We start from the raw sequence: 115,343 nt of genomic DNA on the forward strand, positions 1-115,343 counted from the left end.
GGCCAACGACAACTACACCAGCATGAACACCGAGATCATCCGCGCCATCGAAGCCCATCTGGAGGGCCAGGCCAGGCAAACCCTGCTGATCGATGCATTGGAAGCGAAGCTGAAGAGCGAATTGCAAACCGCGGCCAAGCCGGGCAAGAAAGCTCAGGAAGCCAATATCGACTACCTCGACGGCCTCAAGACCGGCACGCGCTAATTGCCTATAGCGGGCCTGCATGGTCAGATCAGAGCCCCGACTTCTCGGGGCTTTTTTATTTGCGGCGGTCGAGCTCGAACAAGGGCCACGCCCCCCTATCGGAAGAACCACGATTTAACGCCTGAAAACATCGAGGCCTGATCGTCGGATTGTCATCCCGGCCGCCCCCCGCGGCTTCCAAGATGGATCAGGGAGGACTACCCTAGTGCCCAGGAGCCACACGAAGCAAGGACACACCCTCCATGATGCACCACACCCTGAAATACGGCGCTTGCCTGCAAGAGTTTTCCCGCGTTCTCGACCTGGCGATGAAGAAGCATGACGACATCATGCTGGTGCCAGGGATCATCAGCAGCCTGAACGACCATATCGAAAAACTCCTGGGCCCGGTGTTCGCCCGCCGCCTCTTCAATGAGCGCCAGGCTACGCTGACCCTGCCGGGGGGCAGCAAGAAGACCCTGCACCTGGCATCGCTTTCCGGCTGTTACGGCTTCGAAGATGGCGCGATCGTGCTGCCCTGGGTGTCACTGCAGACCGTTTCCCTGGCAGAGGAAAAACACCCGCGCTCCGACAAGTTCTACATCCCCAATGACGGTCCCGGCGCGCCGCACCGTGCACCCGGTCGGGACGAGCTTTCCCGCTATCTCACCAGTTACCCCAGGTCAAAGGCGGTTTGAAGTGCGCTTACGCATCTGAACAATCAACAGCGCCGGACTCCCGGGCGCGTTGCGGATAGCGATGCGTCTATCAGCCAGTAGCCCGGCGTGAGCTGCCGACCAGATCCCTGCCCTCGCCTACGGTCACCGCTCTGTGCCTTGACGGAAATCGAGCGCGTTGCCCCCAGTCCAAACCAAGCCCTGGAACCTGCAAAGGCTTTGCACGAGCTCGAAACAGCACCTCGACTGCACGTCCCCAGCGCCCATAAAAAAGCCCCGTAGTCAGTAACTACGGGGCTTTGCGTTTGGAGGCTGAGGTCGGAATCGAACCGGCGTTCACGGATTTGCAATCCGGTGCATAACCACTCTGCTACTCAGCCTTAAACTGAACGGGCCGTACGTGACGGCCCGTTGAAACTGGAGCGGGAAACGAGACTCGAACTCGCGACCCCGACCTTGGCAAGGTCGTGCTCTACCAACTGAGCTATTCCCGCTTGTCTTGTCGACGGGCGCCATTCTATATCTTCACAACGCCCAGTCAAGCCCTTGATTCAAAAAAGTTATTTCTTTTCGGCGGTTACGCTCAGATGCGGCCACGCGGCGAGCAGGTACTGCACCATAGACCACAGCGTGAGCGCTGCCGCCACGATCAGCAGCACATAGCCCATCAGCACCCAGAAACCGAACAGCGGCGGATTGCCGAGCAGGATCACCAAGGCGACCATCTGCGCAGCAGTCTTCCATTTACCCAGGTTGGATACCGCCACGTGGGCCCTGGCGCCCAGTTCGGCCATCCACTCGCGCAGGGCCGATACGACGATCTCGCGGCCGATGATGATGGTCGCCGGCAGCGTCAGCCACAGGTTGGCGTGCTCGGCCACCAGCAGCACCAGTGCCGTGGCGACCATCAGCTTGTCGGCAACTGGATCCAGAAATGCACCGAATGGCGTGCTCTGCTCCCAGCGCCGAGCCAGATAACCATCCAGCCAATCGGTTACTGCCGCGAAGGCGAACACCGCACTGGCAGCCCAATAGCTCCAGGAAAATGGCATGTAGAACAACAGGATGAAGATCGGGATCAGCAGAACGCGGAGCACCGTGAGGAGGTTGGGGATATTCATCGGCTCGACTGGACGGTTAGGTGAGGCGGCATTCTACTCGCTGTGCAGTGCCGCATAAATCAAACCGGCGAGCTTTTTACTGATGCCGGGCGCTTTGGCGATTTCTTCCGTACTGGCACGGGACAACTCCTGCAGACCGCCGAAGTGGTTGAGCAGTTCACGACGCCGCTTCGGCCCGACGCCCGCCACCTCCTCAAGGCTCGAGGTGCGCCGTGCCTTGCCGCGGCGCGCACGGTGGCCGGTAATGGCGAAACGGTGGGATTCGTCGCGAATCTGCTGAATCAGGTGCAGGGCTGGCGAATTGCCCGGCAGGGTGAATTCATGGGCGGCATCATTCAGGTACAGGGTTTCCAGGCCGGGCTTGCGGGTGGTGCCCTTGGCCACGCCGAGCAGGATCAACGGCGGGACCTCGAGCTCGGTCAGCACCTCGCGCGCCATCGCCAGTTGCCCCTTGCCGCCGTCGACCAGCAGGATGTCCGGCAACTTGCCCTCGTTCTGCCTGACCTTGCTGAAACGCCGGGTCAGCGCCTGATGCATGGCCGCATAATCGTCGCCGCCGGTCACGCCTTCGATGTTGTAACGCCGATAGTCCGACTTGATCGGGCCTTCGGGGCCGAATACCACACAGGAGGCCACCGTCGCCTCACCACTGGAGTGGCTGATATCGAAGCACTCCAGGCGTTGCGGCACCTCGTCCATCTCCAGTGCCTCGGCCAGCGCATCGAAACGCCCGGCCATGTGCTCACGATTGGCCAGCCGGGCGCCCAGGGCCTGCTCGGCATTGGTGACCGCCAGCGCCTGCCAGCGCGCACGCGTACCGCGCACCCGGTAGCTGATGGCCAACTCGCGCCCACGCAGCTCCTGAATGGCCGCAATCAGCACCGGATAGTCCTCGTGCGGGGCATTGACGATCAACTCGCCGGGCAGATCCCGCTCGTGACTGCCCAGGTAATATTGGCCGAGGAAGGCCACGAGCACATCCTGGGTCTCTTCCTCGATCGCCACCTGGGGAAAGAAATTCTTGCTGCCCAGCACCCGCCCGCCACGCACGCTGATCAAATGCACGCAGGCGCCCCCGGGATTGACCATTGCCGCAATGATGTCGACGTCGCCGGTGCCCCCCTCCATGCTCTGCTGGTCCTGGACGCGGCGCAGCAAGGCCATCTGGTCACGCAGTTCGGCTGCCTTCTCGAAATCCAGCGCGGCGGAGGCCTGCTGCATGTTGGCGGACAGCTCGGCATTCAGGGCGTTGCTGCGCCCTTCCAGGAACATCACCGAATGACGCACGTCCTCGGCGTACTCGGCCGGCTCGACCAGGCCGACGCACGGCGCCTTGCAGCGCTTGATCTGGTACTGCAGGCACGGCCGTGTGCGATTGCGGTAGTAACTGTCCTCGCACTGGCGAACCAGAAAGGCCTTCTGCAACAGCGCCAGGCTTTCGCGAATCGCCCCCGCACTGGGATAGGGCCCGAAATAGCGCCCCTTGCGATTCTTAGCACCGCGGTGAATGTCCAAGCGCGGGTAATCGCCATCGGACAGGAACACGTAGGGGTAGGATTTATCGTCACGCAGCAGGATGTTGTACGGCGGGCGCCATTCCTTGATCAGGGTCTGCTCGAGCAATAGCGCTTCGGTTTCGTTGCCGGTGATGGTGGTTTCCACCTGGGCGATCTTGCCCACCAGCGCCATGGTCTTGGTCGCCAGCCCGGTCTTGCGAAAGTAGCTGGCAAGCCGCTTCTTGAGGTTCTTCGCCTTGCCGACGTACAGCAGGTTGCCGCTCGCGTCGAACATGCGGTAGACGCCCGGGCGTCCACTGCAGGTGGCGAGAAAGGCACTGGAGTCGAACACTGGGCTCACGTCAACTGGTGGCATCGACCATGCCGTGGCGCACGGCGAGCAGCGCCAGCTCCACATCGCTGGTGATCGAAAGCTTCTCGAATATCCGGTAGCGATAGGTATTCACGGTTTTCGGCGACAGGCACAGCTTGTCGGAAATGCTCTGCACCTTCTGGCAGCCGGCGATCATCAGGGCGATCTGGATTTCCCGCTCGGAAAGCAGGTCGAACGGCGAATTGCTGCTCTGTGGCTGGAATGATTTCAGGGCCAGTTGCTGGGCAATCTGTGGGCTGATGAAGCGCTGGCCGGCAAACACCATGCGAATGGCCTGCACCATTTCCTCCAGGCCGGCCCCCTTGGTCAGGTAGCCAGCGGCGCCAGCCTGCAACAGCCGGGTGGGAAACGGATCCTCCTCGCATACGGTAACCGCGACGACCTTCAGGTCGGGGTGGCTGCGCATCAGTTTGCGAGTGGCCTCTAGCCCACCGATGCCGGGCATTTTCACGTCCATCAGCACGACGTCGGGCTTGAGCTCGCGAACCTTCTTCAGCGCCTCTTCGCCGGAACATGCCTGGCCGATGACCTGCAAGCCGTCGATATCGGCCAGCATGCGCGAGATACCCGTACGAACGAGGTCGTGATCATCAACAACCAATACCTTAATCAAACGAACACCTCGTACCTGCGCGAGCGCCGCACGGCGACAACCTGGGAGAACCGCACCATAACAAAAAACCTGACGGATGAGTTAGTGATGCGCGTCAATTTACAAGCGCCAAACATGCCGAGAACGATGGACGGATTCACCTGGATGCATTCTTACAGACCTGCCATAGGCATGCCGGTGCCATTGCGCCACGCACGGGCCATGGGCCGCACTTTCATGACCAGGCAGTCGAAAGCTGCCGCGCCGCCAGGGGCTGCCTGGCAATTAATATATTCGGAACGCCCCACCCGAGGCATGGCTCTGAATTTACAGACCGCGAACCATACCGAGGGATTTTCCATGGACATGCTCATCAAGCAGCTCAAAACCGTGACAGCCGGGCGTTACCACATCATCACGGAGACCTCTGCCGAAGGCCTGCAGGTCGACTGCCTCGATCTGCAATGCAACCTGGTGGCCACCCGACGCCTGACCGCGGCCCAATTGCAGAACAAGATCCTGATGACCGCCGTATATGCCGACCTCAAGGGCACGCTGGGCTATTGATCGAGCCTGGATCGCCCGGCGTTGGTTCATTGCTCCCTCGCAGCGCGGCTTCGATACGCCAGAGCCGCGCTGAGAAGCCCAGGCGCTCATGGCATCTGCCAACCATCTAGCGACCTTGGGCGTCTTTTTCCTTCATACCCGCCCTAGCTGATAGTCACCACTAGCAGCAGCGCTTCTGGACCTCTGCCCGCAAGCCATCGGCGCTGCGCGAAAACGGGTTATCCGCTGACCACGCGAACATGACCGATCGGTCGCACAAATTTCCTGAACGAACCTGCACAGCGCACATTCTATTTCGATCATGCCAGCCAGCCCTGCGTGTAGAGCAGGCAGGCAGCCCATAAACATCGATTAGAAGAACCCGACCATGATCTGGATAGCACTCGGCGTCGCCCTGTCACTCGCCTCGCTTCTGGGCGCCGGCATTTATTCGCTCTTGCAAATCCTCGGTGAATTCAGTCAGGGCTGATGGATGACCCACTGACCGTCGACAGCGAACCCAGGCGGGGCACCCGCCCCCACCTGTAGCCCGGCGCACGGTCAGGCGGTTAGCGCCGTCATGGACAATCGACGGGCGAAAAAAAGCCCGGCGAATGCCAGGCTTCTTCAAAGGTGGTGGAGGGCCAGGGATTCGAACCCTGGGAACGCTATTAACGTTCGCCGGTTTTCAAGACCGGTGCATTCAACCGCTCTGCCAACCCTCCAGGTCGACGTGAAATGCTCGGTTCGCCGAAACATTCCTTTGCAACCTCGCAGGCTGCGGGCGGCATCTTACCGGAACGCAACACACTGTCAAACACTCTGACTTGGCAGTACCCAAGGCTCTGTTAAGATGCTTCTCGACCTTGGTCACGGACCAACAGCATTTACTAGGAGTGTCGCCATGCGCGAACAAGATTACGCACATAGCCCTACACGGGTTGAACAAACCGCAGTCAGCAGCGTTCTGCGCAACACCTACGGTTTGCTGGCTCTCACCCTGGCATTCAGCGGCATCGTGGCCTTCATGGCGCAGCGTGCCAACGTCCCCTACCCGAACATTTTCGTGGTGCTGATCGGCTTCTATGGCCTGTTCTTCCTGACCGCCAAGCTGCGTGATTCCGGCTGGGGCCTGCTGTCGACCTTCGCCCTCACCGGTTTCATGGGTTACACCCTGGGCCCGATTCTCAACCGTTACCTGGGCATGGCCAACGGCGCCGAAGTCGTCAGCTCCGCGTTCATGATGACGGCCGTGGTTTTCTGCGGCCTGTCGGCCTACGTGCTGACCACCCGCAAGGACATGAGCTTCCTGAGCGGTTTCATCACCGCCGGCTTCTTCGTCCTGCTGGGCGCGGTACTGGCCAGCTTCTTCTTCCAGATCAGCGGCCTGCAACTGGCGATCAGCGCTGGCTTCGTACTGTTCTCGTCGGCCTGTATCCTGTTCCAGACCAGCGCGATTATCCATGGTGGTGAGCGCAACTACATCATGGCGACCATCAGCCTGTATGTGTCGATCTACAACCTGTTCGTCAGCCTGCTGCAGATCTTCGGCATCATGGGCGGCGACGACTGATCGTCACCCGGAAACAAAAAACCCGCCTCAGTGGCGGGTTTTTTATGGCCTGGAAAAATTACTGCTGGGCTTTTTCGCGCATGCCCCTGAGCGTATTGAACGGCGCCTCGACCACGAACTTGTTGGATAGCCAGGACGGCACGCTGCCACCGGGATCGGTATGCGCTTCGTACACCACCTCGACCATGCCGTCGGGCTTGGGCGTCATCGTCCAGTGGCCCTCGACGCTGGCAACGCGCACGTAGCCCTTCTCCTCGGGGCGGTAGTCAGGCACGCCGTGCAGGGTGCGCGTCACGCTGCCATCGGCGCCCTGCTCGGTGGTGACCTCGATGATCGAGTCCCGGGGCGTCACCGGCCATGGCGTATTGAAGCGGGTATAAGTCCAGCTCTTGTCGCCTTGGTGCTTGAGCAGCCGCTGCTCCTGGCACTCGTGAATCCAGGCACAGGACGCCACCACATCCTCCTGCAGCGCCCGGAGCTTGGCCACATCGGTCTTGATCAGGGTAACGCCGCGATAAGCCTTGTAGGGGGAGCCGGCCACCTCGCTGAGGTAGACCTTGATACCCTCCTCGTCCTTGGCCAGACGCCAGTCCTCGGCATGGGCGGCGGAGGCGAGACACAGCGCCGTACTTGCTAGCAACAAACGGGTCAGCGACATCTTTATTCTCCGGGGGGTTGTCTGTAGAGCGTCAGACAGCGATTGCCGTGGCACTTTCCAGCCACGTCAGCAGGCGGATGGCTTCTTCACGGCTATTACCGCAGACAGCGGAATCGGCTGAAAATGCGGCGCACACGGCGGGTCGATCCTCGCGTCCGAAGATCGAACAGCGATTGTCCTCGGCCAGATTCACGCAGCGCTCGCCGGCAGCCTTGCCATTGGGCATACCGGGGATGAAGGAGCTGATCGACGGGGAAATACAGCAGGCGCCACAACCAGGACGGCATTGCATGAAACGGACCTCGAACAGGGGCATGCGGCAGACGGCGGCGATTCTAGCCTGCCGTTTCATCGGCCGGCAGCCCCCCTCGGTCAGGTCAAATCGAGGCGAATGCTGAAGCGCGATCCCGCCCCCGGTGTGCTGTCGACCTCCAGTTCGGCGCCGAGCACATCCACCGCCAGCTGGTGGGTGATATGCAAGCCCAGGCCGGTTCCGCCCTGGCCGCGCCGGGTGGTGAAGAAGGGATCGAATATCTTGCCCAGCAGTTCCTCGTCCATGCCGCGGCCATCGTCGATGACCTCGATCACGCACTGGCCTTGCGCCTCATCGACCTGGCCACGAACGGTGATCACCCCTTTCACACCGGGATCGAATGCATGAACCAGCGCATTGTCGACGAGATTCTGCACGATTTGCCCGAGCGGCCCCGGGTAGCTGTCCAGTATCAGGTTCGGCGCCACCTCAACCAGGATCCGATGATCGTTCTGGCGCAGTTTCGGCTGCAACAGCAGCACCACCTCCTCGACCAGTTCGCGCAGGTCGAAGCGCCGCCGTTCCGTGCTGGCACGGTCGGTAGCCAGTTGCTTGAAGGCGCGGGTCAACTGCGACATGCGCTCCAGGCTGATCAGGATGATGCTCAAGCCATCGTCGGTGCGCTGCACGAAACGCTCCAGGGTGGTGCGTTTCAGGCCTTCGCGCATCGCCGTCTGAAATTCCTGACTGGCCCGCTCCAAGGTCGACGCCGCCACGCTGGCGGCGCCAATTGGGGTATTCAACTCATGGGCGACGCCGGCCACCATGGTGCCGAGGGACGACAGCTTTTCAGCCTGCAACAAGGCGCGGCGCGTGCGCTGCAATTGCTCGACGGTACGCTGCAGCTGCTCGTTGCTGGTGGCCAGCGCGCGACTGCTCACGTGCAGGCCGTGCTCTGCCCGCAGCCGCTCGGCCTCGTCGATGGCGCGGCGCACGCTGATCAACAGCCCCACGCCCTGCAGGACGCTGAAGAACAGCAGCACGCGCCAGACTACGTCCCAACGCAATTCGCTCAGGTTCCGGGCAGGCAGGTGAGACAACAACAGCCAGTGATCGGCGGCATTGGACGTTGCCGAAGCGGCATCGCTCGGCCGGAAATGGCTGTAGGCCCAGAAGCCTGCCGAATCGATGAACGAGCCACGCTGCTCGTTCTGCAGGCGTCGCCAGCTCGACGGCTGGTGGTTGGCCAGAGTCAGCTCGGGCTTGCCCAGCAGGAAGCCCCAGGCATGTTCGGGGCGCTCGCCGAGCATCCAGTAACCTTCATGATCGAGCAGTTGCAGCGAGCCACCATAGGCCACGGAGGTTTCACGCAGCCGCTCCAGCAAGCGTTCGGCGCGGTAGTCGAGGATCAGGATGCCGCGCCGCTCGCCGCGCTCGCTGAAAACCGGCACCGCCGCGCGCAGGATCGGTACCAGGGACTCGACGGAGCCGTCGGGTCGGTACTTGCGCTCCAGATCGAAGCGCGACAGGTACGACTCGCCCTTGTAGAGGTGCATGGTCTCGACGAAGTAATAGGCGGCCGAGTCGTTCTGCAAATCCGCTCCGGCAACCCGCTGCGCCTTTCCCGCAATGCTGTCGATGCGTACCCGCTCCATGCCGCTTTCGTCGAGCCAGCGGATGTGCTGGTAGGTCGCCCGGCTATTGGAAAACTCGGCGAACAGCTCACTCAGGGCAGCGTCGCTGTCGCCCGCATCCTGCCTCACGGCGCGATTGAGCAAGGGCTGCTGGCTGAGAAACTGCAGGTCACCACGCAGGCTCGACAGGTGCCGCTCCAGCACCGCCACGCCCTCGTTGAGGCTGTCGGTCTGCGCCTCGAGCAGCGGCTCCAGGCGGTCATTGAGCATGCGATCGTAGAGCAGCAGGCTGAGCACCACGATCAGCAGCGACCAGGGCAGAAACAGCACTAGCAGGTTACGCGGCAGCGGCCTGGCAAGCGCCTTTCGCCAGCCGGCGATGCGGCGCCTCATCACCGCGGCGAACGCTCGCCCAGCCAGCTCAGCAGGCGCTCCAGGGGCATGGGCCTGGCATACAGATAGCCCTGGGCTTCCAGGCAATCATGCTGCTTCAACCACTCGACCTGTTGCTGGTTCTCCACGCCCTCGGCGATCACCGTCATGCCGACACGACGTGCGATCTGGATGATCGCTTCGGCGATTGCCTGGCCATCGTCCTGCGCACTCAGCTCCTCGACGAAGCTGCGGTCGATCTTCAAGCGGTCGGCCGGCAGCTGGCGCAGGTAGCTGAGCGACGAAAAACCGGTGCCGAAGTCGTCGATGGCCACCTTGACGCCCATCGCGCGCAGCGCCAGCAGTTGCTCGCAGACCTGCTCGAACGAACGCATGGCCACCGACTCGGTGATCTCCAGTTCGACCTGGTCAGCGCTTACCCCGGCCGCCTCCAGGTGCAGGGTGAAGCGCTCGATGAAGTCGCGCTGCAGCAGCTGGGTGGCCGACACGTTGATCGCCACGCGGATGTCGCGGTAACCCGCTTCGGCCAGGCGCCGCGCTGCCTGCAGCGCCAGGCGCATGAGCAGATCGCCGAGCGGCAGGATATAGCCGGTGGCCTCGGCCAGCGGAATGAACTCCAGCGGCGGCACGGCCTTGCCGTCAGCCTGGTACCAGCGTGCCAGGGCCTCGACCCCGGTGACCGTACCGCTGCGCAGATCGACCTGGGGTTGCAACTCGATGCTGATCAGGTCGCTGGCCACCGCATCACGCAGTGCCAGCAACAGGCGAAACGACTCGGCATGGGCGCTCTGCAGCCGGCGGTCGTGCACCACGTGCTGGTCGTGACCCAGCTGCTTGGCCTGCTTGAGGGTCAGCCTTGCATCCTGCAGCGCCACGCTGGCGCTGTCTTCGAAATCGCGCAGATACAGGGTGACGCTGCTCAGGCTGTGCACCTGGCCCAGCTCGTAGGGCCGATTGGGGCGGCGGAACAAGGCCACAATGTTCTCGGCGCGCACCTGATCCTGCGGGCCCAGCACGGCGAACAGATCGTCGCGGATCCGGGCGATCAGCACGTTGCCATCGAAGGCATCGCGCAGACGGTTGGCCACCAGCCCGAGGATGAAATCCCCGTAGCCGGTCCCGAAGGCGGTGTTGGCACCCGAGAAGTTGTCAATGTCGAGCAGCACCAGTACCCGGTCGTCCTTGTTGGGGCTGCTCAGGGTCATGTCCAGCATGCGGATCAGCGCATTGCGGTTGGGAATCTTCAGCAGGTCGTCCTGGTAGGCCATCTCCTCCAGGCGGCTGAACAGCGCCACGTTATAGAGGCCTCGGCTGATGCTGGCACTGAACACCTCGAGCAGCTCCAGCTCGGTATCGTCCAGCGTACGCTCGGTGGCCACGTAGCAGGCGTAGTCCGCACCGGCCTGAAAGCGCGGAAAGAACAGCACGGTACAATCGTCAAACCGCAGCGTCGCCTGTTTTTGCAGGCTACAGCGCAACGCGCTGGCTACTGCGTCATCGCCCAACCCATTGAGATTGCCGTCGATGGAGCTGTAGAAGCGGCCGCTGGCACTGATCACGTAGGCGTCGGGCAGCTCGCCGGGCCCGGCATCGTGGGCTTTCACGCAGACGATGCCCTCGGCCTGCAGGTCGAGCAGCGAGGCGATCTCGGAGAGAATCTTGGCCGACAGTTCCCGGGTGTTCTTCGAGCAGAACAGTGCGTTGCTTGACTCGACGATCATCTGCAGGCCGCGGCGTGCGCGGGCCGTGGCCTTAAGCTGCGAGTAACTGCGCAGCCCGGCGGTGAGCACCGTGCGCAGGCGCTCGGCGCTCAGCTCGCTCTTGGACCAATAGTCGTTGATGTCGTAGTCACGCATCACGCTCTGCACGGGCGCCATGCCGGGCTCGCCGGTCAGCAGCACGATGCGAATCTCGGCGTTGCCGATGACTTCGCGCAGGGTCTTGACCAGACGCAGACCGGCGTCTTCGGTCTCCATCACCACATCGAGCAGCACCAGGGCGAAGTCCTGCTGCTCGGCCAGCAGCATGGCGGCCTCGCGGTTGCTGAATGCCTGCTGGATCTCGACACGCCGGCCGAGAATGTCCATCTCGCTGATCGCAAAGGCGGTTGCGCGCTGAAAGTCAGGGTCGTCATCAACGGTCAGGATGCGCCAAGCCTGGTGGGTGCCGTCACCAATCGCCTCGTCATCTGCAAACACCACGGAGTCATCCATGAAACACACTCACCTTTCACGCGGGAATAGAGAACCACGGCCTTCCGTGCGCAAGTATAGCCAGCGCCGTAAAGACACAATGCCCATGATGGCATTTCATATATGGCACGAATCACACCACTCGTCGGTCTGAGCCTTGAGCGACCCTGGCACGACGGCGGCAGACAAGGAGAGGCAATGGGGTATTGGCTGGTCATCGACCTGGAAGCCACCACCGAAGAAGGTGGCTGGCCAGTGGAACACATGGAGATCATCGAGATCGGTGCCAGCCTGGTCGATGCCGGCGGCCATGAGGTCGACCATTTCCAGCGTTTCGTGCGCCCCCTGCGCCGCCCCATGCTGACCCGCTTCTGTCGGCAACTGACCCACATCAGCCAGGCGGAGGTGGATCAGGCCGCCACGCTGCCGGTGCTGTGGCCGCAATTCGAGCGTTGGCTGCAGCCCCATCACCCGCGCCTGCAGGGCTGGTGCAGCTGGGGCGATTACGACCGCCAGCAGCTGGAACAGGACTGGCAGCGCCATGCACTCACCAGCCATTTGCAGACGCTGCCGCACCTCAACCTCAAGCGCCGCTTCGCCAAGGACCGGCAACTGCCCCGCCCCGTCGGCCTGAACGCCGCGCTACAGCTGGCGGGTTTCAGCTTCAGCGGCCAGCAACATCGTGCACTGAACGACGCGCGCAACACCGCCCGACTGCTGCCGCTGATGGTGGTCGAGCGAAGCGGTACGCGCAGCACGTGACGCCATCAAACGCCTTGGGCATACTTGCCAGCCACTTATTCTGCCGCTCACGAGGATGCACATGTTCAAGGTCAACGAGTATTTCGACGGTACCGTCAAATCCATCGCGTTCGGCATGGCAGAAGGCCCGGCCACGATTGGCGTGATGGCGGCAGGCGAATACGAATTCGGCACCGGCCAGCTGGAGATCATGCACGTGATCGCCGGCGCCCTGACCGTCAAGCTGCCGGGCAGCGACAACTGGGAAACCTTCACCGCCGGCAGCCGCTTCACCGTGCCGGCCGACAGCAAGTTCCAGCTCAAGGTCGAGCAGGACACAGCTTACCTGTGCGAATACCGCTGACAGGTCTCGCAGCCAGAAAAAGCCCGGCCAGGTGCCGGGCTTTTTGCATTCAAGAACCGCGCGTGCGAATCAGACGCGCAGCTCCATGCCTTCCTTGAGAAAGCGCGGTGCGATATAGCGCTCGAAATGCGCCTCGGAGAGCAGAAAGAACTCGCGGTCGATGGCATCGCGCAGGTCGGGCAGCTCCCAATCGCGAAATTCGGGCAGCAACACGATACCGTAGGCCTCCAGCTGGGTGATCACCCGGGCACCGCGAGCCAGCAGCTGATAGGCCCAGCAATAGGCCGACTGCTGGGGAACGAAGCGAATCTGCCGCTGCTGCAGCTGTTTGAGCAGCAACGCCTCGTCGAAGACCTCCAGCTTGGCAGTCATCACCTGTACCAGCAACATCTCCAGGCGCAACCACACCGACTGCTTTTCCTCGTCGCTGTAGCCGTTCCAGTTGATCACCTCGTGGTGAAAACGCTTGCAGCCGCGGCATACGGAATCCCCGAATACCGTGGAGCACAAGCCTATGCAGGGTGTCTTGATACGTTGATTGGGCATGCCTTGAATCGATACATCGGACAATAAGGGGTGCATCTTAGCCCTTTGTCTAATGGGGATCACCCCAGAGGGCGATGGGTCTTTCACTTAACTTCGTGCAAAGATTCCGCTAGAATCAGCGCGCCTTGCCAAAGGCGCCAATGTCCGTTGGAAGCTGTTTTCAAAGCGTCACGAGCACAGTCGATCCTGCAGCGCGATGTTGGCGTGGCCACCCTCAGGCCATGCCAGCCCCTCATCAGCCCCGCTCTGCAGGCGTAAAACTTTGAAAGCAGCTTCCGGATGGAAGCATCGAAACCATCGTGCTCAGCCCATGAGGCTGCGCGACGGATGTGTTTGATGCTTTCCTGCATGCGTCCCGGACTTCCCATTTGGGACCACTGATGAGGGTAATAACTGTGCTTGAAGCCTACCGCAAACACGTAGCAGAGCGTGCCGCCCAGGGTATCGTGCCCCAGCCGCTAAACGCCGAACAAACCGCCGGTCTCGTCGACCTGCTGAAGAACCCGCCGGCCGGCGAAGAAGAATTCCTCCTCGATCTGATCACCAATCGCGTGCCGCCAGGCGTCGACGAAGCGGCCTACGTGAAGGCCGGCTTCCTGTCCGCCGTTGCCAAGGGTGAAGCCACCTCCCCGCTGCTCGACAAGAAACGCGCCACCGAACTGCTCGGCACCATGCAGGGCGGCTACAACATCGCCACCCTGGTCGAGCTGCTCGACAGTGCCGAACTGGGCACCGTTGCCGCCGAACAGCTCAAGCACACCCTGCTGATGTTCGACGCCTTCCACGACGTCGCCGAAAAAGCCAAGGCCGGCAATGCCAATGCCAAGGCCGTGCTGGAATCCTGGGCTGCCGGTGAGTGGTTCACCAAGCGCCCGGCGATCGCCGAGAAGTACAGCCTGAGCGTTTTCAAGGTGCCCGGCGAAACCAACACCGACGACCTGTCGCCGGCTCCGGACGCCTGGTCGCGCCCTGACATCCCGCTGCACGCCCTGGCCATGCTGAAAATGGCCCGCGACGGCATCGTTCCCGAGCAGCCAGGCTCCATCGGCCCGCTGAAGCAAATCGAGGAAGTACGCGCCAAGGGCTTCCCGGTCGCCTACGTCGGTGACGTGGTCGGTACCGGTTCCTCGCGTAAATCCGCCACCAACTCGGTGCTGTGGTTCTTCGGTGACGACATCCCGTACGTGCCGAACAAGCGCGCCGGCGGCTTCTGCTTCGGCTCCAAGATCGCCCCGATCTTCTACAACACCATGGAAGATGCCGGCGCCCTGCCGATCGAGTTCGACGTGTCGAACATCGAGATGGGCGACGTGATCGACGTCTATCCCCATGCTGGCAAGGTCTGCAAGCACGGCACCGACGAGGTCATCACCACCTTCGAACTGAAGACCCCGGTGCTGCTCGACGAAGTTCGCGCCGGCGGCCGTATCCCGCTGATCGTCGGCCGTGGTCTGACCGACAAGGCTCGCGCCGAGCTGGGCCTGGGCCCGACAGACCTGTTCAAGCTGCCGGAAGCCCCGGTCGACACCGGCAAGGGCTACACCCTGGCCCAGAAGATGGTCGGCAAGGCCTGCGGCCTGCCGGAAGGCAAAGGCGTTCGCCCAGGCACTTACTGCGAACCGAAGATGACCACCGTCGGTTCCCAGGACACCACCGGCCCGATGACCCGCGACGAGCTGAAGGACCTGGCCTGCCTGGGCTTCTCCGCTGACCTGGTCATGCAGTCGTTCTGCCACACCGCGGCCTATCCGAAGCCGATCGACGTCACCACCCACCACACCCTGCCGGATTTCATCCGCACCCGTGGCGGCGTGTCCCTGCGGCCTGGCGACGGCATCATCCACAGCTGGCTGAACCGCATGCTGCTGCCCGACACCGTCGGCACCGGCGGCGACTCGCACACCCGCTTCCCGATCGGCATCAGCTTCCCGGCCGGCTCCGGCCTGGTGGCCTTCGCCGCGGCCACCGGCGTGATGCCGCTGGACATGCCGGAATCCGTTCTGGTGCGTTTCAAGGGCAAGCTGCAACCGGGCATCACCCTGCGTGACCTGGTCCACGCCATCCCCTACTACGCCATCCAGAAGGGCCTGCTGACCGTCGAGAAGAAAGGCAAGAAGAACATCTTCTCCGGTCGCATCCTCGAGATCGAAGGCCTTGACGAGCTGACCGTCGAGCAGGCGTTCGAGCTGTCCGACGCCTCGGCCGAGCGCTCCGCTGCCGGCTGCACCATCAAGCTGCCGGAAAAGGCCATCGCCGAGTACCTGAAGTCGAACATCACCCTGCTGCGCTGGATGATCAGCGAAGGCTACGGCGATGCCCGCACCATGGAACGTCGCGCGCAGGCCATGGAAGCCTGGCTGGCCAAGCCGGAACTGCTGTCCGCCGACGCCGATGCCGAGTACGCCGAGATCATCGAAATCGACCTGGCCGACGTCAAGGAGCCTGTGCTCTGCGCGCCGAACGACCCGGACGACGCACGCCTGCTGTCGAGCGTTCAGGGCGAGAAGATCGATGAAGTGTTCATCGGTTCGTGCATGACCAACATCGGCCACTTCCGCGCTGCCGGCAAGCTGCTCGACAAGGTCAAGGGTTCCATCCCGACCCGTCTGTGGCTGTCGCCACCGACCAAGATGGACGCTCACCAGCTGACCGAAGAAGGCTACTACGGCATCTACGGCAAGGCCGGTGCACGCATGGAAATGCCGGGTTGCTCGCTGTGCATGGGTAACCAGGCACGCGTGGCGGCGAACTCCACCGTGGTGTCGACCTCGACGCGCAACTTCCCGAACCGTCTGGGCGATGGCGCCAACGTGTACCTGGCATCGGCCGAACTGGCCGCTGTCGCTTCGATCATCGGCAAGCTGCCGACCGTCGAGGAGTACATGGAATACGCGAAGAACATCGACAGCATGGCTGCCGACGTTTACCGCTACCTGAGCTTCGACCAGATCGCCGAGTTCCGCGAAGCCGCGGCCAACGCGAACATCCCGGTCGTTCAGGCCTAAGCGTCACCCGCGTCAGAAAAAGCCCCGCCTCGTGCGGGGCTTTTTTATGGCTCTTCATATGTTCGCCGGGCCGATACGCCTGGCACCGAATACGCAGGAGCGGCTTCAGCCGCGAGCCCTTCACTGGCTGTCGCCGCTAAAGCGGATCGCCGGGGCGACCGCCCCGCAGTGACACCACTCGCCTGAGACTGAGCGCTAACTGTACCGGATACAGCTGTGCTGGCCGCCCTGCTGTAGCGGGAAAGCGGTCGTAGGGTGTATCTGACAGGCCGCCATGGCCCTCGGTTAGGGTTGCGCATCGCCACCTACTGCCGAGAACCGCCCCATGCGCACTGCCGAACATGCCCTGCTGACCGACGCCGACCGTCGCGCCATCGCCTATAACGACTCGCTCGAGCAACGCCGGGTCTATCCAAGTGAAAGTGCCATCGCCGCCCTGGATGCCTTCGACCGGCCCCTGCCAAGCACCGGGCAAGAGGCCGGGCAGGTATTGCACACACTCGATGAGCTCGGCTCGCCCGCCACCGTCACCAGCAACGGCCCGCGCTATTTCGGTTTCGTGATCGGCGCCACGCTGCCTGCCGCTGCAGCCGCCGAGCGCATGGTGCTGGCCTGGGATCAGTGTGCGTCATCCTTCGACGGCTCGCCCATCGCCGACAAGCTGGAAAAGGTCGCCGCCCGCTGGGTCTGCGAAGCACTGGCCTTGCCAGGTGAAAGCGCCGTGGGCTTCGGCACCAGCGCCACGGCGTGCACCCTCGCCTGCCTGTCGGCAGCACGCCGCACACTGCTCGCCAGGCAAGGCTGGGATTTCGATCAGGACGGTCTGATCGGCGCACCGGAGATTCGCGTGGTGATCGCCGAAACCGCCCATATCACCGTGAAGAAGGCGCTGCGCGTGCTGGGTTTCGGCATGCGCCGGCTGCTTCTTGCTCCGGTGGATCAGCACGGCCGCATCGATCCGGCCCGGCTCCCCGAACTGGACGAACGGACTGTGCTGATCCTGCAGGCTGGCGAGGTCAACACCGGCGAATTCGACCGCTTCGCCGAACTGGTACCCAGGGCCAGGGCCGCTGGCGCCTGGGTGCATGTCGACGGGGCTTTCGGCCTGTGGGCACGGGCTTCGTCATCGGCCGGGCTGGCCGAGGGTGTGGAGCTGGCGGACAGCTGGACCACCGATGGCCACAAGTGGCTGAACACCCCCTACGACAGCGCCATGGCCATCTGCCGGGACGGCGATGCCCTGGCTGCGGCAATGAACAGTGATGCCGCCTACGCCATAGCCTCGAAGGACTCGCAGAAGAACCTGACCCTGGAGTTCTCGCGGCGCGCACGGGGCGTGGCGATCTGGGCGGCACTGGCGAATCTGGGGCGCGATGGCCTGCGCGCCATGATCGACCGGCATATCCGCCAGGCCGGGCAGCTGGCCGACGCACTGCGCAACGGCGGATATCAGGTGCTCAACCGCGTGCGCCTCAATCAGGTATTGGTACGCGCCGATTCGGACGAGCAGACCATGGCCATTCTCAAGGCCGCCCAGGACTCGGGCGACGTCTGGTTCGGCTCGACCGTCTGGCAGGGCCGACCGGCCTTCCGCCTGAGCGTCAGCTCCTGGCGCACCACGGATGCCGATATCGACGTCCTGATCGCCCAGCTCCTGCGCCTGAAAACCCCTGAGCTTAGCGCCCCGCTTCCAACACCTGCTGCAGCAGCTTGTAGGACGCTTCGACGCGAGCCTCGAGGGGCACGTTGCGGTTGGCCAGCATCACCACGCCGATGCGCTCATCGGGCACGAAGGCTGCGTAGCCGCCAAAGCCATTGGTCGAGCCGGTCTTGCTGAACAGCACGCCCTGCTCACCGGCTTCCCGCTTGCCCAAGCGAGAAGCCGGCTGCGCTTGCAGGGCCATGGACGGCGCGTTGCCGGCCAGCAGTTGCTCCCGGGAAACCGGCCAGGGGTAACGCTCCCAGATCATCGCCTGGGTGAACGGCGCGGTTTGCGTCACCCCTTGGTGGGTAGTCGCGATAGCGGCGGCGAGTGGTTCGGGCACCGCCGTTGAGCCCAGGTTGATATCGACGAAACGCAGCATGTCGTCGATGTTCGACTTCAAGCCGTAGGCCTCCGCATCCAGCATGCCGGGGCTCACCCGGATGGCCTTGTCGTCCTGTCGCCCATAGCCGTAGGCGTAGCGCTGCATCTGCGTGGCGGGCACCTGGACATAGGTACTGCCCAGCGCCAGCGGCGCCAATACCTGTTCCTGCAACGCCTGGGCATAGGGCTGCCCGAACGCGCTGGCGGCGATACGCCCCAAGATGCCAATGCTGACATTGGAGTAGGCGCGCTCATGGCCCACGCCGGCCGCCGGCTGCCATTGGCGCAGCCAGGTCATCAGGGCGCTGTCGCTCTTGATGTCATCCGGTACCTGCAACGGCAGGCCATTGCTTTGATGGGTAGCCAGGTCCATCAGGCTCAACGCGCCGACCGGCGTGGCCTTCAACACTGGAAGGCGTTCGCCGACCTGATCATCCAGCGACAGCAAGCCACGCTCCTGGGCCAATGCGGCCAGGGTGACGTTGAAGGTCTTGCTCAGCGAGCCCAGCTCGAACAGCGTCTGCCGGGATACCGCGATGTTGGCCTCGCGATTCGCCAGGCCCCTGGTGTACAGGTAATGCTTGCCCTGCCAGGTGACACCGACCGCCAGGCCCGGCACGTCGTATTCGCTCATCAGCGGCGCGAACAGCTTGTCGGCCTCGGCCTGGAATTGCTGCTCGGTCATGGCAGCGGCCGGCAGCGTCACGGCAAGGCTTGCCGTGAACAGGCCCATGGCGATAGTGCGGTGAGTCATCGAATAAGCTCTCTGTCTTGTTGTAATGCGACACCGGTCTGCCCGGTGCCTGCATGGTGCGTGGGTGTTCGAGTCACCGCCAAGGATATCGTTTCGTGGCACCCAGCAGGCAATCCACAAAAACGCTTGCCTTGCCTATAGAGCCTCTCGACAAAGCCCGTGGCGGGCCTTATTGTCCGCCCAGGCCACCGCAGTGGCCTACGTCGCTCGGACGGTTCCGGGCGCTTACGTTCTTCGAGGAAAGCATGTCTGAACAGGCTTCGCGCCGCTTTGCGCGCATCGATCGTCTCCCCCCTTACGTTTTCAACATCACCGCTGAACTGAAGATGGCCGCCCGCCGCCGTGGCGAGGACATCATCGACCTGAGCATGGGCAACCCCGATGGCGCCACCCCGCCGCATATCGTGGAAAAGCTGGTGCAGGTCGCCCAGCGTGAAGACACCCATGGCTACTCCACCTCCCGCGGCATTCCGCGCCTGCGCCGGGCCATCTCGCACTGGTACAGGGATCGCTACGAGGTCGACATCGACCCGGAAAGCGAAGCCATCGTCACCATCGGCTCCAAGGAAGGCCTGGCGCACCTGATGCTGGCCACCCTGGATCATGGCGATACCGTGCTGGTGCCCAACCCCAGCTACCCGATCCATATCTACGGTGCAGTGATCGCCGGCGCCCAGGTGCGCTCGGTGCCGCTGGTGCCAGGCGTGGATTTCTTCATCGAGCTGGAACGGGCGATCCGCGAGAGCATTCCCAAGCCGAAGATGATGATTCTCGGCTTTCCCTCCAACCCCACCGCGCAGTGCGTGGAGCTGGACTTCTTCGAGCGCGTGGTGGCCCTGGCCAAGCAGTACAACGTGCTGGTGATCCACGACCTGGCCTACGCCGATATCGTCTACGACGGCTGGAAGGCTCCGTCGATCATGCAGGTGCCGGGCGCCAAGGACATCGCCGTGGAGTTCTTCACCCTGTCCAAGAGCTACAACATGGCCGGCTGGCGGATCGGCTTCATGGTCGGCAACCCGGAGCTGGTCGGCGCCCTGGCGCGGATCAAGAGTTACCACGACTACGGCACCTTCACCCCGCTGCAGGTCGCGGCCATCGCTGCCCTGGAAGGCGACCAGCAATGCGTGCGCGACATCGCCGAGCAGTATCGCCAGCGCCGCAACGTGTTGGTCAAGGGCCTGCACGAGCTGGGCTGGATGGTCGAGAACCCCAAGGCCTCGATGTATGTGTGGGCGAAGATTCCCGAGGCCTACGCCCACCTCGGCTCCCTGGAGTTCGCCAAGAAGCTGCTGGCCGAAGCCAAGGTCTGCGTATCGCCGGGCATCGGCTTCGGTGACTATGGCGACGATCACGTGCGCTTCGCCCTGATCGAGAACCAGGACCGCATCCGCCAGGCGGTGCGCGGCATCAAGTCGATGTTCCGTGCCGACGGGCTGATCGAGACGCCTGCCGCGAAAACGCCGCGCAAGGCCAGCGAAGCAGGCTGACCGCCACGGCGCGGCACCGCAAGGGTGCCGCGCCGCGTTATGATCGCCGCTCCCCCCGCAGACGAGCGCGCCATGCAGGACCTCGGCAACTACCCCCACATTCGCCAGTCGGCCATCCGTTCGCTGTTCGAGATTTTCGAGCAATCCAGCGAAGGCACCATCATCGTCGACCGCGACGCCCATATCGTCTGGATGAACGAGCGCTACGCCCAGCGCTTCGGGCTGCACAGCGCCAGCGAAGCGATTGGCAGACCCTGCGAAAGCGTGATTCCCGGCAGCCTGTTGCGCGATGTGGTGAACAGCGGCCGGCCGATCCTCTTGGACATGATGGACACGCCCCGCGAGCCGCTGGTGGTGATGCGCCTGCCCATCCATGACGACGCCGGCCAGGTGATCGGCGCCATCGGCTTCGCCCTGTTCGACGAACTGCAATCGCTGTCACCGCTGCTGGCCCGCTACCAGCGCATGCAGCAGGAGCTGGCGTCGACCCGCTCGCAGCTCAAGTCGCGCCAGGCCAAATACAGCTTCGCTCAGTTCATCGGCACCAGCCCCCGCAGCCTGGAGGTCAAGCGCCTGGCGCGGCGCAGCGCGACCAGCGACTCGGCGGTATTGCTGCTGGGCGAGACCGGTACCGGCAAGGAGCTGTTGGCCCACGCCATTCACAATGCCTCGCCACGGGCCAGCAAGCCCTTCGTCAGCCTGAATACCGCGGCGATCCCCGAGACACTGCTGGAAGCCGAGTTCTTCGGCACCGCGCCTGGCGCCTTTACCGGCGCGGACCGCAAGGGCCGCGCCGGCAAGCTGCAGATCGCCCACGGCGGCACGCTGTTTCTCGACGAGATCGGCGACATGCCGTTACCGCTGCAGAGCAAGTTGCTGCGCGTGTTGCAGGAGAAGGAGTTCGAGCCGGTGGGCTCCAACGAAGTGCTGCGCAGCGATGTTCGGCTGATCGCCGCCACCTCCATCGACCTGGAAGCAGCAGTGCGCAAAGGTACCTTCCGCGCCGACCTGTACTACCGGCTCAATGTGCTGACCCTCGCCGTACCGCCGTTGCGCGAGCGCCTGGAAGACCTGCCAGCGCTCTCCGAGGCGATCTTCGATGCGCTGCAGGGTCGCCACGAATTGCACCCGGACGCCATGGCGCTGCTCGCCCGCCACGCCTGGCCGGGTAACGTACGCGAGCTGCACAACGTGCTGGAGCGGGCCTGCCTGCTCAGCGACGACAGCGTGCTCGACGCCGCGTCGGTGGCTACCGCGATCGGCACGCTGCACCCCTTGCCCGAAACCCCGGGCATGGCTGTGCAAACCGGTGAAGTCGAAGACTTCCATCAGGCCCGCGCCAACTTCGAACGCGAGCTGATCCGCAAAGCGCTGGCTGCCACCGCGGGCGATGTGCCACAAGCCGCGCAGCGCCTGGGCTTGGGGCGTTCCACCCTGTACCGAAAGATGCTCGAACTGGGTCTTTCGTCCTGACTTCGGGACTCGTCCCATTTCCGGGACTAGCCTAAATACCCGGCTGATCTGGTCAACCTAGCGTTTTCGTCCCGAAGTTGGGACAAGCGAAACAGTGCATTGCCACGAGATAAATAAAACCCTTTAAATTCATAAACTTAAAAACCTGGCATAGAACTCGCTATAACCAGGCTGCGGGCCCACCCGCCGCCGACAACAAAAACAAAAGCGCCCACAGCGCCTGTGCGAGTTACTCGAATGGCTACGGCAGCCTGTCGATTCGCCGCGTTGCAGGGTCAGGAGATCGTCGATGAGTGTCATCATCGCCCTCGCTGCACTCGCTCTGCTGATGCTGGCCGCCTACCGTGGCTACAGCGTCATCCTCTTCGCTCCCATCGCCGCCCTCGGCGCGGTACTGCTCACCGATCCCAGCGCCGTGGCGCCCGCGTTCACCGGCGTGTTCATGGAGAAGATGGTCGGCTTCATCAAGCTCTATTTTCCGGTATTTCTGCTCGGTGCCGTGTTCGGCAAGCTGATCGAGCTGTCCGGTTTCTCGCGCTCCATCGTCGCCGCGGCCATCCGCGTGTTCGGCACCGGCCAGGCGATGCTGGTAATCGTGCTGGTCTGCGCCCTGCTCACCTACGGCGGCGTATCGCTGTTCGTGGTGGTGTTCGCGGTCTACCCCTTCGCCGCCGAGATGTTCCGCCAGAGCAACATTCCCAAGCGGCTGATTCCGGCGACCATTGCCCTTGGCGCGTTCAGCTTCACCATGGACGCGCTGCCCGGCACGCCGCAGATCCAGAACATCATCCCCACCACCTTCTTCAACACCACCGCCTGGGCCGCGCCCTGGCTGGGGCTGATCGGCAGCCTGTTCGTGCTTGGCATGGGCATGCTCTACCTGCGCCGTCAGTTGAACAAGGCGCTGCGCGCCGGCGAAGGCTACGGCACCGAGCTGCGCAACGAACCGGAAACCCCGGACGACATCAAGCTGCCGAGCCCGTGGCTGGCCATCGCGCCGCTGATCCTGGTAGGCGTCGCCAACCTGCTGTTCACCCACTGGATTCCCGAGTTCTACGGCAAGACCCATAGCCTGCAGCTGGCCGGCATGGCCGCACCGCTGCAGACAGACGTCAGCAAGCTGACCGCCATCTGGGCGGTGCAGGCAGCGCTGCTGCTGGGCATCCTGCTGGTGCTGGTCAGTGCCTTCGGGGTGATTCGCGAAAAACTCGCCGAGGGCACCAAGAGCGCCGTCGGTGGCTCGCTGCTGGCCGCGATGAACACCGCCTCAGAGTACGGCTTTGGCGCGGTGATCGCCTCGCTGCCAGGCTTTTTGATTCTCGCCGATGCACTCAAGGGCATCCCCAACCCACTGGTCAACGAGGCGGTGACCGTGACCCTGCTGGCCGGCATCACCGGCTCGGCGTCGGGTGGCATGAGCATCGCCCTGGCGGCCATGTCCGATAGTTTCATCGCTGCCGCCAACGCCGCCAATATCCCGCTGGAAGTCATGCACCGCGTCGCCTCCATGGCCAGCGGCGGCATGGACACCCTGCCCCACAACGGCGCGGTGATCACCCTGCTGGCGGTCACCGGGCTGACCCACCGCGAAGCCTACAAGGATATTTTCGGCATCACGATCATCAAGACACTCGCGGTCTTCTTTGTAATCGGCGTTTTCTACAGCACCGGCATCGTCTAATTTTTGTGAGATGCACGGCCTGCTGTAACCACCGCGCACCTGAGGAGTTTCTATGAATCTGAAAGGCAAGACCGCACTGGTCACCGGCTCCACCAGCGGCATCGGCCTGGGTATCGCCCAGGTGCTGGCCGAAGCCGGCGCCGATCTGCTGCTCAACGGTTTCGGCGACGCCGGGGCGGCCATCGACGCCGTTGCAGCCTTTGGCGGCAAGGTGCTCCACCACCCCGCGGACATGAGTGACCCGCAGCAGATCGAGGCGATGGTCGCCTACGCCGAGCGCGAGTTCGGCGCCATCGACATCTTGGTCAACAACGCCGGCATCCAGCACGTCTCGCCCGTGGAAACCTTCGCCCCGGAGCGCTGGGACGCGATCATCGCCATCAACCTGTCCTCGGCCTTCCACACCACCCGGCTGACGCTGCCTGGCATGCGCCAGCGCAACTGGGGGCGCATCATCAATATCGCCTCGGCCCATGGCCTGGCGGCGTCGGCCGGCAAGAGCGCCTATGTGGCGGCCAAGCACGGGCTGATCGGCCTGAGCAAATCCGTGGCGCTGGAAACCGCCACCACCGGCATCACCTGCAACGCCATTTGCCCTGGCTGGGTGCTGACGCCCCTGGTGCAGGCGCAGATCGACGCGCGTGCCGCCGAAAGCGGTGACAGCGAAGGCGAACGGCGTAATCTGCTGGCAGAGAAACAGCCGTCGCTGGAGTTCGTCACGCCCAAACAGCTCGGTGAGCTGGCATTGTTCCTGTGCAGCGACGCCGCGGCTCAAGTGCGTGGCGCGGCCTGGAACATGGACGGCGGCTGGCTGGCCCAGTAATAGAAATCGGCAGGGTCGAACGACGCTGCCAGCGAATAAAAAAGTAGTGAGGTAACAGCATGCAGCAAGCGCTTTGGACGCCCACGGCAGAACGTATCGGCCGCACCCGGATGGACGCCTTCCGCCGCTTCGTAAACGAGCGTCACGGCCAGCAGCTGGCTGACTATCCGGCGCTGCACGCCTGGAGCGTGAGCGAGCGCGAGGCGTTCTGGCAGGCCATAGTCGAAGTATTCGACATTCGTTTCTCGCAGGCGCCGCGGGCGGTGCTCGAAGAAGGCCCGGCGATGCCCAGCGCCCACTGGTTTCCCGGCGCCACCCTGAACTTCGCCGAGCATCTGCTGCGTCGCCGCGACGAGCATCCAGCCATCGTTGCCGTGGGCGAGGACGGCAGCCGTGAGCAACTCACCTATGCGCAACTGGCGACCCATGTCGCCGGCCTGCAGCGCAGCCTGCAGGCAGCCGGCGTGGTTGTTGGCGACCGGGTCGCGGCCTTTATGCCCAACACCTGGCAAACCCTGGTCGGCATGCTCGCTACCGCGAGCCTGGGCGCCACCTGGTCGAGCTGCTCGCCGGACTTCGGCACCCAGGGCGTGATCGACCGTTTCGGGCAAATCGAGCCCAAGGTGCTGATCGCCTGCGCCGGCTACCGCTACGCCGGCAAGAACCTCGACCTGACCGGCAAGCTCAACGAGATCCTCACCCACCTGCCGACGCTGCAGCAGCTGGTGGTGGTGCCTTACGCCAATACCGGCTGCAAAGCCGACGATTTCAGGACCCAGGCGACGGTCGCCTGCTGGGACGACTTCTACCAGGCCGAGGGCGAGCCGCAGTTCACTGCCGTGCCCTTCGAGCAGCCGCTGTACATCCTCTACTCCAGCGGCACCACCGGCGTGCCCAAGTGCATCGTCCATGGTGCCGGCGGCACGCTGCTGCAGCACGTCAAGGAGCTGGGCCTGCACAGTGACGTGAGCGCCGACGACACCCTGTTCTACTACACCACCTGCGGCTGGATGATGTGGAACTGGCTGGTCTCCGGCCTGGCCCTGGGCGCGACGCTGGTGCTGTACGACGGCTCGCCGTTCCACCCCGAGCCGACGCGGCTGATCGACCTGATCGACGCCGAAGACATCAGTGTGTTCGGCACCAGCGCCAAGTTCATCGCCGCCCTGGAAAAGGCCGGCGCCAAGCCCCGCGAAACTCACAGGCTGAGCCGCCTCAAGGCGATTCTCTCCACCGGCTCACCGCTGGCCCACGAGAGCTTCGATTACGTGTACCGCGACATCAAGGCCGACGTCTGCCTGTCATCGATTTCCGGCGGCACCGATATCGTGTCGTGCTTCGCCCTCGGCAACCCGGTGGCGCCGGTATACCGCGGCGAGATCCAGTGCAAGGGCCTGGGCATGGACGTACAGGTCTGGGACGACGCCGGCAAGGCGGTGATCGGCGAAAAGGGCGAGCTGGTCTGCGCCCGCCACTTCACTTCGATGCCGGTGGGCTTCTGGAACGATGCCGACGGCGAGAAATTTCGCAGCGCCTACTTCGAGACCTTCCCGGGCATCTGGGCCCATGGCGACTACGCCGAAGAAACGCCCCATGGCGGGCTGATCATCCATGGCCGCTCGGACGCCGTGCTCAACCCCGGTGGCGTGCGCATCGGCACCGCCGAGATTTACCGCCAGGTGGAAAAGGTCGAGCAGGTGCTCGAGTCCATCGCCATCGGCCAGGAGTGGGACGGTGACGTGCGCGTGGTGCTGTTCGTGCGCCTGCGCGACGGCGTGACGCTCGACGAGGCGCTGCACAAACAGATCTGCCAGGTGATCCGCGCCAACACCACGCCGCGCCATGTGCCGGCGCGCATCATCGCCGTGGCCGATATTCCGCGCACCATCAGCGGCAAGATCGTCGAGCTGGCGGTGCGCAACGTGGTGCATGGCAAACCGGTGAAAAACACCGATGCCCTCGCCAACCCCCAGGCGCTGGACCTGTATCGCGACCTGCCCGCACTGCAAAGCTGACCAGGGTTGTGACCCGGCACACGGCCGGGTGCCTGCCCTGCGCATACCGGTATGTGAACCACCTTCTGTCCATCGCGTGGGTGGTTCACAGCTATCCGGCCCGGCAGCTCCTATACTCGCGACATACCGCCAAGGAATGTTCGCGTTGCGCCTTATCGCCTGCCTGCTGTCACTGCTGCTGCCCTGCTACCTGGCTGCCGAGCCACGCCCGATCCAGCTGTACATGCCGGATGCCGCGCCATTGGCGCTGCACGGCGACGACGGCCATGGCATTACCGGTGACATCGCCATCATGGCGCTGCAACGGGCGGGCTATCGCGCCCTGGTCAAAAACGCCCCTTGGGCGCGTGCCCAGAAGCGCACCCAGGAAGCGCGCGACGTGATGATCGTGCCCCTCTCACGTACCCCGGGGCGCGAAGCGCACTTCACCTGGGTCGCCAATATCCAGCCGCTGTACCGCGCCTTCTTCACCCTCGACGATCCGGTTTCCAGCCTGGAGCAAGCTCGTCAGCGCTATCACCTGGTGGCCGTCGGCCTGGGCACCGCACAGGAAGAGATCCTCCGGCGTGCCGGCTTCACCAATGACCAGCTCTACGCCCTGAAACTCGGCGACCAGCCGATCCAGCTGGTCAGGCGCGGCCGCGTCGATGCCTGGTTCACCACCGACCTGGAAGGCCGTCACCTCTGGGACAGCGGGCCGGATCTGGCCATGAGTGCTCTATTGGCACCGCTGGACATGTACATCGCCTGCTCACTGCAGTGCGACCCGCAGCTGGTCGAATCCGTCCACGACGCCCTCGAAGGCATGCGCCGCGATGGCAGCCTGCAGCGCATCACCGAGCGCTATTTACCAACCCGCTAGTTGCCGCACCCGACCTTTTCTGCTGGACTACGCCACCGCCCACAGGAGCACGCCAATGCCCAGTTACCAGGACTTGTTCGCCATCGGCGAGTCATTCGACGCCTTCGCCAGCCGTGGCCTGCCCGCCGAGATCAAGGCGGTCCGAACCGCCCAGGCGCAGCTTGGCCGCACCGACGCCCTGAGCGCCGAGACACATCAGCGCCTGGCAGCCGTTCAAGGTCGCTATCATCTGCTGGCCGCCGGTGAGATGTGGTGCCCGGATTGCCAGCTCAACCTCGCGGCGATGGCTCACCTGCAGCAGTTGCAACCACAGGTGGGCCTGGCGATCGTCTCCAAGGCCCGCGCGGAGCACGCCTTGAAAACGCCGCTGAATCTTGAGCGCATCTCGATTCCGCTGGTACTGGTACTGGACGATCGGTTCGAGCCGATCGGCCGTTTCGTCGAGCAACCGCGGGCGGTCGTCGACGGCGGCGAAGCAGCCCAGGCTGACTACCGCGCAGGTCGTTATCTGGAAAATACGATTGATGATCTACTGGCGATCATCGAAGCCCACGAGAAACGCGAGCGAATTTAACCAGTGCTCGCCGGCAGGTAGGGACGGATCACCTTCATTGCCCGCTCGACGAATGCCTCCTTCTCTCCAACTGGCGCCACGTAGTGCAGCACCTCTGCACTCACCTGCTCGCCCGCGAGCCGAGTGATGGCCCAGGCGGCAAGGTACGGCGCCGCCAGACAGCCACCCGCCGTGGCCAGGTTGCCACGGGCGAAGAAGGGTTGGTTGAGTACCTCGACCCCCGCTTCTATCACCCAGGGCTTGGTGGTCAGATCGGTGCAGGCCGGCAGCGCCTGCAACAAGCCCAGCTTGGCCATGAGCAGGGTTCCCGAGCACTGCGCGCCGATCAACTGCCTGCCCGGATCGAGCCGCAGACGCTCGAGGATGCTGGCGTCCTGGGCGACCTCGCGGGTCTTGATGCCGCTGCCGAAAAGCACCACATCCGCTTCCCGGGCGAACTCCAGCGGCTGCTGAGCCTGCACCAGCACGCCGTTCATGGAAGTCACCTGCTGGCTCGGGCAGGTGATCTGCGCCTGCCAGCCGTGCTCGCGCAGGCGGTTGAACAAGGCACTGGCGATAAACGAGTCGAGCTCGTTGAAACCATCGAATGTCAGTACGGCTACGCGCATGCCCTGCTCCAGAAGCCTGATCCGTCCTGCAATCTACGGTCATCGAGGCATGCGTACCACGCACAGCGCTGCACAATTTTGCCCATACAGTGCCGGCGTGTATCAGATACCGTGACGCCCCGGGTCCTCGGGTGGCGCCTCCTCCTCGATCTCTTCCAGCTTCAGTTCCAGCCCCCAGTCTGCAGGCTCGCCAGGCGCTACCGGGCGAACCTCGGCTGGCGCAGCCGCTGGCTGCATTGCGGGCGCCGGAACAGCGGGATTGTCCCGATAGAGTTTGAGCTTGAGGCGCACATTGTTGGCCGAGTCGGCGTTCTTCACCGCTTCTTCTTCGTCGATGGCGCCTTCGTTGACCAGATCGATCAGTGCCTGATCGAAAGTCTGCATGCCGAGGTTCCTGGACTTTTCCATGATCTCCTTGATCTCGGCAAACTCGTTGCGCTTGATCAGGTCGCGGATGGTCGGCGTGCCGAGCAGCACCTCGACCGCCGCGCGGCGCTTGCCGTCGACGGTCTTGACCAGGCGCTGGGACACGAACGCCTTGAGGTTGTTGCCCAGGTCGTTGAGCAGCTGCGGGCGGCGGTCTTCGGGGAAGAAGTTGATGATGCGGTCCAGCGCCTGGTTGGCGTTGTTGGCGTGCAGGGTGGAAATCGCCAGGTGCCCGGTATCGGCGAACGCCAGGGCATGCTCCATGGTTTCCCGGTCGCGGATCTCGCCGATCAGGATCACGTCCGGCGCCTGGCGCAGGGTGTTCTTCAGCGCGGCGTGGAAGCTGCGCGTATCCACGCCGACCTCGCGCTGGTTGATGATCGACTTCTTGTGCCGGTGCACGTACTCCACCGGGTCTTCGATGGTGATGATGTGACCGCCGCTGTTGCGATTGCGGTAGTCGATCAGCGCGGCCAGCGAGGTCGACTTGCCCGAGCCGGTACCGCCGACGAACAGCACCAGGCCGCGTTTCTCCATGACCGTCTTGAGCAGCACTTCGGGCAGTTTCAGGTCCTCGAAGCGCGGGATATCAAGCTTGATGTTGCGCGCGACGATGGACACCTCGTTGCGCTGCTTGAAGATGTTGATGCGAAAGCGCCCGACGCCATTGAGGGAAATCGCCAGGTTCATTTCCAGCTCGCGCTCGAATTCCTCGCGCTGGGCGACATCCATCACCCCGTCGGCGATTTCCGCCACCGCGCCGGCCTTGAGCGGCTCGCTGCTCAGGGCCTTGAGCACGCCGTTGAACTTGGCGCAGGGTGGCGCACCGGTCGACAGGTAGAGATCCGAGCCGTCCTGGCTGGAGAGGATTTTCAGCATTGCATGGAGATCCATGAGCAGCGTTCCTGTCGACTGAAGCTATTACGTTAGCCAAGATTCGATGAAGGCAGCGGCCCGTTAAGGCCGAATAAATGACGCCATTCAGTTGGCGACGCGAATACTGGCACAATAGGCGCCCGATAAATGAGGAATCTGTCATGGCAAAGGCAATGGCCCGCCACATCCTGGTCAAGACCGAAGCGGAAGCCGCTGCCCTGAAGAAGCGCATCGCCGGTGGCGAAGCTTTCGACGTGCTGGCGCGCAAGCACTCCACCTGCCCGTCGGGCAAGAAAGGTGGTGACCTGGGCGAGATACGCCCCGGCCAGATGGTGCGGGTGATCGATCAGGTGATCTTCAAGAAGCCGCTGCGTGAAGTGCACGGCCCGATCAAGAGCCAGTTCGGCTATCACCTGGTGCAGGTGTTCTTCCGCGACTGAGCGCGTTCTATGCATAGGTCAAATCGGTTTGTTACAGCCGGTCACCGAGGGCTGCGCCACGCTCCTCAAGCTGGCAGGATGGACGCCAACGCTGCGAAAGGAGATCAAGCATGAGTTTTGGACCTCTGGTAACAACCGACTGGCTGGCCGGCGAAGGCAATGCCACGGACGTGGTGCTGTTCGACGCCAGCACCTACCTGCCCAACGAAGCGAAAAATGGCCGTGAGGAATACCTCAGGGCACACATTCCCGGCGCACGCTTCTTCGATATCGACGCCTTCTCCGATCCCGACACCCCTTTGCCCCATACCCTGCCGTCCCAGGGCCGCTTCGCGCGGCTGGCCGGCGCCGAAGGCGTGGGCAACGACAGCCGTGTGGTGGTGTACGACCAGAAGGGGCTGTTCTCCGCGGCTCGCGCCTGGTGGCTGTTCCGTTATTTCGGCCACCAGAATGTCGCGGTACTCGATGGCGGCCTGCCCAAGTGGCTGGCCGAGCAACGCCCCACCGAAGCGGGCGAGCCGGCTACCGCCAGCGAACGCAGCTTTCAGGTCAATGTGCACAGCCGCAAGGTACGTGGCCTGGGCGACGTGCTGGAGGCCATCGAGCGCGACGACACGCTGATTCTCGACGCCCGCGCCGCCAACCGCTTCGACGGCAGCACCGCCGAGGCGCGTCCGGGGGTCGCCTCCGGGCATATCCCCGGCAGCCAGAACCTGCCCTACAGCCGGCTTTTGCGCAGCGATCACACCCTGCAACCTGCGGAGACCCTGCGTACCTTGTTCAGCGCAGCCGGTGTCGATGGCAAGAAGCCGGTCATCACCAGCTGCGGCAGCGGCGTTACCGCAGCAGTATTGCTGCTGGGCCTGGAAGTGGCCGGGCTGCCGGAAGGCGCCCTGTACGATGGCTCCTGGACCGAATGGGGCAGCCGCACCGATACGCCCAAGGCCACTGGCGTGGTGTGACGCCTGAGCGCCCGCCTGCAACGGCGGGCGCTTAGCGCCTCCTTGTGATTTTCATGCCGGGCCTTCTATTTGACTGCAACGTGCCGTTAGCGGCCATTTGCAGTGGTGGGCTAAAGCCCACCCTACAGATCGTGCCAGCCTCGTAGGTTGGGCCGGGCGGCGATCCGCTTCAGCCCACCAATATGAGCAGGTTTGAAATCGCAGCACGACCGGCCGCTTTTGCCTAGCAGTTGCACGTACGCATGCCCAGAAAGATCATGAACAGGCGCCTATAGCGCGTGGGACTGGTACAACTCCGTCAGCGCTTCGCTTCGCAGCTGCGCCAGCTGTGGCGAGCGACGATCCCGCGGGCGCGCCAGCGGCACCGCCAGTTCACGCTGCAAACGGCTGGGCGTACCGCCGAGAATCAGCACCCGATCACTCAGGTAGAACGCCTCGTCCAGATCATGGGTGACCAGCAGCACGGCGATCCCGTAGCGTGCCGCCAGATCGGCGACCAGATCCTGCAGCTTCATCCGTGTGAACGCATCCACCGCACTGAACGGCTCGTCGAGCAGCAGCACCCGAGGTTTGCCGTACAGCGCACGGGCAATGGCCGCGCGCTGCGCCTGGCCACCGGACAACTGCTTTGGCAGGGCATCGCCGCGCCCCGGCAGGCCGACGTCGCGCAGCAATTGCTGCACCCACTTGTCGTCGGCGATCCAACCGTCGGCGAAACCGACGTTCTGCGCCACACTCAGCCAGGGCATCAACCGTGGCTCCTGGAACACCACGCCAATGCCATTACCCCGCCCGCGCTGCAGCTGTGTACCCAGCTGCAAGCCGCCCTGGTAGTCGCGATCCAGCCCCGCGGCGATGCGCAACAAGGTGCTCTTGCCGCAACCGCTGGGGCCAAGCAGGCTGACGATCTCGCCAGCGACCAGCCCACAGCTGACCTCATCGAGCACCAGGGTGGCACCGAACGATTTGCTGACCCGTCGGAGTTCGATCAATGCACCCATCACTTGTCTCCACCGTAGTTGTCGCGCCAGATCAGCGCCCGGGTTTCCAGCGCCTTGAGCAGGCTGTCGCTCAGCTTGCCCATCACGGCCAGGCTGGCGATGGCCACCAGCACGAGATCGGGGCGCGAGACCTCACGGCCATCGGTCAGCAGGTAGCCGATGCCTTCGGTCGCGGCCAGCAACTCCGCAGCAACCACACACAGCCAGGCCATCGACAGGCCCGCACGCAAGCCGGTGAACAGGTACGGCTGCGCGGCAGGCACGAAAATCCGGCGGATGGTCGCCAGGCGCGAAAGATTGCATAGCGCGCCCACCTCGACCAGTTTGCGGTCGACGTTACGGATGCCGGCCACCAGGTTGAGATAGACCGGGAAGAACGAGCCAATGGCGATCAGGGTGACTTTCGACGACTCGTCGATGCCCAGCCAGATCAGCAGGAGCGGTACCCAGGCCAGGCCCGGAACGGCCCGCAGCGCCTGGAAGGTCGGATCGAGGTAGGCCTCCAGCCGGCGGCTCAACCCGACCAGCGAACCGAGTATCAGGGCCAGCGAAGCGCCAATGGCGAACCCCGCCAGCACGCGCAGGGTGCTGGCCAGGATATGCGTCCACAGCGGGCCGTCGGCCAGCTCCCAGAGGGTGATCGCCAGTTCGCTGGGCGCGGGCATCAGATAGGCAGGTATCCAACCGATACGCACCACCGATTCGAGCACGGCCAGTAACGTCAGTGGCAGCAACCAGCCGCGCAGGCTCGAAAAGCCAGGCAGCCGGCGGCGCCATAAGACGCCCGGCTGGGCCTGCGGCAGACGCTCAGCGCGGCTCATCGCTGGCCTCGACGACGGGCTTGGCGATCCGGGCATCGATCAGGCTGGCCAGTGCCGTCTCGGTGTCGGCATTGCGGCGCAGCACCCCATCGGCAACCAGCAGCGGGATGACTGGTTTGATCGCATCCAGATGAAGCTGGCCTGGCAGCGGCTTGCTGAAATCGTAACGGCCCAGCTGCAGGCGAATCACTTCGACCGGCAGCTGGGTTTCCCCTGCGATCAACTGAGCCGCTTCTTCTGGATTGGCGACGATCCAGCGACGTGCGCGCTCATAGGCCTTGACCACCGTAGTCACCGCTTCCGGCTGTTCGCTGAGAAAGCGCTCCTGGGTATTGAGAAAGGCGCCGAGCCCGAACGCGGGGTTTTCGTAGATGAAGCGCGCGCCCGCCAGTTGCGCGCCGGCCATGTGTGGGTCGAGCCCTGCCCAGCCATCCACCCTGCCTTGCTCAAGAGCGGTGCGCCCCTCGGGGTGCTGCAGGTGAACGATTTTCACGTCGCCAGGCTTGAGCTTTTCAGCCGCCAGGGCGCGCAACAGGAAGAAGTACGGGTCGGTGCCCTTGGTGGCGGCGATCTGCTTGCCACGCAGGTCATGCAATGTTCGGTAGGGTGAATCGGCCTGTACCAGGATGGCACTGGGCACGTACCAGAGGTAACTGTAGACGGCCTTGACCGGCTGGCCGTTGGCACGGCTGACAAAGGCCGAGATACTGGAGGTAAGCGCGAAATTCGACGCGCCGCTGTTGAGAAATTCCAGCGAGTTGTTGCTGCCCCGGGACAGCACCCAGCGCACCTCGGTACCAGAGGGCGCGAAGTCTTTTTCCAGCCAGCCGTTGTGTTTGATCACCAGGCTTTCCGGCGAATAGAAGGCGTAATCCAGGCGAATTTCCTTGAGCGGCGCGGCATGCGCGGCAACCGGCAGCCAGGCGGCAAACAGGGCGGCGAGCCCGACACGCAAAGCGGTTCTGTTCATGACTCTATTCCTTATGAACTACGCTGGCAGCCCGTTGCGGGCCGCCGGCTCATGGCGATAACGGGCCTTACAGCAGCGTCAGGGTGTAGCTCAGAATCAGGCGGTTCTCGTCGGCATCGGTGGCGACGTTGCCGCGCTGGGTGGCGTTGCGCCAGGACACGCCCAGGCCCTTGAGCGGGCCGTCGAGCAGGGTGTAATCCAGGCGCAGGTCACGCTCCCACTCCTTGAGGTCACCGCTGGCGGAATCGACGTTGTCCCCCTTGAGGTAGGCGACGCTGGCCTTCAGGCCCGGCACGCCGAGCTTGGCGAAGTCGTAGGCGTATTCGGCCACCCAGGTGCGCTCGCCGGCACTGGCGAACTTGCCGATCTGCCGGTCGGTGATTAGGTAGGACGACGAGCCGCCGCCCTGGTTGAGGAACGGGAAGGCGCTGTCGCCTTCGACCTGCTGGTAGCCAAGGCCGGCGGAATGGCCACCCAGGGTGTAGGTGAACAAGGCGCTCCAGGTCTGGTTGTCGACCTCGCCGGTGGTCACGCCATTACCGTAGTAGCCGGCGCTGGTGTAGCCCTGGGCACGGCCCGCCGCGCTGCCGTTCTTGCCATCGGAATTGCTGTCGAAGTAGCGCAGGTCGCTCTTCAGCGAACCCGGCCCGATCGCCCAGTTGTGTACCAGGCCAAGGAAGTGCTGTTTGTAGAAGTCTTCCAGGTTGCCGTAGTAGTACTGCAGCGTCAGGTCCGGGGTGGCCTTCCAGTCGCCGCCGGCAAAGTAGAACTTGTTGGTGTCGGCGTCGCCCGAGGCACCGGCGATACGCAGGCCGATGTCGTCGGTGGAGCTGCGGGTCTTGGTGCTTTCCAACTGGCCGGCGGTCAGGGTCAGGCCGTCGATCTCGCCGGAGGTGATCTGCCCACCTTCGAAGGTCTGCGGCAGCAGGCGGCCATCGTTGAAGACCACCACCGGCAGCTTGGGCTGCAGGGTGCCGATGCGCGCCTCGGTCTTGGACAGACGCAGCTTGGCGGTCACGCCGGCCTTGCTGTAGTCATCCACCGCGCTGCCATCGCTGTCGAGCGGGAACAGCTGGCCTGGGGTGCGATCACGGCCGGCCTTGCCAGCCCGGCCACCGGAGTCGAGCTTCACACCGAGCAGGCCGATGGCATCGACGCCAAAGCCGACGGTGCCATCGGTGAACCCGGAGGCGTAATTGAAAATGAAGCCCTGTCCCCACTCCTGCGCCTCGCCATTGTTGTTGGCGGTGTTCTTGGTATTGAGGTCGTAATAGAAATTGCGCAGGCCGATGCTGGCCTTGCTGTCTTCGATGAAACCGGCGGCGCTCGCTTCGCTGGCCAGAGCGGCCAGGGCGACGGCCAGTGCCAGGGTGGACTTGTTCATGCTAGATGCTCCAGTGCAGGGGGTGTGCTGTTATGAACGGGCACGGCACAGGGGCTCGACATCGCCGGCAGGAAGACGTTGGCAGAGAGCCCCTGATTCGGGCCCGATGCGGTGGTCCGCTGTCGGCTGGTGGCTAATCTACGAGAGCATTGGTAATCCCTAAAAAGAATTATTTTTCACTTTCTAGTAACTATTTTGCATATGAGGCCAATGGAGTTGTCGGCCTAAGCTAATGCCAAAAAATTATTTGTTAACCATTTTTTATATCGACTAGCTTCTCGACACCGGACCACCGGACTTCTTCGCTCATTCATGAAGTACGTGTGATCGTCCCCAGCATGGCCGCCACGCGTTTCCGTCGAGGCCCTGCCATGTCACTGCCGCATTCCCTGCATCGTCCCGTTATCGCCTTGCTACTGGCCCTCGGCCTGACCACGGCACCGCTTGCCCATGCCGCCGAACAGCTGCGCATCGGCTACCAGAAATCCTCGACCCTGATCAGCCTGCTGAAGCGCCAGGGCACCCTGGAACAGGCGCTGGCGGATCAGGGCGTCAGCATCAGCTGGCACGAATTCCCCAGCGGCCAGCCGCTGCTGGAATCGCTCAATGTCGGCAATATCGACCTGTCGGCGGATGTCGCCGACACCGTGCCGGTATTCGCCCAGGCAGCCGGCGCCGACCTCGCCTACTTCGCCCAGGAAGCGCCCTCGCCTCACGCCCAGGCCATCGTCGTGCGCGAGGACTCGCCGATCACCACCCTGGCCGACCTCAAGGGCAAGAAGGTCGCCGTCACCAAAGCGGCCGGCGTGCACTACCTGCTGATCGCCGCACTGGCCAAGGCGGGGCTGAAATTCAGCGACATCGAACCGGCCTATCTGACGCCCGCCGACGGCCGCGCCGCCTTCGAGAACCGCAAGGTCGACGCCTGGGTGACCTGGGAGCCGTTCCTCAGTGGCGCCCAGCAGCAACTGCCCACGCGCATCCTCGCCGACGGCGAAGGCCTGGCCGACTACCAGCGCTATTACCTGACCAGCGCCACCTTCGCCAGGAACCACCCGCAGGTGCTGCAGATCGTCTTCGCCGAGCTGGTGAAGACCGGTGACTGGCTGCGCGCCAACCCCCGCGAGGGCGCCGAGGTGCTCGGCCCGCTGTGGGGCAACCTGGACCCGGCCATCGTCGAGGAGGCCAACGCCAAGCGCAGCTATCAGGTACGCCTGGTCGAGCCTGACAGCCTCGCCGAGCAGCAGAAGATCGCCGACGCCTTCCTGGCCGCCGGCCTGCTGCCAGAGGCCGTGGACGCCCGCCAGGTGAACATCTGGAACCCCGCACCATGAGCAGCGAAACCCTGGCCCGTTCCAGCCTGCCGCAAGAACCGCCGTTCGCCGCCCACCTGTTCCCGGCCGATTTCGGCAGCCGCACCGCCACGGTCGAACACCTGGCCCGCCAGTTGGCCGCCAGCGCCGTCGAGCGTGACCGCGCCGGCGGCAGTGCACCGGCCGAACGCGAGCGCCTACGCGACAGCGGCCTGCTGACCCTCGCCGTGCCGCAGCAATACGGCGGCCAGGGCGTGGCCTGGCCGGAGATCTACCGCATCGTGCGCTACCTTGCCGCCGCCGACAGCTCGCTCGCCCACCTGTTCGCCTTCCAGCACCTGCAGGTGGCGACCATCCTGCTGTTCGCCAGCCCCGAGCAACAGCGCCACTGGCTGACCACCACGGTGCAGAAACGCTGGTTCTGGGGCAACGCCACCAACGGCCGTGACGTCGGGTTGCACCTCAGCCAGCGCGAGGAGCACTTCGAGCTCAACGGCAGCAAGTCGTTCTGCTCCGGTGCCCTGGGCGCCGATGCCCTGGTGATCGGCGTGCAGCGCAGCAAGAAGCCCGACGACCGGGTATTCATCGTACTGCCCAGCGGGCGCGAAGGCCTGGCGGTGAATCAGGACTGGGACGGCTTCGGCCAGCGCCAGACCGACAGCGGCACCGTGCAGTTCGAGCAGGTGTTCGTCGACAGCAGCGAGCTGCTCGGTCCGGTCGGCCCCAGCCCGCGTACCACCCTGCGCGCGTGCCTGTCGCAGTTGATCCTCACCCAGCTCTACCTGGGCAACGCCCAGGGCGCGCTGGACGCCGCACTGCGCTACACCCGTGAACAGAGCCGCCCCTGGCCGGCCTCCGGGGTGGCCCAGGCGGGTGACGACCCGTTCATCCAGCACCGCTACGGCGAGCTGTGGCTGCGTTATCGCGCCGCGCTGCCCCTGGCCGAGCACGCCGCGCAGCGCCTGCAGAGCGCCTGGGAAAAATCCGCACTCACCGCAGCCGAACGCGCCGAGGTCGCCCTGGCCATCAGCGAGGCCAAGGTGGTGGCGGTGCGTGCTGCCCTGGAGATCACCAGCCAGATCTTCGAGAACATGGGCGCCCGCGCCACCAGCTCACGCTACGGCTTCGATCGCTTCTGGCGCAACGTGCGGGTGCACAGCCTGCACGACCCCATCGACTACAAGGTGCGCGACCTCGGTCACTGGCTGCTCAGCGGCCAGGGCCCGCAAGCCTCGCTGTACAGCTGAGCCGACACCACCACCCGGCAGCAGCCCGCCGATCACCGACTCAACCCCGCTACCGGACCACCGGCGCCTCGATTCCCCGCTGCTGCGCGCACCTTACCCCCGGTGCCGCAGCGCGATCATCCACACGATGAGGTTCACATGACCCGTCCGATTACCCTTGCGGACAGCGTCTCCGACCAGGACGTCGCACCGCCCCTACACCCCGCTGCCATTCTCACCAGCGATGCCGACGCACTGGAGGCCGCGCACGCCTTGGCCCACGCCGCCGAAGCAGGCGCCATCCAGCGCGACCGCGAACGGCGCCTGCCGTGGGAGCTGGTGGAGCGTTTCACCGCCAGCGGCCTGGGCAGCATCGCCGTGCCGCGCGCCTTTGGCGGCCCGCAGCTGTCTTACCTGACCATCGCCGAGGTGTTTCGCATCATCAGTGCCGTTGACCCGGCGCTGGGCCAGATTCCGCAAAACCAGTTCGGCCTGATCGGCCTGCTGCACGCCGCCGCCAGCCCGGAGCAACAGCAGCGCCTGTTCGCCAGCGTGCTGGCCGGCTGGCGCATCGGCAACGGCGGCCCCGAGCGTGGCAGCAAGCACACCCTGGATCTGCGCGCACGCCTGATCCAGCGCGACGGCCGCAAGCTGCTCAGTGGCGAGAAGTTCTACTCCACCGGCGCCCTGTTCGCCCACTGGGTGACCGCCAAGGCGCTGGACGACCAGGGCCGCCCATGGCTGGCCTTTATCCAGCGCGGCCGCGCCGGATTGCGCATCGTCAATGACTGGTCCGGCTTCGGCCAGCGCACCACCGCCAGCGGCACCGTGCTGCTCAACGAGGTGGAGGTCGATGAGAACAACCTCGTGCCGCTGTGGCCATTGGCCGGCAAGCCAAGCATCCAGGGCGCGTTTTCCCAATTGATCCAGGCGGCCATCGACCTGGGCATCGCCGACGGCGCGGTGCGTGACGCCATCGCCTTCGTGCGCGAGAAATCCCGGCCATGGATCGACGCCAAGGTCGAGCGCGCCGGTGACGACCCGTACGTGATCGCCGATGTCGGCCGCCTGCAGATCGAACGGCACGCCGCCGAGGCCCTGTTGCACAGGGCCGCCCGCGTGCTCGACGAAGTGACCGCCACCCCCATCGATGCGGACGGCGCCGCGCGGGCCTCGATTGCCGTGGCCGAAGCCAAGGCGCTCACCACCGAAATCAGCCTGCAGGCCAGCGAAAAGCTACTGGAGCTGGCCGGCAGCCGCGCCACCCTGGCCGAATTCGGCCTCGACCGCCATTGGCGCAACGCCCGCACCCACACCCTGCACGACCCGGTGCGCTGGAAGTACCACGCCATCGGCGCCTGGCACCTCAACGGCACCCGCCCTAACCGCCATTCCTGGATCTGAGCCCATGAACGCCCATACCCAACCTGGCGTGCCGCTGCTGCGCGACGACGCCCATGCCCTTGCCGTCGCCGAGCGCCTGGCCGAACGCTTCGCCGCCGACGCGGCCGAGCGTGACCGCGAGCGGCGGCTACCCCATGCCGAACTGACGGCGTTTTCCCACTCCGGCCTGTGGGGCATCAGCGTGCCCACTGCCTTTGGCGGCCCGGGTCTGTCCAGCGTTACCGTCGCCAAGATCATCGCCCGTGTCGCCCAGGCCGATGGCTCGCTCGGACAGATTCCGCAAAACCATTTCTACGCCCTGGAAGTGCTGCGGGTGAATGGCAACGAGGCGCAGCAGCACCGCCTGTATGCCGAGGTGCTGGCCGGCCAGCGCTTCGGCAACGCCCTGGCCGAGCTGGGCACCAGGACCGCGCTGGATCGCAACACCCGCCTGACCCGCACGGCCGACGGCTATCGCATCGATGGGCGCAAGTTCTACTGCACCGGCGCCCTCTTCGCCCAGCGCATCCCGACCCTGGCGATCGATGAAGACGGCGTCGGCTTTCTGGCCTTCGTGCCGCGCCAGGCCATTGGCGTGCAGGTGATCGACGACTGGAGCGGCTTCGGCCAGCGCACCACCGGCAGTGGCAGCGTGGTATTCGACGGCGTGGCGATGGCGGCCGATGACGTGGTGCCGTTCCAGAGCGCCTTCGAACGCCCGACCACCGTCGGTCCCTTCGCCCAGTTGCTGCATGCGGCTATCGACACCGGCATCGCCCGGGGCGCCTATGAAGACCTGTTGCACTTCGTGCGCCACAAGTCGCGCCCATGGATCGACGCCGGCATCGACAAGGCCAGCGACGATCCGCTGACCCAGCAGGACATCGGCAAGCTGCGCGTGCGCCTGGCCGCCAGCGAGGCGCTGCTGGAGCGCGCCGGCCAATTCGTCGACCGCGCCCAGGCCGCCCCGAATGCCGACAGCGTGGCCGCCGCCTCGATTGCCGTAGCCGAAGCCCGGGCGATCAGCACGCAAACCTCGCTGCTGCTGGGCAGCAAATTGCTGGAGCTGGCCGGCAGCCGCGCCACCCTGGCCGAACACGGCCTCGACCGTCACTGGCGCAACGCCCGCACCCACACCCTGCACGACCCGGTGCGCTGGAAGTACCACGCCATTGGCGACTTCTACCTCAACGACCGCCTGCCACCGCGCCGGGGGACGATCTGATGAGCAAACAGATCCTCCTCAACGCCTTCAACATGAACTGCGTCGGGCATATCCATCACGGCTTGTGGACGCACCCCGATGACCAGTCGGTGAACTTCAACCAGCTGAGCTACTGGACCGACCTGGCCCAGCTACTGGAGCGCGGGCTGTTCGACGGGCTGTTTATCGCCGACATCCTCGGCGTCTATGACGTGTACGGCAGCGGCATCGACCTTTCCCTGCAGGAAGCCATCCAGCTGCCGGTCAACGACCCGCTGCTGCTGGTCTCGGCCATGGCCGGCGTCACCCGGCATCTGGGCTTCGGGGTGACCGCCAACCTCAGCTACGAGGCGCCCTACACCTTCGCCCGGCGCCTCTCCACCCTCGATCACCTGACTGGTGGCCGCATCGGCTGGAATATCGTCACCGGTTACCTGGAAAGCGCAGCCAAGGCCATGGGCCTGAGCCAGCAGGTCGAGCACGATCGCCGCTACGATCAGGCCGACGAATACCTGGAAGTGCTCTACAAGCTGCTCGAAGGCAGCTGGCAGGACGACGCCGTGCTCGCCGACCGTCAGCAGCGCGTCTACGCCCAGCCCGGCAAGGTGCACAAGGTGCGCCACCACGGCGAGTTCTATCAGCTCGAGGGTTACCACCTCAGCCAGCCCTCGCCACAGCGCACGCCGCTGCTGTTCCAGGCCGGCTCGTCGGCGCGCGGTTCTCGCTTCGCCGGGCAGCACGCCGAATGCGTGTTTATCGGCGGCAATGGCATCGAGGCGGTACGCGCCCAGGTCGAGCAGGTGCGCGCCAGCGCGGTGGCGGCTGGGCGTACGGCCGATGCGATCAAGGTGTTCATGGGTATCGCCGTGATCGTCGCGCCCAGCGAAGCCGAGGCCCGTAAAAAACACGCCGAGTACCTGCGCTACGCCAGCCCGGAAGCCGGCATCGCCCACTTTTCCAGCTCCACCGGTATCGACCTGGCGGCCTGCGGCCTCGACGAGCCGATTCTGGTGCGCAAGACCAACGCCATCGAATCGGTGGTCAAGACCTTCACCGGCTGGACCAAGCGCCGCCTGCTGGAACAGCACGCCCTGGGCGGCCGCTACCCGGTGCTGATCGGCTCGCCAGGCCAGGTGGCCGAACAGCTGATCGCCTGGATCGACGCCACCGGCCTGGATGGTTTCAACCTTACGCGCATCGTCACCCCGGAGAGCTACGCCGACTTCATCGACCTGGTGATCCCCGAGCTGCAACAGCGCGGCCGCTACAAGACCGCCTACGCAGGCGGTGCCCTGCGCCACAAGCTATTCGGCCAGGGCCCCAGGCTGCCGGCGGATCACCCGGCCGCCGCCTGGCGCGACCCTGCCCGCCTGCAACAGGCCAACGCCATCCCCCAAGAACTGCGAAACCTCAGCGCCCACGCGCTGAACCTGCTCTGACCCAACAAGGACGCCGCCATGCTCAAACCACTGAAAACCCTGACCCTCGCTGCCCTGTTCAGCGCCAGCACCCTGGCGCATGCCGAACCGGCCCTCAAACTGGGCACCACCGCGGCCTTCGCACCGCCGCTGGAAGTGGCCGTGGCCGAAGCCAAAAAGCAGGGGCTGGATGTGGAACTGGTCGAGTTCACCGACTGGATCGCCCCCAACGTCAGCCTGGCCAATGGCGACATCGACGTGAACTACTTCCAGCACATTCCCTTTCTGGAGAACGCCAAGGCCGAGGGCGGCTACGACCTGGTGCCGGTGGCACGCGGGGTGATCAACAACGTCGGCCTGTACTCCAGGCAGCACAAGGATCTCGCCAGCCTGCCGGACGGCGCCAAGGTGGCCATAGCCAACGACCCGGTCAACGGCGGGCGCGGCCTGCAGCTGCTGCAAAAGGCCGGGCTGATCGAACTCAAGCCGGGCGTCGGCTACAAGGCGACCCAGCAGGACATCACCGCCAACCCGAAGCACATCCGCATCATCGAGCTGGAAGCCGTGCAGCTGGTACGCGCCTATGACGAGGTCGACCTGGTGCAGGGCTACCCGGCCTACATCCGCCTGGCCAAGACCTTCGATCCGGCCTCGGCCCTGCTGTTCGACGGCGTCGACCACCCCGAGTACATCATCCAGTTCGTGGCCCAGCCGGCGAAGGCGCAGGACCCACGCCTGCTCAAGTTCATCGACATCTACCAGCACTCCCCGGCGGTGCGCGCCGCCCTCGACAAGGCCCACGGCAACCTCTACCAGGCCGGCTGGGAGAGCTGACATGAGCGGCTTCGATCCCCATCTGCAGCAAGCCGCCCAGGCCAGCCTGGCGGCCAGCGTTCACCTGCATTTCGACAAGCTCGGCAAAGCCTATGAGGGCGCCGAGGGCCCGGTGCAGGCGCTGGTCGATATCGACCTGTCGATCAGTCGCGGCGAAGTGTTCGGCATCATCGGCCGCAGCGGCGCGGGTAAATCCTCGCTGCTGCGCACCATCAACCGCCTGGAGCGGCCCAGCAGCGGCCGCGTGCTGATCGACGGCAGCGATATCGCCGGCTATGACGATGACGCCCTGGTAGCCCTGCGCCGGCGCATCGGCATGATCTTCCAGCACTTCAACCTGATGTCCGCCAAGACCGTGTGGCAGAACGTCGAGCTGCCCCTCAAGGTCGCCGGCGTACCGCGTGAAGCTCGCCAGCGCAAGGTGCACGAGCTGCTCGAACTGGTCGGCCTGCAGGACAAGCACGGCGCCTACCCGGCGCAGCTCTCCGGCGGCCAGAAACAGCGCGTGGGCATCGCCCGCGCCCTGGTGCACGACCCGCAGATTCTGCTCTGCGACGAAGCCACCAGCGCCCTGGATCCGGAAACCACCCAATCGATCCTCGGCCTGCTGCGCGAGATCAACCGACGCCTGGGCCTGACCGTGGTGCTGATCACCCACGAGATGGCGGTGATCCGCGAGATCTGCGACCGCGTGGTGGTGCTGGAACGCGGTGAGGTGGTCGAGCAAGGGCCGGTCTGGCAGGTATTCGGCGCGCCGCGCCATGAAGTCACCCGCACCCTGCTCGCGCCGCTGCAACACGCCCTGCCGCCAAGCCTGCAACAGCGGCTGCAAGTAGAACGCGGCAGCAGCTCGGATGACCTGGTGCTGCGCCTGCGCTTTTCCGGCAGCGGCCTGGAGCCGGATTTGCCGGCGCTCGGCGCCGCCCTGGGCGGCCGCGCCACGCTGCTCGACGCCAGCCTGGAACAGATCCAGGGCCACGCCGTGGGCCACCTGATCCTGTCCGTCGGCCCATCCGCCCTCGGTCATGACGCATTCATCGAGAACGCCCGCGCGCTGGCCGACCACGTGGAGGTACTGGGTTATGTCGCTGCTGTTTGAACGCCTGTGGCAAGGCCTGCTCGACACCCTGCTGATGGTCGGCGTGTCCTCCCTGCTCGCCCTGCTGGCCGGCATTCCGCTGGCGGTATTTCTGGTCACCAGCAGCAAGGGCGGCATCTTCGAGGCACCACGGCTGAACCGCGTGCTGGGCGCCATCGTCAACCTGTTCCGCTCCATCCCCTTCCTGATCCTGATGGTCGCGCTGATTCCCTTCACCCGCCTGGTGGTCGGCACCACCTACGGCGTCTGGGCCGCCGTGGTGCCCCTGACCATCGCCGCCACGCCATTCTTCGCGCGTATCGCCGAAGTCAGCCTGCGCGAGGTCGACCACGGCCTGATCGAAGCCGCCCAGGCCATGGGCTGCCGTCGCCGACATATCGTCTGGCACGTGCTGCTGCCCGAAGCCCTGCCCGGCATCGTCGGCGGCTTCACTATCACCCTGGTCACCATGATCAACTCATCCGCCATGGCCGGCGCCATCGGCGCAGGCGGCCTGGGCGATCTGGCCTACCGCTACGGCTACCAGCGCTTCGACACCCAGGTGATGCTGACGGTGATCGTCGTGCTGGTGGTGATGGTCAGCTTTATCCAGTTTGGCGGGGATCGGTTGGCGCAGCGCTTGAACAAGCGGTAAAACGCTCGCGTGCCCCTGTGAAAGCCCGGGTACCGATACGCCACAGCGCGGCTGCACGGGGGGCGCAGCTACAGCTGCGCCTCACGCGAATGCTGCTGTTGCTGAGCGAGCCAGGCCTTCGGCGACAAGCCACATTGGGATTTGAACGCCCGCGACAGGGCAGGCTCGCTGCTGTAACCGGCTTCCTCGGCGATCAGCCTGAGCGGCTGGCCATTCTTCAGCCATTTCTGCACCAGCCCGATACGCCAACGCTGCAGATAACCCGCCGGCGTTTCACCGACCACATCGCGAAACTGGTTGGCAAAGACGCTGCGCGACATGCCCGCCACGCTGGCCAGCGACTCGACAGACCAGGCCTTGGCGGGAGCCTGGTGCATCGCTGCGAGCGCATGGCGCAGCTGCGGGTGGGCGAGGCCGGTCAGCAACCCTGCCTGGGTGCCGCCGTGTTCCATCAGATGCCGCAACAACTGGATGAGTATCACCTCGAACAGACGGTCCAGCATCGCCTGACGCCCACAATGGGTTGCCTGTGCCTCCGCGAACAGCAACGTCAGTACCGGCACGCAGTCAGGCAAGGAGGCAAGCGGCAGGCACACGCAGCCGGGCAGCGCGTTGCCAAGCGGGTTCGCGGCGTGCCCTTCGAAGGCAATGTGCGCGCAGACGAACTCGGCCCCCCGCTCCTGATCGGTCACGAATCGGTGCGCAAGGGGGCGCGGGTAGAACAGCAGTGTCGGTCCGTCGAGGCAATGGGCGCGTGTGGCGCCATGCCAGACTTCGGCCTTGCCATGACGCAACAGGTGCAGCTGGCCATAGGGCAGGCTGCCATCCAAGGTATTGATTCCGCATAACGGGCCTGCCTGAAACGTGCGCGCGCTGACCGAGAAATGTCCCAGCAGGCCCTCAAGACGATCCACCATAAAAATACGATCCGTTAAAAATCATGGACGATTAGTGATATTTCGTATCATGAGGCCCTAGATACTGTCCCTCGTCAACACAGCAACCCACCCCTCCCAAGACGATAGAGGAACAGGTCATGAACAAATCCATTCGTAATACCCTGGCAGCCTTCGCCACTGCCGCCCTGCCGGTCATCGCCATGGCGGCCGATTCCCTGGCCGAGATTCCGCACTCCGCCAGCACCATCACCACCCAGGACGGCGTCGAGCTGTATTACAAGGACTGGGGCCCGAAAAATGGCCAGGTCGTGATGTTCAGCCACGGCTGGCCGCTTAACTCGGACAGCTGGGAATCGCAAATGGAGTTTCTCGCCGAGAAAGGCTACCGGGTGATCGCCCACGACCGACGCGGCCACGGCCGCTCCAGCCAGCCCTGGGACGGCAACGACATGGACCACTACGCCGATGACCTGGCCGCCGTGATCGCCGCGCTTCAGGTCAAGGACGTGACCCTGGTGGGTTTTTCCACCGGCGGCGGCGAAGTGGCTCGTTATATCGGCCGGCATGGCACCGGGTTGGTGAAAAAGGCTGCGCTGATCAGCGCCGTACCGCCGATCATGCTCAAGTCCGACAGCAACCCCAATGGCCTGCCGCTCTCGGTATTCGACGGCCTGCGCCAGGCCTCGAAAGAAGACCGCTCGCAGCTGTACCTGGATATCGCCTCCGGTCCGTTCTTCGGTTACAACCGGCCCGGTGCCAAGCCGTCCCAGGGTCGCATCCAGTCCTTCTGGAGGCAGGGCATGAGCGCCGGTGCCAAAAACACTTATGACTCGATCGCCGCGTTTTCCGCAACCGACTTCCGCCAGGATCTGGCCAAGTTCGACGTGCCAACCCTGGTCATCCATGGCGATGACGACCAGATCGTCCCCATCGAAACCTCGGGAAAAGCCTCGGCGGCGCTGATCAAGGGTGCCAAGCTGATTGTCTACAAAGGCGCGCCCCACGGCCTGGCGGATACCAACAAGGACCAGTTGAACCAGGACCTGCTGAACTTCCTGCGTGACAGGTAACAGGGCAAAGCCAGCAAGCCGGTACGCGAGTACCGGCTTGCTTGTGTCTGTGCAGAACTGTCTGAACGCACGGCGCAGAGCACGTGCAGGCGCGCGGCGCAGAGATACCCTCACGGCCGCAGACGAGCCTTACCGGGGCCTTGTCGTTCACGACAAAGCGTGGCACCGGCCATGCTTCGCCTTTTTGGCGAAAAGTATGGGTGCTCAAGACCTCACTTGGAATCACCATTGCCCGAGTAGCGAAGTGAAGAATCGGCACAGCTCAACGACACCTCGTTCGTCGCCCAAGGAAGCGCTATGAAACGCCCAAGACTGTCCATGATGGACTGAGGCTAAACCTCGCAATCCTTTTCACACTCGACCCTATTTCGCCCCGCCTTCTTCCCCCGATAAAGCGCCGCATCCGCCTGCTGCAGAAACTCATCGAACTCGTGCACGCTGACGAACGGGCCTGAAACACCGATGGTGGCCGTGCAGCGGATGATCTGGCCTCGACTGGCATCCGGCACCTCGAGGTCTTCGATGGCTGCGCGCATGCGCTCCGCCAGTTGCAGTACACCGGCGCCGTCGGAGCCGAAGGCGACCACCACGAACTCCTCCCCGCCCAGCCGGCAAATCGGATCGCCCTGGCGAGCGCTGGCCTTGATGACGTCGGCAACCTGGCACAGCACCAGGTCGCCGCCCTGGTGGCCATGGGTATCGTTGATGCGCTTGAAGTGGTCGATGTCGACGATCAACACAAAGGCAGGTTGCGCAGCACGTGAGCGAAAATGTACGTCCAGAGCGTCCATCAGCCCGCGGCGGTTGAGCAGGCGCGTCAGCGGATCATGGGCCGCCAGGCTGCGCAGTTGATCGGTCAGGCGACGCAGTACCAGCCACACCGCGCAGGGCGGCAGCACGGTCGCCAGGAACGACATGTACAGGTAGAAGACCTTCTGAAAGCCGCCGTTCATGTCCAGCGCGGCCATGCCACCGCTGACAATCATCGCCAACTTGGCGGCGTTCAGTAGGCAGATGCCGCCGATCAGCGCCGCCATCACCAGCATCTCAACGCGCAGATCCCTGGCGAAGGTTCGGCTGCCGTGCAGCGCCATCAGCATCATGACCAGAAACAGCAGCGCACAGGTACCAGCCAGCAAGGCATGGCGGGCCTCGTCGCCGAGCCACAGCTGCACCAGCGCCTGGGCAATCGTGTAGGTCGCAGCCAGGGCAAGCAATGGGCGCACCACCGCTGTGGGTCGCTCGAAGAACCGCAGGGCGCCAAGCAGGTAGGCGACAGGCGCGCAGAGCGTCAGGCTGTGATTGATTACGCTCGCCATGCTCCAGCCAGGCGCACCGCCGAACAGTTGGAGGATATAGGCCAGGCCGAGCAGCAGATTGCCGAGCGCGAAGACGTCCATGCCCATTTTCTTGTCGGCGAGCCGGGTGCTGATCAGCATGAACATCACGCAAAAACACAGCAGGTACACGCAGAGCATGCCGAGGATGACGGTGGTGACCATGGGGTTGCGTAGTCGAGGGTTGATGGGCCGAGTTCGGTAGGCTGCAAAGCGCAATCCGCCAAGCCACTGCGTATCGCAGTATAGCCATTTGCCATCTAGCGCGTCGCGGCTGCCCAAGTCAATCTTCGTGGCGCCCCGGATGTGCTGCAGTGCAGCGCCTCGAGCCTATGCTGAAAAGTCGATTTCGATGACGGTCGAAAAGCAGGATAATTCGTCGATGTAACGCACTGGGTCGACGAGCTATCCCACTCGGCCCTGCAAACTCCTCGTCTATGAGAACAGGACCTATGGGCCAGCGCCAAACCCAGATACTCAAGCAAGACCTGAAAGCCGTGGCCGAAGACCTTCGATGGGTCTCCGTCGACTTGCTGAAAATCGCCGAACGGCTGCGGGGGACGGAAAACGAGGCGGATGCGTGGGCCATCCTGCGCATGGTCGGCGTGCTGACCAACGATGAAGACCGGCTCAACAAATATGCCGGCGAGATCAAGGCCGGGCGGATCGTTCGCTCGAAAAGCGCTTGATGCGGCCTGGCAGGTCATCGGCTGCCAGCCCAGGACGGCGTCAATCCAGCGCGCCGCTCAGCACTTCGTAGATGATCCCGGTGGCCACTGCAACAAGAATCAGATCCACCCCGGCCTGCATCCATTCGTAGCCGTCATAGCGCGGCAATTGCCCCAGCAGCCGGCCATCCAGCTTCTTGGCAATGCCCGGCGGTAGCGGCTTGCCACGCGCCAGGTTCTTCTGAATGCCCGGTGGAAGCGTCGGCCCTGGCGACCAGTAGGAGCGATTGCCCTGCAGGATGCTCAATATCCCACCGCGATCGATGGATGGGCCGCCATGGCGCCCCCCTTCGTTGAGCCCGCCACCTTGTTTGCCGGGCCCCTTATAGTGCTGGGCCTGACCTTTGCCATTGCCCTGCCCATGGCCTTTGCCATTACCCGGGTCGGCGGCAGCCAAGCATGGCCCGATGGCCATCGCGATTGAAACAACGGCTGTCATAAGCAGGCGTGAACTGGCCATCTCGATGTTCCTTCGATAACGGAGAATCCCAGCACAATAGACGCCCGGCGCGTCATAAGTTCCGGGCTCCTCGATTGACCGGAGTGCGATCTGGGGCTGCCGCTCCGTCACTGTAGAGGTAGAGAACCAAACGGTGTCAGATCGCCTGGGAGGTACTCAGCTGACTCAGCGCGAGCAATGATTTGGCCGACTCGCTGCTGATCACCGGGGTGTCATCCGGGCTTTCCTCCCGCTGCAATTGCAGGAACGCGCGAAAATCCTCGGCAGGCACCGGCGCAGCGATACCCTGGAACCAGCCACCCTCGACTCGATACAGGCCACAGGTGCGGCAATCGCACGCCGCATAGGTACCGGTTTTGGAAATCAGCCAAGCGTCGTCGCCACAGATAAAGCATCTCACTACTGTCACCTCATCGACATGCGTGGGAAATACCGCGTCTGTAAGTAGTGACAGAGGCTCTGTGAGGGGGATTCAGGAAACTTTGTAGCTTTTCAGCCGAACGGCGCTCCGCCTGCCGGCACGGCACGAAGTGAGCAGCCGTCGCAGAGGCAGCCGGGGTTCAAGCAACAACCGCCGCAGGACGCCATACAACTGCCGGCACAGCTATGCGACAATAGCCGCAATATCAGGCTTGTAACCCCGCCTTTATTGCCTGGCAGCTCGCTCACGCCGAACGAATGCTGCCCTCAACCTCCGCGCAAATGGCCCAACTCGACTCTGCACCGGGGCGAGCTGGCTCAGCTCGAATCGCCGTCGGCCTGGCAAAAGCGCTCATAACTTATTGATAGGTAACACCTTTGATCTCCACCGCTAATATCACCATGCAGTTTGGCGCCAAGCCGTTGTTCGAGAACGTTTCCGTCAAGTTCAACAACGGCAACCGCTACGGCCTGATCGGCGCCAACGGCTGCGGCAAGTCGACCTTCATGAAGATTCTCGGCGGTGATCTGGAGCCGTCGGGCGGCCAGGTGATGCTCGAGCCGAACGTGCGCCTGGGCAAGCTGCGCCAAGATCAGTTCGCCTATGAAGAATTCAACGTGATCGACACGGTGATCATGGGCCATGAGGAGCTGTGGAAGGTCAAGGCCGAGCGCGACCGCATCTACTCGCTGCCGGAAATGAGCGAGGAAGACGGTATGAAGGTCGGCGAGCTCGAAGGCGAGTTCGCCGAAATGGACGGCTACACCGCCGAGTCCCGCGCAGGCGAGCTGCTGCTGGGCCTGGGTATTCCCCTGGAGCAGCACTTCGGCCCGATGAGCGAAGTGGCGCCCGGCTGGAAACTGCGTGTGCTGCTGGCCCAGGCGCTGTTCTCCGATCCGGACGTGCTGCTGCTCGACGAGCCGACCAACCACCTGGACATCAACACCATTCGCTGGCTGGAAACCATCCTCACGGCGCGTAACAGCACCATGATCATCATTTCCCACGACCGTCACTTCCTGAACTCGGTCTGCACCCATATGGCTGACCTGGATTACGGCGAGCTGCGCCTGTTCCCGGGCAACTACGACGAGTACATGACCGCCGCGACCCAGTCGCGCGAGCAACTGCTGGCCGACAACGCCAAGAAGAAGGCGCAGATCTCCGAGCTGCAGAGCTTCGTCAGCCGCTTCTCGGCCAACGCCTCGAAAGCCAAGCAGGCCACCAGCCGCGCCAAGCAGATCGACAAGATCCAGCTGGCCGAGGTCAAGCCGTCGAGCCGCGTGAGCCCGTTCATTCGTTTCGAGCAGACCAAGAAACTGCATCGCCAGGCCGTGACCATCGAGAAGCTCAGCAAGGCGTTCGATGACAAGGTGCTGTTCAAGAACTTCAGCTTCACCGTCGAAGCCGGCGAGCGCGTGGCGATCATCGGCCCCAACGGTATCGGCAAGACCACCCTGCTGCGCACCCTGGTCGGCGAGTTGAAGCCGGATGCCGGCGCAGTGAAATGGACCGAGAGCGCCGAGGTCGGTTACTACGCCCAGGATCACGCCCACGACTTCGAGGACGACGTGACCCTGTTCGACTGGATGGGCCAATGGACCACCGGCGAGCAGGTGATTCGCGGCACCCTGGGCCGCATGCTGTTTTCCAACGACGAGATCCTCAAGTCGGTGAAGGTGATCTCCGGTGGTGAACAGGGGCGCATGCTGTTCGGCAAGCTGATCCTGCAGAAACCCAACGTGCTGGTGATGGACGAACCGACCAACCACCTGGACATGGAATCCATCGAGGCGCTCAACCTGGCGCTGGAGAACTACCCGGGCACGTTGATCTTCGTCAGCCATGACCGCGAGTTCGTCGGCTCCCTGGCCACGCGCATCATCGAGCTGTCGGACAACGGCGTCACCGACTTCAGCGGCACCTACGACGACTACCTGCGCAGCCAGGGCATCATCGTCTGACCGGCTGAGCCGGCATGGCAGCAAGCCCCGTCATTCGCTGGATGACGGGGCTTTTTTGTAAGGGCGGATATTGTTGCAGCCTGCGGATCCGCTAGTGGTAGCCGATATCAGGTGTCCGCCTGCGGGAGCGGGCCATGCGTGCGATTTTTTTCTCGCGCATGGCGCGCTCCCACATTCGCAAGCTCTCATCAACGTTGTAGAGCGTATGCGCGAAGCAGTGCGCCTTTGGCCGGGCGCGGGTTTCGTGGGAGCGGCTTTAGCCGCGATGCTATCGGCGAACGCAAGATTGATCGCGGCTGAAGCCGCTCCCACATTTTTGTATCGCGCCTGACGGCGTAGCCTGGGTTGCGCATCGCGATACCCAGGGATTTCCCAGGCGTCGCTGCGCTCGACCCAGGCTACCGAATCGAAAGAACCAGACTGCGGATACAAAAACGCCGCTCGATCGAGCGGCGTTTTGCGTAGCGGCTAGTGGATCAAGCGGACAGCTCGACCAAGAGCTTGTTCAGGCGCTGAACGTAGGCGGCCGGGTCCTTCAGGCTGTCGCCGGCGGCCAGGGCGGCCTGGTCGAAGAGGATGTGCGACAGGTCGCCAAAGCGATCTTCGTCCGGCTCGGCATCCAGCTTCTCGATCAGCGGGTGGTTCGGGTTGAATTCGAAGATCGGCTTCGAGTCCGGCACCTTCTGCCCGCTGGCTTCGAGGATCTGGCGCATCTGCAAGCCCAGGTCCTGTTCGCCGATGGCCAGGATGGCCGGCGAGTCGGTCAGGCGATGGGAAACGCGAACCTCGGCGACCTGCTCGCCCAGCGCGGTCTTCAGGCGCTCGACCAAACCTTCCTTGCTCTTGGCGACTTCTTCCTGGGCCTTCTTGTCCTCTTCCGAGTCCAGCGAACCGAGATCCAGATCACCACGGGCGACGTCGATGAACGACTTGCCCTCGAACTCGGTGAGGTAGCTCATCAGCCACTCGTCGATGCGGTCGGTGAGCAGCAGCACTTCGATGCCTTTCTTGCGGAAGACTTCCAGGTGCGGGCTGTTCTTGACCTGGGCATAGGATTCGCCGGTGAGGAAGTAGATCTTGTCCTGGCCTTCCTTCAGTCGGCTGACGTAGTCGCCCAGGGACACCACCTGCTCGCCCTCGCCTTCGGCGGTCGAGGCGAAACGCAGCAGGCCAGCGATCTTCTCCTTGTTGGCGAAGTCTTCCGCCGGGCCTTCCTTGAGCACCTGGCCGAAGTTCTTCCAGAAGGTCTTGTACTGCTCGGGTTCGTTCTTCGCCAGCTTCTCCAGCATGTCGAGCACGCGCTTGGTCAGCGCCGACTTCATGGAGTCGATCACCGGATCCTTCTGCAGGATCTCGCGCGAGACGTTCAGCGACAGGTCGTTGGAGTCGACCACACCCTTGATGAAGCGCAGGTACAGCGGCAGGAACTCGTCGGCCTGGTCCATGATGAACACGCGCTGCACGTACAGCTTCAGGCCGCGCGGCGCTTCGCGCTGGTACAGGTCGAACGGCGCACGGCCGGGCACGTACAGCAGCGAGGTGTATTCCAGCTTGCCTTCGACCTTGTTGTGGCTCCAGCTCAGCGGGTTGTCGTAGTCGTGGGAGACGTGCTTGTAGAATTCCTGGTACTGCTCGTCGCTGACCTCGGTGCGCGGGCGCGTCCACAGCGCGCTGGCACGGTTGACCACTTCCCATTCCGGCTCGGCGGGCTTGTCCTTCTCTTCGCCGTGGAATTCCTTCGGCAGTTCGATCGGCAGGCCGATATGGTCGGAGTATTTCTTGATGACGTTGCGCAGGCGCCAGCCATCGGCGAACTCTTCCTCGCCGCTCTTCAGATGCAGGACGATACGGGTACCGCGCTCGGCTTTCTCGACGGTGGCGATCTCGAATTCGCCTTCGCCCTTGGAGGCCCAGTGCACGCCTTCGCCAGCAGCCAGACCGGCGCGACGGGTGAACACCTCCACCTTGTCGGCGACGATGAACGCGGAATAGAAGCCCACGCCGAACTGGCCGATCAGGCTCGAGTCCTTCTTCTGGTCACCGGAGAGGTTCTTCAGGAAGTCGGCCGTGCCGGACTTGGCGATGGTGCCCAGGTGCGCGATGGTCTCTTCGCGGCTCATGCCGATGCCGTTGTCTTCGAGGGTGACGGTCTTGGCGTCCTTGTCGAAGCTCACACGGATTTTCAGGTCGGAGCCGCCTTCGAGCAGCTCGGGCTTGGCCAGCGCCTCGAAACGCAGCTTGTCGACGGCGTCGGAGGCGTTGGAGATCAACTCGCGCAGGAAGATTTCCTTGTTGGAATACAGCGAGTGAATCATGAGGTGCAGCAGTTGCTTCACCTCTGTCTGGAAGCCCAGGGTTTCTTTTTGAGTTTCCACACTCATGGTCATCTAACTCCACATTGATGGCTAAGCCGCGGTACGGCGGATGACCATCAGGTGGGGGCGGCATAGAAAAATTCAAGTCACTCGTCGACGCGCTCCACGTGCACCACGTCCGCCGGTGCCATCGTGAAGCGAGCCTCGCCCGAGCCGTTCAGGCGCTGACGCAGCACCAGTTGCCCCTGCTCGTCGATGCCGGCGAACTGGCCCTGAACCGCGCTGCCCTTCTCGCTGAACAGACGCATGGGCTGGTTGACGTAGCGCTGCGGCTCGGCGAGCAGGCGCACCAGAGTCAGCTCCGCACGGGTGTCGGGCTGCAAGGCTGGCGCGCTCACCACCGGCTTGGGCGCAGTAACGGCCGCAGCGGATCTATCGATTTCAGGCAACGCGGGAAAACGATCATCGTCGACTCGCCAGCCAAGCTGCGGATGCTTGCTCAAACGCACCGGAACGCGCTGTTCCTGGCCGCCCACACGCGCCTGTACGTCGAGCGCCAGGCTGCCGGTGGTCACGTCGTGCAACGGTAGCCGCGCCAGCTGCACGTCACGGGTGGCAAAGCGTCGCTGCAGGTAATCGGTGATCAGGTAGCTCAGGGTATCGGGCGAATCGACCGTGCGATCGACCTTGCCCTGCTGGTAGCGCAAGCCGTTGCGAAACAGCTCGACCTTGCCGGTCAGGGTGGTCTGGAACTGCGCCGGCAACACCAGATGGAATTCGCCCACCAGGCGGTTCGGCGCCTCGGGATGCAGGTCCAGGTGCAGGGTATAGCCACCCTTGAGCTGACGGGCCTCGGGCAGCTCCTGGTCGGGCGACAACCAGCTCAGCTCGACTTCCGGCAATTGCCCCGGATCATCGGGCAGTACATCCAGCCGCAAGCCGTCGGCGCCCACTGGCAGACCGCGAATGCTCAACTCGCGACGCGCGAAGAAATCCTGGCCCTCGCGCAGGCTGAGCACGCCATCGACGAGCTCACCTTCCTGGGGCGCGAAGGGCTCGCCCTTGAGCTGGCCATGCAGCTGAATGTCCAACTCACCCGATGCCGGCTGCTCGGTGTGCAGCCACTGCAGCCCGATGATGGCTTCCAGGCGCTGCGGATCCTGCCCGGCCATCACCGCCAGCCCGACGATCAGGGGAATCATGCCCAGGGCGCAGCAGCCCAGCGGCTGCTTGGCCCGACGCCAGTGGCGCACGATGAACAGCAGCGTCAACGGCGGCAACAGGCATGCCCAGCCCCAGAGCAGGCTGGTGGCGAAGCCACGCATCACCAACAGCACCAGGCCGACGAGGATCAGCAGCAGGCCACCCAGGATCAACAACGCATCCATTCGATTTCCTTAGATCGGTAACTGGCGTCGATCAGCCGCGCAAAAGCGCCACGATAATGCTCGCGTCACCCAGGTTCCACCGACGCGTCGAGCCTTTTCGCTTTTCGTGACGGGCCCTGGATTGGTGCTTTCACGGGATCGAGCGGGACAAAAAAGAGCATTGATGCAAAGTCAGTGAACTTATCCCGCCCTTGGCGCCTCGAAAAACGGTAATGGCATTCACCCTAAGGAGAAACACCACCATGCAAAAATCAGTCGCTTACGCCTTCATGCTGGCTGCCACGCTGGGCCTTGCGGCCTGTGACAAGCCCTCCGAAAACAAAGCTCAAGAAGCTCAGGAATCCCGTACCGAAGCTCAAGAGTCCATGAACGACGCGGCACAAGAGAGCAACGAAGCTGCTCAGAAAGAAGCCGAAGCCGCTCAGGAGCGTGCCAACGAGCAACAGGAAGAGGCGCAAACTCCGCCGACGACTCCTGCACCTGCCGAGCCGGCAGCCCCTGCAGATCCGGCCGCCCCGGCTGCGCCGAATCAGCAACAGCAATAAGCTGACAGTTTCACGTTACCCGCAGCGCGCTGCGGGTAACGCCCTCCTGCCTTCCCCTGCTCCTTCCCTGCCTCAATGCATCGCTGGTGTCAGCATCAGCAGCAGCGTACACACCATCCCCACTGCCCATACCAGGCTGCGCTGCCAGTGCAGATCGGCCCAGTAGAAAATCAGATACAACACCCGCGCGATCACGAAGATCACCGCCAGCCAGTCCACCAGCCAGCCGCTGCTCTGGCTGACGTGGGCCATCAGCACGGCTACCGCAAACAGCGGGAAGGCTTCGAAGCTGTTCTGATGCGCCGCCAATGCCCGCGCGCCGAAACCGGTCAGGCGCGCCTGCTGGGCCCGTGGGTGATGATTGTCGTACGTGCCGCCTTCCTGCTTCATCGCCCTGGCCAACGGCGCCTTGGCGATGAAGATCAGCAGCGCGCTGATGAAGATGCACCAGAATGGAATGCTCACTCGCTTTTCTCCTTGGCCGGCTCGAAGGTCGGCGTTTGTGTGTAAACCATGACTTCGAGAACATCCGAGTGGAACTCGCGGCGGTAGAGCACCACCACGACCCCTGCGCTCACCAGCATGAAGAACCAGGGGTTGATGAACCACGCCAGGGTGGCCATGCCGAAATAATAGGCACGCAGGCCGTAGTTGAACTGGTTGGCCGCCATCGAGATGACTCGGGCGGTGCGCTCGGCGAAGGCCTTGCGCTCCTGCTCGGTCACGTGGCGCTCACCGATCATCGGCGCCGAGCCCACCAGCACGGCGGCGAAGTTGTACTGGCGCATGCACCAGCTGAAGGTGAAGAACGCGTAGACGAACACCACGCCCAGGCACAGCAGCTTGACCTCGGAAATGCCGCGGCTGGCCGACTGCACGAACGGCAGGTCGGCGAGCAGCGACACCGCGCGATCCGAGGCGCCCAGCACGGTAAGAATACCGGCCAGGATGATCAGCGTGCTGGAGGCGAAGAACGAGGCGTTACGTTCGAGATTGCCGATCACGTTGGCGTCGGCGATACGGTTTTCGCGCAGCAGCATGCGGCGCATCCAGTCCTCGCGATACAGGTGCAGCACGCTGGCCAGGCAGGGTGTGGTGCGGCCCTTGGCATGGGCATAACGGGTGTAACCCGCCCAGCACAGGACGAACCAGCAGGCGGCAATCAGGTGGTGGAGGTAGTCTTCGCTGATGGACATGCAAATTCCTTGTAGTGCGGGGGCCTGCCGGTGATCGCGCCCTCCTCTTCAACAAGCTGGAGTCGGCGGCAGACCCGCGGATTATAGCCACGCCAGGCACTAAAAAGCCGCTCCCGGGAGCGGCTTTCGGTTACCCGTCCTGGCTCAGGCCAGCACTTCCTGCGGCTTGCCCCGCAGCCAGTCGTAGCCACTGGCGAGCGCCAGCATCAGCGCCGATGGCAGCAGCCACGCCAGGCCCTGCTCGGCCAGCGGCAGGCTGTTCAGCCAGCCCGGCAGCCAGCCATCCAGGCCCGCCGTTTTCAAGCCATCGACGATGCCGAACAGCGTCGCCACCAGCATCACCGGGCCGACGACGCGGGCCGCCGCATGCCACAGCCCCCAGCAGAAGCTCAGCGCAATCAGCACGATGCACGGCGGATAGATGGCCGTGAGTACCGGCACGGAAATCTGGATCAGCTTGGTCAGGCCCAGGTTCGACACCAGCAGCGAGAATGCCGCCAGGATGATCACCAGGCTGCGGTAGGACAACGGCACCAGGCGGCTGAAGTACTCCGCGCAGGCGCAAGTCAGGCCGACCGCGGTGACCAGGCATGCCAGGGAAATCAGCACCGCCAGAAAGCCGCTGCCCAGGCCGCCGAAGGTGTGCTGCACATAGGCATGCAGCACGGCTGCACCATTGGTGGCACCTTCGGCGATGCTGTGGCTGCCTGCACCGAGGCGGAACAGACTGATGTAAACCAGCGCCAGGCCGACGCCGGCAATCAGCCCGGCGATGATCGCGTAACGGGTGATCAACTGCGGTGAGGTGACACCGCGCGAACGAATGGCGTTGACGATCACGATGCCGAACACAAGCGCACCCAGGGTATCCATGGTCAGGTAGCCATTGATGAAGCCCTGGGAGAATGGCGCAGCCTGGTAGGCCGCGGTCGCGGAACCCACGCCATCGGGCGTCAGCACGAACGCCGTGCCGCCAAGAATCAACAGCGCGAGAATCTTCATCGGCCCGAGCACGCGGCCGACCGTATCGAGCAGCCGACCGGGATAGAGCGACACGCCCAGCACGATGGCGAAGTACACCAGGCTGTAGACGAACAGAGCCAGCGGGCTTTCACCGGTCAGCGGCGCCAGCCCCACTTCGAACGACACCGTGGCGGTGCGCGGCGTGGCGAACAGCGGACCGACTGCCAGGTAGCAGACCACGCCCAGCACCACGCCCGCGGCACGGCCGATGGGCGTGCTGAGGGCGTCCATGGCGCCACCGACCTTGGCCAGGGCGACCAGGGTGATGACCGGCAGGCCGACAGCGGTGATCAGGAAGCCCAATGCAGCCAGCCAGACATGCGGCCCGGCCTGCAGGCCGACGATAGGCGGAAAAATGATGTTGCCGGCCCCAACGAACAGGGCGAACGTCATGAACCCCAGGGCGAGCACGTCCTGGCTTTTCAAGGAAGTCATCTAAGGAAATACCACATCACTAAAACGGAGTTGAGAGAGGGAATCCCGATGGATAGAGGGAAACGTCGTTCGCTCTTGTGGCGCGAACCTTGTTGCGGGCCAGTTTCGGATAGAGACGAAAACCCATTAATTGCAAGGCTAACGATTTTGCCGCAAACGCTCTGTCCGTTCCAGCCCGGCTGACGGCTGGCTGTAATACGCTGTCGCCTGGGCAACATTTCTACCGGCAAAAAAGAAGGCCACCCGAGGGGTGGCCTTCTTTGCAGGTCAGAATGGCTTACGCCTTCTTCACTTCCCAACCGGTCAGCTCGGCCAGGGCCTTGCCGATGTCAGCCAGGGAACGCACGGTCTTCACGCCAGCGTCCTGCAGCGCAGCGAATTTCTCGTCTGCAGTGCCTTTGCCGCCGGAGATGATGGCGCCAGCATGGCCCATGCGCTTGCCGGGAGGAGCGGTAACGCCAGCGATGTAGGAAACTACAGGCTTGGTGACGTTGGCCTTGATGTAGGCAGCCGCTTCTTCTTCAGCCGAACCGCCGATCTCGCCGATCATGACGATCGCTTCGGTCTTCGGATCTTCCTGGAACAGCTTCAGGATGTCGATGAAGTTCGAACCCGGAATCGGGTCGCCACCGATGCCCACGCAGGTGGACTGGCCGAAGCCGGCGTCGGTGGTCTGCTTGACGGCTTCATAGGTCAGGGTGCCGGAACGCGACACGATGCCTACCTTGCCTGGCAGGTGGATGTGACCTGGCATGATGCCGATCTTGCACTCGCCCGGCGTGATGACGCCTGGGCAGTTCGGGCCGATCAGGCGAACGCCCAGCTCGTCACACTTGACCTTGGCGTCGAGCATGTCGAGGGTCGGGATGCCTTCGGTGATGCAGACGATCAGCTTGATGCCGCCGAAAGCCGCTTCCAGGATCGAGTCCTTGCAGAACGGAGCCGGAACGTAGATGACCGAAGCGTCGGCGCCAGTGGCTTCGACGGCTTCTTTCACGGTGTTGAACACCGGCAGGCCCAGGTGAGTGGTGCCGCCCTTGCCCGGGGTCACGCCGCCAACCATCTGGGTGCCGTAGGCGATGGCTTGTTCGGAGTGGAAGGTACCTTGCGAGCCGGTGAAACCCTGGCAGATAACCTTGGTGTCTTTATTGATCAGGACGCTCATTACTTGCCCTCCGCAGCTTTGACGACTTGCTGAGCAGCGTCGGTCAGGCTGGTTGCCGCGATGATGTTCAGGCCGCTGTCGGCCAGTACCTTGGCACCCAGTTCAGCGTTGTTGCCTTCCAGACGGACGACAACCGGAACCTTAACGCCAACTTCTTTCACTGCACCGATGATGCCTTCGGCAATCATGTCGCAACGAACGATACCGCCGAAGATGTTCACCAGAACGGCAGCGACGTTGCTGTCGGACAGGATGATCTTGAAGGCTTCGGTCACGCGCTCCTTGGTTGCGCCGCCACCTACGTCGAGGAAGTTGGCTGGCTTGCCGCCGTGCAGGTTGACGATGTCCATGGTACCCATGGCCAGGCCGGCACCGTTGACCATGCAGCCGATGTTGCCTTCGAGGGCAACGTAGTTCAGTTCGAACTTGGCAGCATGCGCTTCACGGGCGTCGTCTTGCGACGGATCGTGGAAGGTCTTCAGCTTGGGCTGACGGTACATGGCGTTGGCGTCGATGTTGATCTTCGCGTCCAGGCAGTGCAGATCGCCGTCGGCCTTGATGACCAGCGGGTTGACTTCCAGCAGAGCCAGGTCGTGGTCTTTGAACAGCTTGGCCAGACCTACGAAGATCTTGGCGAACTGAGCGACTTGCTTGCCTTCCAGGCCCAGCTGGAAAGCCAGCTCACGGCCCTGGAACGGCTGCGCGCCGACCAGCGGATCGATGGTCGCCTTGAGGATCTTCTCCGGGGTTTCGTGAGCGATCTTCTCGATGTCCACGCCACCTTCGGTGGAAGCCATGAACACGATACGGCGGCTGGAACGGTCAACGACCGCGCCCAGGTACAGTTCCTTGGCGATGTCGGTGCAGGACTCGACCAGAATCTTGGTGACAGGCTGGCCATTGGCGTCAGTCTGATAGGTCACCAGGCGCTTGCCCAGCCAGTTGGCAGCAAAAGCCTTGGCGTCTTCCTTGCTCTTGACCAGTTTCACACCGCCCGCTTTACCGCGGCCACCAGCGTGTACCTGAGCCTTGACGACCCACTCGGTCCCGCCGATTTTTTCGCAGGCCTCAGCGGCCTCTTCCGGGGTGTCTACGGCGAAGCCCTTGGATACGGGCAGGCCGTACTCAGCGAACAGCTGCTTACCCTGATACTCGTGAAGATTCATGCTTGTCTACCGTCTTCGTTTAGGTATTGCGCATCGGTGCTGCACTCGCGTGCCGCACCACCTGTGGCTGCCTCAAGGCAGCCCGGCGCACATTCCGCGATAGGCCTGGGCCTCGCACGGGCCATGCACCGTGGTTCTGCTTCGCGAAAAACCGTCCGCACGGTGCCGGCTCGGGAGCCAGCGCCGCACTGACGACTTCTTAGCGTTTCTTGCGGTTGGCGATGTGAATCGCGCCACCGTTGACTGCCAGCGCGGCCTCGTGCAGCGCCTCGGACAGGGTCGGGTGCGAGAAGACCATCATGCCCAGGTCTTCGGCACTGGTGCCGAATTCCATGCCGATGGCGCCCTGCTGTACCAGCTCGGCCGCGCTTGGGCCGATGACGTGAACGCCCAGCACGCGGTCGGTGTTGGCGTCGGCGATGACCTTGACGAAACCGCCGGTGTCGTTGGCTGCCATGGCACGGCCACTGGCGGCGAACGGGAAGGTGCCGACGTTGACGGCAACGCCTTCGCTCTTGAGCTGCTGCTCGGTTTTACCGACCCACGCGATTTCCGGGTGGGTATAGATGACCGATGGGATCAGGTCATAGTTCATCTGCGCCTTGTGACCGGCGATCCGCTCGGCGACCATCACGCCCTCTTCCGAGGCCTTGTGGGCGAGCATCATGCCGCGCACCACGTCACCGATGGCGTAAACGCCGGGAACGCTGGTGGCGCAGTGGTCGTCGACGAAGATGTAGCCACGCTCGTCCAGGTCCACGCCACTGTCCGAAGCCAGCAGGTCGGTGGTCACCGGGCGACGGCCAACGGCAACGATCAGCTTGTCGAAGACGATCTTCTGTTCGCCAGCCGAGTCGGTGTAGTTGACGGTAACCTGCTTCTTCTTGACTTCGGAGCCGGTCACGCGAGCGCCCAGCTTGATGTCCAGGCCCTGCTTGGTGAGGGTCTTGAAGGCTTCCTTGGCAACGGCTTCGTCAGCCGCTGGCAGGAACTTGTCCAGCGCTTCCAGCACGGTCACTTCAGCGCCCAGACGCGCCCAGACCGAACCCAGTTCCAGACCGATGACGCCAGCGCCGATGACGCCCAGCTTCTTCGGTACCGATTGGAATTCCAGGGCACCGGTGGAGTCGACGATGACGTCCTGGTCGACCGGAGCCGGCGGGATGTCGATCGGGCGCGAGCCGGAAGCCAGGATCACGTTGTCGGCTTCGACGACGGAGGTCTTGCCGTCCTTGTCTGTGACTTCGACCTTCTTGCCAGCCAGCAGCTTGCCGTGGCCTTCGAGCAGGGTCACGCCGTTGGCCTTGAACAGGCCGGCAACGCCGCCGGTCAGGTTCTTGATGATGGTGTTCTTGCGACCGACCATGGCCGGCACGTCAATGCTCACGCCCTTGGCGCTGATGCCGTGAACGGCGAAACCGTCCTGGGCCTCGTGGAACTTCCAGGAGCTGTCCAGCAGCGCCTTGGAAGGGATGCAACCGACGTTCAGGCAGGTGCCGCCCAGGGCGATCTTGCCGTCCTTGTCCTGGTACTTCTCGATGCACGCGGTCTTGAGACCGAGTTGAGCGGCCTTGATGGCGGCCACGTAGCCGCCAGGGCCGGCACCGATGACTACCACGTCGAATTTCTGGCTCATAAAAGATTCCTTTTCAGCTTCAAGCTTCGAGCTTCGAGCTGCAAGACGGAACGCTTCTCTTGAAGCGTGGCGCTTGCAGCTTGAGGCTGGTGTATTAGATGTCCAGCAGCAGACGCGCTGGGTCTTCCAGCAGGTTCTTGATGGTCACCAGGAAGGTCACGGCTTCTTTACCATCGATCAGGCGGTGATCGTAGGACAGCGCCAGGTACATCATCGGGCGAATCACTACCTGGCCGTTCACGGCAACCGGGCGCTGGATGATGTTGTGCATGCCCAGGATCGCAGCCTGCGGCGGGTTGACGATCGGCGTCGACATCATCGAACCGAAGGTACCACCGTTGGTGATGGTGAAGGTGCCGCCAGTCATCTCCTCGATCGACAGCTTGCCGTCACGGGCTTTCTTGCCGTAGGCAGCGATGCCGGCTTCGATGTCGGCCAGGCCCATGAGTTCGGCGTTACGCAGAACCGGAACCACCAGACCACGGTCGCTGGAAACGGCTACGCCGATGTCCTGGTAGCCATGGTAGACGATGTCGTTGCCATCGATCGAGGCGTTGACCGCCGGCAGACGCTTCAGCGCCTCGGTAGCCGCCTTGACGAAGAACGACATGAAGCCCAGGCGGGTGCCGTTGTGGGCTTTCTCGAACTGGTCCTTGTACTTCGAACGCAGCGCCATGATCTCGGACATGTCGACTTCGTTGAAGGTGGTCAGCATCGCCATGTTCGATTGGGCTTCGACCAGACGACGGGCAACGGTGGCGCGCACGCGGGTCATCGGCACGCGCTTCTCGGTGCGGTCGCCAGCACCACTGACCACCGGCGCTGCAGTGGCGGCGGCAGCCGGCTTGGCGGCCGGCGCGTTCTTCTTGGCCTCGACGGCGGCGACCACGTCTTCCTTGGTCACCCGGCCGCCCTTGCCCGAACCGCTGAGGCTGTTCGGGTCGATACCGTTCTCTTCGGCCAGCTTGCGAGCGGCCGGCGAGAGGATCTGGTCGTCGCCAGCGGCAGGTGCAGCGGCGGCCTGAGCCGGCGCGGCAGCGGCTTGCGCAGGCGCAGCAGCCGGTGCGGCGGCGGCAGCGCCACCCTCGGTCAGCTTGCCCAGTACTTCGTTGGAGAGGACGGTATCGCCTTCGTTCTTGATGATTTCGGCGACTACACCGTCGGCCTCGGCCAGTACTTCGATCACCACCTTGTCGGTTTCGATGTCGACGATCAGCTCATCGCGCTTGACCGCTTCGCCCGGCTTCTTGTGCCAGGTGGCCACGGTGCCGTCGGCGACCGATTCCGGGAATGTAGGGGCTTTGATCTCGATAGCCATTGTGTTCTTTTCCTTAAATTCGGTGATTTCGAGGAAGCGGCCTCAGCGGGCCGCCTCCTTCGCGATGGCGTTAAACGGTGAAGGCATCCTGCAGCAGTTTTTCCTGCTGCTCGGCGTGCATGGACGCGTAACCGCAGGCCGGGGCGGCCGACGCATCACGCCCGGCATACTCGAGCACCAGCGACTTCTTGTGCGCCGCAGCGGCACGACGCATGTGGTGCTGGCTGCAATACCAGGCGCCCTGGTTCATCGGCTCTTCCTGACACCAGACGATGTGCTTGAGGTTCTTGTACGGCGCAAGAATCTCGGCCAGGTCGTCTTCAGGGAACGGATACAGCTGCTCGATCCGCACGATGGCGATGTCTTCGCGGCCTTCGGCACGGCGTTTTTCCAGCAGGTCGTAATAGACCTTGCCGCTGCACAGCACCAGGCGCTCGACCTTCTTCGGATCGATCGCGTCGATTTCCGGAATAACGGTCTGGAACGAGCCTTCGGCGAGATCTTCCAGGGTCGACACGGCCAGCTTGTGGCGCAGCAGCGACTTCGGTGTCAGCACGACCAGCGGCTTGCGCAGCGGGCGAATGACCTGGCGACGCAGCAGGTGGTAGATCTGCGCCGGCGTGGTCGGTACCGCCACCTGGATGTTGTGCTCTGCGCACAGCTGCAGGTAACGCTCCAGACGCGCCGAGGAGTGCTCCGGGCCCTGCCCTTCATAACCGTGCGGCAACAGCATGGTCAGGCCGCACAGACGGCCCCACTTGGTTTCGCCACTGGAAATGAACTGGTCGAACACCACCTGGGCACCGTTGGCGAAGTCGCCGAACTGGGCTTCCCAGATCACCAGCGCGTTCGGCGTGGTGGTGGCGTAACCGTATTCGAAGGCCAACACGGCTTCTTCCGAGAGGAAGGAGTCGTACAGGTCGAAGCGCGGCTGACCTTCGTACAGGTGTTGCAGCGGCAGGTAGGAAGTGCCGTCCTTCTGGTTGTGCAACTGCGCATGGCGGTGCGAGAAGGTGCCGCGACCAACGTCCTGACCGGTGATACGGATCGGGTGACCTTCGACCAGCAGGGTCGCGTAGGCCATGGTTTCGGCGTAGCCCCAGTTCAGCGGCAGGCCGCCGGCGCCCATCTTGGCGCGGTCTTCGTAGATCTTGGTGACCTGACGCTGAACCACGAAACCGTCCGGCGTCTCCAGCAGCTTGTTGGACAGCTCCTGCAGGGTCTTGAGATCGAAACGCGTGTCATGACGCGCGGTCCAGGCATGGCCCAGGTACGGACGCCAATCGACGAACAGCTCCTTGTTCGGCTCCTTGACCAGGCTCTTGACCACGTGCTGACCGTTGTCCAGGGCGGTACGGTAATCGTCCACCTTGGCCTGGATGGCATCGACATCGAGGCTGCCGGACTGGCTCAGCGCATCGGCATACAGCTCACGGGTGGTGCGCTGCTTGGCGATCTGCTGGTACATCAGCGGCTGGGTGCCGCTCGGCTCGTCGGCCTCGTTGTGGCCACGGCGACGGTAGCAGACCAGGTCGATGACCACGTCACGTTTGTACTGCATGCGGTAATCGACGGCCAATTGGGTGACGAACAGCACGGCTTCCGGATCATCGCCATTCACGTGGAAGATCGGCGCCTGGATCATCTTGGCAACGTCGGTGGCGTACTCGGTGGAGCGCGCGTCGTCGGCCCGGTTGGTGGTGAAGCCGACCTGGTTGTTGATCACGATGTGGATGGTGCCACCCGTCTTGTAGGCACGGGTCTGCGACATCTGGAAGGTTTCCATGACCACGCCCTGACCGGCGAACGCCGCGTCACCGTGGATGGAGATCGGCAGTACCTTGTCGCCCACGGCGTCGTTACGACGATCCTGACGCGCCCGTACCGAGCCCTCGACCACCGGAGAGACGATTTCCAGGTGAGACGGGTTGAACGCCAGCGCCAGGTGAACCTCACCGCCCTGGGTCATCACGTTGGACGAGAAACCCTGGTGGTATTTCACGTCACCGGAGCTCAGGCCCTCGACCTTCTTGCCCTCGAACTCGTCGAACAGGTCGCGCGGGTTCTTGCCGAAGGTGTTGACCAGCACGTTCAGACGGCCACGGTGGGCCATGCCGATGACGATTTCCTTGGTGCCGTAGGAACCGCTGCGCTGGATGATTTCATCGAGCAGCGGAATCAGGCTCTCGCCACCTTCCAGACCAAAGCGCTTGGTGCCCGGGTACTTGGTGCCCAGGTACTTTTCCAGGCCTTCGGCGGCGGTCAGACGCTCGAGCAGATGGCTCTGCACCTCGGCGGAAACCTGCGGGCGGCCGCGTACGCTTTCCAGGCGCTGCTGGAACCAGCTGCGCTGATCGGAATCGACGATGTGGGTGAACTCGGAGCCGATGGTGCGACAATATGTCTGATGCAAAGCGTCGCGGATTTCCCGCAAAGTGGCTTCTTCTTTGCCGATTGCCAGACCACCCGTGCGGAAGGTGGTATCCAGATCCGCGTCGGTAAGGCTGTAATGGCTGATCGACAGATCAGCAGGAACAGGGCGCTGCCACAGCCCAAGCGGATCGAGCTGAGCCGCCTGGTGGCCACGCATGCGGAATGCCTGAATCAACCGCAACACTTCGACCTGCTTCTTCTCGTGTTCGCTGCTCACGGTCCCGGCAGAAGCCGGCTGCGCGCGACGCTGGTTCTTGGCCAGCAACACGAAATGATCACGAATCGTCGAGTGCGATACGTCATTGGCGGTGCTGCCTTCGGACGGCAACTTATCGAAATAAGTGCGCCACTCTTCCGGCACGGCGTTGGGATCGTGCAGGTAGAGCTCATAGAGCTCCTCCACGTAGGCAGCGTTACCACCGGATAGGTGGGCACTGTCCCACATGCGCTGCATCACGCTTTCTTGCATGCTTGGTCACCCTCGGTAAGGGGACACCACCGGCGAGGACACCGACTGGCTTTCGAAGTCATGTTGCAGCGACTTCAGCAAGCCACCAAGAATCCCGCAGATAGTCCGGGCACCAGCCCGAATGCCCCTGCTGGTCGTCATATTTTTCGTATAAGGGCGTCGGCGGCTAGGCCAACGCCCTGGCGATACTGCAACACCGACATTACGTCGGTGCGGCAGGCGTTACGGGTACAGCTAAAGAACGGTGAATCAGGTACCGCTTTGCAGCAACATGTTGCGTACGTGACCGATGGCCTTGGTGGGGTTCAGACCCTTGGGGCACACGTTCACGCAGTTCATGATCCCGCGGCAGCGGAACACACTGAATGGATCATCGAGCGATGCCAATCGTTCCGCGGTCTTGGTATCACGGCTGTCGGCCAGGAACCGGTAGGCCTGCAGCAGAGCAGCCGGGCCCAGGAACTTGTCGGGGTTCCACCAGAACGACGGGCAGCTGGTCGAGCAGCAGGCGCACAGGATGCACTCGTACAGGCCGTCGAGCTTCTCGCGCTCTTCCGGCGACTGCAGGCGCTCGATGGCCGGCGCCGGGGTGTCGTTCTGCAGGAACGGCTGCACCTTCTCGTACTGCTTGTAGAAGATGCTCATGTCGACCACCAGGTCACGAATGACCGGCAGGCCGGGCAGCGGACGGATCACCAGCTTGTTGCCCTTGACCACGCTGGAGATCGGCGTGATGCAGGCCAGGCCGTTCTTGCCGCTGATGTTCATGCCGTCGGAACCGCATACGCCTTCACGGCAGGAGCGACGATAGGAGAAACCTTCGTCCTGCTCCTTGATCAGGGCCAGGATGTCCAGCACCATCAGGTCCTTGCCATCGATGGTGATGTCGAAGTCCTGCATGAACGGCGCTTTGTCCGCTTCCGGGTTGTAGCGATAAACGCTGACTTTCAAGCTTTTGCCAAGAGACATGGTAGCCACCCTTAATAAGTACGAACTTTGGGTTCAAACGCCGGTACGGTCTTCGGCGAGAAGTTGACATCGCGCTTGGCGACACGTTTCTCACCTGGGAAGTACAGGCTGTGGCACAACCAGTTGGTGTCGTCACGGTCCTCGAAGTCTTCACGGGCGTGGGCGCCGCGGGACTCGGTACGGGTGTCGGCTGCGATGGCAGTGGCTTCGGCGACTTCCAGCAGGTTCTGCAGCTCCAGCGCTTCGATACGCGCGGTGTTGAAGGCCTGGCTCTTGTCGTTGATCTTGACCTTGGCGATGCGCTCGCGCAGGTCGGACAGCTGAGCGATGCCCTTCTTCATGTATTCGCCGGTACGGAATACGCCGAAGTAGTTCTGCATGCACGACTGCAGCTCGCGCTTGAGGGTGGCGACGTCTTCACCGCTGCTGCGCTCGTTGACGCCAGCCAGACGGCCCAGCGACAGCTCGATGTCGGTTTCGCTGGCACCGCGGACTTCCACGCCTTCTTTCAGCGCTTTTTCCAGGTGCAGGCCGGCGGCGCGGCCGAATACCACCAGGTCGAGCAGCGAGTTGCCGCCCAGACGGTTGGCACCGTGCACCGACACGCACGCCACTTCGCCCACCGCGAACAGACCTTCGATGATCCTGTCGTTGCCGTTGGCGTCCTGGGTGATGGCCTGACCATGGATGTTGGTGGCAACGCCGCCCATCATGTAGTGGCAGGTCGGGATGACCGGAACGGGTGCAACCACCGGGTCGACGTGTGCGAAGGTCTTGGACAGTTCGCAGATGCCTGGCAGGCGGCTGTGCAGCACTTCCTCACCGAGGTGATCGAGCTTGAGCAGTACGTGGTCCTTGTTCGGGCCACAGCCGTTGCCGGCGATCACTTCCTTGACCATGGAACGGGCCACCACGTCACGGCCGGCGAGGTCCTTGGCGTTGGGCGCATAACGTTCCATGAAGCGCTCGCCATGGGCGTTGATCAGGTAACCACCCTCACCACGGCAGCCTTCGGTAACCAGTACACCGGCGCCGGCGATACCGGTCGGGTGGAACTGCCACATCTCGATGTCCTGCACCGGCACGCCGGCACGCAGGGCCATGCCCACGCCGTCACCGGTGTTGATCAGGGCGTTGGTGGTGGAGGCGTAGATACGGCCGGCACCGCCAGTGGCCAGCACCACGGCCTTGGAACGGATGTAGACGGTTTCGCCGGTTTCGATGCAGATGGCGATGACGCCGACGATGGCGCCGTCCTGGTTCTTGACCAGATCGACTGCATACCACTCGTTGAGGAACGAGGTACCGGCCTTCAGGTTGGCCTGGTACAGGGTGTGCAGCAGGGCGTGACCGGTACGGTCGGCAGCAGCGCAGGTACGGGCAGCCTGGGTCGGGTTGTCCGGCCCCTTGGACTGGCCACCGAACGGACGCTGGTAGATGCGGCCCTGCTCGGTACGGGAGAACGGCAGCCCCATGTGCTCGAGTTCGAACACCGCTTCCGGGCCGACGGAACACATGTATTCGATCGCGTCCTGGTCACCGATGTAGTCGGAACCCTTGACGGTGTCGTACATGTGCCAGCGCCAGTCATCGTTCGGGTCGTTCGAGGCGATGGCACAGGTGATACCGCCCTGGGCGGAAACGGTGTGAGAACGGGTCGGGAAGACCTTGGTGACCACTGCTGTCTTGTGACCGCCTTGCGCCAGCTGCAACGCAGCGCGCATACCGGCACCGCCACCACCGACGATGATGGCGTCATAGGAAAGAGTACGAATGCTAGTCATGAATCAGAAACCCCAAAGAATCTGCACGCCCCAGACGAAGAACACGAACATGGCGATGCCACACGTGGCCTGGAACAGAAAACGCACAACGGTTGCCCACTTGCCCAGCGCGGTCGGCGTCAGGTAGTCGGTGGAGATGGTCCACATGCCGACCCAGGCGTGAACGCCGAGTGCAACGAGGGTCAACAGGCTGAAGATGCGCATTGCATTATTGGAGAACAGACCATGCCATTCGGCGTAGCCCATGCCTGGATTCAGGACGATGTAGCCCAGCAGAAACAGGACATAAGCCGCGAGCACGACCGCAGAAACGCGCTGAGCCATCCAGTCGTAGAGACCCGAACGCGAAAAATTCGTGACGTTAGTTACCATATCCATACCCCCAGCAGCACGATCAGGATCGCCGATACGACGAGAACGATTTTGGAACCCAGCTTGCCGCCTTCCAGCGTCTCACCGACTCCAGCATCCATGATCAGGTGGCGCACACCGGCCACCAGGTGGTACAGCAGAGCGGACAACAGTCCCCAGATCACGAACTTGGCCAGCGGGCTGGTCAAGCATTCTTTCACCTGCGCGAAGCCCTCTTCCGAAGACAGCGACTTGTCGAGCCCGAACAGCAGCACGGCAATGCCGAGGAAAAGGATCACGCCAGATATACGGTGAAGAATGGACGTGTAAGCAGTGACTGGGAGTTTTATCGTCCGAAGGTCTAAGTTTACAGGTCGTTGGCTATTCACGGCTTTATTATCACACTGAGAGCCCCAGCTATCAGGGCTGAGTTGTCGGGAAGCGCACTGGTCAGGTACCCATCACCCAAGAAGTGACAACCACCAGAAACCGGGCTCAAGGCCCTTGGTAGTCGGGCGCAGAGTATAGACAGTTAGGTCGCTAATGACAACGCGGTTACCTCGACCTAATAGCGATTGCGTCAAGCCTGGAAATGGCGTAATAGGGCGCGCCCTTTTGTCGCAGGCAGGGCACTCAAACCCTTCTATTGCCTGGGTTTTCGCAAATTGACTTTCAGATTCATAACACTATAGTGATGCGGGCCCTGCGTGGGGGGCCGACTGATGATTCCAAGCATAACTAGGAGGCCACACATGGCTGACAAAAAAGCGCAGTTGATCATCGAGGGCGCAGCCCCCGTAGAGCTGCCCGTTTTATCCGGCACCGTTGGCCCAGATGTCATCGACGTGCGGAGCCTGACTGCCACGGGCAACTTCACCTTCGACCCCGGTTTCATGTCGACCGCCTCATGCGAGTCGAAGATCACCTACATTGATGGTGACAAGGGCGTACTGCTGCACCGCGGCTACCCCATCGAGCAACTGGCCGAGAAAGCCGACTACCTGGAGACCTGCTACCTGCTGCTCAACGGCGAACTGCCGAACGAAGAGCAGAAGGCCCAGTTCGTCAGCACCATCAAGAACCACACCATGGTTCACGAACAGCTGAAGACCTTCTTCAACGGCTTCCGTCGTGACGCCCACCCGATGGCCATCATGTGTGGCGTGGTCGGCGCCCTCTCCGCCTTCTACCACGACTCCCTGGACATCAAGAACCCGCAGCACCGCGACATTTCCGCGATGCGCCTGGTCGCCAAGATGCCGACCATCGCCGCCATGGTGTACAAGTACTCCAAGGGCGAGCCGATGATGTACCCGCGTAACGACCTGAACTACGCGGAAAACTTCCTGCACATGATGTTCAACACCCCGTGCGAGACCAAGCCGATCAGCCCCGTGCTGGCCAAGGCCATGGACCGCATCTTCATCCTGCACGCCGACCACGAGCAGAACGCTTCGACCTCCACCGTGCGCCTGGCCGGCTCTTCGGGTGCCAACCCGTTCGCCTGTATCGCTGCCGGTATCGCCGCGCTCTGGGGCCCGGCCCACGGCGGTGCCAACGAAGCCGTACTGGCCATGCTGGACGAAATCGGTGACGTGTCGAACATCGACAAGTTCATCGCCAAGGCCAAGGACAAGGACGACCCGTTCAAGCTCATGGGCTTCGGTCACCGCGTCTACAAGAACTTCGACCCCCGCGCCCAGGTCATGAAGCAGACCTGCGACGAAGTATTGGCCGAGCTGGGCATCAACGACCCGCAGCTGGAACTGGCGATGAAGCTCGACGAGATCGCCCGTAACGATCCGTACTTCAAGGAGCGCAACCTGTACCCGAACGTCGACTTCTACTCGGGGATCATCCTCAAGGCGATCGGCATTCCGACCAGCATGTTCACCGTGATCTTCGCCCTGGCGCGCACCGTCGGCTGGATCTCGCACTGGAAAGAAATGCTCTCCGGCCCGTACAAGATCGGCCGTCCGCGCCAGCTGTACACCGGCCCGACGCAGCGCGACATCAAGAAGTAAGCCGCTTGCGCTGAGCTGGCTGTGACAAGAAAGCCCATATCCACGGATATGGGCTTTTTCATTTCTGTCGCCCCCGCTCAGGCTTTATCATGGCGCCCTGTTTCCAGCACCGGGCCGTTCATGAAATTCGCCATCGCCCTGTTTTCGCCGCCGTCTGCGCCCTCCTCCCGCCGCGCCCTGCGCTTCGCCGAAGCGGCGCTGCAAGGCGGCCACCAGATCGTGCGCCTGTTCTTCTACGCCGATGGCGTGCACAGCGCCTCGGGCACCATCGTCAGCCCCCAGGATGAAACCGACGTGGCGCGCCAGTGGCGCGAATTCGTCGCCGGCCACGGGCTCGATGCTGTGGTGTGCATTGCCGCCGCCCTGCGCCGCGGCGTGCTCGACGAGCAGGAAGCACGTCGCTACGAGCGCGAGGCGGCCAACCTGCCCGCGCCCTGGGTGCTGTCCGGCCTTGGCCAGTTGCACGAAGCGGCGCAAGAGGCCGACCGGCTGATCTGCTTTGGAGGCGACTGAAATGAGCCAATCCCTGCTGGTCATCAGCCGCCAGGCGCCCTGGAACGGCCCAGGCGCCCGCGAAGCGCTGGATATCGCCCTGGCCGGCGGCGCCTTCGACCTGCCCATCGGCCTGCTGTTTCTCGACGATGGCGTGTTGCAGCTGGCGGTCGGGCAAGCGCCTCAGGCCGTGCAGCAGAAGGACCTGACCGCCAACCTGCAGGCCCTGCCGATGTTCGGCGTGGAAGCGCTATACGCCTGCGCCCAAAGCCTGGCGCAGCGCGGTCTGAGCGACACCGCGCTGGCCGTCGAGCGCCTGGACAGCGACGGCCTGCGCGCCCTTATCGACCGCTACGACCAGGTGATCACCCTGTGATGAAGACCCTGCACGTACTTTCCAGCTCCCCGTTCAGCGATGACCGCCTGAGCAGTTGCCTGCGCCTGCTGGGCCATGGCGACGGCCTGCTGCTGTGCGGCGACGCCACCTACGCTGCCCAGCCTGGCACCAGCCACGCCGAAGCGCTGGCAGCGCTGCAGGGCGTCGCACTGTACGCCCTGGACGAAGACATCCAGGCCCGCGGGCTCAAGCTTGCGGCAAACTTCCAACAGGTCGACTACCTGGGCTTCGTCGCCCTCGCCTGCCAGTTCAACAAGGTGAACACCTGGTTATGAGCACCCTGATCGTCAACGCGCGCCCCATCGAGCTGGACAAGGATGGCTACCTGCTCGATCTGCAGGATTGGTCCGCCGAGGCTGCTGTGGCCCTGGCCGAGCGCGAAGCCCTTGAGCTGAGCGCCGAACACTGGGAGATCCTCGAGCTGCTGCGCACTTTCTACGCCGAGTTCCAGCTGTCGCCGGCCAACCGCCCGCTGATCAAGTACGTGGCCCTCAAGCTGGGGCCGGACAAGGGCAACAGCCTGCACCTCAACCGCCTGTTCAATGGCGCTCCCGCCAAACTCGCCGCCAAGCTGGCGGGCCTGCCCAAGCCGACCAATTGCCTATGAACCTGATCACCCCCGCAGAACATCCGTTCGCCGCCTTCGTGCGCATTCTCGGCAAGGGCAAGCGCGGCGCGCGCAACCTGACCCGCGAGGAGGCCCGCGAAGCCATGGGCATGATTCTCGACGAGCAGGTCGAGGATGCCCAGCTCGGCGCCTTTCTGATGCTGTTGCGCCACAAGGAAGAAAGCGCCGAGGAAATGGCCGGCTTCACCGAAGCGGTTCGCGCGCGGCTGGCAGCGCCATCTATCACGGTCGATTTCGACTGGCCGACCTACGCCGGCAAGAAGCGCCACCTGCCCTGGTTCCTGCTCGCCGCCAAGGCGCTGGCAAACAGTGGCCTGCGCATCTTCATGCACGGCGGCGGCGCGCATACCGCCGGGCGCCTGTACAGCGAGCAGCTGCTCGGCGAGCTGGATATCCCGCTGTGTCGCAGCTGGGCTGAGGTTTCGCAGAACCTCGATACCGGCAACCTGGCCTTTATGCCCCTGGGCGACTGGATGCCCGCCCTGCAACGCATGATCGACCTGCGCAACGTGCTGGGCCTGCGCTCGCCGATCCATTCCCTGGCGCGCATTCTCAACCCCCTGGCGGCAGGTTGTGGCCTGCAGAGCATCTTCCACCCGGGTTACCAGGCGGTGCACCGCGAGGCCAGCCAGCTGCTTGGTGACCACGCCATCGTGGTCAAGGGTGACGGCGGCGAGATCGAACTCAACCCGGATGCCATCTGCCACCTGTACGGCACCGAACACGGCGCGAACTGGGACGAGGACTGGCCGATGCTGTCCGAGCGTCGCCACGTCAAGCCCGAGCGGCTCGACCCGGCTCAGCTGCAAGCCGTATGGCGCGGCGAAGCCGAGGATGCCTATGGCCAACTGGCGATCATCGCCACCATGGCGCTGGCCCTGCGTGGCCTGGGGCTGCAACGCGACGCGGCCTTCGCCGAGGCGCAAAAGCGTTGGCAAGCCCGTCACCTATCGAGCCAGCCGATTCGTTGAACCCGGTTTTTACGTCTTCTGTCGATAGCTGACTGGGTAGACTCCAGGCATCAGATGACGGAGGAGAACGATATGGGCTTGCTGATCGAAGGCCAATGGCACGACCAATGGTACGACACCGGCGCGGGCGGGCGCTTCAAGCGCGAGAACGCCCAGCGGCGCAATTGGATCACCGCCGACGGCTCGGCCGGGCCCTCCGGCGAAAGCGGCTTCGCCGCCGAAGCCGGGCGCTATCACCTCTACGTATCGCTGGCCTGCCCCTGGGCGCACCGCACCCTGATCCTGCGCACGCTCAAGGGCCTCGAGCCGTTGATCGACGTCTCGGTGGTCAGTTGGCTGATGCGCGAGAACGGCTGGACCTTCGACACCGAGCACGGCTCCAGCGGCGACGCCCTGGACGGCTTCGATTTCCTGCATCAGCGCTATACCAGGGACGACCCGGACTATACCGGCCGGGTCACCGTGCCGCTGCTGTGGGACAAGAGCCAGCAGCGCATCGTCAGCAACGAGTCGGCAGAAATCATCCGCATGTTCAACTCGGCGTTCGACGGCATCACCGGCAACCGCCTGGACTTCTACCCCGAGCCCCTGCGCGGCGAAATCGATGCGCTCAATGCACGCATCTACCCGGCAGTGAACAACGGCGTCTACCGCGCCGGTTTTGCCACCACCCAGGCGGCCTACGAAGAAGCGTTCGATGAGCTGTTCGCGGAGCTGTCGGTGCTGGAAACCCGCCTGGGGCAATCGCGCTACCTGACTGGCGAGTACCTGACCGAAGCGGACTGGCGACTGTTCACCACCCTGGTGCGCTTCGACGCCGTGTACCACGGCCACTTCAAGTGCAACCTGCGGCGCATCGCCGATTACCCGAACCTCAGTAACTGGCTGCGCGAGCTCTACCAGTGGCCGGGCGTGGCGGCGACCGTGGACATGTGGCACATCCAGCACCACTACTACGCCAGCCACCAGACCATCAACCCGACCGGCATCGTGCCCAAGGGCCCGGCGCTGGATTTCGACGCCCCCCACGACCGTGAGCGCCTGCCGGGCAAAGGTGTGTACAGTCAGGCTTAACCACGACCTGTAGCCTGGGTCGAGCAGAGCGGCAACCGGGTTCTTTCTCGCGAATCACTGATGATCCCCGGGTTACGCCTGCGGCTAACCCGGGCTACGGCTCACTGTGACGCCTCGCCTTCCTCGAGCTGCTGCACATCCCAACCGCCGCCCAGGGCGGCGATCAGTTGCACGCTGGCGGTCAGGCGACTGCCCAGCAGCGTCAGGGCGCTGCGCTCGTTGCTCAGGGCGGTGGCCTGCACGTTGACCACGCTGTTGTAGTCCACTGTGCCGGCGCGGTACTGGTTCTCGATCAGGCGCAGCGATTCGCGTGCCGCGTCCAGTGCCTGGGCCTGCACCTCGGCTTCGCGGCCCAGCACACGCTGCTGCACCAGGTAATCCTCGACCTCGCGGAAGCTGTCCAGCACCGCCTGGCGGTACTGCGCCACGGTCTGGTCATAGGCCGCCTCGGCTCGCTCGCTTTCGGCACTGCGCCGGCCGCCATCAAACAGGGTCAGGGCCAGTTGCGGGCCCACCGACCAGAAGCGATTGGGCAGGTTGACCCAGTCGGCGAAGCTGCTGCCGCGATAGCCGCCCGTGGCGGACAGGGTCAGGTCAGGAAACCAGGCGGCCTTGGCCACGCCGATCTCGGCGTTGGCGGCGATCACCCGGCGCTCGGCCGCCGCCACGTCGGGGCGACGCTCAAGCAGCGCTGACGGCACGCTGGCTGGCACTTCCGGCAGCGTCGGCAGGCTTTCACGGCGGGCGATAGTGACCTCGCTCGGCGGCACACCGATCAGCACGGCGATGGCATGTTCGAGTTGGGCACGCTGCCATTGCAGGTCGATGGCCTGGGCTTCGGTGCTGCGCAGCTGGGTCAGCGCCTGGGCGACGTCGGAGCGCGGCACGATACCGGCGCGGTACTGGTTCTCGGTCAGGCGCAGGGAACGCTGATAGGCGGCTACCGTGGCGTCGAGCAAGCGCTGCTGCTCGTCCAGCACGCGCAATTGCAGGTAGCTCTGCACCAGCTCGGACTGCAGGCTCAGGCGCACCGCGGCGAGGTCGGCGGCGCTGGCTTCGAAAGCCGCGCGATTGGATTCCAGGCCACGGCGCAGCTTGCCCCACACATCCAGCTCCCAGCTGGCATTGAGGCTCAGGTCGTAACTCTTGGAGATGCTCGACGAGTTGCCACCGCCAATGGCGATGCCATCGGCGGTGCGCAGGGTACTGTCGCCACCGCCCTGCCCGGCCCGGGTCATGCCGGCGCTGGTCGACAGGGTCGGGAAGAACGCCGCACGGCCGCTGCGTAGCAGCGCACGGGCCTGGCGGTACTGGGCTTCGGAGGCGGCCAGGTTCTGGTTGGAAACGTTGAGGCGGCCGACCAGGGCATTCAGCTCGCCGTCGCCGTACAGTTCCCACCAGGCACCCCGTGCCAGGGCGTCGGCCGGCACGGCGGCCTTCCAGCCATCGGCCTGCTTGAAGGCCGCCGGTGTGCTGATCTCCGGGCGCTGGTAATCGGGGCCGATGGCACAGCCAGCCAGGGCAACGCTGAGCGCCAGCAGACAGAGGGTTCGACGGGAAGCAAAAGTCATAGGGGCGTTTCCAGAGCGGCATCGGTGCGCACGCCACGCCAGCGGTTGACCCGGTGGCGCAGGCGGTCGAGATAGAGGTAGACCACAGGCGTGGTGTAAAGCGTGAGGATCTGGCTGAGTATCAGGCCACCGACGATGGTGATGCCCAGCGGCTGGCGCATTTCCGAGCCTTCGGCGCTGCCGAGCATCAGCGGCAAGGCGCCGAGCAGCGCCGCCAGGGTGGTCATCATGATCGGCCGGAAGCGCAGCAGGCAGGCACGGCGGATCGATTCGGCCGGGCTCAGGTGCTCGTGACGCTCGAGCTGCAGGGCCAGGTCGATCATCAGAATGGCGTTCTTCTTCACCACGCCGATCAGCAGGAACAGCCCCAGCAGCGAGATCAGGCTGAACTCGGTGTTGAGCAGCTGCAGCGCCAGGAGCGCACCGACACCCGCCGAGGGCAGCGTGGAGAGGATGGTCAGTGGGTGCACGTAGCTCTCGTAGAGCACGCCGAGCACGATGTACACCACCACCAGCGACATCAGGATCATCCACGGCTGGTTGTCCTGGGTCTTCTGGAACGCCGCGCCGGTGCCGCCCAGGGTGCCCTGCACCTCGGTGGGCAGCGCGATGCGCGCCACGGCCCGGTCGATGGCGCGGGTCGCCTGATCGAGGCTGACGCCTTCGGCCAGGGAAAAGCCGATGTTCTCCACGGCGAACTGGCCCTGGTGGCTGATGCGGTCATCTTCCAGGCTGTTTTCCCAGTGGGCGATGGCCGACAGCGGCACCCGCGCGCCGTCCGCGGTGATCAGCTGGATCTGCCTCAGGGCTTCGGGGCTCTGGGCGTAGCGCGGGTTGATTTCCATCACCACGCTGTACTGGTTGAGGCTGTCGTAGATGGTGGAGATCTGCCGCTGGCTGAAGGCGTTGTTGAGCACACCGGTCACCAGGCTCATGTCCACGCCCAGACGCTTGGCCTCGTCGCGGTCGACCACCAGGCGGATCTGCGGCGCGCCGCCGTCTTCGGTGGCGTCGATGTCGGTCAGCTCGGGCAACGCGCGCAGCGCTTCGCGCACCTTGGGCAGCCATTCGCGCAGGGCGTCCAGATCACCGGACATCAGCATGTATTCGTTTTCCGAGCTGCGCCCCTGGCGGCCGCCGACCTGCAGGTCCTGGTCGGGCATCAGGAACATCCGCCCACCGGGAATCTTCGGCACCTCCTTGCGCAGACGGTCGATCACTTGCTGGGCCGACAGATCACGTTCGGCGATCGGTTTGAGGCGCACGATGATGATCGCGTTGTTGATGCCACTGCTGCCGCCGATGAAGCCCGCCACGCTTTCCACCGCCGGGTCGGCGAGGATCGCCCGGCGGTAGGCTTCCATCTTCGGCTGCATGACCTGGAACGACAGGCCGTTGTCGCCGCGAATGAAGCCCATCAGCTGGCCGGTGTCCTGCTGGGGCATGAAGGTCTTGGGCACGCTGACGAACAGGAACACGTTGAGGGCGATGGTGGCGAACAGGCTGATCAGCATCAGCAGCGAGTGACGCAGCGCCCAGTCCAGGCTGCGTTCGTAGCCGCGCACGATGCCCGCGCCGATACGCTCCAGCCGCCCCGGCTCGCGGGCTTCCTCTTTGGGCTCGGGCTTGAGCCAGCGGGCGCAGAGCATCGGCGTCAGCGTCAGCGATACCAGCAGGGAAATGACGATGGCCACCGCCAGGGTGATGGAGAATTCGCGGAACAGGCGTTCCACCAGCCCGCCCATGAACAGGATGGACAGGAACACCGCCACCAGCGAGACGTTCATCGACAGCAGCGTGAACCCCACTTCGCGGGCGCCCTTGAAGGCAGCGGCCATCGGCGTCTCGCCCGCCTCGATATGCCGGGAAATGTTCTCCAGCACGACGATGGCATCGTCCACCACCAGCCCGGTGGCGATGATCAGCGCCATCAGCGACAGGTTGTTCAGCGAAAAGCCCAACAGGTACATGGCGGCGAACGAGCCGACCAGCGACACCGGCACCGCCAGGGCGGGAATCAGCGCCGCGCGCCAGCGGCGCAGGAAGGCGAACACCACCAGAATCACCAGCACCACGGCGATCAGCAGTGTGTGTTCGGCCTCCTTGAGGGTGGCGCGGATCACTGGCGAGCGGTCCATGGCCACTTCCAGATTGGCGCTGGCCGGAATCACGCTGCGCAGCTCCGGCAGCAAGGCGCGGATACCGGCCACGGTCTCGATGATGTTCGCCCCGCTCTGCCGGTTCACCACCACCAGCACGGCCTGCTTGTCGTTGTAGAAGCCGCTGTTGTAGCGGTCCTGCACACCGTCGCTGACCTGGGCGACATCGCCCAGGCGGATTGCCGCGCCGTCCTGGTAGCGGATGATCATCGGCACGTAATCGGCGGCCCGCTCCAGCTGGTCGCTAGCCTGCACCTGCCAGTGGCGCTCGGCGTCCTCCACCGCCCCCTTGGGGCGCTTGGCGTTGGCGGCGGCGATGGTCGCACGCACGTCGTCCAGGGCCACGCCATACTGGTCGAGCAGGCGCGGCTCCAGGGCCACGCGCACGGCCGGCAGCGAACTGCCGCCGATCTGCACCTCACCGACGCCGGTGACCTGGGACAGCTTCTGGCCGACGATGGTCGAGGCCACGTCGTACAGCTGGCCCTTGTCGAGCACACTGGAGGTCAGCGACAGCACCATGATCGGCGCCTGGGATGGGTTGATCTTGCGGTACGTGGGCATGCTGCGCATGCCGCTGGGCAGCAGCTCGCGGGAGGCATTGATGGCCGCCTGCACCTCGCGGGCCGCGGCGTTGATGTCACGGTCCAGATCGAACTCGATCATGATCCGCGTGTTGCCCTGGCTGCTGTTGCTGTTCATCTGGCTGACGCCGGCGATGGCGCCCAGGGAACGCTCCAGCGGCGTGGCCACGGTAGCGGCCATCACCTGGGGGCTGGCACCGGGCAGGCTGGCCTGTACGGTGATCACCGGGAAATCCATGTTCGGCAGCGGCGCCACCGGCAGCAGGCCGAAGCTGACGCCGCCGAGCAGCATGATCGCCAGGCTCAGCAGCAGCGTGGCCACCGGGCGGCGGATAAAGGGTGCCGAAAGATTCATGCGCTCGGCACACCCGCCGCACTGCGGCCGCTGAAGCGCCGCGCCAGGCGGTCGAAGTACAGGTAGATCACCGGGGTGGTGAACAGGGTGAGGATCTGGCTGAGCAGCAGCCCGCCGACCATCACCAGGCCCAGGGGCTGGCGCAGCTCGGCGCCGGAGCCTGAGGCGAGCATCAGTGGGATGGCGCCGAACAGCGCCGCCAGAGTGGTCATCAGGATCGGCCGGAAGCGCAGCAGCGCCGCCTGGTAGATCGCGTCATGGGGCGTCATGCCCTGGTGGCGCTCGGCGTCGAGGGCGAAGTCGATCATCATGATGGCGTTCTTCTTGACGATGCCGATCAGCAGGATGATGCCGATGATCGCGATCAGCCCCAGGTCGTTGCCGGTCAGCAACAGCGCCAGCAAGGCGCCGACACCCGCCGACGGCAAGGTCGAGAGGATGGTGATCGGGTGGATGTAACTCTCGTAGAGCACGCCGAGCACGATGTACATGGTCACGACGGCGGCGAGGATCAGCAGCAGGGTCGAGGACAGCGAGGCGCGGAAGGCCTCGGCGGCGCCCTGGAAATTGATCTGCACGCTGACCGGCATGTCGATTTCCTGCTGCACCCGTTCGATCACCGCCACGGCGTCACCCAGGGCCACGCCGGGGCTGAGGTTGAACGACAGCGTGGCCGCCGGGAACTGGCCGATATGGTTGATCAGCAGGCTCGCCGCGCGCTCCTCGACCTGGGCCAGGGACGACAGCGGCACCTGGTCACCGTCGGCGGTGGCCACGTGGATCTGGCGCAGCGCGGCTGGGCCGATGCTGCCGCCATTGGCGCTCTCCAGCACCACGCGGTACTGGCTGGCCTGGGTGTAGATGGTGGAGATCTGCCGCTGGCCGAAGGCGTCGTACAGCGCATCGTCGATATTGGCGACGCTCACCCCCAGGCGCCCGGCCATGTCGCGGTCGATGTTCAGGTACACCTGCAGGCCGCGGCTCTGCAGATCGCTGGTCACGTCGCTGAGTTCGGGCTGCTGACGCAGCGCCTCGACCAGCTTGGCCGACCAGGTTTCCAGCAGGGCCGGGTCCGGCGACTCCAGGCTGAACTGGAACTGGGTACGGCTGACCCGGTCCTCGATGGAGAGGTCCTGCACCGGCTGCATGAACAGTTCGATACCGGCGAGCTTGCCCAGCTCCGGGCGCAACCGCTCGATCACCTGGGCGGCGCTGACGTCACGCTCGGCATGGGGCTTGAGGTTGATCAGCATGCGCCCGCTGTTTAGGGTCGGGTTGTCGCCGTCGACGCCAATGTAGGACGACAGGCTGGCCACCGCCGGATCCCTGAGGATCACGTCGGCCAGGCGCTGCTGGCGCTCGCTCATGGCGCTGAAGGAAATCGACTGCGGCGCCTCGGAAATGCCCTGGATCACCCCGGTGTCCTGCACCGGAAAGAAGCCCTTGGGCACCGCCAGGTACAGCACCACGGTCAGGGCCATGGTACCGATGGCCACCAGCAGGGTCAGTGGCTGATGGCGCAGCACCCAGCGCAGGCCCACCGCATAGCGCTCGATCATGCCGTCGATAAAGGCGCCGGCGCTGCGGTAGAAACGCCCCTGCTCGGCTTCCGGCTCGTGCCTGAGCAGGCGCGCGCACATCATCGGCGTGAGGGTCAGGGAGATCACCAGGGAAATCAGGATGGCCACCGCCAGGGTGATGGCGAACTCGCGGAACAGCCGCCCGACCACATCGGCCATGAACAGCAGCGGGATCAGCACGGCGATCAGCGACAGGGTCAGCGACACCAGGGTGAAGCCGATCTGCCTGGCGCCCTTGAGCGCGGCGTTGAGCGGCGTCTCGCCGTCTTCCAGGTGGCGGGCGATGTTCTCCAGCATGACGATGGCATCGTCGACCACGAAGCCGGTGGCGATGGTCAGTGCCATCAGCGTCAGGTTGTTGACCGTGAAGCCGGCCAGGTACATGACGCCAAAGGTGCCGATCAGCGACAGCGGCACCACCACCGACGGGATCAGGGTGGCCGACACCTTGCGCAGGAACAGGAAGGTCACCATCACCACCAGGGCGATGGCCAGCATCAGCTCGTGCTGCACGTCGCGCACCGCCGCGCGGATGGTCTGGGTGCGGTCGGTGAGCACCGTCACCTCGACGCTGGCCGGCAGGCCCTGGGTCAGGTTGGGCAGCAGGGCCTGGATGCGGTCGACCACGTCGATCACGTTGGCGCCCGGTTGGCGCTGCACGTTGACCAGCACCGCGCTGTTCTGGTTGGCCCAGGCGGCCAGGCGCTGGTTCTCGGCACCGTCGACGATGTCCGCCACGTCGCGCAGGCGCAGGGCCGCGCCATTGGCATAGGTGAGGATCAGGTCGCGGTATTCGTCGGCCGAACGCAGCTGGTCGTTGGCGTCGAGCTGGGCCACCCGCGTCGGGCCGTCGAAATTGCCCTTGGGCTGGTTGACGTTGCTGGCGTTGATCAGCGTGCGCACGTCGGCGAGGTTCAGGCCGTAGGCCGCCAGGGCCTCGGGGTTGACGCGGATGCGCACCGCCGGGCGCTGGCCGCCGGCCAGGGATACCAGGCCGACCCCGGTGGTCTGCGCCAGCTTCTGGGCCAGGCGGGTGTCGACCAGGTCATTAACCTGGGGCAGCGGCAATTCCCTGGAGGTCACCGCCAGGGTCAGCACCGGGGTGTCCGCCGGGTTGACCTTGCTGTACACCGGCGGTGCCGGCAGGTCGTTGGGCAACAGGTTGGTGGCGCCATTGATGGCGGCCTGCACCTCCTGCTCGGCGACATCCAGCTGCACCTCGAGGCTGAAGCGCAAGGTGATCACCGAGGCGCCACCGGAGCTGGTCGACGACATCTGCTGCAGGCCGGCCATCTGCCCGAACTGGCGCTCCAGCGGCGCGGTCACCGCGCTGGTCATCACGTCGGGGCTGGCGCCCGGATAGAGGGTCATCACCCGGATGGTCGGGTAATCCACCTCGGGCAGCGCCGACACCGGCAACAACCGGTAGGCGATCACGCCACTGAGGAAGATCGCCAGCATGATCAGCGTGGTGGCGACCGGTCGCAGGATGAACAGGCGCGAGACGTTCATGAAGCGCTACGCACCCGCGGGGCGGCTTCCCCGGTAGCGGGCGGCTCGCTGGTGCCCTCGCCGATCACTTCCACCTTGTTGCCTTCGCGCAGGCGGTCGGTGCCTTCGACCACGACCCGCTCGTCCGCCGCGACACCCTCCTCGATCACCGTGAACTCGCCATCACTGGGGCCGACCTTGATCTGGCGTACCTGAACCTTGTCTTCGCCATCGATCACGTAGGCGAAGGTGCCGCTGGCGCCGAATTGCACGGCGGCCACCGGCACCACCAGGGCGTCGTTGCGCACCGAGACCTGTAGCCGGGCATTGACGAACTGGTTGGGGAACAGCATCTCGTCGGCATTCTCGAAGCGCGCCTTGAGCTTGACCGTGCCGGTGGCGGTATCGATCTGGTTATCCAGGCTCTCCAGCACACCCTCGGCCAACTGCTGCTTCTCGCTGCGATCCCAGGCCTGCACCACCAGCTTGCGGTCGCTGCGAACCTGCTTCAGCACGGCGGACAGCTCGCCTTCGGGCAGGGTGAACACCACCGAGATCGGCAGCGTCTGGGTGATGACCACGATGGGGTCGGTATCGCCGGAGGCGACCAGGTTGCCCAGGTCGACCTGGCGAATGCCCAGGCGGCCATCGATGGGCGCGCGTACCCTGGTGAAGTCCAGGTTCAGCTTGGCTTCGGCCACGGCAGCCTGGTTGTTCTGCAGCGTGCCGCGGTACTGGTTGACCAGAGCTTCCTGGGTGTCCAGGGTCTGGCGGGCGATGGAGTCTTCCTTGAACAGGCCGCGATACAGCGCCAGGTCCTTTTCGGCGGCGCGCAGCTGGGCCTGGTTTTCGGCCAGGGTGCCCTGGGCCTGCTGCAGGGCGATCTGGTAGGGCCGCGGGTCGATCTGCACCAGCACGTCGCCGGCCTTGACCGGCTGGCCGTCCTTGAACAGCACCTCCGTCAGCTGACCATCGACGCGGGCGCGAACATTGGCGGTGTTGTAGGCGGTGACCGTACCCAGGGCCTTGAGCACGATGGGGAAGTCGCGGGATTCGACCTGGGCGATGCGCACCGGCACGTTGTCGAAACCCCAGCCGGATTCGCCCCGGGGCTCGGCCTTGCTGGGCCAGAACCACCAGATCAGCACGATGACCAACGCCAGCAAGAGCAGACCGATGAACCACTGACGTTTCGAGGATGGGGTGCTGGGCGTTGTGTTTACTTCGGACATGAGCCAGATCGCTTCCTGTGAGGAGCGTGAACGATAAGCACTCCTCGGCATGAAGCAAAGCCTCTTTACCGGCTATTTACCTCCGCAACCGGTTTAAAGCGAAAAAACATCACGACGTACGCAATCCGCATCTCTATTTCGGGCATGCCAGGCCGCTGCGCATGTAGTGCCTGGTAATAATTGGGGCTCAGAACCTGGTCACGATCTTGATGCGCCTGAAGCGGCAACTACATGGCAGAAGCAGCCGTCACTGATCCATTGTGGTAACGGCCGCTTTCGCCACTTAGCTGCCAAAGTCGACGAACCTGGTCTCAAGGATCATGAAGAGCTTATTAGAGAACCACCTGATGTTCAGCCTGCCCCTGAGCCGGTACGTCAGTGGCGAACAGCTTGCCGGCATGGGGTTCGGCGGCGAGCTGGCCATCCTCCAGGCCATCACGCGCCGAGGTGGCGAACAGCGTCGACAGATCGGGCCCGCCGAATGCCGGACACGATATCTGCGAGGCGGGAAACGCCACGGCCTGCAGGAACTGGCCATTGCTGTCGTAACAGGCCACCCGCGAAGCCCCCCACTGCGCGCTCCACAGCCGACCCTGGGTGTCCACCACGGCACCATCGGGATTCAGGTTGGCCACGCGAGCGTCGATGAAGGGTTGCGCCTCGCCGCTCGGCCAGCCGTGCAATTCGTCCAGCGGCTGGCGCCAGATCTGCTGACGGGCCGTGTCGGCGAAATAGGCGAAGCGCCGATCCGGCGAAAAACAGATGGCGTTGGTGATGGTGATGTCGGCGAACAGCCGGCGCACTTCGCCTCGATAATAGCGGTAGATGGCGCCCGCCTTAGGCTGGGCCTCGAGGCCCATGGTGCCGATCCAGAAGCCGCCCCAGGGGTCGGCACGGCCATCATTGGAACGGGTCAGCGGATTGTCCGCCTCCAGGGCGCAGATCGGCTCGCGCGCGCCGCTGCGCAAATCGAAGATCGACAAGGCACTTTCACTGGCCATCAGCAGGCGATCACCGTCGACCCAGCCGGCCGCAGAGGCGCGCTCGTCGAGCGTCCATTCCACGGGCTGACCGTCGTGCTGGCTGAGCAGGCGCCGGCCAAGGATATCGAACCAGAACAGCTGCTCGCGCTGCGGGTGCCAGAACACGCCCTCGCCCAGGGTGCAGGCTCGTGGATCGGCGATACGCGCGGCGGTGCTGCCGTGGGGATTCGCAGCCATGTCTAGATGCCTCCTCGAATGTGCTGGTAGGCGGCCGCCAGGCCGGCCAGGGTGACCTGTTCGGCGCCTAGGGTCCGGGCCGAGATGCTCAGGGTCGCCAGTGCAAGGCGATAGCGCTCTGCCGCTTCGCCATCACCGATTACACAGACCGGCAGGCCCTGCCAGCGTTCAGGCAATCCCGTCAGCTCCTGGCCGATCAGCAATCCCGACAGGCGTGCCCAGGCCGCAGTCGGGGCCAGGCCCTCGAGCAGGCCTTCGGCACGCAGGCCGAACAAGGCGCCCAGCAGCGGGCGCTCGGCGGCGGCGCGCAGGCCCTCTTCGAAGGCCGGCAGATCCAGTGGCCCGTCACCCTGCATGCCATGGCGCAGCACCGACTGGCCGCTGAGCAGCGCGAACAGCTCGCCGGTCATGAACGTCTGGAAGCCCAGCACCTGGCCCTCGCACACCTCGGCCCACTTGCTGTGGGTACCGGGCAGGCAGACCAGACCCTGGTAATCCGGCTGCACAGCCAGCAGGCCGGCGAGTTGGGTTTCTTCACCGCGCAGCACGTCGGCCGGCGCTCGCTGGCAGAGCCCGGGGATGATCGACACGCGCATCCGCGTATCGCTCACTTGTGGCCTGATCACCCGCGTCATGGCCTGGGGTGCACAGGGCACCTCGGCATAGGGCGCTTCACGCCAGCCCTGGCGCGCACCGACCATGCCGCAGGCGACCACCTCGGTGACGCGCCGGGCATCCAGCCAGCCGTCGATCAGTTCGAGCAACGCGCCTTCGAACTGATCCACCGCCAGGCTGCCCATGCCCCGAGCCGAGGCGGCGTGCTGCAACACCTCGCCGCCGGCCGACAGCGCCCAGGCACGCAATTGCGTGGTGCCCCAGTCGACGGCGATCCAGCTGACCTCGCTCATGTGTCGCCCTCTCCGCTCAATGACTGTCCTTGGGAATACCGGCACCGCGGCAACCCTTGAGGAAGTCGAAGTCCGCCCCACTGTCGGCGCCCTCGACGTGGTCGTGGAACAGCTTGATATAGCCACTGGTGGGCGGCTCGACGGTGGGCTGCCACTCGGCCAGGCGCTGGCGCAGCTCTTCATCGGGAATATCCAGGTGGATACGCCGCGCCTCCACGTCGAGCTCGATCATGTCGCCATCGCGCACCACCGCCAGCGGGCCGCCAGCCGCGGCTTCCGGCGTGGTGTGCAGCACCACGGTGCCGTAGGCGGTGCCGGACATGCGCGCATCGGAAATGCGCACCATGTCGGTGATGCCCTTGCGCAGCACCTTCGGCGGCAGGCCCATGTTGCCGACCTCGGCCATACCCGGATAACCGCGTGGGCCACAGTTCTTCAGCACCATTACGCAGTGTTCGTCGATATCCAGACTCTCGTCGTTGATCTTCGCCTTGTAGTCGTCGATGTCCTCGAACACCACGGCGCGACCACGGTGCTGCATCAGGTGCGGGGACGCTGCCGAGGGTTTGAGCACGGCGCCGCGGGGCGCCAGGTTGCCGCGCAGCACGGCGATGCCGCCCTTGGCGGTGAGCGCCTGGTCCACCGGGCGGATGACGTCCTCGTTCCAGTTGCGAACGCCCTTGACCTCCTCCCAGATGGTTTCCCCGGAAACGGTCAGCGCGCCCTTGTGCAGCTTGCCGCCCTCGCCGAGCATGCGAATCACCACCGGCAGGCCACCGGCGTAGAAGAACTCCTCCATCAGGTATTTGCCCGAGGGCATCAGGTTGACGATGGTCGGGATGTCCTGGCCGAGGCGGTCCCAGTCATCCAGGGTCAGGTCGACGCCGACGCGGCCGGCGATGGCCAGCAGGTGGATCACCGCGTTGGTCGAACCGCCGATGCTGCCGTTGACGCGGATGGCGTTCTCGAAGGCCAGACGGGTCATGATGTCGGAGGGTTTCAGATCGTCCTTGACCATCTGCACGATGCGCCGCCCGGTCAGGTGCGCCATCACCCGGCGGCGGCTGTCCACCGCCGGAATCGCCGCGTTGCCGGACAGCGCCATGCCCAGCGCCTCGGCCATGCTGGCCATGGTGCTGGCGGTGCCCATGGTGTTGCACGAGCCGGGCGAGCGGGACATCGACTGCTCGGCCTCGAGAAAGTCCTCGCGGCTCATCTTGCCGGCCTTGATATCTTCGGACATCTGCCACAGCGCGGTGCCCGAGCCGACCCGCTCACCCCGGAACCAGCCGTTGAGCATCGGCCCGCCGGACACCACGATGGCCGGAATGTCGACGCTGGCGGCGCCCATCAGCAGCGCCGGGGTGGTCTTGTCGCAACCGGCCAGCAACACCACGCCGTCCAGCGGGTTGGCGCGCAGCGCCTCCTCGACGTCCATCGCCGCCAGGTTGCGGTACATCATCGCGGTCGGGCGCAGCGAGCTTTCACCGGCCGAGAACACCGGGAACTCCAGCGGCAGCCCGCCGGCTTCGTAGATACCGTGCTTGACCCGTTCGGCCAGATCCCGCAGGTGGGCGTTGCAGGGCGTGAGCTGCGACCAGGTGTTGCAGATGCCGATCACCGGACGGCCGTCGAACAGGTCGGCCGGCAGGCCCTGGTTCTTCATCCAGCTGCGGTGATAGATATGGTCCCGCGAGTTGCCGCCGAACCATTCGGTGGAGCGCAGCTTGCGCGGCCAGACTGCCGGTTTGAAGGTGCTCATACCCAACCCCCATCAACGATGAAATTCTGTGCGGTGCACATCGCCGCCGCATCGGATGCCAGGAACAGCGCCATGTCGGCGATATGCTCGGGCAGCAGTTGGCCGGGCATGCACTGGTTCTGGCGAATCTGTTCCTTGGCCGATTCGTCGACCCACATGGCCAACTGCTTGTCGGTCATCACCCAGCCAGGCACCAGGGTGTTGACGCGAATGCGGTCCTTGCCCAGATCCCGCGCTAGGCCCCGGGTCAGGCCGTGGGTGGCGGCCTTGCTCGCTGCGTACACCGGGTAGCCGGCCGAGGCCATCATCCAGCCCACCGAACCGAAGTTGATGATCGCGCCGCCACCGGCCTGGCGCATCATCGGCACCACCGCCTGGGTGGCGAAGGTGGCGTGGCGCAGGTTGACGGCGATCAGCTCGTCGAAGCGCTCGACGCTGATCGAATCCAGGGCGTGGCGCACATCGTTGGCGGCGTTGTTGAGCAACGCGGTGATCGGCCCGAACCGTTCGGCGACCTTATGGATGGCGGCCTGGTAGGCCTTGATGTCGGTGATGTCGCAGTGCAGGAAAAGCACCTGGTGCCCCGCTTCGCTCAGCTCGCTGGCCAGGGCCTTGCCGTGCTTGTCGTCGATATCGACGAAGGCGGTACGCGCGCCCTGCCTGGCGAACGCCGTGACCAGTGCGCGGCCGATGCCGGTGGCGCCACCGGAAATCAGCACGGTGCGTCCGGCCAGGTCGGCGTATACCGCCTTGCCTGAAGGTTGATTGTGGCTGTTCATGGCCTGTTACCTCGTGTTCATCCCGCGGCGCCCAGCCTCGCCAGGCGCCCGCGGTACTACGGAAAAGATGATGACGGCGACCGAGCGTCGCTCAACGGGACTTGCTCTTATTGACCACGTCGAAGATCACCGCGGCCAGCAGCACCAGGCCCTTGATCACCTGCTGCCATTCGATGCCGATGCCGAGGATCGACATGCCGTTGTTCATCACGCCCATGATCAGGGCGCCGATCACCGCGCCGATGATCTTGCCGACGCCGCCGGACATCGACGCGCCGCCGATGAACACCGCCGCGATCACGTCCAGCTCGAAGGACACCCCGGCCTTGGGCGTGGCGGTGTTGAGCCGCGCGGCGAAGATCAGGCCGGCCAGGGCGGCGAGCATGCCCATGTTGACGAAGGCGAAGAAGGTCAGGCGCTCGGTGTTGATGCCCGACAGCTTGGCCGCCTTGACGTTGCCGCCGATGGCATAGATGCGCCGGCCCAGGGTGGTGCGGTTGGTCAGGAAGGTGTAGGCGCTGATCAGCATGGCCATGATGATCAATACGTTCGGCAGGCCGCGGTAGGTGGCCAGCAGGTAGGCGATGTAGACGATGGCGCCGGCGATCAGCAGGTTCTTGGCGACGAAGAATGGTGCTGGCTCGTCGACGATGCCATAGCGCTTGGCACGGCGACGGGCACGCACCCCCAGGTAGATGATCAGCCCGGCAGCGAACAGGCCCAGCACGATGGCCGTCACATTGGGTTTGCCGACCCCGAAGATGTCCGGGATGAAGCCGTTGCTCATCAGCTGGAAGCTGCTGGAGAAAGGACCGATCGACTGGCCGTCGAGCACCGCCAGGGTCAGGCCGCGGAACACCAGCATGCCGGCCAGGGTGACGATGAACGACGGGATCTGCCAGTAGGCGATCCAGTAGCCCTGGGCCGCACCGATCAGGCAGCCCATCAGCAGGCAGACGGGCACGACCAGCGAAGTCGACCAGCCCCACTGCACCATCATCACCGCCGCCGCAGCGCCGACGAAACCGACCACCGAACCCACCGACAGATCAATGTGCCCGGAAACGATCACCAGCAGCATGCCCAGGGCCATGATGATGATGTAGCTGTTCTGCAGCAGCAGGTTGGTGAGGTTGACCGGGCGCATCAGTGTGCCGTCGGTGAGCACCTCGAACAGCGCCATGATGACCACCAGGGTCAGCAGCATGCCGTAGTCGCGGACGTGGCTCTTCATGTGGCCCAGCAGCGATGGCCGCGCCACCTGCTGGGTTTGGGCGGTTTGGTTGTTGGTTTCCATTGCGTTGTCCTCGCTCACGCCTTGACGATCATCGACATGATCTTTTCCTGGCTCGCTTCTTCACGGGCCAGTTCGCCCAGGAAGGCGCCTTCGTTCATTACGTAGATGCGGTCGCACATACCCAGCAGCTCGGGCATCTCCGACGAAATGATGATCACGCCCTTGCCGTCGGCGGCGAGCTGGTTGATCAGGCTGTAGATCTCGAACTTGGCGCCCACGTCGATGCCGCGGGTGGGCTCGTCGAGAATCAGCACCTCGGGTTTGGCGAATAGCCATTTGCTGAGCACCACCTTCTGCTGGTTGCCGCCGGACAGGTTGAGCACCTTCTGGAACACCCCGGGGGTACGGATATGCAGCGCCTCGCGGTACTGCTCGGCCACGCGGCGCTCCTCGTGCTCGTCGATCACCCCATGGCTGGACACCCCGGGCAGGTTGGCCAGGGTGGTGTTGCACAGGATGCTTTCATCGAGCACCAGGCCCAGGGCCTTGCGGTCTTCGGTGACGTAGGCGATGCCGTTATCGACGGCGCGGCGCACGGTGGACACGTCGATTTCCTTGCCGCGCAGGTGCACGGAGCCGGAAATGTTGCGCCCGTAGCTCTTGCCGAACACGCTCATGGCCAGCTCGGTGCGCCCTGCCCCCATCAGCCCGGCGATGCCGACCACCTCGCCGGCGGCCACGCGCAGATTGACGTTGCGGATCATCTGCCGGGACGCCGACTCGGGGTGCCAGACGTTCCAGTCGCGAATCTCCAGCAGGGTTTCGCCGATCTGCGGCGTGCGCTCGGGGTAACGGTTCTCCATGTCGCGGCCGACCATGCCGCGGATGATGGTTTCTTCGCTGACTTCTTCGCTGTGGCAATCCATGCTGCTCACCGAGGCGCCGTCGCGCAGCACCGTGATGCTGTCGGCGACGCGGCTGACTTCGTTGAGCTTGTGGGAAATCAGGATCGAGGAAATGCCCTGGGCGCGGAATTCCAGCAGCAGGTCGAGCAGCTTCTGGCTGTCGTTCTCCTGCAGCGCCGCGGTGGGTTCGTCGAGAATCAGCAGCTTGACGTGCTTGGCCAGCGCCTTGGCGATTTCCACCAGTTGCTGCTTGCCGACGCCGAGTTTCTCGACCGGCGTGGTGGCTACCCCGTCGAGGCCGACCTTCTTGAGCAGCCCTTCGGTACGCTGATACACCTCGGGCCAGTCGATCACGCCGTTGCTGGCGATCTCGTTGCCGAGAAACAGGTTCTCGGCAATCGACAGCAGCGGCACCAGTGCCAGCTCCTGGTGAATGATGATGATGCCTTCGCGCTCGCTGTCGCGAATGCCGCTGCAGGCCAGCGGTTTGCCTTCGTAGATGATCTCGCCTTCGTAACTGCCGTGGGGGTAAACACCACTGAGCACCTTCATCAGGGTCGATTTGCCCGCGCCGTTCTCGCCGCACAGGGCATGGATCTCGCCGCGCCGCACCTTGAGGTTGACGTTGTTGAGCGCCTTCACGCCCGGGAACGTCTTGGTGATGCCGCGCATTTCCAGAATGATGTCTTGCTGCATGGCTTTATCCGTCCGCAAGGCACGCGCCAACCGCAGCGGGCGCGCCATGCTCAGGTAAACAAGGAGGTGGTGGGCCGGCAGCGCCTGGCTGCCGGCGGGTAGAGGCTTACTGGACCTGGTTCTTCTGGTAGTAACCGCTGTCGATCAACACCTTTTCCCAGTTGCTCTTGTCGACGGTGACAGGTTGCAACAGGTAGGCCGGTACGACTTTCTTGCCGTTGTCGTAGGTCTTGGTGTCGTTGATCTGCGGCTCGGCCCCTTCGAGCAGCGCCTTGACCATACCGACGGTCACTTCGGCGAGCTGGCGGGTGTCCTTGAAGATCGACGAATACTGCTCGCCGGCGAGAATCGATTTCACCGACGGCACTTCCGAATCCTGGCCGGTGACGATCGGCATCGGCATGTCGCCCGAGCCGTAACCGACGCCTTTCAGCGACGACAGCACGCCGATGGAGATGCCGTCATAGGGCGACAGCACGCCGTCGAGGCGTTCCTTGGTGTAGTTGGCGGACAGCAGGTTATCCATACGCGCCTGGGCGGTGGCGCCGTCCCAACGCAGGGTGCCGACCTTGCCCATGCCGGTCTGCCCGGAGAGGATCTTGATCTCGCCCTTGTCGATCAGCGGCTGCAGCATCGACATGGCGCCGTTGTAGAAGAAGTAGGCGTTGTTGTCGTCCGGCGAGCCACCGAACAGCTCGACGTTGTACGGGCCCTTGCCACGCGCCTGCATGCCCTTGACCAGGGATTCGGCCTGCAGCACGCCGACCTTGGTGTTGTCGAAGGTGGCGTAGTAGTCGACGTACTCGCTGTCGCGGATCAGGCGGTCATAGGCGATCACTTTGATGTCCGCCGCATGGGCGTTTTCCAGGGCGTTGGTCAGGGTGGTGCCGTCGATCGCCGCGATGACCAGGACGTTGACGCCCTTGACCATCATGTTTTCGATCTGCGAGACCTGGGTGGGAATGTCGTCTTCGGCGTACTGCAGGTCGGCCTTGTAGCCGGCCTTCTCCAGCTGCTTGACCATGTTGTTGCCGTCGTCGATCCAGCGGGCGGACGACTTGGTCGGCATGGCGATACCCACGAAGCCTTTCTCGGCAGCACCAACGGAAGCGGCGCTGACCAGGGTGGCGCCCATGGCCATGGCGGCCACGAGTTTACGGACTGTGTTCATTCAGCTTCTCCTGGCGACGCCTGGCGCGCTCAGGAACGCGCGACATCGCGATTATTGTTGTTCGGGCAACGAAGAGCTCAAAGCAGCCCTGACGATAGAAGCACGCCCCATATCAAGCAAATTCATATTTCGCGCAACGTCATACCGATTTTGGTATGCGGATGATCGACAGGGCACGGTTCAGGGCGCACACTCGGCGCATAACGACAACAATGAGCACCGTCATGGACATCGGCATTGCCCGCCACCTGAAAATTCCCCAGCTACGGCTGATCGCCGCCATCGCCGAGCACGGCCAGCTCGGCCTTGCGGCGGACGAGCTGACCGTCACCCAGCCTGCCGCCTCGCGCATGCTCGCCGATATCGAACACACCCTGGGCGCACGGCTGTTCGAGCGCCATGCCAAGGGCATGCTGCCGACGCTGATCGGCCGGGCGCTGGCCCGCCGCGCCCATAACATGCTGGTGGAGCTGCGCGACCTGGCCCAGGACGTCGAGGAGCTCAAACGCGGCGAAGGCGGCATGACCACGGTCGGCGCCGTTACGGGGGCAGCGGTGGGTTTCGTGATTCCGGCGATTCGCCAGCTCAAGGCGATCTCGCCGCGCGCCGACGTGCACGTCAACGTGGCCGCCAGTGATGAATTGGTGCATGACCTGGCCAGCGGCAAGAACGATTTCGTACTGGCCCGCCTGCCCCGTGGCGTCAACCCGGCGGACTTCGAGATCTACCCGGCACGCACCGAAACCCTCAAGCTGATCGTGCGCCAGGATCACCCCCTGGCCAACGTCGACCAGGTGACGCTGCGCGACCTGTCGAACTACGAATGGGTGATGCAGAGCCATCGGGCGCCGATCCGCGAGGCCATGGAAACGGCATTTCTCAGCGCCGGCGCACCGCTGCCGACCAACATCACCAATACCACCTCGCTGCTGGCGATGATCGCCATCCTGGTATCGTCCTCGGCCATCGCGCCGCTGGCCAGCGAAGTGCCGGACCTGCTGCTCGGCGATCAGGTCGGCGCCAAGCTCAAGGTGCTGCCGCTGAACATGACCATCGAGATGTCGCCCTACTACCTGCTGCTGGTCAACGGCCGCGAGCTGTCGCCGGTGGCCAACCGCCTGCGTCGGCTGGTCACTGCTGCGCTGAACAAGGCACATTGAGTCGCGCCTCGACCTGCGCTTATTGCCGCTGCAGATCCGCCTGCCCGAACAGCTCGACCAGCCAATCGACGAACACCCGCACCCGCCGTGACAGCTGGCGATGCGGCGGATACAGCGCCGCCAGCGCAATCGGTGCTGGCGGATGCTCTGGCAGCAACTCGCGCAGCGTGCCGGCACGCAATTGCTCGCGCACGTGATACAGCGGCGCCTGGATGATGCCCATGCCAGCCTCGCAGGCAGCCACGTAGCCTTCCGAGCTGCTGATGGCGATATAGCCTGGCATCTCCAGCTCGTGCCGCTCGCCTGCTACGGCAAAGTCGAAGGGAAAGCGTCGGCCGCTAAGCGGCGACACATAGTTGACCGCCTGATGCTTGCTGAGCAGCTCATCCAGATTTCGTGGCAAACCATGCCGCTCGATATAGGCGCTACTTGCACAGGTGACCTGCGGCAACCGCGCCAGCGGCCGGGCGACCAGACTGACGTCATGCACATCACCGGCGCGCACTACGCAGTCGACACCCTCGCGGATCAGATCGACCGGCCTGTCGCTGGCGCCAATCTCAAGATCAATGCGTGGGTAACGAGCGAAAAACGTAGGCAATGCGGGAATCACCACGCGGTGGCTGAGCGAGGCCGGCAGGTCGACGCGCAAACGACCTTGCGGGTTGGCGCGGGCATCGGAGAACAGCGACTCCGCGTCGTCGATATCCGCCAGCACGGCCAAACAGCGCTCGTAATAGGCGCTGCCATCGAGCGTCGGGCTGACATGCCGGGTGGTGCGCTGCAGCAGCTGCGCGCCCAGATGGCGCTCAAGCTGCTTGATCAGTTGCGTCACCGACGCCCTTGGCAAGCCCAGGCTGTCGGCAGCCTTGCCGAAGCCACCGAGCTCGACGATGCGCGTGAAAACCTGCATGGCAAGCAAGCGATCCATAACGGGATTATTTTCCAAAGTTAAATAGTGCATGCACTTTTAGCCGGTTTATCCAGCCACCCGCAACAACCAAACTCTCGGCTCCACTTATTTGCAGGAGCTTGCGATGAAAACCCGCCAACTTGGCCACAACGGCCCACAGATTTCCGCCATTGGCCTGGGGTGCATGGGCATGAGCGACTTCTATACGGCCGGCCGTGACGATCAGGAGTCCATCGCCACCATCCACCATGCCCTCGAACGCGGCCTCAACTTCCTCGACACCGCCGACATGTACGGCCCCTACACCAATGAAGAGTTGCTGGGCCGCGCCCTGGCTGGGCGTCGGCATCAGGCATTTGTGGCCAGCAAGTTCGGCATCGTTCGCGACGCGAACGACCCGCACAAGCGCGGCGTCAGCGGTCATCCCGATTACGTGCGCCAGTCCATCGAGGGCAGCCTGCAGCGCCTGAATAGCGATTATCTGGACCTGTATTACCAGCACCGCATCGACCCGAATGTGCCCATCGAAGATACCGTTGGCGCACTTGCCGAGCTGGTGGCACAGGGCAAGATCCGCCATATCGGCCTCAGCGAAGTGGCGCCCGCTACCCTGCGCCGTGCTCACGCGGTACACCCCATCGCCGCGGTGCAGACCGAGTACTCACTGTGGACCCGCGACCCGGAAGAAAACGGCGTTCTAGCCACCTGCCGTGAACTGGGTATCGCCTTCGTGCCTTACAGCCCGCTAGGTAGGGGTTTTCTCACCGGTACGCTGCAAAGCCCTGACGACTTCGAGGCGGACGATTTCCGTCGTCACAACCCGCGTTTTCAAGGCGAGAACTTCACCAGGAACCTGGAGTTGGTGGCCAAGGTGCAGAGCATGGCCGCCGACAAGGACGTCAGCGCCGCGCAGCTGGCGCTGGCCTGGGTATTGGCCAAGGGCGATGACATCGTGCCGATCCCCGGCACCAAGCGCCGCCGCTATCTGGACGAAAATCTGGCGGCGTTGGATATCGGCCTGAGCAGCAGCGAAGTGGCGGCGCTGGATGACGTCTTTCCCGCCCGGGCCGTTGCTGGTGAGCGCTACGCACCGGGTTCGATGCAGACGCTGCATCTCTGAAACGAAAACGGCCTGCGCAAGGCAGGCCGTTTCAGGCGCAGCGAGCAGCTTACTTGAGCACAGCCAGGGCCGCGTCGTAGTTCGGTTCGTCAGCGATTTCGCCGACCAGCTCGCTGTGCAGCACCTTGTCGTTCTCGTCCAGCACCACCACGGCGCGGGCAGCGACGCCAGCCAGCGGGCCGGAGCTCAGGGCAACACCGTAGTCCTTGAGGAACTCGGCGCCGCGCATGGTCGACAGGTTCTGGACGTTTTCCAGGCCTTCGGCACCGCAGAAGCGCGCCTGGGCGAACGGCAGGTCGGCGGAGATGCACAGCACCGCGGTGTTGGCCAGCTTGCTGGCTTCGGCGTTGAACTTGCGTACCGAGGTGGCGCAGGTGGGGGTATCGACGCTTGGGAAAATGTTCAGCACTTTGCGCTTGCCCGCCAGGCTGCTCAGGCTCACGTCGGCCAGGCCAGCACCGACCAGGGTGAACGCTGGCGCCTGCTGACCGACTTGCGGCAACTGGCCATCGACGTCAACCGGGTTACCGCGCAGGGTTACTTGTGCCATGAAACAATCCTTCTCTTGATGGGTGAAAACACGCAGGAGCGGTCATCCTACGCCAGTCGACGCGGCCCGCAAACGCTTATCTCGGCGCTGCCGGCCGCCCTGGTCAGGCCTAGAAATCCCGCTTGTAGAACAAGTCCAGGGAGCTGGCCAGACCGCTCGCCGCCTCCAGGTACAGGCGACGGGTCAGGGCATAACGCAGCGCCACGGTATTGACCGGCTCGAACACGCCGACCCCATAGCGCAGGCTCAGGCGCTCGGACAGGTTGCCGCTGGCCACCACGCTGGTGTTGCGGCCGCTGCCGTCGGTGTCCAACTGGAAGTCCTGAATGCCCAGGCTCTGCGCCACCGAACCGGTGACTCCGGAGCTGCCCGCGACGCCGAGGGCCAGTGCGGCCTGGGCAAGCATGTTGTTGTCCTCGCTGCCGGTCGACAGCGGCCGCCCCAGCACCAGGTAGGACAGCGCCTGCTCCTGGCTCATGGCCGGCTCGGAGAACACCTCGGTGCGCGGCTGGTCGGCGCTGCCGGTCAGGCGCAGCCCGGCCACCACGTCGTCGACCTTGCGAATCGCCTCGATGTCCAGGAAGGGTTGGTCGATGGGCCCGGCGAACAGCAGGCGCGCACGGCGGATGGTCAGGCGCTGGCCATAGCCGCGGAAGTTGCCCTTGTTGAGGTTCAGCTCGCCGCGGGTATCCAGGTCATCGCCGATATGCACGCGGCCTGCCAGCTCGGCATTGAGCCCGAAGCCGCTGAAGGTCAGCTTGTCGCTGCCGACGTCCACATCGATATCCATGCTGATCGCCACCGGCTGCTGCTCGCGGGCTTCGGCGCCGACGATCACCGCGTCGTCGGAGACCTTGACCGTGGACGGCGGCAGCTCGCGAACGACGATCTTGCCGCGGGGAATCGACACCTTGCCACTGACCGACAGCTGGTCATCGGCCAGGCGCACCTGCATGTCCGGCTCGACCTCCAGATCGGCATAGGGCTCGACGGTGACCGGCAGGCGATTGCCCTGCACGTTCAGGTTGCCGCTGAGCGGGCCGCCCCAGGCCAACGCGCCGTCGAGCCTGCCCTGCCCTCGCTCGCCGCTGCGCCAGCCGCCATTGAGCTGCAGGCTTTCGCCGGCGATCAGCACACGAACGTCGAGGTTCTCGAAACGGGTAGGCAGTTCACCACCGGAGATTTCGCCACCGCTGAGTGCCAGCTGACCGTTGACCAACGGCTTGAGCAGGTCACCGGACAGCGTACCGCTACCGTTCAGTTGCCCGGCCAGGCGCTCGACCATGGGCACGAAAGGCCGGGCAATGGCCAGGTCGAGGCCGCTCAGGCGGAACTGGCCGGACAGGGGCTTGTTCGCCGGGCGCGGGTCGAGCTGTGCCTGTACCGACAATTCGCCGATGCGTGGGCCGCGCAGGTTCAGCTCGGTGTCGATGCGTTGCGGGCGCAGCTCGCTGCTCAGGCGCAAGCTGTCGTAGGTGAAATCGACCCACTGTTCGTTGTCGCGCACGCGCCAGGTACCGCTGCCGGCATCCACCACCACGCGCCCGCTGGGGCCGGCGGCCGGCAGATCCAGGTGCACGTCGGCATCGAGGGTGCCCTGCCAGGCGAAATCATCCGGAAACCAGGGCGCCAGGCTGTCGAGCGGGAAGTCGGCGAGGCGATAACGGATCTTCGGTTCCGGCTGCAGGCGCTGGTTTTCGCCGCACAGGCTGGCCGCGCCGGCGCGCAGGCAGTGGGCGCCGAGGTCGATCTCGCCGCTGGCCAGGCGCACCAGCGAGGCCGGCGCCTGCAGCCGCCAGTCCTGCCCCCCGGCCTGGATGTCGGCGCGGCTCAGGCGACCGCGCCAATCGCCTTTATCCAACGTGCCGTCCAGCGCCAGGCTGGTCTGCAATTGCGGCCCCTGCAGGCTCAGGTCCACCTGTTGCTGGTGCTGGTTGCCGGCACCATTGACCGTCAGGTTGCCGAGCTGACTGTCGCCGCTGGCAATCCCCTGGCCGCGCAACTGCAGCCTGGCCTGGCCGTTGCCATCCAGCGTGGCGTCCAGGCCCAGCTGACGCAGGCGGGTTTCCTCGAATGCCAGGCCCTGGCCATCGAGGCGCAAGGTGCCTTGCGGCGCCTGCAGGCTGCCGGCCAGGTCCAATCGCCCAGCGGCCTGCCCTTGCAGCCCCGGCCACAACTGACCCAGGCGATTGAGGGCGATACGCACCTGGCCCTGCAGGCGCTGATCCAGTTGACCGCTGCCGTCGATACGGTTGTCGCCCAGACGCATGTTCAATGCGCCTACATCCCAACGCTCACCGGCACCTGCGACCTTGGCCTGCAGCTGCGTTGGCTGGCCGCGCAGGCGGCCTTGCAGGTCGAGATCGCCGGTCAGCTCCAGGCGGCCGTCGCGCAACTGGCCCTTGCTGCGAATCGGCCCGGCGATGCGCCCGGGCAACTCGGCGACCCAATAGGCGGGGTCGAAATCGCTGACCTGCAATTGTGCGTCCCAGCGGATCGCCTCGGCAAAACCCACGGTGAGCTGGCCATCGATCTTGCCCTGGCCGGCGCGCACCTGCAGCTGCGGCAAATGAATCTGCTGCAGATCGCCGCTCAGCGGCGTCTGCACGCTGAACGCACCAGCGGGGCCATCCAGCGCGGCGGATAGATTGCCCAGGTAGTTGCCATTCTCATAAGCGAGGTCGCCGGTGAGTTTGTTCAGGGTCACCGGCGGCGCCTCGTCCATCGGATACAGGCGCTGCCAGGGGAAATCCTGCCAATCGACGTGGGTATCGGCGCTGAAGCCTTCCTGCCAATCCAGGCGACCATTGACGGCCAGATACTGGTTCTCGGCGGCTGCCAGGCGCAGCGTTTCGATATCGGCGCCAGCTGCGTCGACGCGCCCGCGCAGCGCCAGGGCAACCGGGCCATCCTCCGCGGGCAACGTGGCGATGCCGTCGATTCCATAACCGTCTTGGAGATTGCCCGCAGCCTTTAGCGTGACAGCGTCCAGGCGCAAGGTCTCAGGCAGCGAATCGTCCGCCTTGAAGCCATCGGCGCCAAGCGTGAGCGTTGCCGGAATATGCTCGACCAACGGCTGAACTTCACCACTCAGGCGCCCGGTCAGATAACCGCTGCTATCGACCACCAGGGCCAGGCTCTCACGCAGATTGCCCTCGACCTGCAGCTTCAGGTCCCAGGCTTTCCCATCGGGCGACGGCAACGCCGCACTGCCCTGCAACTCCAGCGGCCATTCACCGCTGGGCTGAACATGGCCCTGCAAGTCGACCACCAGATCCTCACGCTGCACGTGCAGTTTGCTGATATTCAACCCTGCGCTGGCCCAATCGGCAGCGAGCTCCAAGCCCTGCAATTGATCATCGCCATTGAGCTGCAGGCTGCCAATCCATACCTCGCCAACCTCCAGGGCCACCGGCAGATCCAGTTGCGGCAGGCTGAAAGGCTCATCACTGGGCGGTTTGTCGCCCGGCGCGAAATTCAGCTCGATGCGCTCGCTGCGCAATGTGTCGATGCACAGCGTCAAACGCAGCAGGCACGCCGGCGACCAGTCGAACTGTGGTTGAAGCACCAGTACCTGGTCGTCGCCCTGTTGCCAGCGCAGCTGCTCGGCCGTCCAGCGCCCGCCCAGTCGACCTTCGAACCCATCGACCTGCAGCCCCGGCACCAGGCCAAGCGTCCAGCGGCTGCCAGGCGAGGTGGCGAGCATCCATGCCAACAACACGATCAGCAGCGCCAACAGGCCGGCCAGGCTCAGGCCGGCATACTTGAGCGCCCGCCTCACAGTTCCGGCCCCATGGAAAAGTGCAGGCGCACCCCGCCCTCGTCATCCAGTGGATGCGCTAGGTCCAGGCGCAGCGGCCCGACCGGCGACACCCAGCGCACGCCGATGCCCACCGCGCTCTTGAGGGTCGGCAGATCCAGCGAATTGAAGGCGTTGCCGGTGTCGTAGAAGGTCGCCACGCGCCACTTGTCGGCGACGCTGTACTGGTACTCGGCACTGGCGGCGAGCATGTAGCGCGCACCGATCTTGTCGCCCTGGTTGTTCTCCGGCGACAGGCTCTGGTAATCGTAGCCGCGCACGCTCTGATCGCCACCGGCGAAGAAGCGCAGCGACGGCGGCACGGAAGAATTGAAGCCCTTGGACTCGGTGCCGCCGAACTGGGCACGACCGAGAAAACGGTGGTTCTGCCAAAGCGTGGTGAGGCCCTTGACCAGCACGTTGCCGTGCACCACGTCGGAGTCGGAGAGCAGCCCTTCCTTGGCCACCGAGGCATCGAACTGCAGGCGATAGCCGTTGTTGGGATCGATGCGGCTGTCGCTGTGCAGATAGGAATAGCTGATGCCGGGCATCAACAGGGTGCTGAGCCCGGAGTCATCGCCGAGGCGATATTCCTCGCGCTGCCACTTCAGGGAGATCACCCGCTGCCAGCCGCTGTCGAGCTTGCTGTGCCATTCCGGGCCGACGGTGAGCAGGCGGCTGAGGCTGTCGGTGTTGGCCAGTTCCTCGTACTGGTAGCCGCCGGCGATGCGCAGCTTGTCGGTCATCGGCGGGTCGCCGGGAATGTCGTACCACAGGCCGACGTTCTGGCGCGGCGCCGACAGTTCCATTTCCGCGCCGTAGCTGTGCCCCTGCGGGTTGGCCCAATGCCGCTCCCACTGGATGCGCCCGCGCGGGCCGACGTCGGTGGAAAACCCCAGGCCCAGGCCCATGGTGCGCGGCAGACGGGTCTGCAGGTGCACGTTGACGGGAATCACCTGCTGCTCGGCCACCGTCGGGCTGGCATCGACCCGCACCGATTCGAAATAGCCGCTCGAACGCAGCGCCTGGTAGAGCTCGGCGATGCGCTCCGAGTCGTAGGGCGTGTCCGCCGGGAACGGCACCATGCGCTGCAGCAGTTCGTCATCGAAAGGCATGTCGCCTTCGAAACTGACGTGGCCGAGGCTGTAGCGCGGGCCGCTGTCGTAGACCAGTTCGATATCGGCCAGGCCGGCCTGGGGATCGATACGCAGGCTTTGCTGGGTGAAGCGCCCACGGAAGAAGCCGTAACGCGACGCTTGATTCTGGATATGCCGTTTGGCCGCCTCGTAGCGGCCATGATTGAGCCGCGCGCCCTGGGTCAGCTGGGCGTCCCTGGGGAGCTGGAAGGCACGCATTTGCGAGGCCGGGCCCTCGACCCTGACGGTGACGTTACCAAGACGCACCGGCTCGCCGGGAATGATCCGCACATCGAGCCGCGGCGGCGTCTGTTCGACCACTTCGGTGCTGATCTGCGCGTGGTAATAGCCCAACGCCTGGGCAGCCTTCTCGGCCTGGCCCTCGACCACGCGCCGCAGGCGCTGCAACGCCTCGACGTCGCGCTCGCCAAGATTGCCGATATAGCCTTCGACATTGCTCTTCAAAGCATTGTTGGCCGGCTGCACGCTGACCACCAGACGAGCGTCCTCGGCGAGCAACGTGGCACTGAACAGCATGAGCGCGCATCCCGCGCCGAGTGTCGAAAGTACTCTCATGACGGCGATGCTATCACGGCGAACGCTCTATTCCAGTGCGTGTACGTATCGAACGGTTTCCCGCCGTGCTGGCCGCCCGTCGACCGGATCGGCTAGCATCGCGGTTTTACCGCCCGCTACGCTCAGGATTGCCGACATGAAACTCGTTTCCTTCAACATCAATGGCTTGCGCGCCCGCCCGCACCAACTCGCCGCACTGATCGAGAAGCACCAGCCGGACGTGATCGGTCTGCAGGAAACCAAGGTCAGCGACGACCAGTTCCCCGAAGCGGAGATCCGCGACCTGGGCTACCACGTGCACTACCACGGTCAGAAGGGTCACTACGGCGTAGCGCTGCTATCGCGCCAGGCACCCCTGGAGGTGTTCAAGGGCTTCCCGGAGGACGGCGAAGAATCCCAGCGTCGTTTCATCTATGGCACCTTTGCCGACGCCAACGGCAACCCCGTTACAGTAATGAACGGCTACTTTCCTCAGGGTGAAAGCCGCGACCACCCCACCAAGTTTCCTGCCAAGCAGCGCTTTTACGCGGACCTACAGATGCTGCTGAACAGCAGTTTTGCCCACGACCAGCCGCTGATCGTCATGGGTGACATCAATATCTCCCCCGAGGACTGCGATATCGGCATCGGCGAGGTCAATCGCAAGCGCTGGCTGAAGACCGGTAAATGCAGCTTTCTGCCCGAAGAACGCGAGTGGCTGGCCACGTTGAAGAGCTGGGGCCTGGTCGACAGCTTCCGTCAGTTGCACCCGGAGGTCGATGATCGTTTCAGTTGGTTCGACTACCGCAGCCGCGGCTTCGAGGACGAACCCAAGCGCGGCCTGCGCATCGATGTGATTCTGGCGTCGCGCGCCCTGCAGGATCGCCTCAAGGACGCGGGTATCGACTATGACCTGCGCGGTATGGAGAAACCATCTGATCACGCGCCGATCTGGCTGCAACTCGGTTGAGCGGGCGTCATCTTGTAGTCATTTTTCTGTCTTATCGTCGCAGCACTTCCGCCATCTTTTGCAAGGTGATTGCCGCATGCTGCGCGCCTCAACCCGTTGTGACCACGAGACCTGGAGCCGAACGGCGACCTTTCTGCTGCTCGGTTTCGTCCTTTACCTGAGCCCCTGGACGGCCTTCGCCGCCCTGCCCCTGCCCACCGACGACCGACCGGTGCTGCGTATCCAGGGCTCGAACACCATCGGCGCCAAGCTCGGCCCGGCACTGGTCAAGGGCCTGATGCAAGAACAGGGGCTCAACGACATACGCACCAGCGTCACGCAGGAAAACGAACAGGCCGTCAGCGCACTGAATGGCGCGGGCCGCAAGATCACCGTGACCATTGCCGCCCACGGATCAGGAACCGGCTTCACCGCCATCGGCCAGGGCAGCGCCGAACTGGCCGCCTCCTCACGGCCCATCAAGGATGCCGAAAATGCCAGCCTGTCCTCGTTCGGCAATATGAAGAGCCGGGACGCCGAGCAGGTCATCGCCATCGACGGCCTGGCGATCGTACTGCATCCCGACAACCCCATCAGTGCCCTGAGCACCCTGCAACTGGCGCAGATATTCTCCGGGGAAATCAGCGACTGGGCACAGCTGGGCGGCCGCTCTGGCGCCATTGACCTTTACGCTCGAGACGACAACTCCGGCACCTTCGACACCTTCAAGGAACTGGTCCTCGGCGCCCACGGCAAGCAACTGTCCAGCAAAGCCAAGCGCTTCGAATCCAGCGAACAGCTATCCGACTCGGTAGCCCGCGATCCCAACGGCATCGGTTTCATCGGCCTGCCCTACGTGCGCAAGGCCAAGGCGGTGGCCATCGCCGCCGGCGATTCGCAGCCGATGATGCCGAGCGTGACGCTGATCGCCACCGAGGATTACCCGCTGTCGCGCCGTCTGTTCCTCTACGGGCCGCCGAAGCGTGGCAATCCCTGGGCCGAAGCCCTGTTGCAATTCGCCCAGAGCCCCAGGGGCCAGGCGATCGTGGCGCAGAACGGTTTCATCGCGCAGACCGTCGAAACGGTCAACATCGAGCCGACCGCTGATATGCCGCCGGCCTATCAGGAACTGGCCCGCAATGCCCAGCGTCTGTCGGTGAACTTTCGTTTCCAGGAAGGCAGCGCCAGCCTGGACAACAAGGCGCAGCAGGACCTGCGCCGCGTGCTCGACTACCTGCGCCAGCACGACAAGTTGCAGAACAAGGTGGTGCTGGTCGGCTTTGGCGACCCCAAGGCGGTGTCCGCACGTGCCGAGCTGCTTTCCAAATTGCGCGCCATGGCGGTACGCCGTGAACTGGCTCGCGAAGGCGTGGTGATGCGCGAGGTCACCGGCCTGGGTGACGACCTGCCGGTCGCCGACAACCAAGGCGACAGCGGCAGGCTGAAGAACCGCCGCGTGGAGGTCTGGGTTTACTGATTTTTCCAGACGCGCCAGGTACTTGCCGAACCGCGGGATTCGTCCTAGCCTTATGAACACGTGACGCCGGGCCCCTCTGGCGATGAGTCCCCTCATCGTGATGTCGGAGTCACTAAGTTGAATCTCAACTTAGGCATCGACAGGGAGGGCCCATGACAGCTCTACATGCCTTTATGCTCACGCCGTTTCTCGGCACCCCGTACTACTTCTGGCTGGCCTTCATCGTCATCGTCATCGCGCTGCTGGTCTTCGACCTCGGCGTGCTGCACCGCGACCAACACGAAATCGAAATGCGCGAGAGCCTGCTGCTCTACTCGGGCTACTTCAGCGTGGGCGTCGCCTTTGGCGGCTGGGTGTGGTGGGAACTGGGCGCCACCAAGGCGCTGGAGTTCTACACGGGTTTTCTGGTCGAACAGTCGCTGTCGATGGACAACGTGTTCGTCATGGCGATGATCCTCGGCTTCTTCGGCATCCCGCGCAAATACCAGCACCGCGTATTGTTCTGGGGAATCATCGGCGTGGTGGTGCTGCGCGCGATCATGATCGGCCTGGGAACCGCCCTGGTGCAGGAGTTCGACTGGATCCTCTATGTATTCGGTGCGTTCCTGCTGTTCACCGGCATCAAGATGCTGTTCAGCAAGGACCATGACGAGCACCCGGACCTGTCGCAGAACAAGCTGCTGATCTTTCTGCGCAAGCACATCCGGGTCACCGATGACCTGCACGGCGGCAAATTCCTGGTGCGTCAGAAGGATCCGGCCAGCGGCAAGATGCTGCTGTTCGCCACCCCGCTGCTGCTCGCCCTGGTGCTGATCGAACTGGCGGACCTGGTGTTCGCGGTGGACAGCGTGCCGGCGGTGTTCGCCATCACCCAGGACCCGTTCATCGTCTACACCTCGAACATCTTCGCGATCCTCGGCCTGCGCGCCCTGTACTTCGCCCTGGCTGCGCTGATGCACCGCTTCGTGTACCTCAAGTACGCACTGGCCATCGTGCTGATGTTCATCGGCTGCAAGATTTTCCTGCACGGCTTCATCAAGGTACCCGCCCTGCTGTCGCTCGGCGTTACCATGGGCGTACTGGCCGGCGGCGTGATCCTGTCGCTGCTGAAAACCCGTGACAAGAAACCTGCCGAGACGACGTGACCGGACAAGATGTGCAGCTCGAGCGAATCGACAAGCCTGACGGCGTACGCTGGTGCGTGCGCCTGGGCAAACGCACGCTGATGTTCGACGACGAAGGCGCCGCGCGGGCTATCGCGGCCCAGTTGCACATGCGCCTGAACCGCGAGCGGCTAAGCCTGGTGCCGGGCTCCGACAAGGAGCCGGGCAGCTAGGGTCTGATCCCGTTTCACGTGCTGAAACAGGAACAGAGCCTCGGCCTCAGGCTTTGTGCAGGTACTTGCCAAGCTCGTACTTGCCGATAGCGGCGCGGTGCACTTCATCCGGGCCATCGGCCAGGCGCAGGGTACGCTGCATGGCGTACCAGTAGGCCAGCGGGAAATCGCCACTGACCCCTGCCCCGCCATGCATCTGGATAGCACGATCGATCACCTTCAAGGCCACGTTGGGCGCCACCACCTTGATCTGCGCGATCTCGCTGGCCGCCACCTTGTTGCCGACCGTATCCATCATGTAGGCCGCATTGAGGGTGAGCAGGCGCGCCATGTTGATTTCCATGCGTGACTCGGCGATCAGGTCGATGTTGCCCCCCAGCCGGGCCAGCGGCTTGCCGAACGCGGTACGTCCAATGGCGCGCTCGCACATCAGCTTCAAGGCCCGCTCGGCCATGCCGATGGAGCGCATGCAATGGTGGATACGCCCAGGCCCCAGACGCCCCTGGGCGATCTCGAAACCGCGACCCTCACCGAGCAGCACGTTCTGGTACGGCACCCGCACGTCTTCGAACAGCACTTCGGCATGGCCGTGGGGCGCGTCGTCGTAGCCGAACACCGGCAACGGCCGGAGTACTTTCACGCCGGGGGCGTCCATGGGCACCAGAATCATCGAGTGCTGCTGGTGACGCGGGCCATCCGGGTTGGTCAGGCCCATGAAGATCATGATCTTGCAGCGGGGATCGCAGGCACCCGAGGTCCACCACTTGCGGCCATTGATCAGCCAACTGTCGCCATCGCGAACCGCAGTAGCCTGCATATTGGTGGCGTCCGACGAGGCGACCTGCGGTTCGGTCATGGCAAAGGCCGAACGAATCTCACCGCTTAACAGCGGCTCGAGCCATTCACGCTTCTGCGCTTCGCTGCCATAACGCACCAAGACTTCCATGTTGCCGGTATCGGGGGCCGCGCAGTTGAACGGCTCGGGGCCGATCAACGAACTGCCCATGATTTCCGCCAGCGGCGCGTACTCGGTGTTGGTGAGCCCCGCGCCCAGCTCGGAATCGGGCAGGAACAGGTTCCACAGTCCCTCTCCTTTGGCGCGGTCCTTGAGCTCTTCCATGATTGCCGTCGGCTGCCAGCGATCACCTTCGGCGACCTGGCGCTCGAACTCGGCCTCGGCCGGATAGACATGATCCTGCATGAATGCGCTGACGCGCTCGCGCAACTGCTGAACCTTGGGGGAATAGGCGAAATCCACGGCGCACCTCGGCTGTATCTCTGTGTGCGGAGGATGCTAGTGGACGGCGGGTCATTTATCGACGCTATTTTCGGCGTGTATAAACATTCATCACCGATATAAGATCGCCGTACAAGAACAACGCACGGAGTCGCTCAGGCATGAACCTGAACAAGGTGGATCTCAATCTTTTCGTGGTCTTCGACGCCATCTACACAGAAGCCAACCTCACCCGTGCCGGGCAGATCGTCGGCATTACCCAGCCCGCGGTATCCAACGCCCTGGCCCGCCTGCGCGAAACCTTCAACGATCCATTGTTCGTACGCACCGCCCAGGGCATGGTGCCGACGCCCATGGCACAGAACATCATCACCCCGGTGCGCAACGCCTTGCAGCAGTTGCGCATCTCGGTGCAGGAGAGCCGCACCTTCAATCCGGCGCAGGCGACCAAGAGCTTTCGCATCAGCATGACCGACCTGACCGAAGCGGTGGTGCTGCCGCCGCTGTTCCAGCGCCTGCGCCGCCAGGCACCCAGCGTGACCATCGAGAGCATGCTGGTGCGCCGCCGCGAAACCACCAAGGAACTGGCCGCCGGGCGTCTGGATTTCGCCGTGGATGCGCCGCTGAACATCGACCCGCAGGTGCGCCACGTCAAATTGATGGAAGACCGCTATGTCTGCGCCATGCGCCACGGGCATCCGTTGGCCAGGGAAAAGCTCAGCCTGGAAGCGTACCTGTCACTGACCCACATCCAGATCTCCAGCCGCCGCAGCGGCCTGGGTTATGTCGATCTGGCCCTTGGTAAAATGGGCATTCAGAGGCGTATCGCCTTGCGCTCGCAGCATTATCTGATGGCTTGTCGAGTGATGCGCGATACCGACATGGCGATCACCGTACCGGAGCGCTTCGCCCGGGATAACGATCTGCATTTCAGTGAGCTGCCGGTTGCTGGCATCACCTCCCTAGAAACCCACCTGTACTGGCACGAAAGCACCGATCAGGATCCCGCCAACCGCTGGATGCGTGAGCAGATCATCGAGATCTGCCAGCGCATCACCGCCGAAGAACGCAAAACGGCAGCCGGCGCAGGCGCCTGAGGTCAGCTGGAGCAAGTTCAGCTGGAATAGTCCAGCACCGTCCAGATACGCGTCAGGCCCTCGCCGATCATGCAATTGGATGCGCCCAGCTGCTTGTTGTCGTGCAAGGTCATGCGGGTGGTAACGCCATCGGCGGCGTCCTGCCGCTCGACCAGCCACTGCAGCTTGCCGCAGTTGGGCGTGTCGATCACGTAGCTGGCAGCCACGGGGGCGTCGTTGCTGGCCAACTTGATGGCATCGACCACCACGCCGTGCTCCTCGACGCGCTTGCCATCGGAAACCAGCACCGCCCAGGCCTGGCTGTCTTCGATGACCAGGTAATTGGCATTGACCTTGGGTTGCTCGACCTGGGGTTGCACGCAACCGGTCAGTGTTACCAACAGCACAATTGTCATGAGTATCTGGTGCATTACGGGGAGTCCTCGGCATTGATCAGCAGCGCCATGCAGCGCCGCCGGACATGGGAGTCAGCAAGCGTCGAGACTCACTATTACCGAATACTGTTTATTTGTACAGTACTTTTGAATTACCCTAGCAGCCGTCACCACATGATCGTCGGCCCGGAACATTCCAGGCGAGATCAGGCCTATAGCGGGAGCCTAACGATGCTGGACGTATTGCAACTCAAACACACGGTCAATCGGATGCCGCTGGACAAGGTACGCCTCATCGTCGAGGAACTGCATCTGGAAGGGATCGTTACCGAAGGTAAAACGCCGTTCAACCGCCTGCACTTCAACACCTGCTTTGCCGAGATCGAGGCGCTGCTGCAACGGGCGGGCTATCACCGTCAGCTGGATGTGGTGGGCTACCAGGGATTGGCCTACGCAATGTTCGATCCCAACCGTTGGGAAGCCGTGGAAGTGCTGCGCTGGCTCAGGGACTATGTCGAGGAAGCCAGGGCCTGCCCTGCCTCATAAAGAGGCATACCACAGCGCGCGCTGCCTGCCCGTGGCTCAGCTCGCCGAGGTAAAACGGTGCCATAAGGCATTCAGGCAAGCTGCAGGCCACATGGCGCGATGCTTGCTTCAGGAAAATGAATAACGCCTTGCCACCCTCTTATGGGAAGCCAGGTAACGGACACGGTATCTGCCAGATCACCTTCCCCCATCGGGTGCTCTGGTAGATGCCGTTTTTATTCGTCCAGCATTTTCTGCGGACAAAGAAAAACCCGGCCTAGGCCGGGTTTTTCGTAACGCCTGAGCCTATTACTGGGCTTGGGCTTCTACTTCGGCTTCAACGCGACGGTTGATAGCGCGGCCTTCTTCGGTGGCGTTGTCGGCAACCGGACGGGACTCGCCGTAACCAACGGAGTTGACGCGATCAGCGCCTACGCCGTACTGGTTGACCAGCACGTCACGAACAGCGTTTGCACGACGCTCGGACAGCTTCTGGTTGTAAGCGTCAGTACCGACGGAGTCGGTGTGACCCTCAACGGTGGTGCTGGTTTGCGGGTACTGGTTCATGAAGTCAGCCAGGTTCTTGATGTCACCGTAGCTTTCTTGCTTGACAGCAGCCTTGTCGAAGTCGAATTTCACATCCAGTTCGACGCGAACGACCTGCGGAGCTTCTTCAACGACCGGAGCCGGTGCCGGAACTGGCTCTGGAGCCGGCTCGGTTACCTGAGCGACCTGACGAGTGCTGCCGCCGAAGTTCAGACCGACACCCACGCCGGCTTGCCATTCGGTGTCACCCTTGTCGATGTTGTACAGGGCTTCAACGCCAGCACGAGCGTACAGCATCTCGGTGAAGTAGTACTTCGCGCCGCCGCCAACGATGGCCAGAGTGGAAGTGTCACGGCCGCCTTTGTTGGCGTCGCCGATGCTCTGGTGGCCAACGCCGCCGGAGACGTAAGGACGCAGACCTACACCCGGCTGGCCGAAGTGGTAGAGGGCTTTCAGATCAGTCAGGTTGCCCTTGATGTTCTTGCTGCCAGCAGCGCCTTCGCCACGCAGGTCGTGGTACTCGCCGTACGACAGTGCCAGCTCGACATCGTCGGTCAGGTAGTAACCAACGCTTGCGCCGAACAGGTTGCCTTCGTCATGAGCGAAATCACGCTGAACGTCGGTGAAGTAGCGGTTGGCAAAGCCTTCCACCTCGACAGCGCCTTGGCCTTGAGCCAGCACGCCCATGGAGGTAGCGGCTACCAAGGAGCCAATGACTACGCCTAAGGTGTTTTTCAGTTTCATCCGTTAAATCCCCATCTATGAGTGATTGATCCGCATGCAGGTAGACATGCGAGTCTGCGGTAAGTTTAACAAAACTCACCTTTGCCAGTTAAAGCCTGCACCGAACTAACTTTCGGTAATACCTGCAAACTTTTCCCGCAATCGGTCCAACGCGCGCTTGTAGCGCATTTTGGTTGCACTGAGCCCCATGTGCATGATGTCGGCGATCTCCTGAAACTCCAGCTCCGCGACAAAACGCAGTACCAGGATCTCCCGGTCGATCGGGTTGACATGCACGAGCCAGCGATCCAATCCGCCTCGGTCCTCTATCTTCGGCGCCTTTTCTTCCGACGCCTCTTCCAGAGGATCCAAACTCAGCGCATCCATCAAACGACGTTTGCGACGCTCCTTGCGGTACTGAGTGATGCATTCGTTGTAGGTAATGCTGTAGAGCCAGGTCTTGAACTTCGATTTACCCTCGAAGTTCTTCAGCCCATAAAGAACCTTGAGCATCACTTCCTGACAGACATCGTCGGCATCTCGATCGTTCCCTAAATATCGTGCGCATACATTGAACAGGGTGCGCTGGTAACGACGCATCAATTCTTCGTAAGCACGGGTGACATGGAACAGCTCGTCATGGGCACGCGCCACCAGCTCCTCGTCGGAGAGCTCGCGTGGGTCATAGCGCAGTGACGGTGATTGGGGTGCGTTCAAAGCAGGTCGGGCCAACGGTCAGGACGAAAACAGCCAGCGCCTGTTCGAACAGGCCGCTGGCTGGGCGCATAGGGTAGCAGAAATGCCCCTTAGCGGCTGCTTACCCGCTGCTCGAGCAGCACGCGGTTGGCGACCGACACCAGCTCACCGGAGTCCGTCAGCACCGTGGTCTTGACCGTACCGATCTCCTCGATCTGTCCCTCGACGCCACCCACCTCGATTTGCTGGCCGACCTGATACAGCTCACGCACATAGATGCCGGCCAGGATCTGGCTGGCCAGTTCGCGGCTGCCCAGTCCCAGCGCCAGCGCCACCGCCAGGCCGACGGAAATCAGCACGATGGCGATGACGTTGTTGAGCAGGTCGGTCTTCACCTCCAGCTGGCCGATGGCCACGGAGATGCTGATGATGATCACCAGCCCCTGGGCCAATCGCGCCAGGCCATGGGCATAGTCCAGCCCGACCCCTTCGGCGGCACCGCGTACCAGGCCGCTGAGCAGATGGGCGAGCAGCACGCCGGCGAGCAGGATCAGCGCCGCACCGAATACCTTGGGCAGGTACAGCGCCAGCACGTCGAGGGTCGCGGAAACGCGCTCCAGGCCCAGCGACTCGGCCGCCGAGACCAGGAATATCAGCAGCACGAACCAGTAGACGATCTTGCCGATCAGGGTGGAAACCGGCACCTGGAAGCCCGCACGCCCCAGTATCTTGGTCAGCCCGGTGCCGGCCATCAGGCGATCGAGGCCCAGCTTGCCGAGCAGTTTGGAGAGCAAGGTGTCGAGCAGCTTGGCCACGATGAAACCCAGCAGCACCAGCACCAGCGCGACGAACAGATTGGGAATGAAGCTGGCGACTTTCGTCCACAGCGCCGTCATCGCGGCGACCAGGCTATGGGTCCAGGGATCGAGTTCCATTTCATTGCGCCTTATCGGAAGAACGGGCAGAAGCACGGCGGCGTGACACCGGTGCGACATGGGAAGAGCCATTGTTGAGGGCGATCATCAGGGCGCTGGCCCAGTGCCCCATCAGGCCGAACAGGTCGCCTGCGCCCACCTGGCGGTTGGCGGTTTTCAGCACCCGGTTCAGGCAGGCATCGTCGTCGCGCGCCGGCGAAGACGGGGCTTTCAACAGATCACGCAGAGATTCTTCAAATGGATCGTGCATGGCAGACCTCACAGAACGTCTCCGCTAGACGAAGCGGCTGCGCGGCGAGTCACATCACACCCAGCGCAGGCGGCGGAACAGCAGCCACTGGCCCAGGCCGATCAGCACCATCAGCAGGCATGCGACCAGGAAGCCGTAGGGACTCTCGGCGCCGGGAATGCCGCCTACGTTGATGCCCAAAAGGCCGGTGACGAAACTCATGGGCAGGAAGATGCAGGTGATGATGCCGAAGCGGAACATGATGTGGTTCATGCGTACGTCGAGCCGGCGGTTCTCCGTTTCCAGCAGCAGACCGATGCGCTCGCGCGTCAGCTCCAGCTCTTCGAGATAGCGCAGCAGGCGGTTGTTGAGCTCGTTCCAGTACAGGCTGTCTTCGTGGCTCAACCAGGGCAACTGGCTGCGCGTGAGCTGTGCGTAGATATCCCGCTGCGGCGACAGGAAGCGGCGCAGGCCCGCGGCGCGGCGACGGATATGCAATAGCAGACCATGGTCGGGCAAGCTGCGCTCGTTGCCATCGACCTGCTCTTCCTGCCCGTCGACCAGGTCGGAAAGCCCGGTCACCAGATCCTCGATTTTGTCGGTGAGGTAATCGCTGAGCTGCAGGATCAGCTCGGAAGGGTTTCTCGGCCCCTTGCCCGCCTGCAGTCGCTCGATCAGATCCTCGGTGGCACGCAGCGGGCGCAAGCGCAGCGAGATGACCCGTTGCGCGCCGGCGGAAATGCGCACCGAGACCATGTCCTCGGGCTCGGCCCCTGGGTTGAGATTGACGCCGCGCAGGAACAGCAGCAACTCGTCGTCCGGCAGTGGCAAGGCCCGCGGGCGGGTATTTTCCTCCAGCAGCAGGTCGCAGGCGAACTCGCTCAAGCCACTGTCGCGGCGCAGCCAGCTCTGGGTCTGCGGGTGGCTGCGATCCCAGTGCAACCACAGGCTCTGCCCGTCTTCGAGCTGCACGTCATCGAGTTGCTCGCGAGCCACCGCCTGGGCGCCGCCCTTGCCGTCCAGCACGAAGCCATGCACCAGGCCCCACTGCGCGTTGTCTTCCTCGTACATCCCTACCCCTGATGATTGCTGGCCGCGCGGACTGCTGCGCGCGGCTTACTCGGTTTGCAGCGCCTGCGGCGAAACGATGATGCCGTTGTTGTCGGCATACAGGTATTCGCCGGGGCGGAAGCTGACGCCGCCGAAGCTGACCACCACGTTGAGGTCGCCCAGGCCGCGTTTCTCGGTCTTCATCGGATGGCTGCCCAGCGCCTGTACACCCAGGTGGGTCTGCGCCAGCACGTCGACGTCACGCACGCAGCCGTAGATCACCATGCCTTCCCAGCCGTTGCTCGCGGCCTTCTCGGCGATCATGTCGCCCAGCAGCGCGCAACGCAGCGACGCGCCGCCGTCCACCACCAGCACCTTGCCGGCACCGGGCTGCTCGGCCTGGGACTTGACCAGGGAATTGTCCTCGAAGCATTTGACGGTGACGATCTGCCCACCAAACGAGTCGCGGCCGCCGAAGTTGCTGAACATCGGCTCCACGACGCTGACCAGTTCCGGGTTGGCGTCACACAGATCGGGCGTGCTGTAGTGCATGGCGAAACTCCTGGTAGGTGTGCGAAGCCTGCAGCATAGCCTTATCCGCTATGCCTAGAACACTCTTGCAGCGCGCTATCGCGCCGCATCACGGCACCGCAGCAATGGCTGCCCCGGCCTGCTCGCCCGCCTCATGGCGGGACGCTTGGCGCCCGCCCGTGAGCCAGCGCAGCACCAGCGGCCAGACTTCGTCCTGGGCCGGCTTGCTGACCAGCATCTGCACATGATCGTAGTCATGGGCGAAGCCCTGCCCTCGCCCCAGATTGACGAACTCGCGGTCCACCGAGGCAAATTGCTCGAACAAGGCGCGACAGGCCTCGGGCGGACATTGCCGGTCAGCGTCACTGGCCACCGCCAGCAGCGGTACGGCGACCTCTTGCAACCCGGCCCACCAGTCGCGCTCGGCATCGCCGAAACGCCCGAACAGACGATGCCAGCGCAGGGTTTCCAGGGCAATGCCGACCGGCTCGTCCTCGGGACCGCGCTTTAGCCGCGCCCCCGATAGCACCGCGAATCGCTTGAGCACAAGGCGCGCGACCCACTCGATGGGTGGCACCTTGAGCATCCAGTAGCGGCGGCTGACCTCGACCCCGAACAGCCCCAGGCTGGCGACACCGCCCTGGGGCAGGTAACCGCCGCCCAGCGCCGCTGCCAGGCTCAGGCCGCCCAGCGAGTGGCCGAGCCAGTGGATCGGTGCCGGATTCTGCTCGGCGACGAACGCGGCGATCGCCGGCAGATCGTAGCGGGCATAGTCCGCCACGCAGTTATCCCGGTACGTCAGGTTACGCGGCGACAGGCCATGGCCGCGCATCTCGGCGATCCACACATCGAAACCAGCGCGCACCAGATAAGGCGCCAGGCCGATGCCGCCGGGCGAATACCAGAACCGCCGGTTGGAAAAACTGCCATGCAGCAGGATCACCGGCTCGCCGCGCGCCTGTTGCTGCCCCGCCACCCCCAGCCGGGTGACGGCCAGTTCGACACTGAAATCCGGACTGTTGCCCGGTTTGAGGCGGTAGACATCTTCACTCAGGTCACCCCGTAGCTCGGCACTCATCAGCGCTACGGGAAACAACTCACTGCTGCTTTGCATCTTCTTCGCTCTGACACAACAGATTGCCCGCTGCAGGGATCGCCCGGTGGCGGACACCAAAATTCACGACCTGGCGACACGAACGCCATAGCCGCCTGCGGGCTTGGCGCCGGCCCAGCGGCACCAAATACTTCCGGGAGAAGGTTTCGACGTCGCTTGCGACGGCCAGAAGGGTGGCCGCCGGGGATGACAGGTCACAAAAAAGGCAGGTAGAACCTGCCCTCGGGTCATCCTTCAAACCGCTTCGATCAGCTGGG

At 63.9% G+C, this 115,343-nt stretch carries 101 protein-coding genes, 3 tRNA genes and 1 pseudogene (2 of these 105 running past the window's edge); 44 read left to right on the forward strand and 61 right to left on the reverse strand.

The features are described 5' to 3' along the window. Positions 1-205, forward strand: the 3' portion of a protein-coding gene (locus K8U54_RS24350; protein WP_013791523.1) for an Arc family DNA-binding protein. Its footprint begins 86 nt before the window's first position; 205 of the gene's 291 nt are visible here — the last part of the coding sequence; the start codon falls outside the window, past its left edge; it ends in the stop codon at positions 203-205. Between the two features lie 242 nt (positions 206-447). Next, positions 448-882: a hypothetical protein gene (locus K8U54_RS24355; protein ID WP_249908200.1), complete on the forward strand. Its 435-nt coding sequence runs from the start codon at positions 448-450 to the stop codon at positions 880-882. Positions 883-1,167: 285 nt separating this feature from the next. On the opposite strand, the gene K8U54_RS24360 is transcribed toward K8U54_RS24355, so the two are convergent. The 5 genes from K8U54_RS24360 to gacA form a co-directional block, all read right to left on the reverse strand. Beyond that, positions 1,168-1,241: transfer RNA gene (locus K8U54_RS24360), tRNA-Cys, on the reverse strand. A 38-nt stretch (positions 1,242-1,279) separates the two neighbouring features. Beyond that, positions 1,280-1,355, reverse strand: a tRNA-Gly gene (locus K8U54_RS24365). Between the two features lie 66 nt (positions 1,356-1,421). After that, entirely contained in the window at positions 1,422-1,982 is a 561-nt protein-coding gene (pgsA, locus tag K8U54_RS24370) for a CDP-diacylglycerol--glycerol-3-phosphate 3-phosphatidyltransferase (protein ID WP_249908201.1), read from the reverse strand. Positions 1,983-2,015: 33 nt separating this feature from the next. Then, on the reverse strand, positions 2,016-3,839 hold the full coding sequence (uvrC, locus tag K8U54_RS24375) for an excinuclease ABC subunit UvrC (protein ID WP_249908202.1): 1,824 nt from the start codon (positions 3,837-3,839) through the stop codon (positions 2,016-2,018). Position 3,840: 1 nt separating this feature from the next. Further along, positions 3,841-4,485, reverse strand: coding sequence for a response regulator transcription factor GacA (gene gacA, locus K8U54_RS24380; protein WP_070887325.1), 645 nt, complete (start codon positions 4,483-4,485; stop codon positions 3,841-3,843). Here gacA and K8U54_RS24385 point away from each other — a divergent pair. Continuing rightward, positions 4,456-5,031: a hypothetical protein gene (locus K8U54_RS24385; protein WP_249908203.1), complete on the forward strand. Its 576-nt coding sequence runs from the start codon at positions 4,456-4,458 to the stop codon at positions 5,029-5,031. The genes gacA and K8U54_RS24385 overlap by 30 nt on opposite strands. A 613-nt stretch (positions 5,032-5,644) precedes the next feature. Here the strand turns inward: K8U54_RS24385 and K8U54_RS24390 are convergent. Further along, positions 5,645-5,735: transfer RNA gene (locus K8U54_RS24390), tRNA-Ser, on the reverse strand. A 179-nt stretch (positions 5,736-5,914) separates the two neighbouring features. On the opposite strand from K8U54_RS24390, the gene K8U54_RS24395 reads away from it, so the two are divergent. Further along, positions 5,915-6,583 carry a Bax inhibitor-1/YccA family protein gene (locus K8U54_RS24395; RefSeq protein WP_027905471.1) on the forward strand — a complete coding sequence of 223 codons (669 nt, stop codon included), beginning with the start codon at positions 5,915-5,917 and terminating at the stop codon, positions 6,581-6,583. Between the two features lie 58 nt (positions 6,584-6,641). Here K8U54_RS24395 and K8U54_RS24400 read toward each other — a convergent pair whose 3' ends face one another. The 4 genes from K8U54_RS24400 to K8U54_RS24415 all read right to left on the reverse strand — a co-directional run bounded on the left by K8U54_RS24400 (position 6,642) and on the right by K8U54_RS24415 (position 11,734). Then, positions 6,642-7,241: an START domain-containing protein gene (locus K8U54_RS24400; protein ID WP_249908204.1), complete on the reverse strand. Its 600-nt coding sequence runs from the start codon at positions 7,239-7,241 to the stop codon at positions 6,642-6,644. A 31-nt stretch (positions 7,242-7,272) separates the two neighbouring features. Next, entirely contained in the window at positions 7,273-7,533 is a 261-nt protein-coding gene (locus tag K8U54_RS24405) for a YkgJ family cysteine cluster protein (protein ID WP_249910514.1), read from the reverse strand. A gap of 80 nt (positions 7,534-7,613) precedes the next feature. Then, on the reverse strand, positions 7,614-9,521 hold the full coding sequence (locus K8U54_RS24410; protein ID WP_249908205.1) for a sensor histidine kinase: 1,908 nt from the start codon (positions 9,519-9,521) through the stop codon (positions 7,614-7,616). Then, positions 9,521-11,734, reverse strand: a complete 2,214-nt coding sequence (locus K8U54_RS24415; RefSeq protein WP_249908206.1) for an EAL domain-containing protein — start codon at positions 11,732-11,734, stop codon at positions 9,521-9,523. The genes K8U54_RS24410 and K8U54_RS24415 overlap by 1 nt, the downstream gene beginning before the upstream one ends. A gap of 177 nt (positions 11,735-11,911) precedes the next feature. On the opposite strand from K8U54_RS24415, the gene K8U54_RS24420 reads away from it, so the two are divergent. Next, on the forward strand, positions 11,912-12,475 hold the full coding sequence (locus K8U54_RS24420) for an exonuclease domain-containing protein (RefSeq protein WP_249908207.1): 564 nt from the start codon (positions 11,912-11,914) through the stop codon (positions 12,473-12,475). Between the two features lie 61 nt (positions 12,476-12,536). Then, on the forward strand, positions 12,537-12,818 hold the full coding sequence (locus tag K8U54_RS24425) for a pyrimidine/purine nucleoside phosphorylase (RefSeq protein WP_070887319.1): 282 nt from the start codon (positions 12,537-12,539) through the stop codon (positions 12,816-12,818). A 69-nt stretch (positions 12,819-12,887) separates the two neighbouring features. Here the strand turns inward: K8U54_RS24425 and K8U54_RS24430 are convergent, their stop codons facing one another. Continuing rightward, positions 12,888-13,364, reverse strand: a complete 477-nt coding sequence (locus tag K8U54_RS24430) for a DUF1289 domain-containing protein (RefSeq protein ID WP_249908208.1) — start codon at positions 13,362-13,364, stop codon at positions 12,888-12,890. Positions 13,365-13,759: 395 nt separating this feature from the next. On the opposite strand from K8U54_RS24430, the gene acnB reads away from it, so the two are divergent. Both acnB and K8U54_RS24440 read left to right on the forward strand, forming a co-directional pair. Next, a complete protein-coding gene (acnB, locus tag K8U54_RS24435; RefSeq protein ID WP_249910515.1) occupies positions 13,760-16,369 on the forward strand; it encodes a bifunctional aconitate hydratase 2/2-methylisocitrate dehydratase in 2,610 nt (869 codons plus the stop codon). A 325-nt stretch (positions 16,370-16,694) separates the two neighbouring features. Continuing rightward, a complete protein-coding gene (locus K8U54_RS24440) occupies positions 16,695-18,206 on the forward strand; it encodes a pyridoxal phosphate-dependent decarboxylase family protein (RefSeq protein WP_249908209.1) in 1,512 nt (503 codons plus the stop codon). Here the strand turns inward: K8U54_RS24440 and ampC are convergent. Continuing rightward, positions 18,124-19,209 (reverse strand): annotated as a pseudogene (gene ampC / locus K8U54_RS24445) (class C beta-lactamase); the annotation flags it as partial. The gene K8U54_RS24440 and the pseudogene ampC sit on opposite strands and share 83 nt — an antisense overlap. Before the next feature lie 245 nt (positions 19,210-19,454). Here ampC and alaC point away from each other — a divergent pair. From alaC to K8U54_RS24480, 7 genes are all read left to right on the forward strand, one after another. Then, the gene (alaC, locus tag K8U54_RS24450) at positions 19,455-20,699 is read left to right on the forward strand and encodes an alanine transaminase (protein ID WP_249908210.1); all 1,245 of its coding nucleotides are present in this window, start codon (positions 19,455-19,457) and stop codon (positions 20,697-20,699) included. Positions 20,700-20,771: 72 nt separating this feature from the next. After that, positions 20,772-22,172: a sigma-54 interaction domain-containing protein gene (locus tag K8U54_RS24455; protein WP_249908211.1), complete on the forward strand. Its 1,401-nt coding sequence runs from the start codon at positions 20,772-20,774 to the stop codon at positions 22,170-22,172. A gap of 289 nt (positions 22,173-22,461) precedes the next feature. Beyond that, positions 22,462-23,853: a GntP family permease gene (locus tag K8U54_RS24460; RefSeq protein WP_249908212.1), complete on the forward strand. Its 1,392-nt coding sequence runs from the start codon at positions 22,462-22,464 to the stop codon at positions 23,851-23,853. A gap of 52 nt (positions 23,854-23,905) precedes the next feature. After that, complete coding sequence (locus tag K8U54_RS24465; protein ID WP_249908213.1) at positions 23,906-24,676, forward strand: 3-hydroxybutyrate dehydrogenase; 771 nt, start codon at positions 23,906-23,908, stop codon at positions 24,674-24,676. A gap of 59 nt (positions 24,677-24,735) precedes the next feature. Continuing rightward, the gene (locus K8U54_RS24470) at positions 24,736-26,691 is read left to right on the forward strand and encodes an acetoacetate--CoA ligase (protein ID WP_249908214.1); all 1,956 of its coding nucleotides are present in this window, start codon (positions 24,736-24,738) and stop codon (positions 26,689-26,691) included. 145 nt (positions 26,692-26,836) lie between these two features. Continuing rightward, positions 26,837-27,553 carry a substrate-binding periplasmic protein gene (locus K8U54_RS24475; protein ID WP_249908215.1) on the forward strand — a complete coding sequence of 239 codons (717 nt, stop codon included), beginning with the start codon at positions 26,837-26,839 and terminating at the stop codon, positions 27,551-27,553. A 55-nt stretch (positions 27,554-27,608) separates the two neighbouring features. Next, a complete protein-coding gene (locus K8U54_RS24480; RefSeq protein WP_249908216.1) occupies positions 27,609-28,127 on the forward strand; it encodes a thioredoxin family protein in 519 nt (172 codons plus the stop codon). On the opposite strand, the gene K8U54_RS24485 is transcribed toward K8U54_RS24480, so the two are convergent. Then, entirely contained in the window at positions 28,124-28,735 is a 612-nt protein-coding gene (locus tag K8U54_RS24485; protein WP_249908217.1) for a DJ-1/PfpI family protein, read from the reverse strand. The genes K8U54_RS24480 and K8U54_RS24485 overlap by 4 nt on opposite strands. A gap of 102 nt (positions 28,736-28,837) precedes the next feature. Then, positions 28,838-30,055, reverse strand: coding sequence for a PilT/PilU family type 4a pilus ATPase (locus K8U54_RS24490; protein ID WP_249908218.1), 1,218 nt, complete (start codon positions 30,053-30,055; stop codon positions 28,838-28,840). A 143-nt stretch (positions 30,056-30,198) separates the two neighbouring features. Here K8U54_RS24490 and K8U54_RS24495 point away from each other — a divergent pair, with 143 nt between their 5' ends. Both K8U54_RS24495 and sseA read left to right on the forward strand, forming a co-directional pair. Further along, positions 30,199-30,477 (forward strand): peptidylprolyl isomerase, encoded by a 279-nt coding sequence (locus tag K8U54_RS24495; RefSeq protein WP_249908219.1) that lies wholly within the window; start codon positions 30,199-30,201, stop codon positions 30,475-30,477. Positions 30,478-30,587: 110 nt separating this feature from the next. Further along, complete coding sequence (sseA, locus tag K8U54_RS24500; protein ID WP_249908220.1) at positions 30,588-31,439, forward strand: 3-mercaptopyruvate sulfurtransferase; 852 nt, start codon at positions 30,588-30,590, stop codon at positions 31,437-31,439. A gap of 269 nt (positions 31,440-31,708) precedes the next feature. Here the strand turns inward: sseA and K8U54_RS24505 are convergent, their stop codons facing one another. From K8U54_RS24505 to K8U54_RS24520, 4 genes are all read right to left on the reverse strand, one after another. Next, positions 31,709-32,440 carry an ABC transporter ATP-binding protein gene (locus tag K8U54_RS24505; RefSeq protein ID WP_249908221.1) on the reverse strand — a complete coding sequence of 244 codons (732 nt, stop codon included), beginning with the start codon at positions 32,438-32,440 and terminating at the stop codon, positions 31,709-31,711. Continuing rightward, positions 32,440-33,261: an ABC transporter permease gene (locus K8U54_RS24510; protein WP_249908222.1), complete on the reverse strand. Its 822-nt coding sequence runs from the start codon at positions 33,259-33,261 to the stop codon at positions 32,440-32,442. Before K8U54_RS24510 ends, K8U54_RS24505 begins: the two co-directional genes overlap by 1 nt. Further along, positions 33,248-34,231, reverse strand: a complete 984-nt coding sequence (locus tag K8U54_RS24515) for an aliphatic sulfonate ABC transporter substrate-binding protein (protein ID WP_249908223.1) — start codon at positions 34,229-34,231, stop codon at positions 33,248-33,250. Before K8U54_RS24515 ends, K8U54_RS24510 begins: the two co-directional genes overlap by 14 nt. Positions 34,232-34,298: 67 nt before the next feature. After that, on the reverse strand, positions 34,299-35,615 hold the full coding sequence (locus K8U54_RS24520) for an OprD family porin (protein ID WP_249908224.1): 1,317 nt from the start codon (positions 35,613-35,615) through the stop codon (positions 34,299-34,301). Between the two features lie 371 nt (positions 35,616-35,986). Here K8U54_RS24520 and K8U54_RS24525 point away from each other — a divergent pair, with 371 nt between their 5' ends. The 8 genes from K8U54_RS24525 (at position 35,987) to K8U54_RS24560 (ending at position 44,726) form a co-directional block, all read left to right on the forward strand. Continuing rightward, positions 35,987-36,949 (forward strand): aliphatic sulfonate ABC transporter substrate-binding protein, encoded by a 963-nt coding sequence (locus K8U54_RS24525; RefSeq protein ID WP_249908225.1) that lies wholly within the window; start codon positions 35,987-35,989, stop codon positions 36,947-36,949. Continuing rightward, positions 36,946-38,175, forward strand: coding sequence for an acyl-CoA dehydrogenase family protein (locus K8U54_RS24530; RefSeq protein ID WP_249908226.1), 1,230 nt, complete (start codon positions 36,946-36,948; stop codon positions 38,173-38,175). Before K8U54_RS24525 ends, K8U54_RS24530 begins: the two co-directional genes overlap by 4 nt. A 138-nt stretch (positions 38,176-38,313) precedes the next feature. Further along, positions 38,314-39,558: an SfnB family sulfur acquisition oxidoreductase gene (locus K8U54_RS24535; RefSeq protein ID WP_249908227.1), complete on the forward strand. Its 1,245-nt coding sequence runs from the start codon at positions 38,314-38,316 to the stop codon at positions 39,556-39,558. Between the two features lie 4 nt (positions 39,559-39,562). Next, positions 39,563-40,762 carry an SfnB family sulfur acquisition oxidoreductase gene (locus tag K8U54_RS24540; protein ID WP_249908228.1) on the forward strand — a complete coding sequence of 400 codons (1,200 nt, stop codon included), beginning with the start codon at positions 39,563-39,565 and terminating at the stop codon, positions 40,760-40,762. Further along, positions 40,762-42,180 (forward strand): LLM class flavin-dependent oxidoreductase, encoded by a 1,419-nt coding sequence (locus tag K8U54_RS24545; RefSeq protein WP_249908229.1) that lies wholly within the window; start codon positions 40,762-40,764, stop codon positions 42,178-42,180. The genes K8U54_RS24540 and K8U54_RS24545 overlap by 1 nt, the downstream gene beginning before the upstream one ends. A gap of 18 nt (positions 42,181-42,198) precedes the next feature. Further along, complete coding sequence (locus K8U54_RS24550) at positions 42,199-42,993, forward strand: MetQ/NlpA family ABC transporter substrate-binding protein (protein WP_249908230.1); 795 nt, start codon at positions 42,199-42,201, stop codon at positions 42,991-42,993. A gap of 1 nt (position 42,994) precedes the next feature. After that, the gene (locus K8U54_RS24555; RefSeq protein WP_249908231.1) at positions 42,995-44,092 is read left to right on the forward strand and encodes a methionine ABC transporter ATP-binding protein; all 1,098 of its coding nucleotides are present in this window, start codon (positions 42,995-42,997) and stop codon (positions 44,090-44,092) included. Further along, positions 44,076-44,726 carry a methionine ABC transporter permease gene (locus K8U54_RS24560; protein ID WP_249908232.1) on the forward strand — a complete coding sequence of 217 codons (651 nt, stop codon included), beginning with the start codon at positions 44,076-44,078 and terminating at the stop codon, positions 44,724-44,726. Before K8U54_RS24555 ends, K8U54_RS24560 begins: the two co-directional genes overlap by 17 nt. A 68-nt stretch (positions 44,727-44,794) precedes the next feature. Here the strand turns inward: K8U54_RS24560 and K8U54_RS24565 are convergent, their stop codons facing one another. Continuing rightward, positions 44,795-45,643, reverse strand: coding sequence for an AraC family transcriptional regulator (locus tag K8U54_RS24565; protein ID WP_249908233.1), 849 nt, complete (start codon positions 45,641-45,643; stop codon positions 44,795-44,797). Positions 45,644-45,762: 119 nt separating this feature from the next. On the opposite strand from K8U54_RS24565, the gene K8U54_RS24570 reads away from it, so the two are divergent. Continuing rightward, entirely contained in the window at positions 45,763-46,695 is a 933-nt protein-coding gene (locus K8U54_RS24570) for an alpha/beta fold hydrolase (protein WP_249908234.1), read from the forward strand. Positions 46,696-47,027: 332 nt separating this feature from the next. Here K8U54_RS24570 and K8U54_RS24575 read toward each other — a convergent pair whose 3' ends face one another. Further along, complete coding sequence (locus K8U54_RS24575; RefSeq protein ID WP_249908235.1) at positions 47,028-48,314, reverse strand: GGDEF domain-containing protein; 1,287 nt, start codon at positions 48,312-48,314, stop codon at positions 47,028-47,030. A 170-nt stretch (positions 48,315-48,484) separates the two neighbouring features. Here K8U54_RS24575 and K8U54_RS24580 point away from each other — a divergent pair, with 170 nt between their 5' ends. After that, positions 48,485-48,721, forward strand: coding sequence for a hypothetical protein (locus K8U54_RS24580; RefSeq protein WP_249908236.1), 237 nt, complete (start codon positions 48,485-48,487; stop codon positions 48,719-48,721). Between the two features lie 40 nt (positions 48,722-48,761). Here K8U54_RS24580 and K8U54_RS24585 read toward each other — a convergent pair whose 3' ends face one another. After that, the gene (locus K8U54_RS24585) at positions 48,762-49,220 is read right to left on the reverse strand and encodes an anti-virulence regulator CigR family protein (RefSeq protein WP_249908237.1); all 459 of its coding nucleotides are present in this window, start codon (positions 49,218-49,220) and stop codon (positions 48,762-48,764) included. Between the two features lie 136 nt (positions 49,221-49,356). Then, complete coding sequence (locus tag K8U54_RS24590) at positions 49,357-49,620, reverse strand: hypothetical protein (RefSeq protein WP_249908238.1); 264 nt, start codon at positions 49,618-49,620, stop codon at positions 49,357-49,359. A 398-nt stretch (positions 49,621-50,018) separates the two neighbouring features. On the opposite strand from K8U54_RS24590, the gene K8U54_RS24595 reads away from it, so the two are divergent. Further along, complete coding sequence (locus K8U54_RS24595) at positions 50,019-51,605, forward strand: ABC-F family ATPase (RefSeq protein WP_249908239.1); 1,587 nt, start codon at positions 50,019-50,021, stop codon at positions 51,603-51,605. Between the two features lie 476 nt (positions 51,606-52,081). Here the strand turns inward: K8U54_RS24595 and htpG are convergent, their stop codons facing one another. Continuing rightward, positions 52,082-53,986 carry a molecular chaperone HtpG gene (gene htpG / locus K8U54_RS24600; protein WP_249908240.1) on the reverse strand — a complete coding sequence of 635 codons (1,905 nt, stop codon included), beginning with the start codon at positions 53,984-53,986 and terminating at the stop codon, positions 52,082-52,084. Between the two features lie 80 nt (positions 53,987-54,066). Further along, complete coding sequence (locus K8U54_RS24605; RefSeq protein ID WP_249908241.1) at positions 54,067-55,308, reverse strand: MFS transporter; 1,242 nt, start codon at positions 55,306-55,308, stop codon at positions 54,067-54,069. Positions 55,309-55,550: 242 nt separating this feature from the next. Between K8U54_RS24605 and K8U54_RS24610 the strand changes: the two genes are divergently transcribed. Beyond that, positions 55,551-55,853: a hypothetical protein gene (locus tag K8U54_RS24610; protein ID WP_249908242.1), complete on the forward strand. Its 303-nt coding sequence runs from the start codon at positions 55,551-55,553 to the stop codon at positions 55,851-55,853. A 72-nt stretch (positions 55,854-55,925) separates the two neighbouring features. Here the strand turns inward: K8U54_RS24610 and K8U54_RS24615 are convergent, their stop codons facing one another. From K8U54_RS24615 to sdhC, 12 genes are all read right to left on the reverse strand, one after another. Next, the gene (locus tag K8U54_RS24615) at positions 55,926-56,318 is read right to left on the reverse strand and encodes an MAPEG family protein (RefSeq protein ID WP_249908243.1); all 393 of its coding nucleotides are present in this window, start codon (positions 56,316-56,318) and stop codon (positions 55,926-55,928) included. Continuing rightward, positions 56,315-57,049, reverse strand: coding sequence for a DUF599 domain-containing protein (locus K8U54_RS24620; RefSeq protein ID WP_074888352.1), 735 nt, complete (start codon positions 57,047-57,049; stop codon positions 56,315-56,317). Before K8U54_RS24620 ends, K8U54_RS24615 begins: the two co-directional genes overlap by 4 nt. Before the next feature lie 144 nt (positions 57,050-57,193). Further along, positions 57,194-58,507 carry a branched-chain amino acid transport system II carrier protein gene (brnQ, locus tag K8U54_RS24625; protein ID WP_249908244.1) on the reverse strand — a complete coding sequence of 438 codons (1,314 nt, stop codon included), beginning with the start codon at positions 58,505-58,507 and terminating at the stop codon, positions 57,194-57,196. Between the two features lie 277 nt (positions 58,508-58,784). Beyond that, positions 58,785-59,672, reverse strand: coding sequence for a succinate--CoA ligase subunit alpha (sucD, locus tag K8U54_RS24630; RefSeq protein ID WP_070887729.1), 888 nt, complete (start codon positions 59,670-59,672; stop codon positions 58,785-58,787). Further along, positions 59,672-60,838 (reverse strand): ADP-forming succinate--CoA ligase subunit beta, encoded by a 1,167-nt coding sequence (gene sucC / locus K8U54_RS24635; RefSeq protein WP_070887730.1) that lies wholly within the window; start codon positions 60,836-60,838, stop codon positions 59,672-59,674. Before sucC ends, sucD begins: the two co-directional genes overlap by 1 nt. 199 nt (positions 60,839-61,037) lie before the next feature. Continuing rightward, positions 61,038-62,474, reverse strand: a complete 1,437-nt coding sequence (gene lpdA, locus K8U54_RS24640; RefSeq protein WP_249908245.1) for a dihydrolipoyl dehydrogenase — start codon at positions 62,472-62,474, stop codon at positions 61,038-61,040. A 94-nt stretch (positions 62,475-62,568) separates the two neighbouring features. After that, positions 62,569-63,792, reverse strand: coding sequence for a 2-oxoglutarate dehydrogenase complex dihydrolipoyllysine-residue succinyltransferase (gene odhB / locus K8U54_RS24645; protein WP_249908246.1), 1,224 nt, complete (start codon positions 63,790-63,792; stop codon positions 62,569-62,571). 70 nt (positions 63,793-63,862) lie between these two features. After that, positions 63,863-66,694, reverse strand: a complete 2,832-nt coding sequence (locus K8U54_RS24650) for a 2-oxoglutarate dehydrogenase E1 component (protein WP_249908247.1) — start codon at positions 66,692-66,694, stop codon at positions 63,863-63,865. A gap of 249 nt (positions 66,695-66,943) precedes the next feature. Then, entirely contained in the window at positions 66,944-67,663 is a 720-nt protein-coding gene (locus tag K8U54_RS24655; RefSeq protein ID WP_013791587.1) for a succinate dehydrogenase iron-sulfur subunit, read from the reverse strand. A gap of 11 nt (positions 67,664-67,674) precedes the next feature. After that, on the reverse strand, positions 67,675-69,447 hold the full coding sequence (sdhA, locus tag K8U54_RS24660) for a succinate dehydrogenase flavoprotein subunit (RefSeq protein ID WP_070887734.1): 1,773 nt from the start codon (positions 69,445-69,447) through the stop codon (positions 67,675-67,677). Between the two features lie 3 nt (positions 69,448-69,450). Continuing rightward, positions 69,451-69,819, reverse strand: coding sequence for a succinate dehydrogenase, hydrophobic membrane anchor protein (sdhD, locus tag K8U54_RS24665; protein WP_073267515.1), 369 nt, complete (start codon positions 69,817-69,819; stop codon positions 69,451-69,453). Beyond that, positions 69,813-70,187: a succinate dehydrogenase, cytochrome b556 subunit gene (gene sdhC / locus K8U54_RS24670; protein ID WP_042553720.1), complete on the reverse strand. Its 375-nt coding sequence runs from the start codon at positions 70,185-70,187 to the stop codon at positions 69,813-69,815. Before sdhC ends, sdhD begins: the two co-directional genes overlap by 7 nt. A 363-nt stretch (positions 70,188-70,550) precedes the next feature. Between sdhC and gltA the strand changes: the two genes are divergently transcribed. From gltA to K8U54_RS24705, 7 genes are all read left to right on the forward strand, one after another. Next, entirely contained in the window at positions 70,551-71,822 is a 1,272-nt protein-coding gene (gene gltA / locus K8U54_RS24675) for a citrate synthase (protein ID WP_249908248.1), read from the forward strand. Between the two features lie 120 nt (positions 71,823-71,942). Beyond that, a complete protein-coding gene (gene tusD, locus K8U54_RS24680; RefSeq protein ID WP_249908249.1) occupies positions 71,943-72,335 on the forward strand; it encodes a sulfurtransferase complex subunit TusD in 393 nt (130 codons plus the stop codon). Between the two features lies 1 nt (position 72,336). Further along, positions 72,337-72,690, forward strand: coding sequence for a sulfurtransferase complex subunit TusC (gene tusC, locus K8U54_RS24685; RefSeq protein ID WP_249908250.1), 354 nt, complete (start codon positions 72,337-72,339; stop codon positions 72,688-72,690). Beyond that, positions 72,690-72,986, forward strand: a complete 297-nt coding sequence (gene tusB, locus K8U54_RS24690) for a sulfurtransferase complex subunit TusB (RefSeq protein ID WP_249908251.1) — start codon at positions 72,690-72,692, stop codon at positions 72,984-72,986. The genes tusC and tusB overlap by 1 nt, the downstream gene beginning before the upstream one ends. Next, on the forward strand, positions 72,983-73,318 hold the full coding sequence (locus K8U54_RS24695; RefSeq protein WP_249908252.1) for a TusE/DsrC/DsvC family sulfur relay protein: 336 nt from the start codon (positions 72,983-72,985) through the stop codon (positions 73,316-73,318). The genes tusB and K8U54_RS24695 overlap by 4 nt, the downstream gene beginning before the upstream one ends. After that, complete coding sequence (locus K8U54_RS24700; protein WP_249908253.1) at positions 73,315-74,310, forward strand: glycosyl transferase family protein; 996 nt, start codon at positions 73,315-73,317, stop codon at positions 74,308-74,310. The genes K8U54_RS24695 and K8U54_RS24700 overlap by 4 nt, the downstream gene beginning before the upstream one ends. Before the next feature lie 72 nt (positions 74,311-74,382). Further along, the gene (locus K8U54_RS24705) at positions 74,383-75,384 is read left to right on the forward strand and encodes a glutathione S-transferase family protein (RefSeq protein ID WP_249908254.1); all 1,002 of its coding nucleotides are present in this window, start codon (positions 74,383-74,385) and stop codon (positions 75,382-75,384) included. 101 nt (positions 75,385-75,485) lie between these two features. Here K8U54_RS24705 and K8U54_RS24710 read toward each other — a convergent pair whose 3' ends face one another. From K8U54_RS24710 to chvE, 11 genes are all read right to left on the reverse strand, one after another. Beyond that, the gene (locus K8U54_RS24710) at positions 75,486-76,955 is read right to left on the reverse strand and encodes an efflux transporter outer membrane subunit (protein ID WP_249908255.1); all 1,470 of its coding nucleotides are present in this window, start codon (positions 76,953-76,955) and stop codon (positions 75,486-75,488) included. Continuing rightward, entirely contained in the window at positions 76,952-80,053 is a 3,102-nt protein-coding gene (locus tag K8U54_RS24715) for an efflux RND transporter permease subunit (RefSeq protein ID WP_249908256.1), read from the reverse strand. The genes K8U54_RS24710 and K8U54_RS24715 overlap by 4 nt, the downstream gene beginning before the upstream one ends. Then, complete coding sequence (locus K8U54_RS24720) at positions 80,050-83,145, reverse strand: MdtB/MuxB family multidrug efflux RND transporter permease subunit (protein WP_249908257.1); 3,096 nt, start codon at positions 83,143-83,145, stop codon at positions 80,050-80,052. The genes K8U54_RS24715 and K8U54_RS24720 overlap by 4 nt, the downstream gene beginning before the upstream one ends. After that, positions 83,142-84,356: an MdtA/MuxA family multidrug efflux RND transporter periplasmic adaptor subunit gene (locus tag K8U54_RS24725; RefSeq protein WP_249908258.1), complete on the reverse strand. Its 1,215-nt coding sequence runs from the start codon at positions 84,354-84,356 to the stop codon at positions 83,142-83,144. Before K8U54_RS24725 ends, K8U54_RS24720 begins: the two co-directional genes overlap by 4 nt. Positions 84,357-84,688: 332 nt before the next feature. Next, complete coding sequence (locus K8U54_RS24730; protein WP_249908259.1) at positions 84,689-85,576, reverse strand: SMP-30/gluconolactonase/LRE family protein; 888 nt, start codon at positions 85,574-85,576, stop codon at positions 84,689-84,691. 2 nt (positions 85,577-85,578) lie between these two features. Continuing rightward, positions 85,579-86,484, reverse strand: a complete 906-nt coding sequence (locus K8U54_RS24735; protein ID WP_249908260.1) for a 2-dehydro-3-deoxygalactonokinase — start codon at positions 86,482-86,484, stop codon at positions 85,579-85,581. A gap of 16 nt (positions 86,485-86,500) precedes the next feature. Next, the gene (gene araD / locus K8U54_RS24740) at positions 86,501-88,246 is read right to left on the reverse strand and encodes an L-arabinonate dehydratase (protein WP_249908261.1); all 1,746 of its coding nucleotides are present in this window, start codon (positions 88,244-88,246) and stop codon (positions 86,501-86,503) included. After that, a complete protein-coding gene (locus K8U54_RS24745) occupies positions 88,243-89,025 on the reverse strand; it encodes an SDR family NAD(P)-dependent oxidoreductase (RefSeq protein WP_249908262.1) in 783 nt (260 codons plus the stop codon). The genes araD and K8U54_RS24745 overlap by 4 nt, the downstream gene beginning before the upstream one ends. Positions 89,026-89,116: 91 nt before the next feature. Continuing rightward, entirely contained in the window at positions 89,117-90,322 is a 1,206-nt protein-coding gene (gene mmsB, locus K8U54_RS24750; protein ID WP_249908263.1) for a multiple monosaccharide ABC transporter permease, read from the reverse strand. A 14-nt stretch (positions 90,323-90,336) separates the two neighbouring features. Continuing rightward, on the reverse strand, positions 90,337-91,863 hold the full coding sequence (gene mmsA / locus K8U54_RS24755) for a multiple monosaccharide ABC transporter ATP-binding protein (protein WP_249908264.1): 1,527 nt from the start codon (positions 91,861-91,863) through the stop codon (positions 90,337-90,339). Between the two features lie 106 nt (positions 91,864-91,969). Further along, a complete protein-coding gene (chvE, locus tag K8U54_RS24760) occupies positions 91,970-93,034 on the reverse strand; it encodes a multiple monosaccharide ABC transporter substrate-binding protein (protein WP_249908265.1) in 1,065 nt (354 codons plus the stop codon). A gap of 224 nt (positions 93,035-93,258) precedes the next feature. On the opposite strand from chvE, the gene K8U54_RS24765 reads away from it, so the two are divergent. Then, positions 93,259-94,194 (forward strand): LysR family transcriptional regulator, encoded by a 936-nt coding sequence (locus K8U54_RS24765; RefSeq protein ID WP_249908266.1) that lies wholly within the window; start codon positions 93,259-93,261, stop codon positions 94,192-94,194. 19 nt (positions 94,195-94,213) lie between these two features. Here K8U54_RS24765 and K8U54_RS24770 read toward each other — a convergent pair whose 3' ends face one another. Then, positions 94,214-95,125, reverse strand: a complete 912-nt coding sequence (locus K8U54_RS24770; RefSeq protein ID WP_249908267.1) for a LysR family transcriptional regulator — start codon at positions 95,123-95,125, stop codon at positions 94,214-94,216. A gap of 106 nt (positions 95,126-95,231) precedes the next feature. On the opposite strand from K8U54_RS24770, the gene K8U54_RS24775 reads away from it, so the two are divergent. Then, positions 95,232-96,227 (forward strand): aldo/keto reductase, encoded by a 996-nt coding sequence (locus K8U54_RS24775; RefSeq protein WP_249908268.1) that lies wholly within the window; start codon positions 95,232-95,234, stop codon positions 96,225-96,227. Between the two features lie 49 nt (positions 96,228-96,276). Here K8U54_RS24775 and tpx read toward each other — a convergent pair whose 3' ends face one another. From tpx to K8U54_RS24790, 3 genes are all read right to left on the reverse strand, one after another. After that, entirely contained in the window at positions 96,277-96,777 is a 501-nt protein-coding gene (gene tpx, locus K8U54_RS24780) for a thiol peroxidase (protein WP_249908269.1), read from the reverse strand. Positions 96,778-96,886: 109 nt separating this feature from the next. Beyond that, positions 96,887-100,558 (reverse strand): translocation/assembly module TamB domain-containing protein, encoded by a 3,672-nt coding sequence (locus K8U54_RS24785; protein WP_249908270.1) that lies wholly within the window; start codon positions 100,556-100,558, stop codon positions 96,887-96,889. Then, entirely contained in the window at positions 100,555-102,249 is a 1,695-nt protein-coding gene (locus K8U54_RS24790) for an autotransporter assembly complex protein TamA (protein ID WP_249908271.1), read from the reverse strand. The genes K8U54_RS24785 and K8U54_RS24790 overlap by 4 nt, the downstream gene beginning before the upstream one ends. Positions 102,250-102,424: 175 nt before the next feature. Here K8U54_RS24790 and xthA point away from each other — a divergent pair, with 175 nt between their 5' ends. The 4 genes from xthA to K8U54_RS24810 all read left to right on the forward strand — a co-directional run bounded on the left by xthA (position 102,425) and on the right by K8U54_RS24810 (position 106,029). Then, complete coding sequence (gene xthA, locus K8U54_RS24795; protein ID WP_249908272.1) at positions 102,425-103,237, forward strand: exodeoxyribonuclease III; 813 nt, start codon at positions 102,425-102,427, stop codon at positions 103,235-103,237. 76 nt (positions 103,238-103,313) lie between these two features. Beyond that, a complete protein-coding gene (locus tag K8U54_RS24800) occupies positions 103,314-104,693 on the forward strand; it encodes a substrate-binding domain-containing protein (RefSeq protein ID WP_249908273.1) in 1,380 nt (459 codons plus the stop codon). Between the two features lie 152 nt (positions 104,694-104,845). Further along, a complete protein-coding gene (locus tag K8U54_RS24805; protein WP_249908274.1) occupies positions 104,846-105,838 on the forward strand; it encodes a TerC family protein in 993 nt (330 codons plus the stop codon). Next, entirely contained in the window at positions 105,835-106,029 is a 195-nt protein-coding gene (locus K8U54_RS24810) for a hypothetical protein (protein WP_249908275.1), read from the forward strand. Before K8U54_RS24805 ends, K8U54_RS24810 begins: the two co-directional genes overlap by 4 nt. 46 nt (positions 106,030-106,075) lie before the next feature. Here the strand turns inward: K8U54_RS24810 and K8U54_RS24815 are convergent, their stop codons facing one another. Beyond that, positions 106,076-107,287, reverse strand: coding sequence for an acyl-CoA dehydrogenase (locus K8U54_RS24815; RefSeq protein ID WP_249908276.1), 1,212 nt, complete (start codon positions 107,285-107,287; stop codon positions 106,076-106,078). Between the two features lie 140 nt (positions 107,288-107,427). Here K8U54_RS24815 and K8U54_RS24820 point away from each other — a divergent pair, with 140 nt between their 5' ends. Further along, the gene (locus K8U54_RS24820) at positions 107,428-108,363 is read left to right on the forward strand and encodes a LysR family transcriptional regulator (protein ID WP_249908277.1); all 936 of its coding nucleotides are present in this window, start codon (positions 107,428-107,430) and stop codon (positions 108,361-108,363) included. Between the two features lie 17 nt (positions 108,364-108,380). Here K8U54_RS24820 and K8U54_RS24825 read toward each other — a convergent pair whose 3' ends face one another. Beyond that, entirely contained in the window at positions 108,381-108,773 is a 393-nt protein-coding gene (locus K8U54_RS24825) for a hypothetical protein (protein ID WP_249908278.1), read from the reverse strand. A 195-nt stretch (positions 108,774-108,968) separates the two neighbouring features. Here K8U54_RS24825 and K8U54_RS24830 point away from each other — a divergent pair, with 195 nt between their 5' ends. Beyond that, a complete protein-coding gene (locus K8U54_RS24830) occupies positions 108,969-109,283 on the forward strand; it encodes a transcriptional regulator (protein WP_070887764.1) in 315 nt (104 codons plus the stop codon). A 288-nt stretch (positions 109,284-109,571) separates the two neighbouring features. Here K8U54_RS24830 and K8U54_RS24835 read toward each other — a convergent pair whose 3' ends face one another. The 8 genes from K8U54_RS24835 to ppsA form a co-directional block, all read right to left on the reverse strand. Beyond that, positions 109,572-110,552, reverse strand: coding sequence for an OmpA family protein (locus K8U54_RS24835; protein ID WP_074888455.1), 981 nt, complete (start codon positions 110,550-110,552; stop codon positions 109,572-109,574). A 105-nt stretch (positions 110,553-110,657) separates the two neighbouring features. Continuing rightward, entirely contained in the window at positions 110,658-111,248 is a 591-nt protein-coding gene (gene sigX / locus K8U54_RS24840) for an RNA polymerase sigma factor SigX (RefSeq protein WP_075930079.1), read from the reverse strand. A gap of 89 nt (positions 111,249-111,337) precedes the next feature. Continuing rightward, positions 111,338-112,162, reverse strand: a complete 825-nt coding sequence (locus K8U54_RS24845; protein ID WP_249908279.1) for a mechanosensitive ion channel family protein — start codon at positions 112,160-112,162, stop codon at positions 111,338-111,340. Position 112,163: 1 nt separating this feature from the next. Next, complete coding sequence (locus tag K8U54_RS24850; protein ID WP_075930077.1) at positions 112,164-112,412, reverse strand: CrfX protein; 249 nt, start codon at positions 112,410-112,412, stop codon at positions 112,164-112,166. Between the two features lie 54 nt (positions 112,413-112,466). Next, complete coding sequence (locus K8U54_RS24855; RefSeq protein ID WP_249908280.1) at positions 112,467-113,462, reverse strand: CorA family divalent cation transporter; 996 nt, start codon at positions 113,460-113,462, stop codon at positions 112,467-112,469. Between the two features lie 45 nt (positions 113,463-113,507). Further along, positions 113,508-113,993: a ribonuclease E activity regulator RraA gene (rraA, locus tag K8U54_RS24860; RefSeq protein WP_070887769.1), complete on the reverse strand. Its 486-nt coding sequence runs from the start codon at positions 113,991-113,993 to the stop codon at positions 113,508-113,510. 88 nt (positions 113,994-114,081) lie between these two features. Further along, on the reverse strand, positions 114,082-115,086 hold the full coding sequence (locus K8U54_RS24865) for an alpha/beta fold hydrolase (RefSeq protein ID WP_249908281.1): 1,005 nt from the start codon (positions 115,084-115,086) through the stop codon (positions 114,082-114,084). A gap of 248 nt (positions 115,087-115,334) precedes the next feature. After that, on the reverse strand, positions 115,335-115,343 hold the final stretch of the coding sequence (ppsA, locus tag K8U54_RS24870) for a phosphoenolpyruvate synthase (RefSeq protein WP_249908282.1). 2,364 nt of this gene lie beyond the right edge of the window; the window shows 9 of its 2,373 coding nt (coding positions 2,365-2,373); its start codon lies beyond the right edge, outside the window; the stop codon is at positions 115,335-115,337.

This window comes from Pseudomonas fulva (assembly GCF_023517795.1).
In the GTDB taxonomy this organism is placed as follows: domain Bacteria; phylum Pseudomonadota; class Gammaproteobacteria; order Pseudomonadales; family Pseudomonadaceae; genus Aquipseudomonas; species Aquipseudomonas fulva_D.

What these genes read in the sequence shown, in the direction of transcription:
- K8U54_RS24850 (WP_075930077.1), bottom strand. Translation starts at nt 112,412, where the DNA reads ATGCACGATCCATTTGAAGAATCTCTGCGTGATCTGTTGAAAGCCCCG.
- K8U54_RS24570 (WP_249908234.1), top strand. Translation starts at nt 45,763, where the DNA reads ATGAACAAATCCATTCGTAATACCCTGGCAGCCTTCGCCACTGCCGCC.
- K8U54_RS24455 (WP_249908211.1), top strand. Translation starts at nt 20,772, where the DNA reads ATGCAGGACCTCGGCAACTACCCCCACATTCGCCAGTCGGCCATCCGT.
- K8U54_RS24410 (WP_249908205.1), bottom strand. Translation starts at nt 9,521, where the DNA reads ATGAGGCGCCGCATCGCCGGCTGGCGAAAGGCGCTTGCCAGGCCGCTG.
- K8U54_RS24845 (WP_249908279.1), bottom strand. Translation starts at nt 112,162, where the DNA reads ATGGAACTCGATCCCTGGACCCATAGCCTGGTCGCCGCGATGACGGCG.
- brnQ (WP_249908244.1), bottom strand. Translation starts at nt 58,507, where the DNA reads ATGACTTCCTTGAAAAGCCAGGACGTGCTCGCCCTGGGGTTCATGACG.
- K8U54_RS24580 (WP_249908236.1), top strand. Translation starts at nt 48,485, where the DNA reads ATGGGCCAGCGCCAAACCCAGATACTCAAGCAAGACCTGAAAGCCGTG.
- K8U54_RS24480 (WP_249908216.1), top strand. Translation starts at nt 27,609, where the DNA reads ATGCCCAGTTACCAGGACTTGTTCGCCATCGGCGAGTCATTCGACGCC.
- K8U54_RS24720 (WP_249908257.1), bottom strand. Translation starts at nt 83,145, where the DNA reads ATGAACGTCTCGCGCCTGTTCATCCTGCGACCGGTCGCCACCACGCTG.
- K8U54_RS24770 (WP_249908267.1), bottom strand. Translation starts at nt 95,125, where the DNA reads ATGGATCGCTTGCTTGCCATGCAGGTTTTCACGCGCATCGTCGAGCTC.
- K8U54_RS24585 (WP_249908237.1), bottom strand. Translation starts at nt 49,220, where the DNA reads ATGGCCAGTTCACGCCTGCTTATGACAGCCGTTGTTTCAATCGCGATG.
- K8U54_RS24540 (WP_249908228.1), top strand. Translation starts at nt 39,563, where the DNA reads ATGAACGCCCATACCCAACCTGGCGTGCCGCTGCTGCGCGACGACGCC.
- K8U54_RS24510 (WP_249908222.1), bottom strand. Translation starts at nt 33,261, where the DNA reads ATGAGCCGCGCTGAGCGTCTGCCGCAGGCCCAGCCGGGCGTCTTATGG.
- K8U54_RS24805 (WP_249908274.1), top strand. Translation starts at nt 104,846, where the DNA reads ATGACAGCTCTACATGCCTTTATGCTCACGCCGTTTCTCGGCACCCCG.
- K8U54_RS24620 (WP_074888352.1), bottom strand. Translation starts at nt 57,049, where the DNA reads ATGTCCATCAGCGAAGACTACCTCCACCACCTGATTGCCGCCTGCTGG.
- sucD (WP_070887729.1), bottom strand. Translation starts at nt 59,672, where the DNA reads ATGAGCGTCCTGATCAATAAAGACACCAAGGTTATCTGCCAGGGTTTC.
- K8U54_RS24525 (WP_249908225.1), top strand. Translation starts at nt 35,987, where the DNA reads ATGTCACTGCCGCATTCCCTGCATCGTCCCGTTATCGCCTTGCTACTG.
- tusB (WP_249908251.1), top strand. Translation starts at nt 72,690, where the DNA reads ATGAAGACCCTGCACGTACTTTCCAGCTCCCCGTTCAGCGATGACCGC.
- K8U54_RS24765 (WP_249908266.1), top strand. Translation starts at nt 93,259, where the DNA reads ATGGACATCGGCATTGCCCGCCACCTGAAAATTCCCCAGCTACGGCTG.
- K8U54_RS24800 (WP_249908273.1), top strand. Translation starts at nt 103,314, where the DNA reads ATGCTGCGCGCCTCAACCCGTTGTGACCACGAGACCTGGAGCCGAACG.
- tusC (WP_249908250.1), top strand. Translation starts at nt 72,337, where the DNA reads ATGAGCCAATCCCTGCTGGTCATCAGCCGCCAGGCGCCCTGGAACGGC.
- K8U54_RS24505 (WP_249908221.1), bottom strand. Translation starts at nt 32,440, where the DNA reads ATGGGTGCATTGATCGAACTCCGACGGGTCAGCAAATCGTTCGGTGCC.
- K8U54_RS24515 (WP_249908223.1), bottom strand. Translation starts at nt 34,231, where the DNA reads ATGAACAGAACCGCTTTGCGTGTCGGGCTCGCCGCCCTGTTTGCCGCC.
- K8U54_RS24695 (WP_249908252.1), top strand. Translation starts at nt 72,983, where the DNA reads ATGAGCACCCTGATCGTCAACGCGCGCCCCATCGAGCTGGACAAGGAT.
- K8U54_RS24745 (WP_249908262.1), bottom strand. Translation starts at nt 89,025, where the DNA reads ATGAACAGCCACAATCAACCTTCAGGCAAGGCGGTATACGCCGACCTG.
- tpx (WP_249908269.1), bottom strand. Translation starts at nt 96,777, where the DNA reads ATGGCACAAGTAACCCTGCGCGGTAACCCGGTTGACGTCGATGGCCAG.
- K8U54_RS24430 (WP_249908208.1), bottom strand. Translation starts at nt 13,364, where the DNA reads ATGCCCAATCAACGTATCAAGACACCCTGCATAGGCTTGTGCTCCACG.
- K8U54_RS24545 (WP_249908229.1), top strand. Translation starts at nt 40,762, where the DNA reads ATGAGCAAACAGATCCTCCTCAACGCCTTCAACATGAACTGCGTCGGG.
- K8U54_RS24520 (WP_249908224.1), bottom strand. Translation starts at nt 35,615, where the DNA reads ATGAACAAGTCCACCCTGGCACTGGCCGTCGCCCTGGCCGCTCTGGCC.
- K8U54_RS24825 (WP_249908278.1), bottom strand. Translation starts at nt 108,773, where the DNA reads ATGCACCAGATACTCATGACAATTGTGCTGTTGGTAACACTGACCGGT.
- K8U54_RS24655 (WP_013791587.1), bottom strand. Translation starts at nt 67,663, where the DNA reads ATGTCTCTTGGCAAAAGCTTGAAAGTCAGCGTTTATCGCTACAACCCG.
- K8U54_RS24820 (WP_249908277.1), top strand. Translation starts at nt 107,428, where the DNA reads ATGAACCTGAACAAGGTGGATCTCAATCTTTTCGTGGTCTTCGACGCC.
- sseA (WP_249908220.1), top strand. Translation starts at nt 30,588, where the DNA reads ATGAGTTTTGGACCTCTGGTAACAACCGACTGGCTGGCCGGCGAAGGC.
- htpG (WP_249908240.1), bottom strand. Translation starts at nt 53,986, where the DNA reads ATGAGTGTGGAAACTCAAAAAGAAACCCTGGGCTTCCAGACAGAGGTG.
- K8U54_RS24790 (WP_249908271.1), bottom strand. Translation starts at nt 102,249, where the DNA reads ATGCTGTTCAGTGCCACGTTGCTCGCCGAGGACGCTCGTCTGGTGGTC.
- alaC (WP_249908210.1), top strand. Translation starts at nt 19,455, where the DNA reads ATGTCTGAACAGGCTTCGCGCCGCTTTGCGCGCATCGATCGTCTCCCC.
- K8U54_RS24715 (WP_249908256.1), bottom strand. Translation starts at nt 80,053, where the DNA reads ATGAATCTTTCGGCACCCTTTATCCGCCGCCCGGTGGCCACGCTGCTG.
- K8U54_RS24405 (WP_249910514.1), bottom strand. Translation starts at nt 7,533, where the DNA reads ATGCAATGCCGTCCTGGTTGTGGCGCCTGCTGTATTTCCCCGTCGATC.
- gltA (WP_249908248.1), top strand. Translation starts at nt 70,551, where the DNA reads ATGGCTGACAAAAAAGCGCAGTTGATCATCGAGGGCGCAGCCCCCGTA.
- K8U54_RS24705 (WP_249908254.1), top strand. Translation starts at nt 74,383, where the DNA reads ATGGGCTTGCTGATCGAAGGCCAATGGCACGACCAATGGTACGACACC.
- K8U54_RS24485 (WP_249908217.1), bottom strand. Translation starts at nt 28,735, where the DNA reads ATGCGCGTAGCCGTACTGACATTCGATGGTTTCAACGAGCTCGACTCG.
- K8U54_RS24530 (WP_249908226.1), top strand. Translation starts at nt 36,946, where the DNA reads ATGAGCAGCGAAACCCTGGCCCGTTCCAGCCTGCCGCAAGAACCGCCG.
- odhB (WP_249908246.1), bottom strand. Translation starts at nt 63,792, where the DNA reads ATGGCTATCGAGATCAAAGCCCCTACATTCCCGGAATCGGTCGCCGAC.
- sdhD (WP_073267515.1), bottom strand. Translation starts at nt 69,819, where the DNA reads ATGGTAACTAACGTCACGAATTTTTCGCGTTCGGGTCTCTACGACTGG.
- araD (WP_249908261.1), bottom strand. Translation starts at nt 88,246, where the DNA reads ATGAGCACCTTCAAACCGGCAGTCTGGCCGCGCAAGCTGCGCTCCACC.
- K8U54_RS24855 (WP_249908280.1), bottom strand. Translation starts at nt 113,462, where the DNA reads ATGTACGAGGAAGACAACGCGCAGTGGGGCCTGGTGCATGGCTTCGTG.
- chvE (WP_249908265.1), bottom strand. Translation starts at nt 93,034, where the DNA reads ATGAACACAGTCCGTAAACTCGTGGCCGCCATGGCCATGGGCGCCACC.
- K8U54_RS24830 (WP_070887764.1), top strand. Translation starts at nt 108,969, where the DNA reads ATGCTGGACGTATTGCAACTCAAACACACGGTCAATCGGATGCCGCTG.
- sdhA (WP_070887734.1), bottom strand. Translation starts at nt 69,447, where the DNA reads ATGACTAGCATTCGTACTCTTTCCTATGACGCCATCATCGTCGGTGGT.
- K8U54_RS24495 (WP_249908219.1), top strand. Translation starts at nt 30,199, where the DNA reads ATGGCAAAGGCAATGGCCCGCCACATCCTGGTCAAGACCGAAGCGGAA.
- K8U54_RS24535 (WP_249908227.1), top strand. Translation starts at nt 38,314, where the DNA reads ATGACCCGTCCGATTACCCTTGCGGACAGCGTCTCCGACCAGGACGTC.
- K8U54_RS24415 (WP_249908206.1), bottom strand. Translation starts at nt 11,734, where the DNA reads ATGGATGACTCCGTGGTGTTTGCAGATGACGAGGCGATTGGTGACGGC.
- K8U54_RS24420 (WP_249908207.1), top strand. Translation starts at nt 11,912, where the DNA reads ATGGGGTATTGGCTGGTCATCGACCTGGAAGCCACCACCGAAGAAGGT.
- K8U54_RS24555 (WP_249908231.1), top strand. Translation starts at nt 42,995, where the DNA reads ATGAGCGGCTTCGATCCCCATCTGCAGCAAGCCGCCCAGGCCAGCCTG.
- lpdA (WP_249908245.1), bottom strand. Translation starts at nt 62,474, where the DNA reads ATGAGCCAGAAATTCGACGTGGTAGTCATCGGTGCCGGCCCTGGCGGC.
- K8U54_RS24735 (WP_249908260.1), bottom strand. Translation starts at nt 86,484, where the DNA reads ATGAGCGAGGTCAGCTGGATCGCCGTCGACTGGGGCACCACGCAATTG.
- K8U54_RS24550 (WP_249908230.1), top strand. Translation starts at nt 42,199, where the DNA reads ATGCTCAAACCACTGAAAACCCTGACCCTCGCTGCCCTGTTCAGCGCC.
- K8U54_RS24490 (WP_249908218.1), bottom strand. Translation starts at nt 30,055, where the DNA reads ATGGATCTCCATGCAATGCTGAAAATCCTCTCCAGCCAGGACGGCTCG.
- tusD (WP_249908249.1), top strand. Translation starts at nt 71,943, where the DNA reads ATGAAATTCGCCATCGCCCTGTTTTCGCCGCCGTCTGCGCCCTCCTCC.
- K8U54_RS24610 (WP_249908242.1), top strand. Translation starts at nt 55,551, where the DNA reads ATGCAAAAATCAGTCGCTTACGCCTTCATGCTGGCTGCCACGCTGGGC.
- K8U54_RS24400 (WP_249908204.1), bottom strand. Translation starts at nt 7,241, where the DNA reads ATGTCGCTGACCCGTTTGTTGCTAGCAAGTACGGCGCTGTGTCTCGCC.
- K8U54_RS24775 (WP_249908268.1), top strand. Translation starts at nt 95,232, where the DNA reads ATGAAAACCCGCCAACTTGGCCACAACGGCCCACAGATTTCCGCCATT.
- mmsB (WP_249908263.1), bottom strand. Translation starts at nt 90,322, where the DNA reads ATGGAAACCAACAACCAAACCGCCCAAACCCAGCAGGTGGCGCGGCCA.
- K8U54_RS24355 (WP_249908200.1), top strand. Translation starts at nt 448, where the DNA reads ATGATGCACCACACCCTGAAATACGGCGCTTGCCTGCAAGAGTTTTCC.
- K8U54_RS24865 (WP_249908281.1), bottom strand. Translation starts at nt 115,086, where the DNA reads ATGCAAAGCAGCAGTGAGTTGTTTCCCGTAGCGCTGATGAGTGCCGAG.
- K8U54_RS24730 (WP_249908259.1), bottom strand. Translation starts at nt 85,576, where the DNA reads ATGGCTGCGAATCCCCACGGCAGCACCGCCGCGCGTATCGCCGATCCA.
- K8U54_RS24565 (WP_249908233.1), bottom strand. Translation starts at nt 45,643, where the DNA reads ATGGTGGATCGTCTTGAGGGCCTGCTGGGACATTTCTCGGTCAGCGCG.
- mmsA (WP_249908264.1), bottom strand. Translation starts at nt 91,863, where the DNA reads ATGCAGCAAGACATCATTCTGGAAATGCGCGGCATCACCAAGACGTTC.
- K8U54_RS24560 (WP_249908232.1), top strand. Translation starts at nt 44,076, where the DNA reads ATGTCGCTGCTGTTTGAACGCCTGTGGCAAGGCCTGCTCGACACCCTG.
- K8U54_RS24425 (WP_070887319.1), top strand. Translation starts at nt 12,537, where the DNA reads ATGTTCAAGGTCAACGAGTATTTCGACGGTACCGTCAAATCCATCGCG.
- K8U54_RS24835 (WP_074888455.1), bottom strand. Translation starts at nt 110,552, where the DNA reads ATGAAACTGAAAAACACCTTAGGCGTAGTCATTGGCTCCTTGGTAGCC.
- K8U54_RS24440 (WP_249908209.1), top strand. Translation starts at nt 16,695, where the DNA reads ATGCGCACTGCCGAACATGCCCTGCTGACCGACGCCGACCGTCGCGCC.
- K8U54_RS24650 (WP_249908247.1), bottom strand. Translation starts at nt 66,694, where the DNA reads ATGCAAGAAAGCGTGATGCAGCGCATGTGGGACAGTGCCCACCTATCC.
- K8U54_RS24460 (WP_249908212.1), top strand. Translation starts at nt 22,462, where the DNA reads ATGAGTGTCATCATCGCCCTCGCTGCACTCGCTCTGCTGATGCTGGCC.
- K8U54_RS24605 (WP_249908241.1), bottom strand. Translation starts at nt 55,308, where the DNA reads ATGGATGCGTTGTTGATCCTGGGTGGCCTGCTGCTGATCCTCGTCGGC.
- xthA (WP_249908272.1), top strand. Translation starts at nt 102,425, where the DNA reads ATGAAACTCGTTTCCTTCAACATCAATGGCTTGCGCGCCCGCCCGCAC.
- sucC (WP_070887730.1), bottom strand. Translation starts at nt 60,838, where the DNA reads ATGAATCTTCACGAGTATCAGGGTAAGCAGCTGTTCGCTGAGTACGGC.
- K8U54_RS24725 (WP_249908258.1), bottom strand. Translation starts at nt 84,356, where the DNA reads ATGTCCGAAGTAAACACAACGCCCAGCACCCCATCCTCGAAACGTCAG.
- K8U54_RS24470 (WP_249908214.1), top strand. Translation starts at nt 24,736, where the DNA reads ATGCAGCAAGCGCTTTGGACGCCCACGGCAGAACGTATCGGCCGCACC.
- pgsA (WP_249908201.1), bottom strand. Translation starts at nt 1,982, where the DNA reads ATGAATATCCCCAACCTCCTCACGGTGCTCCGCGTTCTGCTGATCCCG.
- rraA (WP_070887769.1), bottom strand. Translation starts at nt 113,993, where the DNA reads ATGCACTACAGCACGCCCGATCTGTGTGACGCCAACCCGGAACTGGTC.
- K8U54_RS24395 (WP_027905471.1), top strand. Translation starts at nt 5,915, where the DNA reads ATGCGCGAACAAGATTACGCACATAGCCCTACACGGGTTGAACAAACC.
- K8U54_RS24700 (WP_249908253.1), top strand. Translation starts at nt 73,315, where the DNA reads ATGAACCTGATCACCCCCGCAGAACATCCGTTCGCCGCCTTCGTGCGC.
- K8U54_RS24465 (WP_249908213.1), top strand. Translation starts at nt 23,906, where the DNA reads ATGAATCTGAAAGGCAAGACCGCACTGGTCACCGGCTCCACCAGCGGC.
- K8U54_RS24710 (WP_249908255.1), bottom strand. Translation starts at nt 76,955, where the DNA reads ATGACTTTTGCTTCCCGTCGAACCCTCTGTCTGCTGGCGCTCAGCGTT.